Origin of the sequence: Myceligenerans indicum (assembly GCF_016742955.1) — a bacterium.
In the GTDB taxonomy this organism is placed as follows: Bacteria; Actinomycetota; Actinomycetes; order Actinomycetales; family Cellulomonadaceae; genus Myceligenerans; species Myceligenerans indicum.
Window position 1 is genome coordinate 1 of sequence record NZ_JABBYC010000009.1, and the last position, 112,373, is coordinate 112,373.

The 112,373-nt window shown below is 70.3% G+C and carries 104 protein-coding genes, 2 tRNA genes, 1 other RNA gene and 3 pseudogenes (1 of these 110 running past the window's edge); 60 read left to right on the plus strand and 50 right to left on the minus strand.

Going from position 1 to position 112,373, the window contains the following annotated elements; all coding sequences use genetic code 11:
• Positions 1-313: pseudogene (locus HGK34_RS07640) on the plus strand (IS481 family transposase); the annotation flags it as partial.
• 63 nt (positions 314-376) lie between these two features.
• On the opposite strand, the gene HGK34_RS07645 reads toward HGK34_RS07640, so the two are convergent.
• Positions 377-450, minus strand: a tRNA-Ile gene (locus tag HGK34_RS07645).
• A 180-nt stretch (positions 451-630) separates the two neighbouring features.
• Here HGK34_RS07645 and HGK34_RS07650 point away from each other — a divergent pair.
• From HGK34_RS07650 to HGK34_RS07660, 3 genes are all read left to right on the plus strand, one after another.
• Positions 631-1,866 (plus strand): RtcB family protein, encoded by a 1,236-nt coding sequence (locus HGK34_RS07650; protein ID WP_201845992.1) that lies wholly within the window; start codon positions 631-633, stop codon positions 1,864-1,866.
• 82 nt (positions 1,867-1,948) lie between these two features.
• On the plus strand, positions 1,949-2,434 hold the full coding sequence (gene def, locus HGK34_RS07655) for a peptide deformylase (RefSeq protein WP_201845993.1): 486 nt from the start codon (positions 1,949-1,951) through the stop codon (positions 2,432-2,434).
• A 354-nt stretch (positions 2,435-2,788) separates the two neighbouring features.
• A complete protein-coding gene (locus tag HGK34_RS07660) occupies positions 2,789-3,286 on the plus strand; it encodes a DUF3145 domain-containing protein (RefSeq protein ID WP_201845994.1) in 498 nt (165 codons plus the stop codon).
• 206 nt (positions 3,287-3,492) lie between these two features.
• On the opposite strand, the gene HGK34_RS07665 is transcribed toward HGK34_RS07660, so the two are convergent.
• The 5 genes from HGK34_RS07665 to HGK34_RS07685 form a co-directional block, all read right to left on the minus strand.
• On the minus strand, positions 3,493-4,737 hold the full coding sequence (locus HGK34_RS07665) for a beta-ketoacyl-[acyl-carrier-protein] synthase family protein (RefSeq protein ID WP_201845995.1): 1,245 nt from the start codon (positions 4,735-4,737) through the stop codon (positions 3,493-3,495).
• A gap of 270 nt (positions 4,738-5,007) precedes the next feature.
• Positions 5,008-5,256 (minus strand): acyl carrier protein, encoded by a 249-nt coding sequence (locus HGK34_RS07670; protein ID WP_201845996.1) that lies wholly within the window; start codon positions 5,254-5,256, stop codon positions 5,008-5,010.
• Between the two features lie 99 nt (positions 5,257-5,355).
• On the minus strand, positions 5,356-6,357 hold the full coding sequence (locus tag HGK34_RS07675; RefSeq protein ID WP_201845997.1) for a beta-ketoacyl-ACP synthase III: 1,002 nt from the start codon (positions 6,355-6,357) through the stop codon (positions 5,356-5,358).
• Positions 6,354-7,346 carry an ACP S-malonyltransferase gene (locus tag HGK34_RS07680; RefSeq protein ID WP_201845998.1) on the minus strand — a complete coding sequence of 331 codons (993 nt, stop codon included), beginning with the start codon at positions 7,344-7,346 and terminating at the stop codon, positions 6,354-6,356. The genes HGK34_RS07675 and HGK34_RS07680 overlap by 4 nt, the downstream gene beginning before the upstream one ends.
• A gap of 106 nt (positions 7,347-7,452) precedes the next feature.
• A complete protein-coding gene (locus tag HGK34_RS07685; protein ID WP_201845999.1) occupies positions 7,453-8,700 on the minus strand; it encodes a PucR family transcriptional regulator in 1,248 nt (415 codons plus the stop codon).
• A 246-nt stretch (positions 8,701-8,946) separates the two neighbouring features.
• Between HGK34_RS07685 and HGK34_RS07690 the strand changes: the two genes are divergently transcribed.
• Positions 8,947-9,528, plus strand: a complete 582-nt coding sequence (locus tag HGK34_RS07690) for a hypothetical protein (RefSeq protein ID WP_307815850.1) — start codon at positions 8,947-8,949, stop codon at positions 9,526-9,528.
• A gap of 45 nt (positions 9,529-9,573) precedes the next feature.
• On the opposite strand, the gene HGK34_RS23500 is transcribed toward HGK34_RS07690, so the two are convergent.
• Entirely contained in the window at positions 9,574-12,804 is a 3,231-nt protein-coding gene (locus HGK34_RS23500; RefSeq protein WP_201846001.1) for a LamG-like jellyroll fold domain-containing protein, read from the minus strand.
• Positions 12,805-13,065: 261 nt separating this feature from the next.
• Between HGK34_RS23500 and HGK34_RS07700 the strand changes: the two genes are divergently transcribed.
• Positions 13,066-13,608 (plus strand): GNAT family N-acetyltransferase, encoded by a 543-nt coding sequence (locus tag HGK34_RS07700; protein ID WP_201846002.1) that lies wholly within the window; start codon positions 13,066-13,068, stop codon positions 13,606-13,608.
• 75 nt (positions 13,609-13,683) lie between these two features.
• On the opposite strand, the gene HGK34_RS07705 is transcribed toward HGK34_RS07700, so the two are convergent.
• The 3 genes from HGK34_RS07705 to HGK34_RS07715 form a co-directional block, all read right to left on the minus strand.
• Complete coding sequence (locus tag HGK34_RS07705) at positions 13,684-15,315, minus strand: LuxR family transcriptional regulator (protein WP_201846003.1); 1,632 nt, start codon at positions 15,313-15,315, stop codon at positions 13,684-13,686.
• Between the two features lie 184 nt (positions 15,316-15,499).
• A complete protein-coding gene (locus HGK34_RS07710; RefSeq protein WP_201846004.1) occupies positions 15,500-16,600 on the minus strand; it encodes a flavin-containing monooxygenase in 1,101 nt (366 codons plus the stop codon).
• 214 nt (positions 16,601-16,814) lie between these two features.
• Complete coding sequence (locus tag HGK34_RS07715; RefSeq protein WP_201846005.1) at positions 16,815-17,672, minus strand: helix-turn-helix domain-containing protein; 858 nt, start codon at positions 17,670-17,672, stop codon at positions 16,815-16,817.
• A gap of 169 nt (positions 17,673-17,841) precedes the next feature.
• On the opposite strand from HGK34_RS07715, the gene HGK34_RS07720 reads away from it, so the two are divergent.
• From HGK34_RS07720 to HGK34_RS23505, 13 genes and pseudogenes are all read left to right on the plus strand, one after another.
• The gene (locus tag HGK34_RS07720; RefSeq protein ID WP_201846006.1) at positions 17,842-18,780 is read left to right on the plus strand and encodes an SDR family NAD(P)-dependent oxidoreductase; all 939 of its coding nucleotides are present in this window, start codon (positions 17,842-17,844) and stop codon (positions 18,778-18,780) included.
• 126 nt (positions 18,781-18,906) lie between these two features.
• Entirely contained in the window at positions 18,907-19,974 is a 1,068-nt protein-coding gene (locus tag HGK34_RS07725) for an MSMEG_0568 family radical SAM protein (protein WP_201846007.1), read from the plus strand.
• Position 19,975: 1 nt separating this feature from the next.
• Positions 19,976-21,394 carry an MSMEG_0567/sll0787 family protein gene (locus HGK34_RS07730; protein ID WP_201846008.1) on the plus strand — a complete coding sequence of 473 codons (1,419 nt, stop codon included), beginning with the start codon at positions 19,976-19,978 and terminating at the stop codon, positions 21,392-21,394.
• Positions 21,395-21,509: 115 nt separating this feature from the next.
• Positions 21,510-22,031, plus strand: a complete 522-nt coding sequence (locus tag HGK34_RS07735) for an MSMEG_0572/Sll0783 family nitrogen starvation response protein (protein ID WP_201846009.1) — start codon at positions 21,510-21,512, stop codon at positions 22,029-22,031.
• 54 nt (positions 22,032-22,085) lie between these two features.
• A complete protein-coding gene (locus HGK34_RS07740) occupies positions 22,086-22,988 on the plus strand; it encodes a carbon-nitrogen hydrolase family protein (RefSeq protein WP_307815851.1) in 903 nt (300 codons plus the stop codon).
• The gene (locus tag HGK34_RS07745) at positions 22,981-23,310 is read left to right on the plus strand and encodes an MSMEG_0570 family nitrogen starvation response protein (protein WP_201846010.1); all 330 of its coding nucleotides are present in this window, start codon (positions 22,981-22,983) and stop codon (positions 23,308-23,310) included. The genes HGK34_RS07740 and HGK34_RS07745 overlap by 8 nt, the downstream gene beginning before the upstream one ends.
• Positions 23,307-24,614, plus strand: a complete 1,308-nt coding sequence (locus HGK34_RS07750) for an MSMEG_0569 family flavin-dependent oxidoreductase (protein WP_201846011.1) — start codon at positions 23,307-23,309, stop codon at positions 24,612-24,614. Before HGK34_RS07745 ends, HGK34_RS07750 begins: the two co-directional genes overlap by 4 nt.
• Positions 24,615-24,636: 22 nt before the next feature.
• Entirely contained in the window at positions 24,637-25,515 is an 879-nt protein-coding gene (locus HGK34_RS07755; RefSeq protein ID WP_201846012.1) for a carbon-nitrogen hydrolase family protein, read from the plus strand.
• A 33-nt stretch (positions 25,516-25,548) separates the two neighbouring features.
• Positions 25,549-26,697, plus strand: a complete 1,149-nt coding sequence (locus tag HGK34_RS07760; RefSeq protein ID WP_201846013.1) for an MSMEG_0565 family glycosyltransferase — start codon at positions 25,549-25,551, stop codon at positions 26,695-26,697.
• A 112-nt stretch (positions 26,698-26,809) separates the two neighbouring features.
• Positions 26,810-27,121, plus strand: coding sequence for a DUF6112 family protein (locus tag HGK34_RS07765; protein WP_280517875.1), 312 nt, complete (start codon positions 26,810-26,812; stop codon positions 27,119-27,121).
• A gap of 84 nt (positions 27,122-27,205) precedes the next feature.
• Complete coding sequence (locus HGK34_RS07770) at positions 27,206-28,372, plus strand: STM3941 family protein (protein WP_201846014.1); 1,167 nt, start codon at positions 27,206-27,208, stop codon at positions 28,370-28,372.
• A gap of 78 nt (positions 28,373-28,450) precedes the next feature.
• Positions 28,451-28,756: pseudogene (locus tag HGK34_RS07775) on the plus strand (DUF6112 family protein).
• Between the two features lie 493 nt (positions 28,757-29,249).
• A pseudogene (locus HGK34_RS23505) lies at positions 29,250-29,423 on the plus strand (recombinase zinc beta ribbon domain-containing protein); the annotation flags it as partial.
• Between the two features lie 267 nt (positions 29,424-29,690).
• Here the strand turns inward: HGK34_RS23505 and HGK34_RS23510 are convergent.
• The 4 genes from HGK34_RS23510 to HGK34_RS07795 form a co-directional block, all read right to left on the minus strand.
• Entirely contained in the window at positions 29,691-29,885 is a 195-nt protein-coding gene (locus HGK34_RS23510; protein WP_307815852.1) for a hypothetical protein, read from the minus strand.
• Between the two features lie 151 nt (positions 29,886-30,036).
• Positions 30,037-30,109, minus strand: a tRNA-Val gene (locus HGK34_RS07785).
• A gap of 130 nt (positions 30,110-30,239) precedes the next feature.
• On the minus strand, positions 30,240-30,728 hold the full coding sequence (locus HGK34_RS07790) for a peroxiredoxin (RefSeq protein ID WP_201846015.1): 489 nt from the start codon (positions 30,726-30,728) through the stop codon (positions 30,240-30,242).
• Positions 30,728-31,147, minus strand: a complete 420-nt coding sequence (locus HGK34_RS07795; RefSeq protein WP_201846099.1) for a DUF3052 domain-containing protein — start codon at positions 31,145-31,147, stop codon at positions 30,728-30,730. Before HGK34_RS07795 ends, HGK34_RS07790 begins: the two co-directional genes overlap by 1 nt.
• 663 nt (positions 31,148-31,810) lie before the next feature.
• Here HGK34_RS07795 and aceE point away from each other — a divergent pair.
• Both aceE and HGK34_RS07805 read left to right on the plus strand, forming a co-directional pair.
• The gene (gene aceE / locus HGK34_RS07800; protein ID WP_201846016.1) at positions 31,811-34,576 is read left to right on the plus strand and encodes a pyruvate dehydrogenase (acetyl-transferring), homodimeric type; all 2,766 of its coding nucleotides are present in this window, start codon (positions 31,811-31,813) and stop codon (positions 34,574-34,576) included.
• 140 nt (positions 34,577-34,716) lie between these two features.
• Complete coding sequence (locus HGK34_RS07805) at positions 34,717-36,624, plus strand: bifunctional 3'-5' exonuclease/DNA polymerase (protein WP_201846100.1); 1,908 nt, start codon at positions 34,717-34,719, stop codon at positions 36,622-36,624.
• Between the two features lie 20 nt (positions 36,625-36,644).
• Here HGK34_RS07805 and mtnN read toward each other — a convergent pair whose 3' ends face one another.
• The 3 genes from mtnN to HGK34_RS07820 form a co-directional block, all read right to left on the minus strand.
• Positions 36,645-37,478: a 5'-methylthioadenosine/S-adenosylhomocysteine nucleosidase gene (gene mtnN, locus HGK34_RS07810; protein ID WP_307815853.1), complete on the minus strand. Its 834-nt coding sequence runs from the start codon at positions 37,476-37,478 to the stop codon at positions 36,645-36,647.
• On the minus strand, positions 37,475-37,927 hold the full coding sequence (locus HGK34_RS07815; RefSeq protein WP_201846102.1) for an S-ribosylhomocysteine lyase: 453 nt from the start codon (positions 37,925-37,927) through the stop codon (positions 37,475-37,477). Before HGK34_RS07815 ends, mtnN begins: the two co-directional genes overlap by 4 nt.
• A gap of 236 nt (positions 37,928-38,163) precedes the next feature.
• Positions 38,164-39,543, minus strand: coding sequence for a glycoside hydrolase family 10 protein (locus HGK34_RS07820; RefSeq protein WP_201846017.1), 1,380 nt, complete (start codon positions 39,541-39,543; stop codon positions 38,164-38,166).
• Between the two features lie 287 nt (positions 39,544-39,830).
• Here HGK34_RS07820 and HGK34_RS07825 point away from each other — a divergent pair, with 287 nt between their 5' ends.
• From HGK34_RS07825 to HGK34_RS07835, 3 genes are read left to right on the plus strand one after another with little or no spacing between them, the layout of a single operon-like run.
• Positions 39,831-40,364 (plus strand): hypothetical protein, encoded by a 534-nt coding sequence (locus HGK34_RS07825; protein ID WP_201846018.1) that lies wholly within the window; start codon positions 39,831-39,833, stop codon positions 40,362-40,364.
• On the plus strand, positions 40,361-41,437 hold the full coding sequence (locus tag HGK34_RS07830; protein ID WP_201846019.1) for a cytochrome b: 1,077 nt from the start codon (positions 40,361-40,363) through the stop codon (positions 41,435-41,437). The genes HGK34_RS07825 and HGK34_RS07830 overlap by 4 nt, the downstream gene beginning before the upstream one ends.
• The gene (locus tag HGK34_RS07835; protein ID WP_201846020.1) at positions 41,434-41,661 is read left to right on the plus strand and encodes a hypothetical protein; all 228 of its coding nucleotides are present in this window, start codon (positions 41,434-41,436) and stop codon (positions 41,659-41,661) included. Before HGK34_RS07830 ends, HGK34_RS07835 begins: the two co-directional genes overlap by 4 nt.
• 64 nt (positions 41,662-41,725) lie before the next feature.
• On the opposite strand, the gene HGK34_RS07840 is transcribed toward HGK34_RS07835, so the two are convergent.
• The 5 genes from HGK34_RS07840 to HGK34_RS07860 all read right to left on the minus strand — a co-directional run bounded on the left by HGK34_RS07840 (position 41,726) and on the right by HGK34_RS07860 (position 46,146).
• Positions 41,726-42,460 carry a histidine phosphatase family protein gene (locus HGK34_RS07840; RefSeq protein ID WP_201846021.1) on the minus strand — a complete coding sequence of 245 codons (735 nt, stop codon included), beginning with the start codon at positions 42,458-42,460 and terminating at the stop codon, positions 41,726-41,728.
• Positions 42,460-43,191, minus strand: a complete 732-nt coding sequence (locus tag HGK34_RS07845) for a zinc ribbon domain-containing protein (protein ID WP_201846022.1) — start codon at positions 43,189-43,191, stop codon at positions 42,460-42,462. The genes HGK34_RS07840 and HGK34_RS07845 overlap by 1 nt, the downstream gene beginning before the upstream one ends.
• Before the next feature lie 129 nt (positions 43,192-43,320).
• Positions 43,321-44,190 (minus strand): Nif3-like dinuclear metal center hexameric protein, encoded by an 870-nt coding sequence (locus HGK34_RS07850; protein ID WP_201846023.1) that lies wholly within the window; start codon positions 44,188-44,190, stop codon positions 43,321-43,323.
• Between the two features lie 53 nt (positions 44,191-44,243).
• A complete protein-coding gene (locus HGK34_RS07855) occupies positions 44,244-45,074 on the minus strand; it encodes a YaaA family protein (RefSeq protein WP_201846024.1) in 831 nt (276 codons plus the stop codon).
• Between the two features lie 118 nt (positions 45,075-45,192).
• On the minus strand, positions 45,193-46,146 hold the full coding sequence (locus tag HGK34_RS07860) for an SDR family NAD(P)-dependent oxidoreductase (protein WP_201846025.1): 954 nt from the start codon (positions 46,144-46,146) through the stop codon (positions 45,193-45,195).
• An 88-nt stretch (positions 46,147-46,234) separates the two neighbouring features.
• Between HGK34_RS07860 and HGK34_RS07865 the strand changes: the two genes are divergently transcribed.
• Positions 46,235-46,786 carry a TetR/AcrR family transcriptional regulator gene (locus tag HGK34_RS07865; protein WP_201846026.1) on the plus strand — a complete coding sequence of 184 codons (552 nt, stop codon included), beginning with the start codon at positions 46,235-46,237 and terminating at the stop codon, positions 46,784-46,786.
• 78 nt (positions 46,787-46,864) lie between these two features.
• Here HGK34_RS07865 and HGK34_RS07870 read toward each other — a convergent pair whose 3' ends face one another.
• Together HGK34_RS07870 and HGK34_RS07875 are read right to left on the minus strand one after the other, a co-directional pair.
• On the minus strand, positions 46,865-47,698 hold the full coding sequence (locus HGK34_RS07870; protein ID WP_201846027.1) for a hypothetical protein: 834 nt from the start codon (positions 47,696-47,698) through the stop codon (positions 46,865-46,867).
• Between the two features lie 166 nt (positions 47,699-47,864).
• On the minus strand, positions 47,865-49,166 hold the full coding sequence (locus HGK34_RS07875) for an MFS transporter (protein ID WP_201846028.1): 1,302 nt from the start codon (positions 49,164-49,166) through the stop codon (positions 47,865-47,867).
• Between the two features lie 87 nt (positions 49,167-49,253).
• Between HGK34_RS07875 and rnpB the strand changes: the two genes are divergently transcribed.
• Positions 49,254-49,652: RNase P RNA component class A (gene rnpB, locus HGK34_RS07880), an RNA gene on the plus strand.
• Between the two features lie 85 nt (positions 49,653-49,737).
• Here the strand turns inward: rnpB and HGK34_RS07885 are convergent.
• Together HGK34_RS07885 and HGK34_RS07890 are read right to left on the minus strand one after the other, a co-directional pair.
• Positions 49,738-50,937, minus strand: coding sequence for a tyrosine-type recombinase/integrase (locus HGK34_RS07885; protein ID WP_201846029.1), 1,200 nt, complete (start codon positions 50,935-50,937; stop codon positions 49,738-49,740).
• 20 nt (positions 50,938-50,957) lie between these two features.
• On the minus strand, positions 50,958-51,545 hold the full coding sequence (locus HGK34_RS07890; RefSeq protein WP_201846030.1) for a helix-turn-helix transcriptional regulator: 588 nt from the start codon (positions 51,543-51,545) through the stop codon (positions 50,958-50,960).
• A 123-nt stretch (positions 51,546-51,668) separates the two neighbouring features.
• On the opposite strand from HGK34_RS07890, the gene HGK34_RS07895 reads away from it, so the two are divergent.
• Together HGK34_RS07895 and mobF are read left to right on the plus strand one after the other, a co-directional pair.
• Positions 51,669-51,896, plus strand: coding sequence for a helix-turn-helix transcriptional regulator (locus HGK34_RS07895; RefSeq protein ID WP_244666535.1), 228 nt, complete (start codon positions 51,669-51,671; stop codon positions 51,894-51,896).
• Positions 51,897-52,958: 1,062 nt separating this feature from the next.
• Positions 52,959-56,696 carry a MobF family relaxase gene (gene mobF, locus HGK34_RS07900; protein ID WP_307815854.1) on the plus strand — a complete coding sequence of 1,246 codons (3,738 nt, stop codon included), beginning with the start codon at positions 52,959-52,961 and terminating at the stop codon, positions 56,694-56,696.
• Between the two features lie 21 nt (positions 56,697-56,717).
• On the opposite strand, the gene HGK34_RS07905 is transcribed toward mobF, so the two are convergent.
• Positions 56,718-56,975 (minus strand): hypothetical protein, encoded by a 258-nt coding sequence (locus HGK34_RS07905; RefSeq protein ID WP_201846031.1) that lies wholly within the window; start codon positions 56,973-56,975, stop codon positions 56,718-56,720.
• Entirely contained in the window at positions 56,972-57,331 is a 360-nt protein-coding gene (locus HGK34_RS07910) for a hypothetical protein (protein ID WP_201846032.1), read from the minus strand. Before HGK34_RS07910 ends, HGK34_RS07905 begins: the two co-directional genes overlap by 4 nt.
• Positions 57,332-57,425: 94 nt before the next feature.
• Here HGK34_RS07910 and HGK34_RS07915 point away from each other — a divergent pair, with 94 nt between their 5' ends.
• The 3 genes from HGK34_RS07915 to HGK34_RS07925 are packed head-to-tail and all read left to right on the plus strand — an operon-like array spanning position 57,426 to position 58,986.
• Positions 57,426-57,629 carry a hypothetical protein gene (locus HGK34_RS07915; RefSeq protein WP_201846033.1) on the plus strand — a complete coding sequence of 68 codons (204 nt, stop codon included), beginning with the start codon at positions 57,426-57,428 and terminating at the stop codon, positions 57,627-57,629.
• Complete coding sequence (locus HGK34_RS07920) at positions 57,626-58,147, plus strand: DUF6879 family protein (RefSeq protein WP_372433089.1); 522 nt, start codon at positions 57,626-57,628, stop codon at positions 58,145-58,147. The genes HGK34_RS07915 and HGK34_RS07920 overlap by 4 nt, the downstream gene beginning before the upstream one ends.
• A gap of 2 nt (positions 58,148-58,149) precedes the next feature.
• Positions 58,150-58,986: a helix-turn-helix domain-containing protein gene (locus HGK34_RS07925; protein WP_307815860.1), complete on the plus strand. Its 837-nt coding sequence runs from the start codon at positions 58,150-58,152 to the stop codon at positions 58,984-58,986.
• Positions 58,987-59,077: 91 nt separating this feature from the next.
• Here HGK34_RS07925 and HGK34_RS07930 read toward each other — a convergent pair whose 3' ends face one another.
• From HGK34_RS07930 to HGK34_RS07945, 4 genes are read right to left on the minus strand one after another with little or no spacing between them, the layout of a single operon-like run.
• Positions 59,078-59,419 (minus strand): hypothetical protein, encoded by a 342-nt coding sequence (locus HGK34_RS07930; RefSeq protein WP_201846036.1) that lies wholly within the window; start codon positions 59,417-59,419, stop codon positions 59,078-59,080.
• Positions 59,416-60,273: an HAD family hydrolase gene (locus HGK34_RS07935; protein ID WP_201846037.1), complete on the minus strand. Its 858-nt coding sequence runs from the start codon at positions 60,271-60,273 to the stop codon at positions 59,416-59,418. The genes HGK34_RS07930 and HGK34_RS07935 overlap by 4 nt, the downstream gene beginning before the upstream one ends.
• Positions 60,270-60,650: a hypothetical protein gene (locus HGK34_RS07940; protein WP_201846038.1), complete on the minus strand. Its 381-nt coding sequence runs from the start codon at positions 60,648-60,650 to the stop codon at positions 60,270-60,272. Before HGK34_RS07940 ends, HGK34_RS07935 begins: the two co-directional genes overlap by 4 nt.
• A complete protein-coding gene (locus tag HGK34_RS07945; RefSeq protein WP_201846039.1) occupies positions 60,647-60,943 on the minus strand; it encodes a hypothetical protein in 297 nt (98 codons plus the stop codon). The genes HGK34_RS07940 and HGK34_RS07945 overlap by 4 nt, the downstream gene beginning before the upstream one ends.
• A gap of 208 nt (positions 60,944-61,151) precedes the next feature.
• On the opposite strand from HGK34_RS07945, the gene HGK34_RS07950 reads away from it, so the two are divergent.
• From HGK34_RS07950 to HGK34_RS07975, 6 genes are all read left to right on the plus strand, one after another.
• Positions 61,152-62,498 carry a helix-turn-helix domain-containing protein gene (locus HGK34_RS07950; RefSeq protein WP_201846040.1) on the plus strand — a complete coding sequence of 449 codons (1,347 nt, stop codon included), beginning with the start codon at positions 61,152-61,154 and terminating at the stop codon, positions 62,496-62,498.
• A 30-nt stretch (positions 62,499-62,528) separates the two neighbouring features.
• The gene (locus tag HGK34_RS07955; RefSeq protein ID WP_201846041.1) at positions 62,529-63,272 is read left to right on the plus strand and encodes a creatininase family protein; all 744 of its coding nucleotides are present in this window, start codon (positions 62,529-62,531) and stop codon (positions 63,270-63,272) included.
• A gap of 218 nt (positions 63,273-63,490) precedes the next feature.
• Entirely contained in the window at positions 63,491-65,908 is a 2,418-nt protein-coding gene (locus HGK34_RS07960; RefSeq protein ID WP_201846042.1) for a P-loop NTPase family protein, read from the plus strand.
• A gap of 1,131 nt (positions 65,909-67,039) precedes the next feature.
• Positions 67,040-67,348 carry a helix-turn-helix domain-containing protein gene (locus tag HGK34_RS23735; RefSeq protein ID WP_201846043.1) on the plus strand — a complete coding sequence of 103 codons (309 nt, stop codon included), beginning with the start codon at positions 67,040-67,042 and terminating at the stop codon, positions 67,346-67,348.
• Positions 67,345-68,424, plus strand: coding sequence for a protein kinase domain-containing protein (locus HGK34_RS07970; RefSeq protein WP_201846044.1), 1,080 nt, complete (start codon positions 67,345-67,347; stop codon positions 68,422-68,424). The genes HGK34_RS23735 and HGK34_RS07970 overlap by 4 nt, the downstream gene beginning before the upstream one ends.
• Positions 68,425-68,783: 359 nt before the next feature.
• On the plus strand, positions 68,784-70,190 hold the full coding sequence (locus HGK34_RS07975; RefSeq protein ID WP_201846045.1) for a tetratricopeptide repeat protein: 1,407 nt from the start codon (positions 68,784-68,786) through the stop codon (positions 70,188-70,190).
• A 990-nt stretch (positions 70,191-71,180) separates the two neighbouring features.
• On the opposite strand, the gene HGK34_RS07980 is transcribed toward HGK34_RS07975, so the two are convergent.
• The 3 genes from HGK34_RS07980 to HGK34_RS07990 form a co-directional block, all read right to left on the minus strand.
• Positions 71,181-71,669, minus strand: coding sequence for a hypothetical protein (locus HGK34_RS07980; protein WP_201846046.1), 489 nt, complete (start codon positions 71,667-71,669; stop codon positions 71,181-71,183).
• Between the two features lie 554 nt (positions 71,670-72,223).
• Positions 72,224-72,733: a hypothetical protein gene (locus HGK34_RS07985; RefSeq protein WP_201846047.1), complete on the minus strand. Its 510-nt coding sequence runs from the start codon at positions 72,731-72,733 to the stop codon at positions 72,224-72,226.
• Positions 72,734-73,189: 456 nt separating this feature from the next.
• The gene (locus tag HGK34_RS07990; protein WP_201846048.1) at positions 73,190-73,747 is read right to left on the minus strand and encodes a hypothetical protein; all 558 of its coding nucleotides are present in this window, start codon (positions 73,745-73,747) and stop codon (positions 73,190-73,192) included.
• A gap of 82 nt (positions 73,748-73,829) precedes the next feature.
• Here HGK34_RS07990 and HGK34_RS07995 point away from each other — a divergent pair, with 82 nt between their 5' ends.
• Complete coding sequence (locus HGK34_RS07995; protein ID WP_201846049.1) at positions 73,830-74,918, plus strand: MafI2 family immunity protein; 1,089 nt, start codon at positions 73,830-73,832, stop codon at positions 74,916-74,918.
• A 31-nt stretch (positions 74,919-74,949) separates the two neighbouring features.
• Here HGK34_RS07995 and HGK34_RS23515 read toward each other — a convergent pair whose 3' ends face one another.
• Positions 74,950-75,942: a DUF1990 domain-containing protein gene (locus HGK34_RS23515; RefSeq protein ID WP_201846050.1), complete on the minus strand. Its 993-nt coding sequence runs from the start codon at positions 75,940-75,942 to the stop codon at positions 74,950-74,952.
• Positions 75,943-76,282: 340 nt separating this feature from the next.
• Between HGK34_RS23515 and HGK34_RS08005 the strand changes: the two genes are divergently transcribed.
• The 3 genes from HGK34_RS08005 to HGK34_RS08015 all read left to right on the plus strand — a co-directional run bounded on the left by HGK34_RS08005 (position 76,283) and on the right by HGK34_RS08015 (position 78,135).
• Positions 76,283-76,684 (plus strand): hypothetical protein, encoded by a 402-nt coding sequence (locus HGK34_RS08005; RefSeq protein ID WP_201846051.1) that lies wholly within the window; start codon positions 76,283-76,285, stop codon positions 76,682-76,684.
• Entirely contained in the window at positions 76,677-77,033 is a 357-nt protein-coding gene (locus HGK34_RS08010) for a helix-turn-helix domain-containing protein (RefSeq protein ID WP_201846052.1), read from the plus strand. The genes HGK34_RS08005 and HGK34_RS08010 overlap by 8 nt, the downstream gene beginning before the upstream one ends.
• Before the next feature lie 703 nt (positions 77,034-77,736).
• Positions 77,737-78,135, plus strand: coding sequence for a hypothetical protein (locus HGK34_RS08015; RefSeq protein WP_201846053.1), 399 nt, complete (start codon positions 77,737-77,739; stop codon positions 78,133-78,135).
• 616 nt (positions 78,136-78,751) lie between these two features.
• Here HGK34_RS08015 and HGK34_RS08020 read toward each other — a convergent pair.
• Together HGK34_RS08020 and HGK34_RS08025 are read right to left on the minus strand one after the other, a co-directional pair.
• Positions 78,752-80,170 carry an ATP-binding protein gene (locus HGK34_RS08020; RefSeq protein ID WP_201846054.1) on the minus strand — a complete coding sequence of 473 codons (1,419 nt, stop codon included), beginning with the start codon at positions 80,168-80,170 and terminating at the stop codon, positions 78,752-78,754.
• A 556-nt stretch (positions 80,171-80,726) separates the two neighbouring features.
• Positions 80,727-81,614: a LysR family transcriptional regulator gene (locus HGK34_RS08025; RefSeq protein WP_201846055.1), complete on the minus strand. Its 888-nt coding sequence runs from the start codon at positions 81,612-81,614 to the stop codon at positions 80,727-80,729.
• Positions 81,615-81,692: 78 nt separating this feature from the next.
• Between HGK34_RS08025 and HGK34_RS08030 the strand changes: the two genes are divergently transcribed.
• Together HGK34_RS08030 and HGK34_RS08035 are read left to right on the plus strand one after the other, a co-directional pair.
• On the plus strand, positions 81,693-82,667 hold the full coding sequence (locus HGK34_RS08030) for an EamA family transporter (RefSeq protein ID WP_201846056.1): 975 nt from the start codon (positions 81,693-81,695) through the stop codon (positions 82,665-82,667).
• Positions 82,668-82,788: 121 nt separating this feature from the next.
• On the plus strand, positions 82,789-83,598 hold the full coding sequence (locus HGK34_RS08035) for a helix-turn-helix domain-containing protein (protein WP_201846057.1): 810 nt from the start codon (positions 82,789-82,791) through the stop codon (positions 83,596-83,598).
• A 6-nt stretch (positions 83,599-83,604) separates the two neighbouring features.
• Here the strand turns inward: HGK34_RS08035 and HGK34_RS08040 are convergent, their stop codons facing one another.
• The gene (locus HGK34_RS08040; RefSeq protein ID WP_201846058.1) at positions 83,605-84,693 is read right to left on the minus strand and encodes an SDR family oxidoreductase; all 1,089 of its coding nucleotides are present in this window, start codon (positions 84,691-84,693) and stop codon (positions 83,605-83,607) included.
• Between the two features lie 196 nt (positions 84,694-84,889).
• Between HGK34_RS08040 and HGK34_RS08045 the strand changes: the two genes are divergently transcribed.
• The 6 genes from HGK34_RS08045 to HGK34_RS08070 all read left to right on the plus strand — a co-directional run bounded on the left by HGK34_RS08045 (position 84,890) and on the right by HGK34_RS08070 (position 93,114).
• Positions 84,890-86,218: an SWIM zinc finger family protein gene (locus tag HGK34_RS08045; protein ID WP_201846059.1), complete on the plus strand. Its 1,329-nt coding sequence runs from the start codon at positions 84,890-84,892 to the stop codon at positions 86,216-86,218.
• Positions 86,215-87,792: a DUF5691 domain-containing protein gene (locus HGK34_RS08050; RefSeq protein ID WP_201846060.1), complete on the plus strand. Its 1,578-nt coding sequence runs from the start codon at positions 86,215-86,217 to the stop codon at positions 87,790-87,792. The genes HGK34_RS08045 and HGK34_RS08050 overlap by 4 nt, the downstream gene beginning before the upstream one ends.
• 43 nt (positions 87,793-87,835) lie before the next feature.
• Positions 87,836-88,921, plus strand: a complete 1,086-nt coding sequence (locus tag HGK34_RS08055; RefSeq protein WP_307815855.1) for an ATP-binding protein — start codon at positions 87,836-87,838, stop codon at positions 88,919-88,921.
• Positions 88,918-91,296 (plus strand): DUF5682 family protein, encoded by a 2,379-nt coding sequence (locus HGK34_RS08060; protein ID WP_201846061.1) that lies wholly within the window; start codon positions 88,918-88,920, stop codon positions 91,294-91,296. The genes HGK34_RS08055 and HGK34_RS08060 overlap by 4 nt, the downstream gene beginning before the upstream one ends.
• The gene (locus HGK34_RS08065) at positions 91,293-92,513 is read left to right on the plus strand and encodes a VWA domain-containing protein (RefSeq protein ID WP_201846062.1); all 1,221 of its coding nucleotides are present in this window, start codon (positions 91,293-91,295) and stop codon (positions 92,511-92,513) included. Before HGK34_RS08060 ends, HGK34_RS08065 begins: the two co-directional genes overlap by 4 nt.
• Before the next feature lie 220 nt (positions 92,514-92,733).
• Entirely contained in the window at positions 92,734-93,114 is a 381-nt protein-coding gene (locus HGK34_RS08070) for a YciI family protein (RefSeq protein WP_201846063.1), read from the plus strand.
• Between the two features lie 42 nt (positions 93,115-93,156).
• On the opposite strand, the gene HGK34_RS08075 is transcribed toward HGK34_RS08070, so the two are convergent.
• Positions 93,157-93,780, minus strand: coding sequence for a VOC family protein (locus HGK34_RS08075; protein ID WP_201846064.1), 624 nt, complete (start codon positions 93,778-93,780; stop codon positions 93,157-93,159).
• Positions 93,781-94,072: 292 nt separating this feature from the next.
• Here HGK34_RS08075 and HGK34_RS08080 point away from each other — a divergent pair, with 292 nt between their 5' ends.
• Positions 94,073-94,948 (plus strand): alpha/beta fold hydrolase, encoded by an 876-nt coding sequence (locus HGK34_RS08080; RefSeq protein WP_201846065.1) that lies wholly within the window; start codon positions 94,073-94,075, stop codon positions 94,946-94,948.
• Between the two features lie 95 nt (positions 94,949-95,043).
• Here HGK34_RS08080 and HGK34_RS23180 read toward each other — a convergent pair whose 3' ends face one another.
• On the minus strand, positions 95,044-95,820 hold the full coding sequence (locus HGK34_RS23180) for a C40 family peptidase (RefSeq protein ID WP_201846066.1): 777 nt from the start codon (positions 95,818-95,820) through the stop codon (positions 95,044-95,046).
• A gap of 174 nt (positions 95,821-95,994) precedes the next feature.
• Complete coding sequence (locus HGK34_RS08090) at positions 95,995-96,405, minus strand: DUF6153 family protein (protein WP_201846067.1); 411 nt, start codon at positions 96,403-96,405, stop codon at positions 95,995-95,997.
• Positions 96,406-96,637: 232 nt separating this feature from the next.
• Here HGK34_RS08090 and HGK34_RS08095 point away from each other — a divergent pair, with 232 nt between their 5' ends.
• Together HGK34_RS08095 and HGK34_RS08100 are read left to right on the plus strand one after the other, a co-directional pair.
• Positions 96,638-97,528 (plus strand): cupin domain-containing protein, encoded by an 891-nt coding sequence (locus HGK34_RS08095; protein WP_201846068.1) that lies wholly within the window; start codon positions 96,638-96,640, stop codon positions 97,526-97,528.
• Positions 97,529-97,632: 104 nt separating this feature from the next.
• Positions 97,633-98,466 (plus strand): alpha/beta hydrolase, encoded by an 834-nt coding sequence (locus HGK34_RS08100; RefSeq protein WP_201846069.1) that lies wholly within the window; start codon positions 97,633-97,635, stop codon positions 98,464-98,466.
• 39 nt (positions 98,467-98,505) lie between these two features.
• Here the strand turns inward: HGK34_RS08100 and HGK34_RS22595 are convergent, their stop codons facing one another.
• Genes HGK34_RS22595 through HGK34_RS08120 form a run of 5 tightly spaced genes read right to left on the minus strand, consistent with a single transcriptional unit; the run spans position 98,506 to position 102,405 of the window.
• A complete protein-coding gene (locus HGK34_RS22595) occupies positions 98,506-98,706 on the minus strand; it encodes a hypothetical protein (protein ID WP_244666536.1) in 201 nt (66 codons plus the stop codon).
• Positions 98,660-99,952 carry a glycosyltransferase family 2 protein gene (locus tag HGK34_RS08105; protein ID WP_307815856.1) on the minus strand — a complete coding sequence of 431 codons (1,293 nt, stop codon included), beginning with the start codon at positions 99,950-99,952 and terminating at the stop codon, positions 98,660-98,662. Before HGK34_RS08105 ends, HGK34_RS22595 begins: the two co-directional genes overlap by 47 nt.
• Positions 99,949-101,040, minus strand: a complete 1,092-nt coding sequence (locus tag HGK34_RS08110) for a HEAT repeat domain-containing protein (RefSeq protein WP_201846070.1) — start codon at positions 101,038-101,040, stop codon at positions 99,949-99,951. Before HGK34_RS08110 ends, HGK34_RS08105 begins: the two co-directional genes overlap by 4 nt.
• A complete protein-coding gene (locus HGK34_RS08115) occupies positions 101,037-101,420 on the minus strand; it encodes a response regulator transcription factor (RefSeq protein ID WP_201846071.1) in 384 nt (127 codons plus the stop codon). Before HGK34_RS08115 ends, HGK34_RS08110 begins: the two co-directional genes overlap by 4 nt.
• A gap of 22 nt (positions 101,421-101,442) precedes the next feature.
• On the minus strand, positions 101,443-102,405 hold the full coding sequence (locus HGK34_RS08120) for an SHOCT domain-containing protein (RefSeq protein WP_201846072.1): 963 nt from the start codon (positions 102,403-102,405) through the stop codon (positions 101,443-101,445).
• A 252-nt stretch (positions 102,406-102,657) separates the two neighbouring features.
• Between HGK34_RS08120 and HGK34_RS08125 the strand changes: the two genes are divergently transcribed.
• The 4 genes from HGK34_RS08125 (at position 102,658) to HGK34_RS08140 (ending at position 104,596) form a co-directional block, all read left to right on the plus strand.
• Positions 102,658-103,047, plus strand: a complete 390-nt coding sequence (locus HGK34_RS08125; protein ID WP_201846073.1) for a hypothetical protein — start codon at positions 102,658-102,660, stop codon at positions 103,045-103,047.
• Positions 103,048-103,166: 119 nt separating this feature from the next.
• Entirely contained in the window at positions 103,167-103,520 is a 354-nt protein-coding gene (locus HGK34_RS08130) for a TfoX/Sxy family protein (RefSeq protein WP_201846074.1), read from the plus strand.
• A gap of 166 nt (positions 103,521-103,686) precedes the next feature.
• On the plus strand, positions 103,687-104,004 hold the full coding sequence (locus HGK34_RS08135) for a DUF3467 domain-containing protein (RefSeq protein WP_201846075.1): 318 nt from the start codon (positions 103,687-103,689) through the stop codon (positions 104,002-104,004).
• A gap of 196 nt (positions 104,005-104,200) precedes the next feature.
• Positions 104,201-104,596, plus strand: coding sequence for an STAS domain-containing protein (locus HGK34_RS08140; RefSeq protein WP_201846076.1), 396 nt, complete (start codon positions 104,201-104,203; stop codon positions 104,594-104,596).
• Positions 104,597-104,694: 98 nt separating this feature from the next.
• Here the strand turns inward: HGK34_RS08140 and ppgK are convergent, their stop codons facing one another.
• Positions 104,695-105,462, minus strand: a complete 768-nt coding sequence (gene ppgK, locus HGK34_RS08145; protein ID WP_201846077.1) for a polyphosphate--glucose phosphotransferase — start codon at positions 105,460-105,462, stop codon at positions 104,695-104,697.
• Positions 105,463-105,507: 45 nt separating this feature from the next.
• Here ppgK and HGK34_RS08150 point away from each other — a divergent pair, with 45 nt between their 5' ends.
• The gene (locus HGK34_RS08150) at positions 105,508-105,684 is read left to right on the plus strand and encodes an SPOR domain-containing protein (protein ID WP_201846078.1); all 177 of its coding nucleotides are present in this window, start codon (positions 105,508-105,510) and stop codon (positions 105,682-105,684) included.
• Between the two features lie 94 nt (positions 105,685-105,778).
• Here HGK34_RS08150 and panB read toward each other — a convergent pair whose 3' ends face one another.
• The gene (panB, locus tag HGK34_RS08155; protein WP_201846079.1) at positions 105,779-106,612 is read right to left on the minus strand and encodes a 3-methyl-2-oxobutanoate hydroxymethyltransferase; all 834 of its coding nucleotides are present in this window, start codon (positions 106,610-106,612) and stop codon (positions 105,779-105,781) included.
• A 49-nt stretch (positions 106,613-106,661) separates the two neighbouring features.
• Here panB and glnA point away from each other — a divergent pair, with 49 nt between their 5' ends.
• Positions 106,662-107,999 carry a type I glutamate--ammonia ligase gene (glnA, locus tag HGK34_RS08160; RefSeq protein ID WP_201846080.1) on the plus strand — a complete coding sequence of 446 codons (1,338 nt, stop codon included), beginning with the start codon at positions 106,662-106,664 and terminating at the stop codon, positions 107,997-107,999.
• Between the two features lie 55 nt (positions 108,000-108,054).
• A complete protein-coding gene (locus tag HGK34_RS08165; RefSeq protein ID WP_201846081.1) occupies positions 108,055-111,333 on the plus strand; it encodes a bifunctional [glutamine synthetase] adenylyltransferase/[glutamine synthetase]-adenylyl-L-tyrosine phosphorylase in 3,279 nt (1,092 codons plus the stop codon).
• 59 nt (positions 111,334-111,392) lie between these two features.
• Here the strand turns inward: HGK34_RS08165 and HGK34_RS08170 are convergent, their stop codons facing one another.
• Complete coding sequence (locus HGK34_RS08170) at positions 111,393-111,812, minus strand: TIGR03668 family PPOX class F420-dependent oxidoreductase (protein ID WP_201846082.1); 420 nt, start codon at positions 111,810-111,812, stop codon at positions 111,393-111,395.
• Between the two features lie 134 nt (positions 111,813-111,946).
• Between HGK34_RS08170 and HGK34_RS08175 the strand changes: the two genes are divergently transcribed.
• Positions 111,947-112,373, plus strand: the beginning of a protein-coding gene (locus HGK34_RS08175; RefSeq protein ID WP_201846083.1) for an endonuclease. The gene runs 743 nt beyond the window's last position; the window shows 427 of its 1,170 coding nt (coding positions 1-427); it begins with the start codon at positions 111,947-111,949; its stop codon lies off the right edge, out of view.

The following is a 112,373-nucleotide window of genomic DNA, read 5'->3' on the forward strand; positions in this document are numbered from 1 at the left end:
AGATGTGTATAAGAGACAGGCCACCGCCTACACCACCACACCCAAGACCCACCCAGCCACCGGCGCCCGCACCGACCACCACGACCGCCTACGCACCGACAAGATCGACAAGACCGGCTGCGTCACCCTGCGCGTGGCCGGCAAACTCCGCCACATCGGCATCGGACGACCCCACGCCGGAACCCACGTCCTCCTCCTGATCCACGACCTCGACGTCCAGATCATCAACGCCGCCACCGGAGAAATCCTCCGAGAACTCACCATCGACCTCACCCGCGACTACCAGCCACGCGGCAACCCACCCCGCACATGACAAATGGCCTGAACCCACAAACGTGGGTTCAGGCCATTCCGATGTCCTGCGACATCACATCGGTGCCCCGTGTGGGACTTGAACCCACGACCGACGAATTATGAGTTCGCTGCTCTGACCAGCTGAGCTAACGGGGCGTACGACACCACGTCGGCCCGGACGGGCCCGCAGGTGTCGCGAGGAGGAGCCTACCCTGCGGAACCGATAATCCGTGGTGCTCCGGGCTCGTGCTTCCTACTGTGCATCCTGCGGCGTGAGCCGCCCGGGCGGTCTTCCCGTCCCGGTACGTATCCCTGATCCTGAATGCAGGAGGAACCATGTCCACGCCCTTCCCGGTCGCGCTCTCCGGCGCCCGGGCCGAGACCCTCATGTGGGCCCACGAGCACGACGTCGACCACGCCGCCCTCAGCCAGCTCCGCAACATCTCGGCGCTGCCCTGGGTGGAAGGCGTGCGCGTCATGCCGGACGTCCACCTGGGCAAGGGGGCGACCGTCGGCTCGGTGATCGCGATGCGCGACGCCGTCTCGCCGAACGCGGTGGGCGTGGACATCGGCTGCGGCATGATCGGCGTGCGGACGTCGCTCACCGCGAGCGACCTGCCCGACGACCTGGCCCGGCTGCGGTCCCGGATCGAGGCGGCCATCCCGGTGGGGTTCCACGCCCACGACGCACCGGTGGACCTGCGGCGTCTGCGCCCGGTCGCCGGATCCGGCGGACGTGAGCGGCTGCGGGGCGAGCAGAAGTTCTGGGACCGGTTCGATGCGCTGCACCCGAAGGTGCGGCAGCTCGAGACCCGGGCGCGCAAGCAGCTCGGGACCCTGGGCGGCGGGAACCACTTCGTCGAGCTCTGCCTCGACCAGGACGACCGGGTCTGGCTCCAGCTCCACTCCGGCTCGCGGAACATCGGCAAGTCCCTCGCCGAGCAGCACGTCGGCATCGCGAAGCACCTCGACCACAACCGCGGCCTCGTGGACCGGGAGCTCGCCGTGTTCCTGGCCGGCACGCCCGAGATGGACGCATACCTCAACGACCTGTGGTGGGCGCAGGACTACGCGGCCCGGTCGCGGGCCGTGATGATGGCGCTCGCGGTGCAGGCGGTCCGTGAGGAGTTCTCCGACAGGGACGCCGACGACGTCCTGCGGTTCGACGAGGGCGTGAACGTGCACCACAACTACGTGGCGCGTGAGCGGATCGACGGCGCGGAGCTGATCGTGACCCGCAAGGGCGCGATCCGGGCGGGCCGGGGGGACCTGGGCCTGATCCCGGGCTCCATGGGTACGGGCTCCTTCGTGGTGCGCGGCCTCGGCAACCCGCGGTCCTACTGGTCGGCGTCGCACGGTGCGGGCCGGAAGATGTCCCGGAGCAGGGCGAAGCGGGAGTTCACGCTCGACGACCTCGCCGCGCAGACCGCGGGGGTCGAGTGCCGCAAGGACCAGGGCGTGCTGGACGAGATCCCGGGCGCCTACAAGGACCTGGACGCGGTGATCGAGGCGCAGTCCGACCTCGTGGAGGTCGTGGCCCGGCTCCGCACGGTGCTCTGCGTCAAGGGCTGAAGCTCTGCCCGGCGGAGCGTCATCTTTGGGCCATCACCCGGCGTGAACGAGGTGTCGGTGTGGCGTGGAAGAATCTTCCTCCATGGCGATGCGTGAGATCCGGGTGATGCCCGACCCTGTCCTGCGAACCCCCTGCGACCAGATCACCAAGGTTGACGACCGCGTGCGGGGGCTCGTGGCCGACCTCGTGGAGACCGTCGACGCCGAGGGGCGTGCCGGGCTGGCCGCGAACCAGATCGGGGTCGGCCTGCGGGCCTTCTCGTGGAACATCGAGGGTGAGATCGGGTACGTGCTCAACCCCCGCATCGTCGAACTGGGGGAGGAGACGCAGGACGGCGGCGAGGGCTGCCTGTCCGTCCCGAACCTCTGGTACCCGACCGTCCGCGCCAACTATGCGCGGGTGGTGGGCACGGACCTGGACGGCAACGAGGTCGACGTCTCCGGCGAGGGGCTGATGGCGCGCTGCCTCCAGCACGAGTGCGACCACCTCGACGGCAAGCTCTACCTCGACCGGCTCGAACGCGAGGCCCGCAAGGAGGCCATGCGGGCGCTGCGCGCACAGCTCTGAGCCGGCAGGCGGGTCCAACGGCCGAGGGCGAGTGTCCGGCAGGCCGTTCCTGCCTCAGAACGCCTACTCCGACATATCCACCAAGTCGGACTGGTGATGTCGTCGATTCACCCGCTTCCACACTTGGACGAGGGTCCAAAAGGTCCGTTAAAGCGCTAATGTGGAACGGAAAGTTGGTGGAAAGGTGAATTTTCCAGCCATGAACTCGCTACTTCGCGTGCGCATGGCCTCCGAGTCGTGCAGGATGGGCGGCGGACGTAGTAGCGCAGGCGGTCACCACGCATGATGCTCGGCCACAGCGTCACCGCCCGGTGAGGACGTAGGGGAAGACGTGCCTCGACCAGGGAGGAAGACATGGCCGGCGGAATTGTTCGTGGCGTGCTGTTCGTGCATTCTGCGCCCCGTGCCCTCTGTCCGCATATCGAATGGCAGGCGGGGGGTGTTCTGGACCTGAGGGTCACGATGGACTGGACACCTCAGCCGGCGGGGCGCGGACTCTACAGAACTGAATACTCATGGCAGGGGCCGCAGGGGACGGGCGCCACACTGGCGTCCGCCCTGCGCGGCTGGGACCACCTGCGGTACGAGGTGACGGAGGAACCGAGCCAGGGCGCCGACGGCGCTCGCTGGTCGCACACCCCGGACCTCGGCATTTTTCATGCCATGACGGACGTCCACGGGAACATCGTCATCCCCGAGGACCGTGTGCGGGCTGCCCTCGACCAGGGCGACCCTCGTGCGGTGCGCGACGCGCTCGACCTCGCTCTGGGCGCGGCCTGGGACGACGAGCTGGAACCCTTCCGCCAGGCGGGTGCGGGTGCCCCGGTCCGCTGGCTCCACCAGGTCGGCTGACCGAACCGGGCCCCGAAACAGCGCCGAACGGCCGGTCGATGCGCATCCTCCCGGATGAAGCGCATCGACCGACCGTTCGGCGACTCCGGCGGTCATCCGTCCGGCCGACCGACCAACTGCCCGGCCGACCGGCCGACCAACTGCCCGACCGACCGGTCCGCCGGCCGACTACCCGGCCGAACGGTCGCCCGCCCGGCCAGCCGCCATCAGGCGTTCTGGACCAGCAGCGCCACGTTGTGCCCGCCGAACCCGAACGAGTTGTTGATCGCCGCGATGTCGCCGCCGGGCAGCTTGACCGGCTCGTCGCGCACCAGCGGGACCTGGAGCTCGGGGTCGGGGTTGGCCACGTTGATGGTCGGCGGGGCGAGTCGCTCCGACACGGCCTTCACCGTGAACACCGTCTCGATCGCACCGGCGCCGCCGAGCAGGTGGCCCGTCATGGACTTGGTCGCCGACAGCTGCACGTGGTCGGCGTCGGTCCCGAACAGGTGCCGGATGGACGCCGTCTCGGTGAGGTCGCCCACCTTGGTGGAGGTGGCGTGCGCGTTGACGTGCACGACGTCGGCCGTGGTCACGTGCGCGTCCTCCATCGCCGCGCGCATCGCGGTGACCTGCCCCGTGCCCTCCGGGTCCGGAGACGTGATGTGGTAGGCGTCGGAGGACAGCCCGACACCCCCGATCTTCGCGTACACCCGCGCGCCGCGGGCTGCGGCGTGCTCGGCGCTCTCCAGCACCACGATCGCCGATCCCTCGCCGAGGACGAACCCGTCCCGGTCGACGTCGTACGGCCGCGACGCGCCCTCGGGGTCGTCGTTGCGCAGCGACAGGGTGCGGGACGCGGCGAACGCCGCGATCGGCATCGGGTGGATCGTGGCCTCGGTGCCGCCGGCGACGACGACGTCCGCCCGGCCCGAACGGATCATCTCGACGCCGTAGCCGATCGCCTCGGCACCTGACGCGCACGCCGACACGAGCGCGTGGGCGCCGGCCTTGGCGCCCAGGTCGAGCGACACGTACGCGGTGGGGGAGTTCGGCATGAGCATCGGCACGGTCGTGGGCAGCAGCCTGCGGGCCCCGCGCTCACGCAGCGTGTCCCAGCCGTCGAGCAGCGTCCAGATGCCGCCGATCCCGGACGACACGACGGATCCCAGCCGCTCTCCGGGGACCTCGGGCTCTCCGGCGTCCTTCCAGGCCTCGCGCGCGGCGATGACGGCGTACTGTGCGGACGGATCCATGCGCTTGATCTCGGGCCGCTTGAGGACCTCTTCGGGCTTGACCTTGATGGTCGCCGCGAAGTTCACGGGGATCTCGTAGCGCTCGGCCCAATCGTTGTCCATGGTGCGCGCACCGGACTTCCCGGCGAGCGCGGCCTCCCAGGTGGAGGGCGCGTCCCCACCGAGCGGGGTGGTGGCGCCGAGGCCGGTGACGACGACGTCGCGTGCGGAGGTCATGGGTCTGGCTCCTGGCTAGGTGTGGTGCGGTGATGGATGAGCCCGACGGCGGCCCGGCGGGCCTTCCGTTCGGGAAGGCTCACGACGGACCGCCGTGGGACGGTGCGGGTGAGGGCTGGCATCAGGCAAGATGTCCCGCCCGGCCCGCTCGGTGCGAGCCTGCCGGTTCCGGGGAACCTCCGGCTCGGCGTCCGATCGACATATCCTCCGGGTGCCGCGGGGGCACGCGCCGTCCTTCCGGCGCACGCCCCGCGACATCCGTCGTCGAGGTCAGTCCTGGGCGCCCTTGATGTAGCTCACGGCGTCGCCGACCGTCGCCAGGTTCTTGACTTCCTCGTCGGGAATACGAACACCGAACTTGTCCTCGGCGTGCGTGACGATGGTCATCATCGACAGCGAGTCGATGTCGAGGTCGTCGGTGAAGGACTTCTCCAGCGCGACGTCGGCGGCGTCGAGGCCGGTCTCCTCGGCGACGATCTCGGCGAGGCCCGCGAGGACCTCCTGCTCGGTGTTGGCCATGGGGGCTTCCTTTTCTTCTCGGTGGGAGCCGGGGCTCCCGGGGGACTTGCCATGACCGCTCGCGCCCGGGTGTTCCGGGCGGGCGGTACGAAGCGAAGGTTACGGCAGGACGATGACCTGCGCGGCGTACACGAGTCCGGCACCGAACCCGATCTGCAGCGCGATGTCGCCGGACCTGGCCTGTCCCTCCTCGAGCAGGCGCACGGTCGCGAGCGGGATGGAGGCGGCCGACGTGTTGCCGGTGTCGGCGATGTCACGGGCCACGACGACCGACTCGGGCAGCTTGAGCTGCTTGACGAGCTGATCGATGATACGCATGTTCGCCTGGTGGGGCACGAACACCTGGACGTCCTCGGGGGACACGCCGGCGTCGGCCATGGCCTTCGCGGCGATCGGAGCCATCTGGAAGGACGCCCACTTGAACACGGTGGGTCCGTCCTGGCGGAGCGTGGGCCAGCCGAGCGAGGCGTCCTCACGCCACTCCTGCCACGAGTGGGTCTGCCGGATGGCGGTGTGCTTGGAGCCGTCCGAGCCCCAGACCGTCGGGCCGATGCCGGGCGTGTCCGACGGCCCGACGATCGCGGCTCCCGCGCCGTCGCCCAGCAGGAACGAGATGGACCGGTCGGTCGGGTCGATGATCTCCGACAGCTTCTCGGCACCGATCACGAGCACGTTCCGGGCCAGGCCGGAACGCACCAGGCCGTCCGCCTGGCCGATCCCGTACGCGTACCCGGCACAGGCGGCCGAGATGTCGAAGGCGGCCGCCGGCGTGGCGCCCAGGCGGTCGGCCAGGATCGATGCGGCCGACGGCGTCATGTGCATGTGGGTGATCGTCGAGACGATCACGGCGTCGATGTCTGCTCCGCTCAGGCCGGCGGCATCCAGCGCCTTGCGGGCCGCGGCCTCGGACAGGTCCAGCACGTCGCGGTCGGCACCCGCGCGGCGGCGGGTCACGATTCCTGTGCGCTGCCGGATCCACTCGTCGGAGGAGTCGATGGGGCCGGCGATGTCGTCGTTGGTGACAACGCTCTCACCGCGCTCCGCGCCGAAGGCGAGGATCCGGGAGTACCGGGTGGGCTGGGACTGCTGCAGGAGGGTCACTGTGCTGCTCCGGGGGTCGTGACGACAGGCTCGGTGCCGGCGCCGCTGTGGCGGGCGATGAGGCCGCGGGCGGCGTCGACGTCGTCGGGGGACTTCACCGCGAGGGTCTCGACTCCCTTGAGGCCGCGCTTGGCCAGGCCGGTCAGGACACCCCCCGGGGCGAGTTCCAGCAGGCCCGTCACGCCGCGGGCGGCGAGCGTCTCCATGACCAGGTCCCACCGGACCGGGGCGGTGACCTGCCCGGCGAGGTTGGACAGGACGTCGGCGGCCGAGCCGTGTCCGTGCGACCCGCCGGTGTAGGCGGTGCCGTCGAGGTCGGCCAGGAACGGGAGAACAGGGTCTGCCGCGCCCTCGAAGTCGATCGCCGCCGGCTCGAACTCCTTGCGGGCGGAGTCCATGAACGGCGTGTGGAACGCTCCGGCGACCTGCAGCGGGATCACGCGGGTGCGCTCCGGCGGGTTGTCGGACAGCTTCGCCAGGTCCTCCAGCGCGCCGGCCGCGACGACCTGACCCGCACCGTTGACGTTCGCCGGCCAGAGGCCGGCCGCCTCGATGGCGGCGAGCACGTCGTCGGGCCTGCCGCCCACCACCGCGCTCATGCCCGACGGCGTCGCCGCGGCGGCCTGCGCCATCGCGCGGGCACGCACGGAGACCAGCCCGGCCGCTCCGGCGTCGGACACGACCCCGGCCACCGCGGCGGCGGCGAGCTCACCCACGGAATGTCCCGCGGTGACGTCCACGAGGCCGGCCGTCTCCCGGCCGTCCAGGATCACGCGCAGCGACAGGAGCGAGGAGGCGACGATCAGTGGCTGCGCCACCGCGGTGTCACGGATCGTGTCCGCGTCCGACGTCGTCCCGTGGGCGACGAGATCGGTCTGAGCTGCCTGCGAGGCGGCGGCGAGCAGATCGGGGACACCGGGCAGCTCCAGCCAGGGGCTGAGCATCCCGGGGGTCTGAGAGCCCTGTCCAGGGCAGACGACGGCGAGCACTCGTCCACTCTGCCAACGTGAAGTCAACCCCGGACGTCGCGACGCGTACCAAGCTTCTCCGAAGCGGTTGTGGGGAATCTACAAGAAACGCCCTTGTGGAGCGGCTTCAGCGTTCGCCGAGCTGGCCCAGGGCGAGCGCCACCTGCAGAACGAACGACTCGCGTGCGTCGAGCGGGTCCCACCCCGTGATCTCGGAGACCTTGCGCAGCCGGTAGCGCACCGTGTTGGGGTGGACGTACAGCCGCCGGGCCGCGGCCTCCAGGGAACGGCCGGTACCCAGGTAGGCCGAGAGCGTCTCCAGCACGGAGCCGCCCGCTTCGGCCAACGGCGTGTAGGCCTGGGTGACGAGCGTGCGCCGGGCGGACGCGTCCCCGGTCAGGACCCGCTCCGGGAGGAGGTCGTCGGCCATGACCGGGCGGGGCGCCTGCGGCCAGGCCGGAGCGGCCGCCATGCCGGCCAGGGCGGAGCGTGCGGACCGGGCGGCGTCGTCCAGCCCGGACACCGCGGCACCGATCACCACCGGCCCCGGGCCGAACCGTCCCAGCAGGCCGGTCGCGGCCTCGACCAGGTCTCCCTCGCCGCCGAGCACCAGGATGAGGCGGTCGCCGTGGACCCCGACCAGCGCGTCCCCCGCGCTGCGCCGGGCGGCGCGGCGCAGCTCGGCTGCCCGGACCTCGTCCAGGCCGGGGTTCGTGGTTCCCACCACCACGAGCGTGCCGCCCTTCCCGCTCCAGCCGAGCGCGGACATCCGGCTGCGCAGGGCGTCGTTCCCGTCGCCGCGCACCAGCGCGTCCACGACCAGGGCCTCCAGCCGCGCGTCCCAGGCACCGCGTACCTCGGCGGCACGGGCGTAGATCTCGGCGGCCGAGAACGCCACCTCGCGCGAGTACCGCAGCACGGCCTCACGCAGCTCCCGCTCGCCGCCGGGAGCGGCGATCTGGTCCGACATCTCCTCCACCACGTCGACGCCGCAGCGCACGAGCTGCAGCGTCTGCTGCAACGAGATCGTGCGCGTCAGCTCCGGGGGAGCCGCCGAGAACATCTTGTCCACGCCGTGCGGCGGGCGGTGCGGGTCGGCGAACCAGGTGATGAACGCGTTGACCCCGGCCTGCGCGACGAGGCCCACGTAGGAGCGGTCCTCCGCGGGCAGGTTCCGGTACCAGGCCAGATGCTCGTCGAGGCGGCGCAGTGTCGCCGAGGTCAGCTTGCCGCTCGCGTCGCGGACCCGCTGGAGGTTCTTGCCGTTGGCCGTCTCGGGGCCGGTCGCGGAACTCTTCGTGCGACCGGTCGTCGAACTGGCCTTGCGGCCGGGTGCGGAGCCGGTCGAGGGCGCGGTCTTGGGCGAAGCAGGCACGGGGCGAGAATACGGGGCGCGGTTGTACGGAGTCCACAAACGGACTATTCGCTCACCGCCCGAAGGGGCTGGAAGCGCCCGGTCCTTCAGCGGCCGGGCGAAGCCGTCCCCTGTAGGGTCGAGGGTATGGCCCTGATGCAAAGGCTCCGCCGCCTCATCCACCGGCCTACCTCCGCATCCAGTGTCGGCGCACGTCACCCGTCGCCGTCGACCCCACGTCGAGGAGACACCATCCACGAGGACGCGTTGCGAGCTCAGCTCGCCGACGACCCGAACAACATCGAGGCCTTCTGCGCACTCGCGGAGATCGTCCGGCGTCATGCTGCGGAGGGTCACGGCGAGCACGACCCGCTGCGCGACACCGAGGACGAGCCGACCGCGGCCGAACTGCGCAGCCAGGCCGCTGACCTGGCCGTCTGGGCACTGGCCGAGGAGATCGGCGGCAACCCGCGCGGCTGGTACCCGCTCGTGGAGCTGGGGCGGCTGTCGCTGGCGGAGGATCCGGAGGGCGCGGTACGGCGCTTCAAGACGGCGGCCGAGCGGGACCCGGAGGGCCGGGCGCTGGCCGAGGGGCTGGCGATCCTGCGTGGTGCCGGGATGCCGGTGGAGGCGCTGGGGCTCGGCGTCGGGCACTGGCGGGTGCGGGAGCACACGCCCGAGGTGGGGCAGCACCTGGTGCGTGCCGCTCTCGAGGCCGACCGGATCTTCGAGGCGAAGCAGCACCTGCGTGCCCTGGGAATGCACCCGGACCAGGAGGCCGTGGCCGGGATGCGGCGCGAGCTGGAGCAGGAGATCGCGGCGAGCGAGAAGCGCGCGGCCGGTCACTGACCGGCCGCGCGCCGCTTGCCTTCCCTCACCCCTGAGGGTCCCTCACTACTGGGCGTCCGTCACGACCAGGTCGTCGAAGGCCCAGGTCGAGTCCGTCGAACCGCCCGTGTAGAGGGTGATCCCGACCGATCCCGCGGACTGCAGCGCCGCGGTGGAGTCGGTGGAGACCACCTCCCACGTCGTCGGCTCGGTGGTTCCTTCGGCCCACGCCCTCGCCCGGACCGTCGCTGGTGACGTGCCGGTCACCTGGACGCGGATGAGCAGCGGGGCGTCGGTCGTGAAGGTCAGGCCGTCCACGGTGCCGCCGGCCAGGGGCGTGCCGTTGCGCACGGTGTGCAGGTCGACGTGTCCGTCCGGGAAGATCTTGAGGCGGCCGCCCAGATAGTCGCTGCCGACCTTGCGTCCCTGCACCGTCAGGTAGGCGTTGCCCGACGGCGCCTCCTGTGCCCAGGTGCGCACCGTGGTGTCGGTGCCTGTGGCGGACACGTCGTCGAGCCGGGCCGACAGCGTCCATCCGGCGCTCATCGAGAACACGCCGGCGTCACCGTCGACCGAGAAGCGCGAGGAGACTCCGCCGATGGTCCACGCACCGCCGGTCTCGGCGCTTCCCCAGCCGTCCGTGACGGTGCGGGTGAACGTGTCGCGCGCGAGCGCCGGGTCCGGGGGCGGAGGGTCGGACGCGGTGACGGTTTCGGTGTAGACGTCCTCGGCGCCGTCGTCGTCGGTGACGGTGACGGTGACCTCGTACGTCCCGGCCGCGGCGTACGCGTGCTCGACGGTGGCCCCGGCGGCGGTGTTGCCGTCACCGAGATCCCAGGCGTAGGACGCGATCTGGCCGTCCGGGTCGCTGCTCGTGCCGGCGTCGCCGGTGAGGGTGAGGTCCGTCATCGCGAGCGTGGCATCGGCGACCGGCGGCTGGTTCGGGCCCTCGCCCGTCACTCCGGCGGTGTGGTGCCGCGTGATCTCCTCGGGGGTGAGCACGTGGTCGTAGACGGCGATCTCGTCGAGGTCCCCGGTGAAGTCGCGGTCGGGGGACGCGGGTGTCCAGTTGTCGAGGTTGTCCCCGCCCACGCGCCAGTACCCGTCGTAGGCCTGGGCGCTCGTGGTGGCCGGATCGCTGGCGACCGGCTCGCCGTCCAGGTAAAGACGCAGCCCGTCCGTTCCGAGCGTCCCCACGGCGTGGTGCCAGGCGCCGTCGGTCACCGGGGCCGGCGACGTGACGGTGCGCACGGCGCCCGGGTGCACGCCGAGAACGAGCTTCCCGTCGCCGTCGAGGTAGAGGTGCCGGTCGTAGGAGCTCGACGTCCACTGGCTCCCGCGGTCACCGAAGCCGACGAGCTTGCCGCCTGCCGTGGTGGCGCGGAACCACGTCTCGATGCTGAACGACTCCGGTGCGGGCCCGGACGTCTCGGTCCAGGAGCGGGAGGCGATCGTGCCGCCTGTCGTGACGGCCGTGTCGGAACTGCCGGAGAGCGCCCCGGACGTGCCGAAGGTGACGCCGAGACCGGTCGTCAGGTCGTCGCTGCCCGCGATGTCGGTCACCGGGCCGGACGTGCCGCCCATGCGCCAGTAGTGGGTGGCGCCGTCCAGCAGGACGTCCTGCGCGTAGGTGCCGAGGGGCTCGCCGTCGGCCACCGTGACCTCGACCCAGTCGGACCAGGCCGCGTTGCCCCACGGGTCGCGGGCGACCACCGCGTAGCGGTGCGTCGATCCCGGCGCGGCGTCCACGTCGAAGGCGGTCAGAGGCTCGGCCTCCCAGAAGCTCGCGGTGGTCTCCAGCTCTGCTACGGGCGGAGCCGACGAGGTGTCGCGGTACACGGAGTACGTGAGCGTCTTGTCGTCCCTGTCGTAGTTGCCCGGCCAGCTCAGCTTGACGACGCCGCTCGTCGTCGACGAGGCGCTCAGCGTGAACGACGACCCGCCCAGGCGCGGACCGTCGGAGTTGGGTGCCACGTCCCGCACCGCGAACCGCACCAGGCCCTGCTGGGGCTCGTTGTTGACGTCGAGGAACTCTCCGCCGTACAGCACGTAGTCACCGCCGGCGGTCACGTCCCACGGTCCCTGGTTCTGCCCCGTGTACGTGCCGGCCTTGAAGTCCGGGAACCAGTTGAGGATCTCGGGCCGCGGCGTTCCCGGGTGGTCGGGGTAGCCGTAGATGTCCGCGGTGTTCGTGCCCTCGACGGTCAGGGTGACCGCGGTGCCGCGGTGGAAGGAACGGGGGCTCGTCTCCGGGAAGCCGCCGCTGTTGCCGCAGTAGTGCTTGTGACTGGCCTGGTAGGCGACACCCTGGAACGGGGCGATGGAGTACGAGTCGCCGTGGCAGTCCTCGAGCCAGACCAGCTCGCCGGTGTCCCAGGAGGCCGCGAACGCCCCCTCGACGTTGCCCGGCTGTCCGTAGTGGTACCCGGTGCCGTAGAAGTGGTCGGCGTCCCCGGACAGGGAGAGGATCGCGGACTTGTCGCCCCCGTTGCGGACCTCGTCGTTGACCGGTAGGGGGAGCAGGTCACCGGTGACGGCGTCCAGCCGGGCCAGCCCGAAGCCCGGGTCGGAGGATCCGTCCACGGCGGTGAAGTTGCCGCCGAGCACCACGGACCCGCCGTCCGGCGCGGCGACGAGCGCCTGCACCGAGTGGTCGTCCACCGACGCCTCGAAGGGCCGTGTCGTCGCGCCGGTGGCCGCGTCCACCGCGGCGACACGAGGCCGCGTGGCGTTGTTCACGCTGGAGAACGCGCCGCCCAGGAAGACGTCGTCGCCGGAGGTCGCCACGGCGTACACCGGACCGTTGACCGCCGGGCGGAACGAGGTCATCGCGCCGGTGGCCGTGTCGAACGCGGCCGCGCGGTACCGGGTGGTGCCGTCGATCGAGGTGAACTGGCCGACGGCGTACAGCACGCTCCCGTCCGGGGAGGCGGCGAGATCCTGCACCTGGCCGTTCGCGATCGGGGCCCAGTCCGCGTCCAGCTCACCCGTGGTCAGGTCGTAGGCCATGAGGTTGCCGCGCGGCACCTCGTCGGTGCCCGGTGCGGAGCCGGCGGGGCGTGCCGAGCTGAAGCTGCCGCCCACGTACACGGTGTCGCCGACCACCACCTGGGACCACGCGACGCCGTCGATCTGTGCGGTCGGCAGGGGGTCGCTGCTCACGGTCGCGGGCAGCTGAGCCGCCGCCGTCGCGGTCATGGCTCCCGTCGCCGGTACGGCGGCACCGAGCGACGCCGCCACGGCCGGCGCGGCCGACAGACCCAGAGCCAGTGCCGCCGACGCCGCGACGGCGACCACGGGGGTCGCCGTCCGGCGTCTTGACCGAGGATTGTGGGCATCAGTGCCGGGGACACGCATGGATCGACCTCCGCCTAGAAACGCCGTGACCGGGCACCACCGCGCCCGTGGCTGGATGCTCAGAGGCTACGGCCGGGTATGGGCGGACAAAAGTTGGTCGCGGGTGAAGTAGCGGGTGAAGTACGTAGATTTCACCCACTGTGGGACTCCCGGCGCCGCGTGGCCGCAACGAGGCTCGGCCTCTACCCTAGGATTGGGCGCATGCCCTTCGCCACACCCCTGTCCGACGACGTCGTCCTGCGTGACGTGACCATCGACGACGCCGCGGCACTCGCCGAGGCCTACACCCGCAACCGCGCGCACCTGCAGCCGTGGGAACCGGCCCGGCCGGACGACTTCTTCACCGAGGCGGCGCAGAGGCGCACCCTCGACGTGCAGCTGAAGCAGGCGGCCACGGGACACGGCGTCTTCCTCGCGCTGGCATCCGGGGGCGACGTCGTGGGCCGCCTCAACCTCGCGGACATCGTGCGCGGAGTGTTCCAGAACGGAAACATCGGCTACTGGATCGACGCGGGCCTCGCAGGGCGGGGGCTCATGACACGTGCGGTCACGGCGCTCGCGGAGCACGCTCGCGACGACCTGGGCCTGCACCGCCTCCAGGCGGGCACGCTGCCGCACAACACGGCGTCGCAGGCGGTCCTGACGCGGGCGGGGTTCGAACGGTTCGGCCATGCCCCGCGGTACCTGCGCATCTCGGGCGAGTGGCAGGACCACGTCCTGTACCAGCGGATCCTGCACGACTGAGAGCGGGGAGGCCCGCCGCACCCGGCGCGGGCAGGCGGGACGCCGGTGGGCCGGTGGGTCGGCCGGCCTGGCGGGTCAGACCAGGTGGTGCTCGTAGGCGAACGCGGCGGCGGCGGTGCGGGAGCCGACCTCCAGCTTGCCGAAGATGTTCGACAGGTGGCGGGCCACCGTCTTCTCCGACAGCACCAGGTGTGCGGCGATCTCGGGGTTGCTCTTCCCCGACGCCACGAGCCGCAGCACCTCCGTCTCGCGCGGGCTCAGGCCGCCGGGCGTCTCGCCGCCGCCCAGGAGCTCGGTCGCCTCCCGCATCGTGGGCTTCGTCCCCAGGGCCGCGAACGTGTCACGGGCGGCGGTCAGGTCCGCGAGCGCCGACTCCTCGTCGCCCAGCATCCGCAGTGCGCGGGCCACCAGCATGCGGCTCCGTGAGGTCTCGTACGGTGCGTCGAGTCGTGCCCAGCCCTCGGTGGCGCGGCGGCCCTCGGACAGCGCCGACGCCGCGTCCTGGCGTGCGAGCGCGACCTGTGCCAGTGCGAAGGCGGCCGCGGCGTGCAGCCCGACGCAGTCGAAGCTGGTGGCGATCTCCTCCAGTTCCCGTGCCAGCGGTGTGGCGGCATCGGCCTCCCCGGTTCCGACCAGCACCTCGACGGCCGCGGGAAGGAGGTGTGAGCGGTGTACCGGGTCCTGCCACTCGGCCAGGAGCCGGTGAACGGCGGCCACGGCGGTGTCGTGCCGGCCGCACTCGAACCACAGCAGGGCGCGCCCCGGCTGTGCCGGATGCCCATGGGTGGCTGCCTCCCCGTAGGCCTGCCGCGCCTCGTCGTAGGCGCCGAGCAGGCGCAGCGCCTCGGCCCGTTCGTAGGATGCCTGCCCGATGGCCTGGGTGGCTCCCTCGGCGGCATAGCGGTCTGCGGCGTGCTCGAGTTCGGCCACGGCCTCGTGGTAGGCCCCGTGCAGTCGCATCAGCTGGCCCCGGTGCACGGCGCACTGTCCGGTGAACGGCACCAGGCCGGGCTGGCTGTCGCACCACGTGGTCAGGGCATGGGTCCATTCCCGCATCCGGGAGTACTCGGCGATCTGCTGGCATGCCTCGATGGACGAGCAGTAGATGATGCCGGAGTAGACGGGGGAGACCTCCCCGGCCAGCACATAGGTCATCGCTTCGTCGAGCAGCCGCAGCCCGTCGGCCACGTGGCCGGTGAAGATCGTCAGGCGGGCCTCCATGTGCAGCCCGGTCGCCACGAGGTCCGGATCTCCGAACCGGCGACCGTATGCGGTGACTTTCGGCGCCAGGTCGAGTGCCTCGGGGAACTCGCCCTTCATGATGTGGCCGTAGGCGACCTGGTCCAGCACGTACCCGCGTTCGACGACGTCGTCGCCGTCGAGGTCGTCGAGCAGCCGCTGGGCGCGGGAGAGCCACCCGCCGGCGATCGCGGGTTCACTGCCCTGGCGCAGCACGGTCGTGAGCCAGTAGGCCGCCCGGACGGCCGCGAGCTCGTCCTGGTGTTCGAGGGCCTCGTGGTAGGCGCGCTGCAGCGCCAGCACGCAGTCGTTGTAGTGGCCCAGGAGGAATGCGGAGGTGGCGAGTGCCACGAAGTCCTCGGCGGTCAGGTCGGTCTCGTCCAGGCCCGAGAGCTCACGGTAGGCGGAGATCCATTCGCGCCGCCGGTATTCCTCGCGTGCGCGGTGCAGGTCGTCGAGCACGCCCATCGCACCTCACCTCGTTCAGAGGTTCCGCCGACGGATGGCGTCGTCGCAGTGCCTGTCGGCGGGATCTCCTCCGACGATAGCGCGCCCGGGCGCAGCATGGGCCGGAGCGCCGGCGCCGGCCGACGCCGGGCTGCTCAGGCGGGCGAGCGGCTCGGCGGCGGCCGCGGGCGACCGGTCCGGCGCGTCATGCGGGCGACAGGGCTCCCGTGCGGGACCGCTCCGCGATCTCGTGCGCGACGAATGCCGCGTCGCGGCCGACGCCGTTCACCTGGCCGGAGGCGTAGCAGTACTGGAACGCCAGGCCGCAGAAGTACAGCCCGGGCACGGACTCGACCACGCCGCGGTACTCCACCGGCCAGCCGTCCTCGAACGGCACGGGGACCTGCAGCCAGTCGTAGTCCTGCGCGAACCCGGTGGCCCAGACGATGCTCGCGACGCCGAACGTGCGGCCGTTCTCCAGCCGTGGCAGGCCGTCCGCCACCCCGGTGACGTGCTCGGTGATCCACTCCACGCCGCGTTCGGCCAGGTGGTGACGTTTGACCCGGAGCTGCGAGGCCCCGTGGTGGCGCATTTCCTCCATCGTCCTACGGCCCATCGGCGTACGGCGGGTGAGCACGTGGTTGAACGCGAACGTGATGACCGGGATCGCGAGCTGGAGTCGGCGCGTGCCCCACTCGAGGGGGACGTTCCCGCGATCCGGCCCGACCAGTGTGGTGGGCCGGGTCCGGCCCAGTTCGTAGGCGACGTCCAGGCCGCTGTGCGACGCGCCCACCACGAGCGTGGGCCCGTCGGCCAGCTGGGAGGGCCGCCGGTACTGGCTGGAGTGCAGCTGCTGGATCGTCGGGTCGATCTCTCGGGCGAGGCCCGGGACGTGCGGGGTCCGGCCGAAGGGGCCGGTGGCCAGTACGACGTTGTCGCACCGCACCTCCGCGTCCCCGAGCGTGGCACGGAACCCGCCGTCCCCGGTCGTGGTCAGCGCGTCGACCCGTGTGCGCATGCGCACGGGCAGATCGTTGGCGACGGCATACAGCTCCAGGTACTCGGCGAACTCGTCCTTGGACGGGAAGTGCCGCGGATCGCCGGGGAACGGCAGGCCGTCGAGCCCGTCTGCCCTGCCCGGCGTGAACAGGGCGAGACTGTCGTAGTGGCAGCGCCAGTTGTCCCCGATCCGGTCGTTGCCGTCGACGATCAGGCAGTCGCGGCCGAGCCGCTTCAGGTGGTAGCCGGTGCTCAGTCCGGCCTGACCGGCGCCGATGATCAGGGTCTCGATGTGCTGGGTGTTCATGACGTCCTCCTTCGTCCGTCCCTGAGACGAACGTAGGAGTCCTGCGGCCGCGGGCGCATCGAGAGCGATACCCAACCGGTCGGCAGGGCCGATGGGTCACTTCGTGTACGACGGGTCACTTCGTGTACGACGACGGCCGGCCACCCGGTTCGGACAGGCGTGCGGCCGGCGGGGCGGCGTGCGGCCGGCGGGGCGGCGTGCGGCCGCCCGGCCCTCAGGAACCGAGGACGGCGTCTCCGAGCCCCGCCGTCGGAGAGGCGGCCGAGGCCCGCGCGAGCTGCTCGAGGGCGGCATGGGAGGAAGATCCGGGGTCGGCGTGGTAGATGACGAGCATCTGGCCGGGCGCCCCGTTCACCGTGAGTTTCTCGTGCCGGAGCACGAGCTCTCCTACCGTCGGGTGGCGCATCCGGCTGATGCCACCCACCTTGTGGTGCACGTCCTGGCGTGCCCAGAGCGCCCTGAACTCGGCGCTCGCTGCCGAGAGCTCGTCGACCAGCTCGGTCAGGCGCGGGTCCTCCAGGTCTGCCCCGGCAACGGCGCGGAGGCCGGCCACGGCTTCCGCGGTAGCCCGGTCCCAGTCCTGGTGCAGGTCACGATCGCGGGGGTCCAGGAAGACCGCCCGCAGGAGGTTGACGCCGGGCCGATACTGCGGGGACAGCGCCCGGGCGAGCGCGTTGGCGGCCAGTACGTCCATGTGGCGTCCCTGCACGAAGGCGGGGAAGGGCATCTCGTCGAGGAGCTGCGCGAGTCCCGGCGGAACCTGCTCGGCCGGTCCCGGCCGGTGGGCCGGTGCAGCGGGCGCGGTGGCGAGCTCGTACAGGTAGGCCGTCGCCTCGGTGTCCAGGGCCAGTACCGACGCCAGGGCGTCGAGGACCTGGCGGGAGGGGTTCGTGTCGCGCCCCTGTTCGAGGCGCAGGTAGTAGTCCTGGCTGATCCCCGCGAGGAGGGCGAGCTCCTCGCGCCGCAGGCCCGGGACGCGTCGTCGTGTGCCGCGTGGAAGGCCCACGTCCTCCGGGGTGACGAGCCGGCGCCGCGCCTTCAGGTAGTCGCCGAGCGGCGTGCTGCTGCTCACGCCTCGACTCTAGCCCGTGCCGCTCGGGTCACGCCGTCGTGCGGCCGCATCCTGGTCCTGCCGGTCCGTCCCCTCACGGGGGCCTCTCGTCGGGCTCGCCGGCCGTCCGATAGTGGTGCGGAAGGCGCGGGGCCACCGAATGCCCCGGGCCACCGGAAGGAGTCGGAACATGAGCGAGATCATCGGCCCGTTCAACCGGGACCACACCGCCGACGAGGTCAGCGAGGGCGTCGATCTCACCGGCAGGCGTGCGGTCGTCACCGGTGCCGGATCGGGAATCGGTGCCGAGACGGCTCGGACGCTGGCCCGGCGTGGTGCGGAGGTGACGATCGCCGCGCGCCGGCCGGACGTCGCCGCCCGGGTCGCCGAGGACATCACCTCGGACACGGGCAACGCGAGCGTCCACGTCGCCGAGCTGGAGCTGACCGACCGTGCGTCCGTCGCGCGGTTCGCCGAGGCGTGGCAGGGCCCGCTGGACCTCCTGGTCAACAATGCCGGGGTCATGCGGATCCCGGAGCTGACCAGGAACGCGGACGGCCGGGAGATGCAGTTCGCCACCAACTACCTCGGACACTTCGATCTCACGACCCGGCTGCGCCCCGCGCTCGCCTTGGCCTCGGACGGTGCCCGGGTGGTCACGGTGAGCTCGTCCGGCCACCTGTTCAGCCCCGTCGTGTTCGACGACGTCGACTACCGCTTCCGTCCCTACGACCCCGTCGGGGCCTACGGGCAGTCCAAGACCGCCGAGATTCTCCTCGCGGTCGGCATCACCGAGCGGTGGGCGGACGACGGCATCTACGCCAACGCCCTCAACCCGGGTGCGATCGCGACCGAGCTCCAGCGGCACGTCGGCGGGAAGCTCGCCACGCCGCTCGACCAGCAGAAGACGGTGCAGCAGGGGGCGTCGACGAGCGTCTTCGTCGCGGTCTCCCCGCTCCTCGACGGCGTCGGCGGGCGCTACTTCAACGACAACGCGGAGGCGTCCACGGTGAGCGAGCGTCCCGAGGACCTCACCGCTCTGGCAGACAGCGTCGCCGCGTACGCGCTCGATCCGGAGGGAGCGGATCGGCTGTGGGCGCTCTCGGAGAGGCTTCTCGGCCGGAACTGACCCCGCCTGTTCCGATCGCCCGTTGACCGATGTCCAGCGGAACCGTTCGACAACTTGTAACAGCAAGTCACACGTTCGTATTCCGAATGAAACCAAACGGTAAAAACCGGGCTCTTCACTGGGGTCATGACGCCGACCGACCAGCTCTCCACCCGAGTGAGCATCGCGCTCCTCGGAGTGCGCAGCGACGCTCCGGTCCGCCGTACCGGCGGTGCGGGGCCGAGTGACGACGGACATTTCGTCATCGGCGGTGCGGGTGCCGCCATCCCGATCGATCCCGACAGCCCGTACGTCATCTCCCAAGGTCGCCTGACCCTGGACGGTGCGGATCTCGGGATGGACGTGGAACCTGTCACCCGACCGCGATTCTACGACCTGACCACCGCCGACGGGACCCCCTACGACAAGATCGCCAAGCTCCACGGCAAGGACGTGCTGGCCACCACCGTGGTCCAGACGTGCGTCCGTTACGACGAGAGCGAGCGCTGCCGGTTCTGCGCCATCGAGTCGTCGCTGCGCTCGGGAACGACGATCGCCGTCAAGACTCCGGCGATGCTCGCCGAGGTCGCGGAGGCCGCCCACGAGCTGGACGGGGTCTCGCAGATGGTCATGACCACCGGCACCTCCAACGGCTGGGACCGCGGTGCCAAGCACCTGGCGCGCTGCGTCCGCGCCGTCAAGGAGGCCGTCCCGGAGCTGCAGGTCCAGGTGCAGTGCGAACCACCGGCGGACCTGCGGGCCATCACCGACCTGTACGAGGCGGGCGCCCGCTCCATCGGCATCCACGTCGAGTCGATGGACGACGGCGTGCGGCGTCGCTGGATGCCGGGCAAGGCGACCGTGTCGCTGGACGAGTACCGCGCGGCCTGGCGCGAGGCGGTGCGCGTGTTCGGCCGCAACCAGGTCTCCACCTACCTGCTGGTCGGCATGGGCGAGGATCCGGACGAGATGGTCGAGGCCGCGGGCGAGCTCATCGAGATGGGCGTCTACCCGTTCGTGGTCCCGTTCCGGCCGCTGGCCGGCACGCTCGCGACCGACGTGGACCACGTCCCGGCACCGCACCGCGCGGTGGTCGCCGACGTCACCCGGCGGGTCGGTGCGCTCCTGGCGGCCGCGGGGATGCGCGGGTCGGACCAGGCCGCGGGGTGTGCGGCATGCGGTGCCTGCAGCGCACTCGCGGCGGTGGGGGGCTGACATGCTGGACGTCCCCACGCTGACCGGCCGGCAGCTCGTGCCCGCCGCGCCCTGGGCGGTCCGGTCGGCCGAACCCCGGCACGTGGCCGCCTACCGGGCGCTGCGCCGCGAGGTGTTCGTCGCCGAGCAGGGCCTGTTCTCCGGGCACGATCTGGACCGGACCGACGAAGACGAGCGCACGCAGGTGCTGGTCGCCGTCGACGCCGAGGACCGGGTGCTGGGCGGCGTGCGCATCGCCCCGGATCCCGGCGCGCTCGATGCTGCGGGCCGGGACATCGGATGGTGGGCCGGCAGCCGGCTCGTCGTGGCGCGCGGGGCACGCGGGGCCGCGGGGATCGGGACGGCACTCGTCCGGTCCGCCTGCGCTCGCGTGACGGAACTCGGCGTGCTGCGCTTCGAGGCCACCGTCCAGGTCCGCAACCGGCCGCTGTTCGAGCGCCTCGGCTGGCAGGCATGGGGCGCCCGGGACGTCCAGGGCCGGCCGCACGACCTGATGCGCTGGCCGGTGACCCGGGTCGCGGACCTGGTGGGCTCCACCAAGTCCGTCCTCGCCGACCTGATCGGCCCGTTGCGCGAGCACACCGGCCCCGCCACGCTGGGCGGCGCGGGGTTCGTGGGCGACGACGGGGCACCGGTGCCGGGCAGTGACGTCGTCGCCGCGTGCGACGCGATCCTGCCCGCGATGCTCGAGCGCGACCCCGAGTGGGCCGGCTGGTGCGCGGTGCTGGTCAACGTCAACGACCTCACGGCGATGGGCGTCGGCCCCACCGGGCTGATGGACGCGCTCGGTGCGCCCACGGCGTCGTTCGCGCGCCGTGTGCTGGCCGGCCTGCACAGCGCGTCCCAGGCGTGGGGCGTGCCCGTGCTCGGCGGGCACACCCAGCTCGGCGTGCCCGCGTCCCTGGCGGTCACCGCGCTCGGCCGGACGGATCATCCCGTCCCGGGTGGCGGTGGCCGGCCGGGGCACGCCCTGTCCCTGACCGCGGACCTCTCCGGCCGCTGGCGGCGCGGGTTCGAGGGCCGGCAGTGGGACTCCACCTCCTCGCGCTCGGCGGCCGAGCTGCGGCACCTGGCCGGCACCGTCGGCGCGGCCCGCCCGCACGCCGCCAAGGACGTGAGCATGGCCGGCGTCCTCGGCACGACGGCGATGCTCGCCGAGGCCTCGGGCACGGGCGCCACGATCGACGTCGCCGCCGTGCCGATGCCCGACGGCGCCGCTCCGGGCGAGTGGCTCACCTGCTTTCCCGGCTTCGCGATGCTCACCACCGACCCACCGGGCGGCGGGCGCATGTCCTCGCCGCTGGCGAACACCGCCGAGTGCGGGGAGCTGACCGGAGAACCTGGCGTCCGCCTGCGCTGGCCCGACGGGGAGACCACCGTGGCCGTCCCCGGCGCCGCGACAGGCCTCGGCCGCGCCTGACAGGGCCCCGGCCCGCACACCGGTGCGGACGGCGCGCCCGTCCCGCACCCCACGAGTTGCACCACTCGCACGACCCAGCACGACCACACCACCCATCACCGAAGGAGCATCGACCATGGCGTTCGACGAACAGATCCAGGCCAACATCGACGTGTCGCTCGCGGAGATCCCGCACCCGTCGCTGCCGAAGGGCAGCAACCTGTACGGCTCGACCAAGATCTTCCCCGACTACCAGGCGGAGCCGGGCCAGGCGTACTTCACGCTGGTACACGGCATCGCGCACGAGTCATCGGTGAGCTTCGTCGCGATCCTGCAGGCCACCCGTGCGCTGCGGAAGGGCTTCGAGTCGGCCGTCTACTTCTACGGCCCCGGCGCGATCAACGCCCTGGACACTCGCGGGTTCCCGACCACGGGTGACAGCGCGTTCCCGGGCGAGCAGAACATCAACGACGCCCTCAAGACCTTCATCGCCGAGGGCGGCACGGTGTTCTGCTGCCGGTTCGGCCTGTCGCTGCACGGCGCGCGCGAGGAGGACCTCATCGCCGGTGTCATCCCGGCCCACCCGCTGGACGTGCAGGACGCGGTGATCCACTACGCGCGCAAGGGCGCCATCATCAACTCCACCTACAACCTCTGACCCGCACCGCAGCCTGATGGATCCCCGTCGAACGACCCCGGAGGAGCAACTTCCGTGAGCCTCACCGTCGCCGCCGTGTCGGCGAACTTCACCCGCGACCTCGAGCAGAACTACGCGCTCATCGAGCAGCTCCTGGACGAGGCACGCGCCCAGGGCGCACGGCTCGTCGTCTTCCCCGAGGCGTCGATCGGGGGCTACCTGTCCTCACTCGGCAACCACGGGGACACCGTGCGAACCACCAAGCGGTCCTTGCCGCCCGCGATCCGCCTGGACGGGCCGGAGATCCGGCGCGTCCAGGCGCTCGCGGGGGAGACCGTCGTCTGCATCGGATTCTGCGAGCTCGACGACGACGGCGAGACGCGGTACAACGCGGCCGTCTGCCTCGACGGAAGCCACGTGTACGGCTCCTACCGCAAGGTGCACCAGCCCCTGGGCGAGGCCATGTCGTACGCTGCGGGCGCCTCCTACCAGGCGTTCGACACACCCGTCGGCCGGGTCGGCCTGCAGATCTGCTACGACAAGGCCTTCCCGGAGGCGGCCCGGGCGCTGGCCCTGGACGGCGCGGAGATCGTCGTGAGCATGTCGGCGTGGCCGGCAGCCCGCACGGCGACCGCCGAAGACCTGCAGCAGGACCGGTGGACCTACCGGTTCAACCTGTTCGACGCCGCCCGCGCGCTGGACAACCAGGTGTTCTGGATCGCCTCCAACCAGTCCGGCACCTTCGGGTCGCTGCGCTACGTCGGAAACGCGAAGGTGGTCGACCCCGGCGGGAACGTGCTGGCCACCACCCTGCTGGACGCCGGCCTCGCCGTCGCCGAGATCGACGTCGAAAGCACCTTCCGCACCATGCGCGGCGGCATGTTCCACCTGCGCGACCGCCGCCCCGACGTCTACGCGGCGCTCACCGCACCGGACGCCCCCGAGTCCACCGGATGGAAGGACCTGGCCCATGCCTGAGATGACGTTCGACGTGCGCTGGCCCGACGGATCCACGGCGAGCTGCTACTCGCCCAGCCTCGTGATGCACGACCACCTCGAGGTCGGGGCCAGGTATTCCCTGGCCGAGTTCGTCGACCGCACGTCCCGCGCGCTGCGGGAGGCAAGCGAACGGGTGCGGGCCCGCTACGGCATGACCTGCACGTCGGCCATGCACCAGGAGGCGGAGATCCGGCAGACCGCCACGTCGTTCCGCACAGGCGAGGTCGAGGTCCTGCGCATGGAGCCGCCTCTGCCCGGGACGGACCTGCGGGGGACCGCCGGGCCGGGAGGCGGCGCATGAGGGCGGCGCGCATCACCGACGGCGCCCACCACGAGGTGGTGGTCGTGGGTGGCGGGCAGGCCGGCCTGTCGCTGAGCCACCATCTGGTCGGCTCCGGCGTCGACCACCTCGTGCTCGAGCGGGAGACCGTGGCGCACGAATGGCGCGACGGGCGCTGGGACGCGTTCACCCTGGTCACGCCCAACTGGCACTGCCGGCTGCCCGGCTACCCCTATGACGGTCCGGACCCGGACGGCTTCATGCGCCGCGACGACGTCCACGCCTGGGTGCGCCGGTACGCGGACACGTTCGACGCGCCGGTCGCCGAGGGCGTCGCCGCCACGCGGCTCGCATCACGGCCGGGCGGCGGATTCGTGGTCTCGACCACGCACGGCACGATCACGGCCACAGCGGTGACGGCGGCCGTGGGCGGCTACCACCGGCCGGTCGTACCACCCTGGGCCAGAGACCTGCCCGAGCGGGTGGCACAGGTGCACTCCCACGAGTACCGCAACGCCGGTCTGCTTCCCGAGGGCCCGGTGCTCGTGGTCGGCACCGGCCAGTCCGGTACCCAGATCGCCGAGGACCTGCTTCTCGCCGGGCGCGAGGTACACCTGGCCGCCGGGCGCGCGCCACGCGTGGCCCGCCGCTACCGGGGCAAGGACTGCATGACGTGGCTGGCGGAGATGGGCGTGTACGACGTGCCCGTGGCCGCGCACGGCCTGGCCAAGCGGGAATCCACCAACCACTACGTGACCGGGCGGGACGGCGGCCGCGACATCGACCTCCGTGACTTCGCACGCCGGGGCATGCACCTGTACGGCCGGGCCACCGGAGTGAGCGACGGGGCGCTCACCTTCGCCCCCACGCTGGAGAACGACCTCGACCACGCCGACTCGGTGGCGGAGTCCATCAAGGACGACATCGACCGTTGGATCGAGACCAAGGGCATCGACGCACCCACCGAGGACCGGTACATACCGGTCTGGCGGCCCGAGGCCGAGCCGCAACCGCTCGACCTCGACCGGATCGCCGCAGTGGTCTGGTCGGTCGGCTTCCGAGCCGACTGGTCCTGGCTCGACTCCCTGGGGCCCGCAGTGCTCGACGACGAGGGGCACCCGCGGCACCTGCGCGGTCTCAGCCCGGTGCCCGGGCTGTCGTTCGTCGGCCTGCCCTGGCTCCACACCTGGGGGTCGGGCCGGTTCCTCGGCATCGCCCAGGATGCCGAGCACGTCGCCCGGGCAGTAGGCGACTGGCGCGCCGGCGGCGCGTGGGACGGGCCCGCGCCACACGCGCTCGCGGCGCAGCCGGCCAAGGCCGGATGACGGACGACCTACGCTCTAGGACATGTCCACGACGACCATGGGTGCGGTCGCAGCGCACTTCGGACGCGATATCGACCGCACCCTCGCCAAGCTTCCCGGCATCATCGACCAGGCCCGCGAGCGCGGCGTCGACCTCCTGGTGCTGCCCGACGCCACCATCGGCGGCTACCTGCACGACATGTACCACCCGGCGGGCGAGACCCTGCCGCCGGCCGTGGACCTCGACGGGCCCGAGGTCGCGGCCGTGCGGCAGATGGCCGGGGACATGGTGGTGTGCTTCGGCATCGCGGAGCGAGCCCAGGAAGGCGGAGCCGAGGTGCGGTACAACACCGCCGTCTGCGTGCACGGGGACGGACTCCTGGGCGTGCACCGCAAGGTGCACCTGCCGCTCGGCGAGTCCGAGGCATACCGGCATGGCACCGGATTCGACGCCTTCGACACCCCCGTGGGCCGGCTCGGCATGCTCATCGACTTCGACAAGACGTTTCCCGAGTCGGCCCGCTCGATCGCGCTCGACGGCGCGCAGATCATCGCGTGCCTCAGCGCCTGGCCCGCGAGCGTCACCGACCGCTCCGACCGGCTGCGCAACGACCGCCAGGCCCACCTGTTCGACCTGTACGACTGTGCGCGCGCGGCCGAGAACCAGCTCTACGTGGTCTCCTCCAACCAGACGGGAGTCCTCGGCGGGCTGCGCTTCCTCGGGCAGGCCAAGGTCGTCGACCCGGCCGGCGAGATCGTCGCCAAGACCTGGGCCAAGGGCGGGCTCGCCGTCGCCACCGCCGACGTGACGGCCGACGTCGCCCGAGCCCGCCGCACCATGAACCACCTGCGCGACCGCGTCGAGAACGCCTACACCCTCACCACCCGGCCGGCGTCGGCCACCACCTCCAGCCCGACGTGAGGTCGGGCCGTACCTCTACCAGGACGGAACAGCGTGCGCATCGCCCAGATCACCTACTCGACCAGACCCCGTGGCGGGGTGGTGCACACCATCGCACTCGCCGAGGCGCTCGCGGCCCGCGGGCACGAGGTGACCGTATGGACGCTGGGCCGCGGCGGGGACGACGCGTTCTTCCGGCCGGTGGACCCGGCCGTCCGCGTCAGGGTGGTTCCGTTCGCGCCGCGTGACGAGGAGAGCGTGGGTGACCGCATCGAGCGGTCCATCCGTGCCATGGCGGAAGCCTTCGAGCCGGCCGGCTACGACGTCGTGCACGCCCAGGACTGCATCTCGGCCAACGCCGTGGGGCCCTGCATCCGCACGATCCACCACCTGGACGAGTTCACCACGCCCCGCCTGATCGAGTGCCACAGCTCGGCGATCACCGAGCCGGTGGCACGGCTGTGTGTCTCACGCGCGGTCGCGGCCGAGGTGAGCCAGGGCTTCGGCCTGGCTCCCACCGTGATCCCCAACGGCGTCGACGCCGGCCGGTTCGCCCGCGCGGCCGGACCCGACGGAGCCGGTGCACGCGCCCGGTGGAAGGCGGAGCTGGGGCGATACGTCCTCGCGCTCGGCGGCATCGAGCCACGCAAGGGCAGCATCGACCTGCTGGAGGCGTTCGCGCTGCTGCGCGCCGACCACCCGGACCTGAGCCTCGTGATCGGCGGGGGAGAGACGCTCTTCGACTACCGCCCCTACCGCGACCGGTTCGACCGGCGCTGCACCGAGCTCGGCGTCGAGCCCATGGTTCTCGGCACCCTGGCCGACGACGACGTACCACCGCTCGTGGCGGCCGCCACGGCGCTGGGCTTCGTCTCCACCAAGGAGGGATTCGGCCTGGCGGCCATGGAAGCGCTGGCCGCCGGCGTGCCCGTGGTGGCCCGCGACCTCCCGGTCACCCGCGAGGTCTTCGGCGACACCGTCACCTACGCCGCCGACGTGCCACAGATCGCCGCGGCGCTGGCCGCCGTCCTCGACGACCCGACCCCGGCCGACGCCGGTCCCGGACGAGAGCTGGCCGCACGCCACACCTGGGCGGCAGCGGCGGCGGCGCACGAACGCTTCTACGCGCACGTCGCACGAGACGGAGGCGACGCCGGCCGGGAGATCGACCTCACGGCCGGTCAGTGGGCTCGCCACGGCTGACCCGGAGAGCAGGCGTGCGGAGACGCCGTCGGACGCGCAGGAGCCGCTGCGCTGAACTCGAACGCGCAGCGCCGCCGGCCTGTGTCGCCGACTTGGCCGAGGTGAGCGGATCATGGCGCTCCGATCCCTTGCGGCCGCCATCGCGCACGGGACCGACGTCCGCCCCGATCTCGCGGCGGTGACCGGCACACCCATGCCCGACGTCGTCGGCGCGCTCCTTACGCTCGTACTCGTCACGGCGGTCGCGATGCTCATCGTCAGCGCCGCCGCCTGGGCGCTCGCGGCATCGGCCGGAAGTTTCCAGGGCGTCGCCAAGGCGCGCGCCGGCGTGCTCATCGCTCTGGGCTGCGCTGCCATGAGCGGCGGTGCGCTTGCCTGGACGAACTGGCTCTTGGAGACCGGCGCGCCCCTGAATCAGGGGTGAAGTTGCACGTCGGTTCGATAACAAGGGGCGGGCGGTCGAGTGATGTCTCCTACGCTCAGGGGCGTTCCAGAGGAAGGTCCATGCGTGAACAGTTCGCTATCGCCGGAGGAACGGCACACGGATGCCGATGAGGATCCGGTCGTCTTCCCGACCAACCGGAGCTACTTGAAGAAGGTCGCCTTGCTGGGCGGGCCCGCGATGACGCTCGCCAGCGGCGCGATCGGGTGGTTCGGCGTCGCCGACCTGCTCGGTGCCGAGACATTCGTGCCGTTCTGGTTCGCCCCGATCGGCATCTTCGCGTTCCTCTTCTTCGCCTACGGGTGGTGGTTTGCGATCCGCCGGCTCACGGTCGGCGGGGGTGGTCTGCGGATCGGGCCCGCGGGCATCGAGTCGTTCGGCGTCGGCGCAGTGCGTTGGTCGGTGCCGTGGTCCGACGTCGAGTGGTGGTACATCGGGTACGTGTCCTCGCAGGAATACCTTCACGTGGTGGTGCGGGACCCCGACGAGTACATCGCTCGGGAGGCCAACCCGCTCAAGCGGCTTGCCGGGCGGATGAACGTTCGGCTCGTGGGGACACCAGTGTCGGTTGCGCTGAGTACTGTCGATGCCCCGCCGGGGGCGATTGCCGAGGCGATGGTCCGGTACAGCGGGATCGATCCTGCCGATGACGACGAACCCGAGGCCCTCGACAACGATGCCGCGCATCAGGTCGTGAGTGTTCCTGGTCGCAAGCCACTGGGCCGTCGGCATCAATGGCTGTGGGCGGGGTTCCTCCTCACCGTCGTGGGAAGCTCGTTCGCGCTGCACTTCGGAAGCGCGGGACGGGGCATCGAGCTCGGATACGCCCTCTTGGCACAGGGGATCGCGGCCGCTCTTCTCCTGATCATGGTGGTGCGGGACATGCTCCACGACGAGGCCGACGAATTGGTTGCCTGCGTGCGCACCTACGGTGGGGGTGCGCCGGTGGTCGGCTGGATTCCGACGAGCCAGGCCAATGAGGTTGCGGCCGAGGTACGTCGCGGCGGCGTTGAGGCCTGGGCCGCCTATCACCCCATCGCCGTTGGTTACTGGGCGGTTGTCAACTTCGTCGGGGCGACACTCGGAATCTATGGAGTCGTATCTCTTGGGGAGCGCGCGGTCGAGCCCATCACGTCATGGGCGTTGATCATCGGCGGCGCGATTATGTTCCTCGGTATCGCAGAAGCACCGCGGACAGGTTGGTTCCGCCGGAGGGTTCTGCGCATGTACTGAAGCGCAAGCACCTCAGTCGCGCCCGAGGCATCCTCGCCCTGCGATAGCCACGCGGCGCGCGATGCGCACCTGCCGACCATGGACACCATCAGATCCCGCTCCCTGACGGGAGTGATCGACATCGGTCCGAACGACTCGGGCCTACCAGGGATCAGCTAGTTCCAGGACATCGTCGGCGCGATGATGACCGTCTGCCTGATCTGCGCGGTCCTCGGCGTCATCATCTCCGCGATCGTGTGGGCGCTCGGCTCGAACTCCTCCAACCCCCGCATGGCCGGACGCGGCAAGACCGGCGTGCTGTTCCCCCTGGCCGCCGCGGTCATCTGCGGCGCGAGCGTGGCCGCGGTGAACTTCTTCTGGGACGTCGGCCAGACGGTCGGGTGAGCCGCGATGAGCGTATGCGACGCCCCGCTGGTGGACGAGCTGTGCTCCGATCTGGGCGACGCCGCTGGGTCGGTGTGGACCGCGCCGCTGGAAGCGCTGGCGACCGCGACCGGGGGAGTGGCCGAGTTCCTCATCCGCACCATGTGGGAGGCGTTCGACTCCACCACCATGGTCGACGTCACCACCGGTGAGTTCGTGGGCGTCTACAACCTCGTGTTCGGTGTGGCGCTCTTCTGGATGGTCGCGTTCTTCCTGCTCCAGCTCATCACGGCCATGCTGCGCCGCGAACCCGGCGCGCTGGCACGAGCCGCGCTCGGACTCGGCAAGTCCGTACTCGGCTCCTTCCTCGTCGTGACCCACACGGCACCAATGCTGGAGATCACAGATCAGGTCTGCCGCGGCATCGTCGCGACGTCGGGCATCACGATGGAGGAGATCGGCCTCGAACTCGCCGGCCTGGCCGTCATCACCGTCACGGCGGGTCCAGAACGTCTTGACCGCGCACCAGGTCTCCGGGGAGAGGACCCAGAAGCACGAGCACTACCTGAAGGGCTCGATCTACTGCGGCGACTGCGGCTCCCGGCTCCTGGTCACGCACGCGAAGAACGGCAAGGGCGTCGTCTACCCGTACTTCATGTGCGCCGGCCGACACGCCAAGCGCACGAACTGTCTGCGGCAGGCGATGCCCGTCGCCGACATCGAGCAGAAGGTCGAGGACTACTACCGGCAGGTGCAGATCCCGGAGCACATCGTCACGGCCCTGCGGCACATGCTCACCCGCCAGTTCGACGACCTCCACGCCGCGAGCAAGACCGAGCGCCGCACACTCGTCGCCGAACGTGACAAGCTCCGCGACGAGCGGCGCAGCCTCCTGCGCGCCCACCACTCGGGAGCCGTGCCGCTCGACCTCCTCAAGGAGGAACAGGACCGCATCTCACGCCGACTCGCGTTCCTCGACTCCCGGATTGAGGCAGGGCAGGTCGAGTACGACCAGGCCAAGGCCCACCTGGAGGACTGCCTGGAGCTGGCCGGCAACGCCCACGCGATCTACATGAGCCTGAACGACTCCCTGCGCCGCGTCGCCAACCAGGCGTTCTTCGAGCGCATCAACGTCTACGAGATCGAGCACATTGACGCCGTGACGGCCGACCACGGCGAGCCGTTCGACGTCCTGTTCGACCCGGCGGTCCAGGGCGACGCGCTCGCCAGCGACGCGGAACTACAGCAGGGGACAGGTGCCAAACCCGCTGACGTCGCGGGTTTGAACATCCAACCTCAGGTGGGCCCGGAGGGACTCGAACCCCCGACCATTACGGTGTAAACGTAGTGCTCTACCAGCTGAGCTACAGGCCCCGGAACAGCGCAGCCCAGGATACCCGTCCTGGTGTCCGCGCCGTGCCATGCGGTGACACCGGAAGTTCCTGGTCCGGTGTCACCGCCGCGGGCGCGTGGCTCGTTGCCGGCCGCGCGCCCGCAGCTTCCATCAGATCTCTGCCAACGCCTGGCGATAGCCCTCCAGATCGCGGCTCTGCCCGCGAGGGCTGAGCACCCTCCAGCGCACGATCCCGTCCGCGTCGATGAGGAAGGAGCCGCGCAGCGCGTGCCCGGACTCGTCGTCGAACACTCCGAACGACCGGGCGACGGCGCCGTGCGGCCAGAAGTCGCTCAGCAGGTCGAAGCCGAAGCCCTCTGCCTGCTGCCACGCCTTGAGCGTGAACACGGGGTCCGTGGACACGGCGAGCAGGCGCACGCCGACCGTCTCGAAGTCCTCGATGTTGTCCCGCAGCTCGCACAGCTCGCTGGTGCAGATCCCGGAGAAGGCGAACGGGTAGAAGACCACCAGCGTGGTCTGGCCGCGCAGGTCCGCCAGGTGCACCGGTGTGCCGTGCGTGTCGGGGAGGGTGAAATCGGGTGCCGGCCGGCCCGGACCGATGGCCGGTGCGGCGTCGGCGGCAGGCGCGAGGGAGGTCATCAGTGTCCGCGGCCCCGGAAGGCCAGTCTCGTGGCGGACCACTCCTCCGCGACGGCGAGCGTGTTCGTCGTCTGCAGGCCCGCGGTGTTCGCGGCCTCCTGGATCTCGCCGGGCGTGGTGTGCCCCTCACGCCCGGCCTTCGGCGTGAAGATCCAGATGAGTCCGCCGTCGTCGAGCAGCGTGGTGACGTCGACCATGGCATCGGTCAGGTCTCCGTCGTCGTCCCGCCACCAGAGGATCACGGCGTCGGTGACATCGCCGTAGTCCTCGTCCTCGAGTTCGTTGCCGGTGATCTTCTCGATCTCGGTGCGCACGTCGTCGTCGACGTCGTCGCCCCAGCCGAACTCCTGAACCACTTGGTCGGCCTTGAATCCGAGTCGGTCCGCACCCTGGGTGTCCGCGCTCACTTGGTTCTGCATTCCTTTCATCTCACGATCCTGGGCCGCGTGGTGACCAGGCGTCCTTCGTGGCAAAGGTAGTGCACTCGGACGTGCCGCGCCGCATGGGGCGCGCCAGTGATGCCGGACCGTTGTGTCCCGGCTACGTGGTGACGGGACCGTGTTCCCCGGGTGGCACCGGCCGCCGGATACCGCGTGTGGCCTGCGGCACCAGGGACGGCGTCGTCCGAGGATCACCAAGACCGTACCCGGTATCAGTAAAGCGATACTCGGTCTCACCTTCGGGTCTCATCCGCGAGAAGTCGACGCGAAGTAACGCAGATCACGCATCCGGTCGGGCTTCTTGACCCTTCTATGGTGTGAGCGCGCGCCGAAAGGAGTCAGAATGGCTGTGACCACCTGTGCGGGGCGGGCGCCGCGGACCGCGACGCCGGCCGCCCCCGAGTGGCGCAGGACGAGACACGCACGGCCGACCAGCCGTGCTGACGACTCTGGCGCGACGAAGGACGTCGTGGAGGGTGAGGGCCGAGGTACGAGGTGCTCGCCTGAAACGGAGCCCGAGGAGCGTCAGCGAGAAGAGATCTGACGTGACGAAGGGCGCAGTGGAGGGTGAGGGCCGCGTAACGAGGCGCTCGCACGACGCGGAGAGCCCGAGGAGCGTCAGCGACAAGGGAGAGGTTGCTCGTGGCTTCGTTTGACGAGACCGGACCGCTGATCAACGGTCTGCTCAGCGCTGTGCCGGACATCGACCCGGAGGAAACCTCCGAATGGGTCGAGTCGTTCGACGGACTGCTCGACGACAAGGGCGGTCCGCGTGCCCGGTACGTCATGCTCAACCTGCTGCGGCGGGCCCGCGAACGCAATGTGCACATCCCGGCGACGACGGCCACGCCGTACGTCAACACGATCGGGATCCACGAGGAACCCTACTTCCCGGGCGACGAGGCGATGGAGCGGCGCTACCGCTCCTTCATCCGCTGGAACGCAGCGGTCATGGTGACCCGCGCGCAGCGTGAAGGCCTCGGGGTGGGCGGCCACATCTCCTCCTACGCGTCCGTCGCGACCTTGTACGAGGTCGGCCTGAACCACTTCTTCCGCGGCAAGGACCACCCGGGCGGCGGTGACCAGGTCTACTTCCAGGGGCACGCCTCGCCGGGTGTGTACGCCCGCGGCTTCCTCGAGGGGCGCCTCAGCGCGGACCAGCTGGACGGGTTCCGTCAGGAGAAGTCGCACGAGGGCGGCGGTCTGCCGTCCTACCCGCACCCGCGGCTCATGCCGGACTTCTGGGAGTACCCCACCGTGTCGATGGGCCTGGGCCCGGCGTCGGCGGTCTATCAGGCGTGGACCAACAGGTACCTGCACAACCGCGGGATCAAGGACACCAGCCAGCAGGACGTGTGGGCCTTCCTCGGCGACGGCGAGATGGACGAGCCGGAGAGCCGCGGCATGATCCAGCTCGCGGCCCAGCAGCAGCTCGACAACCTCACGTTCGTGGTGAACTGCAACCTGCAGCGTCTTGACGGGCCCGTGCGCGGCAACGGCAAGATCATCCAGGAGCTGGAGGCCCAGTTCCGGGGCGCCGGCTGGAACGTCATCAAGGTCGTGTGGGGCCGCGAGTGGGACGCCCTGCTCGAGGCCGACAAGGACCGCGCGCTGATCAACCTCATGAACGCCACGCCGGACGGCGACTACCAGACGTACCGCGCCGAGTCGGGCGCGTTCATCCGTGAGCACTTCTTCGGGCGCGACCCGCGGACGAAGGCGCTCGTGGAGAACATGACCGACGACGACATCTGGAACCTCAAGCGCGGCGGCCACGACTACCGCAAGATCTACGCGGCCTACTCCGCGGCGCGCGCACACACCGGCCAGCCGACGATCATCCTGGCGCACACCGTCAAGGGCTACGGTCTGGGCTCCGGCTTCGCCGGGCGCAACGCGACGCACCAGATGAAGAAGCTCAAGAGCGACGAGCTCAAGACGCTGCGCGACTCGCTGAACATCCCGATCACGGACGACGAGCTCGCGGACCCGTACGCCGCGCCGTACTACCACCCGGGCATGGACTCGCCCGAGATCGAGTACATGCTGGACCGCCGGCGGCAGCTCGGCGGGTTCGTGCCGGAACGCCGGTCGACGCCGAAGACGCAGCTGACGCTCCCGCAGGCCAAGTCCTACGAGCTGCTGGCCAAGGGCTCGGGCACCCAGCAGGTCGCGTCCACGATGGCGTTCGTGCGGATGCTGAAGGACCTGTTCAAGGTCAAGGGCTTCGGCGAGCGGATCGTGCCGATCATTCCTGACGAGGCGCGCACGTTCGGTCTCGACTCGATCTTCCCCAGCGCGAAGATCTTCAACACCCTGGGCCAGAACTACCTCGCCGTGGACCGCGAGCTCATGCTGAGCTACAAGGAGTCCGAGGCCGGGCAGATCATGCACACCGGCATCAACGAGGCGGGTTCGGCCGCCGCGTTCCAGGCGGCGGGCACCTCCTACGCGACGCACGGCGAGCCGCTGATCCCGATCTACATCTTCTACTCGATGTTCGGCTTCCAGCGCACCGGCGACCAGTTCTGGGCGGCGGGCGACCAGCTGACGCGCGGCTTCATCGTCGGGGCCACCGCCGGCCGCACCACCCTGACCGGTGAGGGCCTGCAGCACGCCGACGGCCACAGCCCGATCATCGCGGCGACCAACCGCGCGATCGTGCAGTACGACCCGGCTTTCGGTTACGAGATCCGGCACATCGTGCGCGACGGCATCGAGCGGATGTACGGCCCGGGCGAGAACGGTGTCGGCGCGGACGGACGCGACCAGAACGTCATGTACTACCTGACGGTGTACAACGAGCCGATGGTCCAGCCCGCCGAGCCGGAGGACGTCGACGTCGAGGGCATCCGGCGTGGTATCCACCGCATCCACGCGGCCGGTGACGGGGACGGCCCGCGGGCCCAGCTCCTCGCCTCCGGTGTGGGTGTGCCGTGGGCCCTGGAGGCGGCGGAGCTGCTCCGCGAGGACTGGGGCGTGCACGCCGACGTCTGGTCGGTGACGAGCTGGACGGAGCTGCGGCGCGACGCGCTGGACGCGGAGCAGGCGGCGTTCGTCGACCCGGCCGCGGAGCCGCGCGTGCCGTACGTGACGCAGAAGCTGCAGGACGCCTCGGGGCCGTTCGTCGCGACGAGCGACTACGACCACATGGTGCCGGACCAGATCCGTGCCTGGGTGCCCGGCGACTACGCCGTGCTCGGTGCGGACGGCTTCGGCTTCTCCGACACCCGGGCGGCCGCCCGCCGCTTCTTCCTCATCGACGGGCCGTCGATGGTGGTCAAGACGCTGCAGGTGCTGGCGCGCCGCGGCGAGGTCCCGGCCGACGTCGTCGCCAAGGCGGTCGAGAAGTACCGCCTGCTCGACGTGAACGCGGGTACGTCGGGCAGCTCCGGCGGCGAGAGCTGAGCCCGAGGCGGGGCTGAGTCCGAGCTGACGGGCGGGGGTGGCACTCGGTGCCGCCCCCGCCTTCTGCGTGTCCGCCCGGCCGGACGGTACCCCCCGCCTCGGGGATGTCAGTGTGTCCGGGCAGAATCGGGTTCGTGCGAATGATTCTGTCCGGTGCGGGCGGCCCGCGGGCGGCCGTCGCTCGGCTGCCCGAGCCGGGCGAGGCCGTGGCCGACGACGGCGCCCCTGCCGCGCCACCGCGCTGGACCTGGGACGACACCAACCGCTGGTACCCGAGGCTGCTGTCCGACGGCGTGCGGGTCGAGCGTGCCCACGACCTGCGGCTCGCACACACGATCCTGCGGTCCTCCGCGCTGACGGCGGACACGGCGCTGGCCGGTGCTCCCCGCGGTCCGTGGGACGACCTTCCTCCGACGTCGCCGCCACAGGCCGGCGGTGCGGCCGCCGCGGCTGAGCCGGCCGCCCTCTTCGACCTGGACACCCTGGCACAGGGCACGCCAGGGGGGAGCGCGTCGGGTGATGCCGCGCGCGGGCACGGTGAGTCCCGCGGGAGGGCAGGTGCGCTGGGGGACCCGGGGCAGGTGCCGGACGTCGCGGGCGGCCTCGACCCGGTGGCCGAGCTCGCGGCACAGCTCGACGCCATCGCGTCGAGCGGCGATCCTGGCCGCCTGCGCCTGCTGGTCGCAGCCGAGTCCGCTGGTGCGCTGGCCGCCGCCGAGATGCACCATGCGGGCCTGCCGTGGCGGGGAGACGTGCACGACGCGATCCTCACCGAGGTGCTCGGCCCGCGCCCCCGTCCGGGTGCCCGGCCGGAGAAGCTCGAGGCGCTGGCCGAACGCGTCCGTGAGGCGCTGGACGCACCGCCCACCCTCAACCCCGACTCGCACCCCGACCTGCTGCGGGCCATGGAGTACGCGGGGGTGGGCGCCCGTAGCCTGCGCAAGTGGGAGCTGGAGAAGCTCGACCACCCGGTGATCGCCCCGCTCCTGGAGTACAAGTCGCTCTACCGGCTGTTCACGGCGAACGGCTGGACCTGGCTCGACACCTGGGCGCCGAACGGCAGGTTCCGGATGGAGTACGTGGTGGGCGGCGTCGTGACCGGTCGCTGGGCGAGCACGGGCGGCGGCGCGCTCCAGCTGCCGCACAGCGTGCGCCGGGCGGTCGTGGCGGACCCGGGATGGACGTTCGTCGTCGCCGATGCCGCCCAGCTCGAGCCGCGGGTGCTGGCCGGACTGGCCGGGGACGAGCAGATGGCGGCCGCCGGTCAGGGCGCGGCCGGTGACGAGACCACCGGCGTGGACATGTACGCGGGCATGGTGGCGGCCGGGGTCGTCGGCACGCGCCAGGAGGCCAAGATCGGGATGCTCGGGGCGATGTACGGCGGCACGACGGGGGCGTCGGCCCAGGTGATGCCCCGCCTGGCCAAGGCGTTCCCGCGGGCGATCGACCTGGTGGAACGTGCCGCGCGGGCGGGGGAGCGAGGCGAGGTCGTGACCACCTGGCTCGGCCGGAGCTCACCGCCGCCCGGAAGCGCCTGGGCCGATGCCCAGGCCCGCGCGTTCGCCGCCGGTCCGGGCGACGACGCCGAGGCCGGGCGTCGCGCACGCTCCCAGACCCGTGCGTGGGGGCGGTTCACGCGGAACTTCGTGGTGCAGGGCACCGCCGCGGAGTGGGCGCTGTGCTGGATCGCCTCGCTCCGCCGCCGCCTGTGGGCGCTGGGCGAGGCACCGGATGCGCCGGTCCTCGGCACCGGTCTCGGGCCCCGCGACGTGGCCGGCGGTGAGGTTCACGGCGCCGCGAGCGGTGCAGGGTCCGCCGTCGCCGCCGGCGGGGCGGGTACCCCCGAGCCGTTCGCCCGGCGTCCGCACCTCGTCTACTTCCTGCACGACGAGGTGGTGGTGCACACTCCGGCCGGCCTCGCCGAGGTCGTCGCGCACGAGGTCCGGGCCGCGGCGGACGAGGCGGGAAGGCTCCTGTTCGGGGGCTTCCCGGTCACGTTTCCCCTCAGCGTCGCCGTCGTGGACAGCTACGCCGACGCCAAGGACTGAAGCGGCCCGGGCCGCCTTCCTCAGAGGTGCGCGACCATGGCTTCGACCACCCGGGCCGAACGCAGCGCCGCGTCGTCGACATGGGTGAGGAACTCCGAGCCGTCCGGGGCGCACAGGTCGGAGATCGCTCGCACCGCGACGAACGGTGCGCCGTGGTTGTGGCAGGCCTGCGCGATCGCGGCGGACTCCATGTCCACTGCCAGGATCTGGTCGAACGCCTCCCGCAGCGCCCGTGCGGGCTCGGCGGTGACGAACTTCTCGGACGAGCCGATGGTGCCCGCGACCACGTTCTGCCCGTGCCCGACGGCGGCCTCGGTGGCTTCGAGCAGTCCGGGGTCCGCCGCGTAGACGGCCGGCATCCCGGGAAGCTGCCCGAGCCGGTACCCGAACGCCGTGGCGTCCGCACCGGTGTTCACGTACGTCCGCCCGGCGATCACGTCACCGACCACAGTGGACGTCGCGAGGCCTCCGGCGCTCCCGGCACTGATCACCGGGACGATGCCGTAGGTCAGGAGCGCTCCGACGACGGCACCGGAGGCGTTCACGAACCCGATGCCGCTGCGCACCAGCGCGATACGGCGCCCGCCCAGGGTGAGCACCATGTGCTCGGCGCCACCGACGATCCGCGTCCCGGGGACGGACCCGGTGCCGGACGTGTCCGGCTCTGCCTCGGCGTCGGACATGGCGGCGTCGGGCCTTGCGGCGTCGGACATGGCGGCGGCGCTGGACCGGCTGCCGGCGTCCGACGCGGCGACAGGCGCGGCACCGGCGAGGTCGAGGAAGGGCGCGGCCTCGTCGGGCATGGCGACGATGACGACGGCGTCGACCACGACGCCGCCGGTGCCTGCGGTCACGCGAAGACCTGCGTCCACTGCGGACGCTCCGCGAGGAACGCGCGGGCGGCGTCCTGCGCGCCGCTCAGCGTGTGGTTCGCGCCCCAGCCGCACTGCACCTCGTTGGCGGCGGGCACCTCGGTGGCGGTCGCGACGTCGGCGAGTGTGGCCTCGACCAGGTCGAGGACCTCTTCCTCGGCGGGGTCCCCGGCGAGCATCAGGTAGAAGCCGGTCTGGCAGCCCATGGGGGAGAAGTCCAGGACCCGGTCCGAGTGGTTGCGCGACTTCTCCGCGAACAGGTGCTCCAGCGAGTGCACCACCGGCATGTCGAGGTGGGCGACGTTGGGCTGCGCGAAGCGGACGTCGTACTTGACGATGACGTCTCCGGCGGGAAGCTCCTTGCGGTCGGCCAGGCGTACGTACGGCGCGGCGACGGCACGGTGGTCCAGGTTGAACGACTCGACGTTCATGCGGGGCTGCTCGGTCACGACACCAGCCTACGTGCCGGAGCCTGCTGGACGTTCCCGCCGAGAGCGCCCGCCGTGTCGACAGCGCGGCCGAGAGCGCCGGCCGTGCGGACCGTGCCGCCGAGAGCGCCGGTTGCGTCGGGTGAAGGGGGCGACCTCACCTCGGTCGGCGTTCTCGGCGGCGGCCCGTCCGGCGCGGGAGTGTCCCGTGCCGGTGTCCGCAGCGGCCTGTGAAGGGGTTAGGCGCAGGTGACCGTCGTCGAACCCGGGGCAGTGCCGTTCGCCACGAAGCCGTACGTCGTGGACTGGCCCGATCCCAGGTTCCCGTTCCACGACAGGTTCGACACCGTCTCGGTCCCGCCGGACGACGTGTACGAGCCGTTCCAGAGCTGGGAGATCGTCGCGCCGGGCAGCGTGAACGACGTCGTCCAGCCGCTGAGCGGGTCACCGGCCGTGACGGTCACCTCACCCTGGAAGCCGCCGTTCCAGGAGTTGACCACGGTCAGTTCGGCGGTGCAGTCGCCCGACGCGGGAGGCGTCGTGGGGTCGCCGGTCGGGTCACCCGTGGGCTCGTCGGTGGGATCGGGCGTGCTGCCGCCGTTGAGGGCGTCGAGGGTGGCGTAGTACGCCTCCTTCTTGTTGCCGTTCCCGTCGAAGAGCAGCGGTGTGCCCGACGAGCGCCAGGAGTCGGAGTCGCGCACGCCCCACACCGTGATGCCGTTGCAGCGCGAGACGGCAAGGCAGTCCTCGACCACCTGCCGGTAGGTGTCGGCCTGCTGCTGGCCGGAGCCCTCGATGTCGAGCTCGGTGATCTGGACGTCCACGCCGAGCGCCGCGAAGCTCTCCAGCGTCGTGCGGTAGTTGGCGGGGTAGGGGCTGCCGGAGTTGAAGTGGGACTGCAGGCCGACGCAGTCGATCGGCACGCCGCGCGCCTTGAAGTCCGCGACCATGTCGTAGGCCGCCTGGGTCTTGGCCCAGCTCCAGTTGTCGATGTTGTAGTCGTTGTAGCAGAGCTTCGCACCCGGGTCGGCGGCGCGGGCGGCGCGGAACGCCGCCTCGATCCAGTCGTCACCGGTGCGCTGCAGGTTCGAGTCGCGGCGGGCGCCCGTGCCGCCGTCGGCGAACGCCTCGTTCACCACGTCCCAGGCGTAGATCTGGCCGCGGTAGTGCGTCGCGACCTGGGTGACGTGGTCGAGCATCGCCTGCCGCAGTGCCGAGCCCTCCATGTTCTGCATCCAGCTCGGCTGCTGGGAGTGCCAGGCGAGCGTGTGGCCACGCACCTGCTTGCCGTTCTGGGCCGCCCAGTCCGCGATCTGGTCACCGGCCGAGAAGCTGAACTGACCTTGCTGCGGCTCGGTCGCGTCGATCTTCATCTCGTTCTCGGCCGTGATCATGCTGAACTCACGGTTCGCGATCGTCTCGTAGACCGAGTCCGAGAGCTTGTACCCGGCGATCGCGGTCCCGAAATACCGGCCGGATTCCGCCGCTGCGTCTCCCAGCGTGCTTCCGGCCGCGCTCGCTGTCGTGGACATCGCCACTCCGCCGAGTGCCGCCGCCAGGGCGACGACCCCCGCTGTCAGTGCTGCCCGACGCCGTCGTGGCGTGGTGCGGTTGCTCATCCCGTCCTCCTCGTCGAGGTTTCTCTTCTGGGGCGGCCGGGTGCCTGGGCCCGGCCGCACAGAGCGAGGATGGGTTGAAAACGTTATCGAAGCAAGGGCCTAATCGATTAGACCAGGTCAGAGGGTTCCGGCCGCCTCGGAGCGCTGCCGTTCCGCAGGGCGCGCGGGCGGCCGGGAGGGACGTAGGTCCCTCCAGGCCACGGACTCATGGCACTGCCGATGCCTCGCCCGTCATGCCAGCGTCAGGACTGGAAAGCCAGATCGCGACGGGGCGGGGTGACTGATCCATGACCAGGTCCGTTGGGGCGCTCGTCGCGGCGGCGGTGCTCGCGTTGCTCACGGCGGCCCCGGCGGCCGCGCATGGATCCGACGAGGAAACCGAGGCGCGTGTGGAAGTCCTGCAGGCGATCGCGCTGATCGTCAACACCCCGGACGACTCGCACGAGATCATGGAACACATCGAGCAGGTCGTCGACGCACCGGATCACGAGGGCGTCGACCTGGCGCTGGTGCAGGAGGCCGAGGCCGCGTTCGAGGACGGTGACCTGACACAGGCCCGCGAACTGCTGCAGTCCTCGATCGCCGTCTCCGAGGACGCCGCCGGCGGCACCGCGCTCGCCGCCGCAGGCGAGACCGGCACCACGATGGTGCTCGACGTCGACCGGCCGGGTGCCGGGATCGACGGCGGCGACATCGTCCTGCTGGTGCTGTCGGCCGGCGCGATCGTTCTCGGCGTGCTGCTGGGCTGGCGGTTCCGTCCGGCGGACAGCGTGCGCCGGCTCCGGCACCGAGCAGGAACGGCGGAGGGGGAGTCGTCATGACCGCGAATCTTGACCGCGATGCGACGCAGCCGTCGGAGACGCCGGACAGAAGCCGGCCACGCCGTGTGCTGGACGCCGTCGACGAGCGGCTCGGCATCGACGCGCTGCGCTACCCCGTGCCGGAGCACGCCAACAACCTCGCCTGGAGCCTGGGCGGGCTCACCCTCGTGAGCTTCCTGGTGCTGCTGGTGACGGGCATCTACCTCGCGCAGTTCTACGACCCGCTGCCCGAATCGGCCAACCAGTCGATCCGCGACCTGTCCGACGTCTGGCTCGGCACCTTCGCGCGCGGTCTGCACTACTGGGCCGCGCAGGCGATGTACGTCCTGGTCGCGCTGCACCTGCTGCGGGTGATCTTCCACGGCTCGTACAAGCGCCCCCGCGAGGCCAACTACCTGGTCGGCGTGTCGATGTTCGCGCTCGTGATCGCGGCGCTGTTCACCGGGACGGTGCTGAAGTGGGACCAGGAAGGCTTCGAGGCGCTGGCGCACAACATCGAGATCGGGGAGCTGCTGGGCGGTCTGGGGTTCTGGTTCACCCCGGACCTCGCGGGCAACATCCCGATCCTGGTCCGGCTGTACAGCGCGCACGTGGTGCTCGTCCCCGGCCTGATCGTCGTGCTGTTCCTCCTGCACGCACTGCTGGTCAAGCGACACGGCATCTCGCCGCACCCGGACATCCCGGCCGCCGCCCACGAGCATCCGGAGCCGTTCACCAGCCACCTGCGCAGGATCGGGGCGTTCGGGCTGGTGGTGATCGGTGTGCTGGGAATCCTGGCGGTGCTGGTCCCGCCGGTGATCGGGTCCACCCCGGTGGAGGGCATCGAGGTCACCAAGCCCGCGTGGCCGTTCCTGTGGATGTATGCGCTGGAGAACTGGTTCGGGCTGTCCGCGATCCTGTGGGGGAGCGGGGCGCTGTTCGCGCTTCTGGTGCTCCTGCCCTTCGTCGACCGCAACCCGCGCCGCTCGTGGCGCGACCGTCCCGTGGTGATGAGTGTCGCCGCCCTGGTTCTCGTCGCGATCGTGACGCTCTCGATCATCGCGATCTTCTCGGCCGCGGAGACGCACATATGAGCCCCGACCGTGCGACCGCCGCCGACCCGGTTGCCGCCCGCCGCAGGGCACGGCGAGCCTTCTGGCTCCTGCTCGTGCTCGCCGTGCTGCTGGTGGGCGCCCTGGACGCCATGCTCCGAGCGGACGCGGGCCCGCTCACCGGAACTGCCGTCGCCGTCCTCGGCGTGCTGACGGCCGTCACGATCGCCCTCGCCGCACGCGTCCTGCTCGCCCTGTCCCGGTAGCCGGGCGCCCTGTCCCGGTGGTCGGCCGTCCTGTCCAGGTTCCGTCCGGGTCCTGTCCGGGTGGTCAGTCGGTCGGGAACCCGACCGTGGTGATCTCGCCGGCGCCGTCGGCCCACAGCCGCAGCACCGACAGCGATGCCGGAGGAACGCGGATGCGCGACCAGTGCGACGCCGGCGCCCCCATCGCCTGACCCACGGCCGTACGGATCTGGGCGGCGTGCCCCACCACGACCACCGTGCGCCCCACACCGCCGTCGACGAGCGCCTGCATCCCGTCCCACACCCGCGAGCCCACCTGCGCGTACGACTCCCCACGTGGCGGCACGAACGTGCCGGTGCTGTGCCACAGGTCCAGCTCACCGGGCCAGGCTGCCTCGATCTGCGCGGCCGTGAGGCCCTCCCAGTCACCGAACCGGCACTCGGCGAACTGGTCCTCCACGGTGACGGGCAGCCCGAGCCGGCGTCCCACGGCACTCGCCGTTTCCTGGGTGCGCACCATCGGGGAGGCGATGACCGCCGTGGGCCGTGGTACGTCGGGCCAGAGACCCCGCTTGTCGCGTCCGATCCGGAACACGGCGTCGGCCGCCTGCGCCGCCTGGGCCCGCCCGCGTGTGGAGAGCGCCGGGCCGGGTACGTCCGAGCCGGAGTAGGCGCCGGTCTCGGTCATCGGCGTCACCCCGTGCCGCACGAGCACGGCGGTGAGCGGCAGCGCGCCGTCGAACCTGCTCACGGAGCCGGGTGGGCGGCGCACGTGGGTGTCGTAGCCGGGTGCGCGTTCCGTCGGGTCCGCCCCCGCCATCATGCGCCCCGCACGAGGATCCGGCCGCACTCCTCGCAGGTCACGACTTGCTCGGGGGCGGCGGCCCGCGCGGCTGCGAGGTCTCCCGGGGGGAGTTCGAGGCGGCAGCCCTCGCACCGGCCCTCGCGGAGCGCGGCTGCTCCGAGCCCGCCCTGGTGGGCGCGGATGCGCTCGTACATCGTGACCAGCGGGGCGTCGAGCTTCTCCGCCAGTCCGTTCCGCTCGGTGGTGACCGCCGCCGCCTCCGCGTCGATCTCGGCCCAGCCGGCGTCGCGGTCGGCTCCGGCGGCGTCGCGGTCCGCCGCGAGGGCGTCATAGGCCGCGGTGACCTTGGTCAGCGCTTCCTCGTGCGCCTCCAGGCGCTCCATGACGTCGAGCTCGATCTCTTCGAGGACACCCTGGCGCTTGGAGAGCGACGCGATCTCGTCGGTGAGCGCGACGGCGTCCTTGGCGCCGACGGAGCCGGAGTCGAGGCGCTGCCGGTCCCGCGCGGCACGGGAGCGCACCTGCTCGACGTCGGCCTCGGCCTTCGTCAGCTCCCGCTTCAGGTCGGCGACCGCGGTGCGGGACTCGACGAGCGAGCCGTTCAGGTCCTTGAGCTGCCCCTCCAGCTCGGTGATCCGGGCGAGCGTGGGATGGTTGCGCCGGGAGTGCGCGAGTTGCTGGAGGCGGGTGTCCAGAGCCTGGACCTCCAGGAGTTTGCGCTGGTCGTCTGGGGGAGCAGTGGTCACCGCTGGGGTCCTCTCGCAGGGCGGAGCTGGGCAGGAGATCGCGGATGCGGCGTCGCGGCGGCACCGTCCGGCGGCATGGCCCCGAGAGGCTCGCCCGGCGGCACCAGAAGGCGCGACCTCGGGGCAACGCTACCGCGCGACGCCGGACCACGGGTCGGTCACGATGTCGCTCACCCGGGTTTCCACGGCGGGCAGTCCGCGCGTGGCGAGTCCGGCGGCCAGGTCCTCGGCCGCGTAGGTCAGCCAGGGCCACTCGCTGGCGAAGTGCGCGGTGTCGACGAGGAACGGGGTGCCGCCCGCGTCGGGGAGACCGGCCGCGGCCGCCTCGAACCGCGCGCGCTCGCGTAGTTCGGAGGCAGGGTGGTGGCGCAGGTCGGAGGTGACGTAGACGTCGGCCTCGGCGGCGCGGACGTCGTCGAACAGGGAGTCCCCGGACCCGCCGACGACGGCGGCCGTGCGCAGCGTCGCCGTGGGGTCCCCGGCGAACCGGACGCCCTGGGCCGTCGCGGGCAGGACGCCGGCCACGCGCCGGGCGAAGTCCCCCAGCGTGACGGGTTCGGTGAGGGTGCCGACGCGGCCGATCCCGATCTCGGCGTCCTCCGCCTTCGCGACGAGCGGGCGCCGGTCGGTGATCCCGACCAGGTCGGCCAGCGCGTCGGCGACGCCCCGTGGCGCGGAGTCGGCGTTGGTGTGGGCGACGTGCAGGGCGCACCCGGAGGTGACCAGCCGGTGCACGACCGAGCCCTTGAAGGTGGTGGCGGCCACCGAGTGGGTGCCGCGCAGGAACAGCGGGTGGTGCGTGATCAGGAGGTCGGCGCCCCATTCGAGCACCTCGTCGACGACGTCGGCCACGGGGTCCACGGCCAGCAGCACGCGCCGGACCTCGGCCGTGGGATCCCCGGCGACCAGCCCGACGGCGTCCCACCCCTCGGCCGTCGCGGGCGGGTACAGCGCGTCGAGCACGCGGACGACGTCGGACAGGCTGGGTGCGGAACTCACGACGGCGAGCCTACTTCGCGCTGCGCGGTCCAGGCGGCCGGGACGAAGCCGGATCAGCGCAGGACGAGCTCCAGGGTCCGCGGGGAGGCGGGCCGCGACAGTGCGGTGAGGGTCGACTCGACGAGGGTCTGGGTGTTTCCGGTGGTCACCTCCGTGAGAATCACCCGGCCCTCCAGTTCACGGGCCGCCGCCAGGACGTCGGCGGCCGATGTCGGCTCGCCCGCCCGGCGCAGCAGGTGCCCGGCCAGCACGCCCCGGGTGTGCTTCGCGTTGTGAGAGACGACCGACCGCTTGCCGTCGACCTCCCGCACCACGCGGACCGTCACCCACTCCGCGGCGTCGGGCCCGGTCGTGGAGGGTTTCCAGGCGGCGACGTAGGTGGCGGACCGGCAGTCGACGACGACGTCGCCCGCGGCGCGCGGTCCCAGCTCCGCGGCCAGGGCCGGCTTCCAGGCCCGGGCCAGCGGGCCGACGTCGGGCAGGGAGACCCCCATGGAGAGGCGGTAGGCGGGGATGTGGTCGCCGGGGGCGACGGCGCCCCAGAGACCGGAGAAGATGCGGACCGTGCGGGCGGCGCGCTCGGCGGCGTCACCGGTCAGGTCGGCGATCCCGGCGGCGCCGTACAGGACGCCGGTGTACACGCCGGCGGCGGGACCGGCAGGCGCGGCCTTGAGCTGCGTGTTGCGGGCGACCTCGTCGGCCAGGTTCGTGCTGACGCCCAGGAGCTCCGTGGCGTCGTCGCGCGCCGAGACGGCCGCGAGCGCGTCGAGCACGGTGCGGCGCTGCGCGGTCAGCCCGGGGTGGGCGAGAGCGGCGAGGTCGACGGGGCCGGTGTCTTCCGGCGCGGGCGTCTTGCCCTCGGACGGGGGGAGGAGCAGAAGCACCGCACGAGTTTACGAGCACTCGCGCCGCGGCGCCGCCGAGACCTCCGCCACGGTGACCGGGGACGGCGCCGGTCACCCGTGACGGGGCGTGGTCAGGCCGATCGTGGGGGGACGGCCCTCATCGACCGCTGGACTCGGCGACCGGCACGGTCAGCGGCGTGCCCGCGAGTTCCTCGACCTGGGTCCAGACGCGCTGCGCCAGGTCGCCGTCGGGCGTCGCGGTCCGGGCGGTCGGCTCCACCAGGACCGGCGCGCCGCGCAGAGCCCCGGCCGGCGCGTAGTACTGGCCGTTGCGCGCCTCGGGGTCGGTCAGGGCGCGCACCGCCGACCAGGCGGCGGTGTCCTTGCCCTGGGCCCAGGGCGTGTAGGGGTTGCGCTGGTACGGGGTGGTCGCGTCCCGGATCCCGGCGCGGTGCGGCGTCCTGGCGTCCACACCGACCCCGGGTCGGGTGACCAGCGAGGCAACCGGCGCACCAGCCGCGTCGAGCCTGCGGGCCAGCTCGAACGCGAGTACCTCGGTGACGGTCTTGGCCTTCGTGTAGGCGGTGATCGGCGACCGGGGCGTCCGGCGGACGTCGTCGACGGCGACGCGGAACTGCCGGACGAACCCTGTGGAGGTGTGCACCACCTGGGACGTCGCCCCGTGCCGGTCGCCCGTGGCCGCGAGCGCCGGGAGCACGCCTGCCAGAAGCGCGGCGTTGGCCACCACGTGGGTGCCGAGCAGCTGCGGCAGGCCGTCGGCGGTGGTGTCCCCGCGGCGCATGGCCATCGATCCGCCGTTGAGCAGCAGCCCGTCGAGGCGGGGCAGCGCGGCGATCTCCTGGGCGGCGCGCCTGACGGAGGTGAGCGAGGCCAGGTCGACGACGACGGTGCCGAGCCGGGCGCCAGGCACCTGGTGCTCGATCGACGCGACGGCGGTCGCGAGTTTCCCGGGGGAGCGGGAGGCGAGCACGACGTGCGCGCCGGCGCCGGCGAGCTGCTCGGCGGCGAAGTAGCCGATGCCGGCGGTGGCTCCGGTGACGACGAGCGTGCGTCCGGTCTGGTCGGGCAGCCGGGTGGGGTCCCAGGTCATGATTCTCCTCGAGCGAGTCGGATAACCTATCCGTTTGAGCGTAGCACGGAAGTGGATCATCCATCCGCTTCTGCTGTATGCTCGCGGTATGCCCGCTCTTCGGTCCGACGCGGCGCGCAGCCGCGCCCGCATCCTCGACGTGGCACGCCGTCGCGACCTCGCCGACCTCCGGTTCAACGATCTGGCGCGTGAGGCGGGGGTGGGGGTCGGCACCGTCTACCGGCACTTCCCCACCACGCACGCCCTCGTCGAGGCACTCGTGTTCGACACCCTGGACCGGCTGCGTGGCCTGGTCGGCCAGGCCGTCGCCGAGCGTGACCCGCAAGCTGCCCTGGCAGACCTCCTGGCCGCCGCGCTCGACCTCCAGCTCGAGGAGGGCGGCCTGCAGCAGGTGCTGCTCGCCGGCGACGCCGAGGACGACGACGTGCGCGCGGCCACGCGCGAGATCCGTGACGGCTTCGAGCAGATCCTGGCCCGCGCGCGCGACGCCGGTGTCGTGCGCCCCGACCTCACCGCCGGCCAGATCGAGCACCTGGTCTGCGGGGTCGAGCACGCGGTGCGGCTCGGCTCGGCGGCCGACCGCGGCACGTTCCTCCAGATCCTGCTGGACGGCTTGCGTCCCGTGCACGCTGGCGGATGATCCGGGGCGGGGCGCCCGGCGGGGCGCACGTACCGCGCGCCGGGTCGCCGGTCGTGCCCCCAGGTGCTGGGAAGCGGGTCAGCCCTGGAGGTCGGCGGGGCTGATGGTCTGGTCCTCCGGCGGGGCGGCGATCTCGGCCGGCGGCGTGTTGTAGGCGATGTCCATCGTGTTGACGAGCGTCTGCCCGGGTACGGGTGACGGAATGACGGTGCGCAGGGGCAGGTCGTTCGCGTCGAGGAAGTACTCGACGTCGATCGATCCCGTCTGGGCCGCCGCCGAGGCGTCGAACCCGAGCGCTTCGAGGTCCGCGGCCGTCAGGTCCACCGTGACCACGTAGTGGTGCGTCTCGGTGCCGGCGACGGTCTCCGTGCCCCGGTCCTCGACGGCCGTGACCGCACCGTCGAGGGCGACCGTCCGCGCGTACACGTTCATGGCGCTGAACTGCTCGTTCCGGAACTGGTACCCCGGGTCCTGCGCGGTGAGGTGAAGGTACTTGCCGTCCGTCTCCTCGTCCTGCGCCCAGATGTCGTCGAGCCTGATCAGGTCCTCGTCGAGGTTGGTGGTCATCCGGATCGCGACGGAGTCCGGCACCTCGCCGTACACCTCGGTGCCCTCGAACCTCGTCGCGACCCCGGCGCCCTCTCCGGCGAGCGAACCCGAGTACTCGGCCACGAACGTCGTCGTCGAGATCATCGAGAGCGCCGTCGAGGTGCGCTCCACGAAGTTGTCGGCCGTCACCGTGCCGGAGCCCTCAGCGGAGCCGGCGGCCTCCTCGGCCTGGGCGGGCGCCGTGCTCCCTGCCGCGGGGCCCGCGGCGTCGGACGAACCGGCCATGCCGTCCTGGCAGGCGGTCAGGGCGGCGGTGGTCGCCCCCGCGATCATCAGGGCGGCGAACTTGTGGGTGATGCGCATCGAGTCTCCTTGGTCTGCCAGACTCCGCACCGGTCCGGTGCTCTTGGCGAACGTCTGACCGGGTGGTTCTCTCACGCTTGTGGCGAGATGTGCAAGGAAAGTCGTCGCCGGTCCCGGGCGCGGCGGTGCGGGCCGAGTCTTGCTCGGTGGTGCGCGGCGGGACGGTTCAGCGGTTCGGGCCGCCTCGTCGAGATCCCGTATCGCCGGCGTTCGGGTGCCCGGTGCCGAATCCGCGAGCGAGCGGGACCAGGACGAGCACCAGGACCAGGGGGAGCGCAAAGCCGATGCGCAGGGACGAACCGGTGCTGACCAGGCCGGTGACCACGGCTCCGAGGAGCGCACCCACATAGTTGAGCTGGTTGAAGCGGGCGACGACGACGTCGGCCCGGGCGCGGTTTCCGCCCGCGATCCGTGCGGCGGCGGAGAAGCTCAACGGCGCGACCGTACCCAGCCCCAGCCCCGTGGCGAAGAAACCCGCGGCGGCGACCGGCCAGGACGGGGCCAGGACGACCGCGGCCAGCCCGGCGAACGCGATCATCGCCCCGACCCGGACCAGCGCGGGCGCGCCGAAGCGTGCGGTCAGACGGTCGCCGGCGAGGCGGACCAGCCAGGTGGCGGCAAGGTAGGGGAGCGTCGCGAGAGCGAGCAACTGCTCGGGGGTGGCCAGGACGAGATTCAGGTAGAGCGGGCCCCACGCCTGGGTCGCCGAGTCGACCAGGTAGTAGATGAGGAACGCGATTCCCGCCGGAGCGATCGCGGCCCAGGGGACGGGGACGGGCCAGGCGGCCGGTGCCGGGGAGGGCTCGCCACGCGACGGCGCCGTGACCGGCGCGGACGGTGAAGCGGGAAGGGCGGACCCAGGTCCGGCGTCGGACACGGCGACCGCCGGACCGGCGTCGGGCACGAGGACCGACCGGCCCTGCAACGGCGCGAGCGCAGCCACCAGGGGGACGACGGCGAACGCGGCACCCGTCGCCAGCGGCAGGGTGGACACCCCGGCGAGGGACACCCCGGTCGCGAGGAGCCCCCCGAGCGTCCAGGCACCCTGCGACGACGGAAGGACGGGCCGGCCGTAGCGGCGTTCCAGGGTGACGGCCTGCATGTTGGAGCCGGCGTCGACCATGCCGAGCGTGATCCCGTACAGGACCATCCCGGCCGCCAGGCCCACCAGGTGGCCGGTGGCGAACATGAGCGCCAGGGCGGGAACCATGGCCCCGAGCCCCGCACGCAGGGCCGCGGCGCTCCCCGCTCGGCGGGCCACGGCCTCGGCGATCGCGGAACCGACGGCCGCGGCCAGCACCATGCCGAGCAGGAACAGGGAGAACGTGCCGGGATCGAGCCCGAACTCGCGGGTGATCTTCGGGATGAACAGAGTGGCGCTGACGAACACGAACCCCTGGGCGAAGAAAGCCATGAGCACGGCCGCCCGGTTCTGGCGCAGGCTCGTGGAGCTCGTCGGAAGCGTCATGCGGGGCATCCAACCACTCCTGGCATCGGCTGGATAGGGGGCGGCGACCCGCGGTCGCTTCTGCTCGGGTAGGCTGGCCTGCGCGGACGAGCCGGTCGGACGGCCGCGTCGCGAGTGGTTCCGGGAAACCGGGATCCTCGTGCCGAGGAACGTCCGGGCTCCACAGGGCAGGGTGGTGGCTAACAGCCACCCGGGGTGACCCGCGGGACAGTGCCACAGAAAACAGACCGCCGTCGCCGGGCGACCGGAGGCGGTAAGGGTGAAACGGCGGTGTAAGAGACCACCAGCGCCCCTGGTGACAGGGACGGCTCGGTAAACCCCACCCGGAGCAAGGTCAGACAGGGAGTGTTCGAGGGCTGCTCGCCCGAGCTCCCGGGTAGACCGCTCGAGCCCAGCGGCAACGCTGGGCCTAGATGGATGGCCGTCGCCCGCACGAGGGTGACCTTGTGCGGGAAACAGAACCCGGCGTATGGGCCGGCTCGTCCGCTTTTATTACTCTGACCTGCGGCGGAGGTTCTGCGCGGGGATCTCGGTACACATTGGGTACACATGACTGTGTACCGGGGGAGAGTCAGGCTGCTTGCGGCGTCTCGTCCGCGGGGGCCTCTTCCGGCTGTGGCTGCTTGGCCGGGCGGGCGCTCAGGACGAGGTCGATGGCAGCCCTGGTCTGGTCGTCCTCGTCGGGCCACAGGTGCGAGTAGGTGTCCAGGGTCTCGCTGGCGTTCTTGTGGCCGAGCCTCGCCTGCACGGCCTTGACCGACGCGCCGTGGCGGATGAGCAGGCTCGCGTAGTAGTGGCGCAGGTCGTGGAACGTGAGGCCGGACATCCTCGCATCCTTCATCGCGGCGTGCCACCGTTCCCAGAACGCCGAGCGGCGGAGGGCGCCGCCCTCGCTGTTGGTGAAGACGAGACCGTCGGGCCCGAGCGGGAACTCCTTCAGGTGCTCCTTCAGGGCGTCGATCGCGACCTTCGACAGCGGGACGTCGCGGTAGCTGGCCTCGGTCTTGAGGGGGCCGAACGTCGGCTCTTGCCCCGCCGTGTAGAGCTGCTGGTCGACGTGCAAGATCCGCTCGGTGAGATCGATCCTGTCGCGGGTCAGCCCGAAGACCTCACCCTGCCGGAGCCCCGTGCAGGCGGTGAAGAGGATGAGCCCGCGATACCGCTCAGGGAAGGCATCGACGAGCGCCCACAGAGCTTCGGTCGGCATCGGCTTGACGCGCTTGGGCGTCTTCCGAGGCAGGCGAGTGCGCGCGCACGGGTTCGAGGTGATGCGGTTGGTCGCGACGGCAGACTTGAAGATGCCAGACACGATGCGGTGCGTCACCCCGACCGTGGCCGGGGCGTACCCCTTTGTGCTCCCGTCCTTGAGCGTGATCGCCTTCGTCGACAGCCACTTGACCCAGGACTGGATGTCCTCCGGTCCGATCGCGGAGAGCGCCCGATCCCCGAGCTGCGGGTAGGTGCGGACGTCGAGGACGACGCCGACCTGGCTCTCCGTGCCGGTGCGGTGCACCTGGAGCGACCGCCAGTGCTCGGCGTACTCCTTGAAGGTGATCTTGCCGGCCTGCGGGTCGACGAACTTGCCCGTCAGGATCTCTGCGGACAGTTCGTCGGCGCGGCGCTCGGCGTTGGTCTTGCGCTTGTAGGACTCCGAACGCAGCTTCTTCGCGGGGTCGCGGTAGCGGACGCGCCACCGCTTGCCGCGCCCGTAGTCCTTGGTCCTCTCGCCGTCGCCGTCGAGCCAGCGGTCTTCTACCCAGGCTGTGGCCATGTCATGCCTCCACTTCCATGTCAGGGCGTCTTCTGATCGGTGCCATCGGGGTTCTCCTGTTCTTGTTCATCTGTTTCCTCGGGGTCGGGGTCGTTGGCCCAGCCCGGGAGAGGGGCCTGGGCGGCTGTACGGGCTTCCTCGCGCTTGCGGTCGTGGTGCTCGATGTGGCTGGCGACGATCTCGGTGATGTCGCTCTGTTCGAGCGCCTTGCGGATGCCGTGGGCGACCACGGCCTTGGAGCGGGGGTGGGCGTCGAGCCAGTCCTGGCCGTCGTCCTGGGCGGTCAGGAGGGCGTCAACGGCTTGACGCAGGGCGTGCGTGCGTTCGCGGATGAGGCGTTCGCGGCGCAGCCCGTCGAGCTCGTCTTCGGCTTCCTTGCTGGTCTCGTACAGGTAGTTGAGGGGGATGTCGAAGACGTCGGCGACGATGCGTGCCTCGGTCAGCCGCAGGGGGCGTTGGCCGCGTTCGATCTTCAGGATGGTCTGGGGGTGGACGCCTTCGAAGCCGGCCGTCAGGAGTTGCATGGCGAGCTGGACCTGGGAGAGGCCGGCGGAGGTGCGGTACTTCTTCAGGTTGCGGCCGATGTTCTTGTCGTCTTCTGTGCTCATGGCCCTCACGGTAACGAAGCATTGGGTGCCACACGGTGGTGTCGAAATGGTGCGTGATATCTTGGCACCGATGGTAACAAGATGAGCGGTGCCGTGCTGGCACTACCGGAAGGATGGGTCACGATGGCGACGAACCAGGAGTCCGGAGTCCCGGACCAGCAGGACCCGATGCTCTCGACGCGCGAGACGTCGAGGCTGATCGGGGTTCCGGAGAACACGTTGCGCTGGTGGCGGTACAGCGGCACGGGCCCGCGCTCGTTCCGTCGTGGCCCGCGCCGGGTGGTCTACCGGCGCTCGGTGGTGCTGGCGTGGCTGGCGCAGCAGGAGGCGGCAGGGGTCACGGATGGCTGACTCGCCAGGGGCGCACCCGCACAACGGGGCTCGGACACTTCGGTGTCCGGGCCCCGTTGCTGTTCCCGCCAACGACGCCGCGCCTGACCGTGCCGCGCCATCGGCGTCAGCGGTGGAGTCATCTGCGCCTCCGTGTGACGCGAAGGAGTGGATCGCTGGCTACCTGTCCGCACGCAGCGGGGAGGCCGTCGCGGCCGTGGTGATTGAGGCCGGGCGTGTGTTGGGGTTCCCGGCCTCGACGCTGAAGAACGCCCGCCCGAAGGTCGCCGACACCGTCAGGGTCGGCTTCGGCCCTGCGCAGAAGACCTACTGGCGCCTACGGACCGATCCCACCGGCGCAGGGAGCGCTTCCTCGGTAGCACCTGTAGATCCCACGGGTACCGCAGGTCCCACACCGCCCGCAGGTCCTACAGAGCCCACCGAGCCCATGGAGCCCACAGGGCTCACGGAGGCCGCCGAACCGGCGAAATCCGTAGAGACCCCAGGCCCGCAGGTGCCATTCAGCCGCGGGGCACTGCTTCGCCGCGACCGGCGCCCCATGCGCGAAGGGCGCGACGCCGAGGGGATCGCGTCCCGGCTCCGGGGGCGGAGCAGCCGACGTTGTTCGCCGCGATGGGCGTGAGTGAGCCATGAGCCCCGACCGCCCTGGAGGGATCGATGCGTCATGGGGCCGCCCCACCGGCCGGAGCGCTCGGGCCCCATCCACCCGGCCAGGCCGACCGACCCGGCCCCCGGCCTCTACCGGCCCGCACTGCCGACACGCTCCCGCACCACCACATCGCGCCCACTCCGTCCCGCCTCCACGGCCCCACACGCCGCCTCTCGCCTTTCATCCGCCCCGGCCACCCCGCCGCCGGCCCCGTACCTCAACTCCGTCCCTCCCTCATCGACCTCTTCACCGGACACACGTCTGGCAGTAGTGGATGCGCATCGTTGGAGAACGCTGATGCCATTTGAAGCAGGAGCCTGTCGGGGAATCGCGGTGGGCGTCCCCCGCGATGTCCCCCGTTGCGTGCGGGCCGCGCTGGCGCGGTTTCGGGCCGGTCTCCGCGGGGTTGGTCGGTGGCCAGGATCGCCGCGCTGGATCGGTGGTGCACTGTGACGGTCTCGATCCGGGTGATGAGTGCGGGGGACGGGTACGAGTACCTGTTGCGGTCGGTCGCTCACGGCGACGCCGAACAGCCCGACCTGCCCGGCGCCGAAATCTCTGGGCCCGGGAAGGGTATCGGCGGCGGCCGGGACGGCGGGGTCGGGGCTGGTGGCGGTTCGGCGGCGCGCTACTACACGCGGCCGGGCACTCCGCCGGGCGTGTGGCTCGGTTCCGGGGTGCGGGAGTTCGGGGCTGGGCGCCTCGCGCCGGGGGATCCGGTTTCGCGGGAGCAGATGGAGTTGTTGTTCGGGCAGGGTCGGGACCCGGTCACCGGAAGGTTGCTCGGGCGCCGCTATCCGTCCTACCGCACGGTCGGGGAGCGGATCGCCGACCGGGTCGATGCCCTGGACTCCAGGTTGCCGGAGGGGGAGCGGGAGGTGGCGGTCGCTGCGATCGTGGAGAAGGAGAGTGCCGCTGGGCCGCGTACGGCGGTGGCGGGGTTCGATCTGACGTTCTCGGTGCCCAAGTCCGTGTCGCTGCTGTGGGGCCTGGGTGATGCCGAGATCCGGGAGGCGGTCGAGGCGGCGCACCACCAGGCGATGGCTGAGACGGTCGGGTTCTTGGAACGTGAGGTCGCCGTGACCCGCATGGGTACCGATGCCGGGGATGGTGCGCTGCTGTTCGCGGACGTGCAGGGCGTGGCGGCAACCGCGTTCGATCACTGGGACTCCCGGTCGAGCGACCCGCAACTGCACACGCATGTCGTGATCGCGAACCGCGCCAGGACTAGCAGTGACGGGAAGTGGCGCACGCTGGACTCGCGCGGCCTGCACCACTCGATCGTGGCGGCCTCGGAGCACTACAACGCCGTCCTGGCCGACCGGCTCACCGCCGCGCTGGGGGTGTCATGGTCGAAGCGGAACCGGGGTCCGGACCGCACCGCCGGGTTCGAGATCGAGGGCGTTCCGGAGGAACTGATCCGCGCGTTCTCCGGCCGTTCCCGGGACATCGACGTGGCCAAGGACGAGCTGCGGGACTACTACATCGCCAAGCACGGCCGCGAACCCTCCCGCACGGCGATGTTGAAGCTGCGCGGGCAGGCGGCGCTGGCGACCCGTCCACCCAAACGGCTGCGATCGTTGGAGGACCTGACCGGCGAATGGCATGAGCGCGCCGCCCGCATCCTGGGCCGGGACGCCACGGTCTGGACCCGTAGTCTCCTGAACGGCCCGGCCTCTGCCAGCAACAGCACGTCGACTCGCACGAGTGGCGTGGCGAAGACGTACGACGCGGCGCAGGTGCCGGATGTTGTGCTCGCTGAGGTTGCTCGCCGGGTCGTGGACGTTGTCTCGGACAAGCGGGCCACGTGGCGGCGGTGGAATCTGTGGGCCGAGGCCGAGCGCCAGACCTTGCCCTGGCGCATCACTCCGGGCCAGCGGGAACGGGTCGTCGATGCCGTCGTGCGGGAGGCCGAGCGGCGGTCCATCGCGCTCACGCCGCCCGAACTCGCCTCCACCCCCGCCGTCCTGCATCGCCGCGACGGCACCAGCGGCCTGCGCCCCAAACACGCCACCCTCTACACCTCCCAAGACCTCCTGGACGCCGAAGCCCGACTCCTGAAAGCAGCCGTCACACGCGGCGCACCCACGATCGACCTCGACGCCCTCCGCGCGGCAGCCACCGCCGCGACGACGACCGGCAGGGAGCCCGCGCAAGGCGGGTCAGTAAGACTGGATGCGGGACAAGCGACCGCACTCGCTCAGGTAGCGGCCTCCGGCCGCCGCCTGGACCTGCTCGTCGGCCCGGCCGGCGCGGGCAAGACGACCGCGATGCGCGTGCTCAAGGACGCCTGGACACTCGCCCACGGGGCCGGGTCGGTGATCGGGCTGGCGCCGTCGGCCGCCGCCGCGGAGAACCTGGCCGGCGACCTGGGGATCGGGTGTGAGAACACCACCAAGTGGCTCTACGAACACGCCCACGGCCGCGCCGCCTTCACGGCGGGCGACCTGGTCATCGTTGACGAAGCCACCCTGGCCGGGACCCGCACCCTGGACCGCATCGTCGCCCACGCCGCCGAGACCGGGGCGAAGGTGCTGCTGGTCGGGGACTGGGCACAACTCCAAGCAGTCAACGCAGGTGGCGCCTTCAACCTGCTCGTCCAGCGCCGCGACGACCTCACCAGCGACGTGCCCGAGCTGGTCGACATCCACCGCTTCCGCAACGAGTGGGAGAAGACCGCGTCCCTGCGCCTGCGCAAGGGCGACACCGACGTGGTCAGCCTCTACGAACGGCACGGGCGACTGCACGGCGGGGAAACCGACGCGATGCTGGAGGCCGCCTACACGGCCTGGAAGCAGGACCTTGCCGCAGGGCGGTCCAGCATCCTGATCGCCGACACCACCGAGCAAGTCCGAACGCTCAACGAACGCGCCCAAGCCGAACACCTCCTCACCGCCACCGGCAGACTCGGCCGGGAGAGCGTCCTGCACGACGGCACCCACGCCGTGCGGGGCGAGACCGTCATCACCCGCCGCAACCGAAGAGACCTACGCGACTCCACCGGCCGGTACGTGCGCAACGGCGACCGCTGGACCCTCACCGCCGTCCACCGTGACGGGTCGGTGAAGGTCCGCCGCCACGGCTACCGCCACGCGCCTTCGGTCACGCTCCCGGCCGAGTACGTGGCCGAGCATCTGGAACTCGGGTACGCCGTTACGACCCACCGCGCCCAGGGCATCACCGTCGATGCCGCACGAGTCCTGCTCGCCCCGACCACCACCCGCGAGAACGCCTACGTGGCCCTGACCCGAGGCCGGACCGCGAACCACGCCTACATCCCCACCGACCAGCCCGACCCGAACCACACCCACCCACCCGGCGACCCGCAGAACGCCGAGGAGCCCACGCCTGCCAGCATCCTGGCCCGCGTCCTGCGCCGCCCCGGCGCGGAACCCGCCGCGCATCAGGCCATGCGCGACGAGCAGGAACAGTGGACCAGCATCCGGCAGCTCGCTGCCGAGTACGACACCATCGCCACCCACGCGCAACGCCCCCGCTGGCAACACCTCGTCGGCCACGCCCTGGTCGCCCACGGCGACCTCACGCCTGCCCAGGCACGTGCCGTCGTCGACTCCGACGCCTTCGGAGTCCTCGCCGCCGAACTGCGCCGCGCCGAGGCAGCCGGGCATGACGTCGATGACCTCATGCCCTTCCTGATCGCCACTCGCAGCCTGCAGGACGCCGACGACGTCGCCGCCGTCCTGCACCACCGGCTCCGACCCTTTGCCCAACGGCCCAGCGCGATCCGCCCGACCGCCTACATCGCAGGACTCATCCCCGCCGCACGCGGACCCATGCCCGACGACGCCCGCAGCGCCCTCGGGGAACGTGCCGCGCTGATCGAGCAGCGCGCCCGCGCCCTGGCCGAACACGCCATCCAGGCCGGCGAGCCCTGGACCCGCCACCTCCCACCACGCCCCACCGGACACGACGACGGGACCTGGCTCCGTGCGGCCACCACCATCGCCGCCTACCGCGACAAGCACGCCATCACCAGCGATCGACCCCTCGGCGAGGAGCCCACCACCCTTGTGCAACGCCGCGACGCCGAACACGCCATGAGCGCGCTCCGACGCGCCCAGCCAGCACCCCCGGCCCAGTACGAGCCACCCTCGCACTCGTCGAGCAGAAGTCACGGCCTCGAACTCTGACAGGCGGGCATCACCGGCGGGTCATTCCGGTTCGAGTTCGTCCGCGGAGCAGAGGACCTTGCCGAACCCGATCCTGTTGTCGACGTGTACGCGGATCGGCCACATCCCGGGGATGTCTACCTCGATGACGGTCCCGACCGAGCCGAGCAGGATTTCTGGCCCGGCCACCCGTCGCACCCGGTCGCCCTGGTGCCACCGGCGCGGTGGCCGGTCGGCCGGATCGACGCTGTAGAACGCGCCGTCGTCCCAGTCATCGGTGACGTCGCACCCGGTCGTCACTGCTCGAACACCCGGACCGCCGAGACGGGCACGGTGACGACACCATTGCCGCCGTCGATCGCCACTCCTAGATCCACCGTCACCCACTGCGAGCCCGCAGCGATCAGACGGCCCGGCTCGCCCGCGAACCGGCCTGCCGTGATCTGCGCGCGCATACCGGGCGTGAGCTTGACCTGCTCGACCTCTGCCGTCGCCCGTTCGCCCCGTCGTAGCCGTTCGACCCAGTCGTCCGCGCCGACGTGCTGCCAGCAGTACGCCTCGCCGATCTCGGCGAGCTGATCGCAGTCGCGCGCGTAGCAGCGGGTTTCGCTCAGGTGGCGGATCGGGGGCGGGGCGCCGGGCGGTGTGGTGGTCATGTTCGTGAGCGTTCCATCGTGCGGCGTTCTGTGACATGATTTTGCGCGCACGGACGCAAAACCAGTGATCACGTCGCAACCCATGGAGGAACCGATGGATATCGAGTTCATGTGGAAGGACGAGAACAGCACGGGCGGTAACTGCCCTGCCCTGTACCGGACGGCGGGTGGTGACTATGTCGTGCAGGGCGCCCGCCTTGATGCGGACACCCGAGCGCGACTGCGGGACTTGGCCGAGAGTGAGGACGCCGTGGTGGTTCCGGCGAACGTGCTCGACCGGCTGCGAGGTGCGCTCTGACCCCGCAGGCCGAGACGCTCACCCCGGCGCAGTTTGCCCACCGCCTCAAGTCTGTCGAGGCGACCGCGTTCCGGCTGGAGCAGCAGCCCACCTATGCGGTCGGGTACGAGGACGAAGCCTTCGCGTCCTTCCTGCGGGGCCAGCCGCAGTCACCGACCGAGGTGGCGGACTTCGTGGCTTGGTGCGACCAGATCCGTGACCAGACCGCCCGTGGTGTGCGGGTCGAGCGGGTGCGCGTGCACCAGGATCCGCCCACCGACTACCAGCGGTGGGTGCGGTGGGTTGGCCGGTGGAACGAGGAAGCCGGGGAGGTCATGTACTACACGACACCCGAACGGGTAGCCGCCGTAGGGCTGCAGGTCGCCGGGGCGGACGACTGGTGGCTCCTGGACGACACCGCACTGATCCGCATGACCTACCAGCAGCCGGGCATCGCCACCAGCTACCTCGTGACCGACCCGGCCGAGGTCGGCAAGGCCCGCGAGTGGTGGCAGCTCGCGCTACAGGCTGCTGCTTGACCGTGGAGGCACAGCAAGGACCCGATCACCTGCTCACGCTGGGCCGCCGACTGCGTGCCCTGCGTGAGCAGGCGGGCATGAACGGCGGAGACCTCGCCAGAACGCTCGGCTGGGCGCAGTCCAAGGTCTCCCGCATCGAACTTGCCCGGCAGAACGCCTCACCCGCCGACGTGAGCGCGTGGGTCGAGGCGACCGGCGGCCCGGACCATGAACGTGTCTTCCTGCTCGGGCTGCTCGACCAGGCCCGCGAGGACCAGCACGCCTGGCGCCAGCGCATGCGCGGCGGGCAGGCACCCGTGCAGGCCGGCTACTTCGCCCTCGTCCAACGCGCCACACTCCTGCGCGGCTTCCACACCGCCGTCGTCCCCGGCCTCCTGCAGACCCCTGACTACGCCCGGCACATCCTCACGATTGCCGCCCGCCAGGCAGGCGCCCCGACCGACGACGTCGACGCCGCCGTCGCCAACCGCATGAAGCGCCAAGCGTTCCTCGACACTCCACGCCGGTTCGAGTACCTGCTCAGCGAGACCGTGCTGCGCCTGGGCCTGGCCCCGGCCGACGTGATGCGCGCCCAGTTCGAACGCCTGCTCGCCGCCAGCCAGCAGCCCAACATCCGTATCGGTGTGCTACCGCTCGGTGTCCCGCTCACCGTGACACCGCTGCACGAGTTCGAGATCTTCGACGACCTGGTCATCATCGAAACCATCAGCCGCGAACACCGACACACAGGCCCCGAGGCCGACACCTACAAGCGTGCCTTCGCCGACCTGTGGGCCGCAGCCGTCACGGGCGACGACGCCCGGGGGATGATTCGGCAGGTCGCAGGCGACCTGGAGTGATACGTACAGACAATCAGGACCAGTTCCGGTGGCGGGGCAGCGTCAGTCTCGCCGGGCCAGTCACGACTCCGCGTTAACAGGCTCTTCCCTCTCACAGGGGGATGGGTCGGGTGATGTCGAGGGTGTAGGTGCCGTACCCGTTGGCGTCGTACCGCCATTTCGGGCGGCGCTGGTCGGTGAGACTGAAGACGTAGCCAGCCTCGATCAGGGCGCTCTCCAGGTCGAGCATGGTGCGCCCGACGGCGGCGGGTAGGTCGCAGCGGTGGACCCACATCGCATCGCCGTCCCCGGTCCACACCTCGCACAACGCCAGCGCCGGACCCGTTCCCGCCAGGCGCACTCGGACCGAGACCGGGTACAGGCGCGGGTGCAGTTCTCCGGCCAGTCCGCGCACCTGCCGCACGAGATTGGCGGTCGCAGCCGTGAGTGTCATGACACTGCTCCTGTCACTGTCTGCGCGACCTCGGATGAAACGCCGTCGGCGAGGAGGGCGCGCAGCACGGTCGCGGCGCCGTGTTCGGCGAGCGTGCCGGTCACGTCCTCAGCGATGTCGCGTACGAGGGCGGGCGCGTGGCCCATCGCCCAGGAGCGGGTCGCCCAGGTCATTGCCTCGGCGTCGTTCGCGCCGTCACCCACGAACACGGTGCTCTCCGGGGCGACGTCGAGGTGTCGGCGGACCTCGTCCAAAGCGGTTGCCTTGGACAGGCCGTGGGGCGTGATGTCCAACCAGGACGGGGACGCCTGGTTGACGGTCACACCCAACGCCCGCAGCGGACTGGCCAGCAAGGTGGCGGCGTTCGGCGCGGACAGAACTACTCGCGGTGCGGGTTCCAGGATGAGTTCTTCATCGGAGACGACCATCTGCCGCCCGTTCACCTCGCCGGGTTCGAAGGGGGCGGAGGTCTGGTAGCCCCACCCGATCTCCTCCACCGCGACCCGTGCGCCCGGGCACAGGCGACGGGCGAGGCTCAGGACGGGTTCGACGTCCAGGGTGCGGGCCGACTCGATGCGGTAGCCGCCCGGCCACCTCGCGTCTACCTGGGCGGTGACTGCGCCGTTGGATGCCACGATCCAGGTGCCGTCCAGCCCGAGCACGGCGGCCACGAGCAGGGCGCCGGACAGGGATCGGCCGGTCGCCAGGACCACGTGGTGCCCGGCCGCGCGGACATCGGCGATCGCGTCGTTGGTGATGTCCGGGATATCGGTGGTGCCGGAGGGGCAGAGCGTTCCGTCGATGTCCATCGCGATCAACAAGCGCTCGGTGGTGGCTCGGGTGCGGGTGTTCATGGGGCGGTCTCCGTCGTGGTGGTTCGTGGGGTGCGGTGCGGTAGCGCGTCGGTCAGCCGTGCTCGGCCTGCCGTCTGGTCGGGTGTGTCGCCCAGGACGGTGCACGCGGCGCCGTCCGGCTCCAGCTCCTGGACCAGGCGAGTGCGAGCGCTGGCAAGTCGGGCATCGGTCGGCAGCACCAGGAGAGAGGCGTCATGGAAGCGCACGGCCTGGACGACCTGGCTGATCGTGAACGTGTCGAACCGGTCGGTGACCACTTGCGCCAGAGCGAGGCCCTCCGCCCGCGCGTACTGGGTGACCGCGTTGCGCTGGGCATCCAGCTCGTCGTCTTCGCGGGCGCACACATACGCCACCACGACCGGGCTCGGTGCGTTCATCGGGCCCCTCCCAGCGGTCGGCGCAGGACGGACCGGACGTGGACCTCCAGACCGGCGACCTGGCCGGACCAGTCGGTGAACCCCGGGGTGAGCATTCGATGATCCATCGGGAGGGTGCAGCCGAGCGTCCGGGCGATCTGCTCACCCTCGGCCAGGTCCCGCGGCTCCAGGCTGATCCGGTGTGGGGTCAGCGTGACCGACCCGATCCGCTCCAGACCGACCGCCGCCAGCGTCTCCATGACGACACCAAGCGTGCGGGCCAGCGACTCGGGGTTCTGCTTCCTGATCCTCATCGGTCCTCCTCACACGACGGCTTGCGCGGGTTCGGCAGGCTGTCGGGTCGGGCGGGCTGTGTGAACGCCTCCGACGCTAGGGACGGCCAGGTGCCGGCTGTACGGCGAGGGACGCATAGGTTCTATGCGCGCCGCTCATGTTCCAGCGCGGGGACGCTACGGTGGACATGTCTTGTATGACGGGCGTCACACGAGAGGAGGCCGGGCGGTGACGACTTCGCGATACTGCACCGGCTGCGCGACACGACTCGCCACCGACAACACCTCGCCGACCTGCGCAGGCTGCTCTCGCCGTGGCGGTGGTGAGGGAGCGCCCGAACAGAGCAGGGCCTTCTGGGAAACCGACCTGATGCGCGACGCACTGTCGACCCAGAACATGGGCGTGGTCGTCGCCGCATACCGCCGACACCCGCAGCACGGGCACCGCGCCTTGGCTCAGACGCGAGTGGCCCGGTGGCTGGGGATCACGCAGGGCCAGCTCAGCCGGATCGAGTCTGGCGTCAACAAGGTCACCGACCTGGACCGCCTGCGCACCTACGCGCAGGCGCTCAAGATCCCGGCTGGGCTGCTCTGGTTCGCGCCTGCCGACCCCGCACCGCCGGGCCGCGCGAGACGGCCGATCTCGCTGCCCGGCGGAGTCCGCAGACCCAGCACCGCCGGACAGGCCGATGTCGCGCTAGCCGAATCACTGCTGGCGACGCTGCGCCAGTTCTCCACGACCGACAACATGACCGGCCCGCGACCGATGCTCCCGCTCGCCGAGAACCAGGCCGCCTTCATCGACTCTCTGCTGGAGACCGCGTCCAAGCCCGCACGCGGCCGGCTGCTGTACGTCGGGGCACGGTTCTCGGAGTTCCTGGGCTGGCTCCACCAGGACGACGGCAACCTACGCGCGGCGATGCGATGGTCCAACCGAGCCCTAGACCTGGCGACCGAGATCCGCCGGCCCGACCTGATCTCCTACATCCAGATGCGCAAGAGCAACATCGCCCAGGACGCCGGCCGCCCCGACATGGTCCTGGACCTCGCCCGGGCCGCCGTCCAGAACACCGCACACATCTCCCCCCGGATGCACGCCCTGGCCGCACGGCAAGAAGCCCACGCGCATGCCGCGCTCGGAGACTGGGCCGCATGCGCCGCAGCCTTGGATGTCGCACGGGAACTTGCCGCCGATCCGACGGGCGACCGGGACATTGCGCAGTACTGCACGAGCGAGTACATCGAGATGGAAGCCGCGCACTGCTGGGTCGAACTCGGCAAGCCCGACCGCGCCCTGGGGGTCCTGCAACAGGGCCTCGTGCAGTGGCGCCCGGAGTACCGGCGCGACCTCGGCCTCGGCCTGGCACGGTTCGCCGTCGCCCACGCCCGGACCGGCGCCGTGGACGACGCGCTGGACATCGCACACGAGTCACTCCAGATCGCAGCCGGTACCCGCTCAGCACGTACGGTTCGCCAGTTGTACCGGACCTCGGAGACCCTACAGGCATCCGGCGCCCGCGCCGCGGGGACGGATCTGCGGCACGTGCTGAACACCACGCTGAACCTGCGAAGATGAAAGACCGGACCCACGAGAGGAACCACCAACGTGAACGTCCTGCCCCAGGCCACCGCCGCCGACGTCGCGCACTCCAGCCCGCGCGTCGCGGTACTGCCTGTCGGGAGCTTTGAGCAGCACGGCGACCACCTGCCCCTGTCGACCGACACCCTGATCGCGACCACCATTACCGAACAGATCTGCGACCGACACGGACTGCTACGCCTGCCCCCGGTAACGATCTCCTGCTCCCATGAGCACGAAGACATGCCCGGACTACCGGGAACAGTGAGTATCAGTGCGACGACGCTGACGGCAGTGATCGACGATGTGCGCCGCTCGCTGGCCCGGGCCGGGATCGACCGCTTGGTCCTGGTCAACGCGCACGGTGGCAACTACGCCCTGGCGAACCTCGCCCAGGAGGCGAACGTCGCCGGACCCGCCGTGGCGCTGTTCCCCGGAGCCGACGACTGGAGGGCCGCCCGTGCCGAGGCAGGGCTGGCATCGAGCCACAGCGCCGACATGCACGGCGGCGAGTTGGAGACCTCGATCCTGCTGCATGTCGCGCCTGACGCCGTGCGCGAGACCTACGCCCGCAACGACCACGACGCCCCCGACCGGGGACACCTCACCCTCCTGGGCATGAAGGCGTTTACACCCAACGGGATCATCGGCTTCCCGTCCGAGGCCACCGCCGCCAAGGGTGCCACCGCCCTCGACACGCTCGTCGACAGGTTTGCCCACTATCTCAACGCTCTCCTGGCTGGAACCGCATCAGCTCCGGCCCATGCCTGACCCCCGCCTCGCCTGACCCCCGCCTCGCCTGGGTTTCCCAACCGCTCGACCGTGCCCAAACTTGAGGCAGCCGAGCTGACTCCGCGGCCATCCAGGCCCCCCAATTGCTGTCTCATCAGATGACTCGTGAGTCGACAGACTTCACCCCGTTCGCCCGCGCAGGCGCGGTACTACCCGGCTACGATCAGAGTCTGACATAGCGGACAGGGCGGTGCGTGATGGAGTCCACAGACGGGTTCGCTTCTCTTGAAGCGATCGTCGCGAGTTTCGAGAACCGGGATCGTAACGAGGCCAAGACTCGATTCGATCTCATCGACAGACTCCTGACGGAAGTACTCGGCTGGGAGCGACCATGGATCGACGTCGAAGAGCGCATCGTTGGGTCCAATGGCTACATGGACTACAAGCTCGGGTCAAAGGGTGCACTGCTCGTAATTGAGGCCAAGCGTGAAGGTATCTCATTCGAACTGCCGGTCGGACTAACCTCAGGCGTCCACGCCCTCAAACCACTTATCACTGGCACCTTGAACAAGCCGCTCCGGAAGGCTCTGGAACAGGTTAGGGACTATTGCGCGCAGATCGGAGTTGCCCCAGCAGTTGTCACTAACGGGCATCAGTGGGTGGCATTCCTTGCGAGTCGAACCGACGGAACGGCTCCACTCGACGGCCGTGCGTACATATTCAACGGCTTGAAGTCGATTGAAGAGGAGTACGTTCGATTCTGGAATCTCCTAGGTCCGGTCGGTGTCAGTGCCCATCAGCTGGCCGCAATTCTATCTGCAGAGGAATCGCCTCGACCTCGCCCCCTATCGTCCTCTATCCGGGAATATCCTGGAACGAAGAGCCGGAATACGATGCAGTCAAATCTCCAAATTCTTGGACAAATCATGTTGGAGGATGTTCCATCCAATCCAACATATCGCGACGCCTTTCTGCAAGAATGCTATGCGAATAGTGGCGCACTCTCGCAGTATGCGGAACTTAGTCGAGAGTTACTTCAGAAGCGCGGCGAACTGCTTGTAAACTCATCGGGTGTCGGGGCGCTGCCCATTGAGGGGAAGGCGGGGCTGAATTCGAATCTTGCCGCCGACATCACGGCTGCCTCTTTCTCACGTCGTCCAATAATCCTTCTAGGACCCGTAGGCGTTGGAAAGTCAACCTTTATCCAACACTTGATACGAATCGATGCGCGCCAGGTTTTCGAGAAGGCGCTAACGTTTACAGTAGATTTCGGTCGAGAAGGAATCTTAGACGATCTGGGAGATCATTCGGTCGAGCAAGTTGAGCGGCAGCTCAATGACAAATACGGCATCGATATTGATTCTCAGAAATTTGTCGAGGACGTCTATCGGGCCGAGATGAAGCGATTCGATGGTGGAATATACGGTCGCTTGAAGGAGATCGATCAGACTCAGTACGCTGTCAAGCGAATTGAGCGCCTCGAGGACCTCAGCGGTTCCCGGTCTGCCCATTTGAAGCGGTCACTGGAGCGCATCAGTAAAAGCCATAACAAACAGATCGTCATATTCCTGGACAACGTCGATCAGAGATCGCGTGAAGATCAGAATAGAATCTTCCTTGTCTCCAATGAGATGGCGGCCCAGTGGCCGGCAACCGTGTTCGTATCGCTACGGCCAGAGACATTCTACGAGTCGGAGCGATACGGTGCTGTTTCTGGATACCACCCTCGCGTATTTACCCTGGCACCCCCTCGTACCGACACGATGCTCAAGAAGCGCGTCGACTTTGCCATTCGCGTCCTGGAGACTGGTGGTAACGTCGGAGGCATTGGTGAAGGGTCGAGTTTCGGACTTTCGAGCGACGAGCTCGTCCTGTTCCTAACGGTTCTTAGCGAGAACTTCCGGAAGAACAAGCAGTTGATGAGCCTGATCGACAACATGGCGGGCGGGAATATGCGACGCGCCATGGATTTTGTCACCGAATTTATCGGTTCCGGCCATGTTGACACGGCAAAGATTATCGAGTATGCACGTCACAATCGAGAATATACGATTCCTCAGCACGAATTCTTGCGGTCACTCATCCATGGTGATGGCGTTCATTACGACCCGCGCAATTCTCCCGTTCCAAACCTATTCCAGCTTGACCGACCAGAGTCTCGCGGGCACTTTCTTATGATGGTAGCGCTCGACTTCCTGGCCGATAAGGGCAGCGTGGGCCAGAACGCCGGGTATGTTGATCTCAAGGACGCGGTATCGTATCTGCAAGGGATCGGCTTTCCCGTGTCTTCAATTCGATATTCCCTAAACTACTGTTCGCGCTTCAGGCTATTGGAATCGCCTACATCAGATGTAGATGTATTCGAGGGGGATAAGTGTCGCGTGACAAGTGTCGGCGCATACTCCGCTAGGCGCTTGCCTGAGTTGTTTACATACGTTGATGCAATGGTGGTTGATACACCGATACTCGATTCAGCGGTTCGAAGGGAGCTGAAGGACGAGTACGGTCTTTTGGGTCGCCTCGATCGAGCTGAAATTTTCAAGAAGTATCTCGATGATTCGTGGGATGTCGCAGGTATCCCCAGCAGCGTTTGGGACTGGAGGCGTATTTCTGCTCGGTTGGCCGATGATATCGATACCGTGCGCCTGCGCAGCAGGTTGTCCAATAGGGGCTAGCTCCGGCGGGTTGCCGTCGAGCCGGTGCAGGCGACACCCGGTGCACCTGGGCAGCACACGCAGATCCGGCCCGATGGGGTCGCCAGCAGCAGGTCCATGGGGATCTCCGGTGAACTGGTAGCGGGGGACCACCGCACCCTGTCGTGGCGCGGGCAGGAGGCCCCGGACCATGGCGGGTTTGCAGCTAGGACCTGACTCGGGTGGAATGGCTTGGTGCGACGCCAGTCAGATTTCACACAGGCGGACGATCGCGTTTCATGCTGGATTGAGGAATCTTCGGGCAGTGGCCCCGCCAGAGCGGCCGCGGGTGAGCATGGGACAGCGCCGCGATATCCCGCCTCGACCTCCACGGAGGAGGTGCAGCGGACTCATCGCACACCATTCGCTCCCAAAGTAGGCCACGTCTGCGGCGGCTGTCCTGCCGGCGAAGAAGCCATCTAGTGCCTCACCCAGGCACAAGTTCCACAGAACCCGGAGCGTCAGCTCAGGTCACCGCCGTGGACATCGCCGCTGTGGGCGGAGGTGACCCGAGTCAGGACAGAGGTCGACGGGCGCGACGTGAGCGGGCGACTACCGCGGCTCGCAGCCGTCCGGAGCATGCGCGGCGTCGACGACATCGCCACTGTCCTCCACCATCGGGTGGAGCAAGCCGCCGCATGCCCGGGGCGCCACCATTGACCACGGTTCGTCGCAGGACTGTGCCACGCGCGGGCTGGACCGATGTCGAACGCCGTGCGCCGTGCTCTGGAAGCGCGCCCTTCTGATCGAACGGCGCGCCAATGCCCTGGCCGAACAACCCGTTACATGCCTGACGGGCTCCAGACAGTCGGACTCGCGCCCCGGTCCCGGCGCCGACTGCCTGAGGTGCTCGTAGCCGAGAGCCCGCGAGGGAGGTTCTGGGAACAGGGCCGGGCCTGCTGAGGTGCAAGCGTCGAACGGTGCGGCCTCCGGGGCAGATCGTCCAGGCGGTGCCTGAACTCGCCAGACACGCGGAGACCGCACACTGGCAGCGAGATCGGCGCAGCGAGTCCCCGGGACACGGCAGTGCGGCCCCGGGGCTGTTCCCTGGCAAACCGAGCGATGCTCGTCGGAGTGTTGCCAGATGTGGCAAACGGCAGCTATGCTGGGTAGATGACCGGGACCGAGAGTGCGGCGAGTCTCCTGAGGAGACTGCGACGGGAGCAGGGGCGCTCTCTTCGTACTGCAGCTGCCGATATCGGCATCGCGCCATCTCAACTTTCTAGGTTGGAGCGTGGTGAGCGTGGGTTGGCAGTGGAAATTTCTGAGCGACTAGCGACGTACTACGGTGTCCCCTCCGAAGTTATTTCCCTATCGCGGGGAGAACTTCCCGAAGATATCGTCCGGATACTCCAAGATAACCCCGAATTGATTTCTCGAATTCGCGAGGAGTTTCGCGATGCTTCTAGGTCTGCCCTATGACAGACGCATGGGCGGAGTCGCTGATCAAAATGACGCTCGGAGGGTACCGGCTGGAGCGTTGCATCGGAAAGGGCGGATTCGGGTATGTATTCGAAGTGGTTGCGGTGGATACGGGCACATCGTTCGCCATGAAGGTCCTCTCTCCGTCAAAAGCGTTTGATGCGGAAGCTCTTCTCGACTTCGACAATGAGGGAGCTCTCCTTGCGAAACTAAACCGCTGTTCGTCCGTAATCAACTTCGTCGATTCTGGCTCCGAAACGATCCCCGTGATGCTGGCGGAAAGTGCCGCTCCTGTACCTCTCCCGCTTAAGTTTCATGTCCTTGCCTTGGCATCAGGATCGCTCGACGAGTTGCTCGCGTCTCCTGAAACAAGAGACGAGCTGGCGTGGCCGGCCCGGATCGGCCTATGGCGCGGTGCAATCAAAGGGGTGCATCAGATGCACCTAAAATCGGTGGCGCATCGCGATCTGAAAAGCAGCAATTGCCTACTCATTGTCGCGGGCGGTCGCAGCGAAGTAAGACTGGCAGATCTTGGCAGGTCGAAAGACTACGCGCGAGCGCCGCGTCATCCGGCAGATGTCTATCTGAGCGGGCGCGGTGACCTGCGTCATGCGCCCCCTGAATTCTTGTTGCTCCAAGGCGGATCTGCTAGAGAAGATTTCAGAAATGCCGATATCTACGGCCTCGGATCTTTGCTCGCCGAACTGGCGACCGGGCAGCCGATGACTGCATTGGCGATGGCGTCGTGGAGCGACGTCCAGAAACTTGGTGTAGAAGACTATCGGGCGGGGCGAATTAGAGATCTCGCCACTCTGCGTCCGCAATTTCAGTCGGCTATCGATCTCATTTCAGAAACGTTCCCACAGCCCATACGTCGGCCGGCTGCCGATCTGCTATCACAACTCTGTGATCCGGTCCCAAGCGATCGAAGGCCGCAGCGCTCCCTTGGCAAACGCTATCACCCGGACGACGGTCTTCTCTGGCTATTGCGGCGGGCTGACATTCTAAGCCGTCAACTCGCTGTCGCCCCACGGAGACGCAGAATGATGTCCCGATCTGACGAGAGGAGTGCGTGATGCTAGGGATCCTTAATGTTCCTGCTTCTTCGGACCCGTTTCTGTCGGACGTCCGTGGACCGGTCCTGCCAGGAAAAGACTCCCCCATCCTAAGCGCTGTAAGCCAGCGGCGTGCTACATCAGAAGATGAAGTCCGCAGCGCACTTATTGCGAGAGCGAGGAGGGAGCGGGAACGCGCGAAGTGCGCTGCAGCCGAAGAGCCCTCATCTACGACGCTTGTCGCTCTCGCACAGACGCATGCAGTGCTTGGTGAGCGTGATGACGCTCTCGCTGCGGCACGGCGCGGGCTTTCGCTTAGTCTTGAGTTGGTATCGGCTGCAACTGGAGTCTCACGACTCGCTGATCCGGCGGCGGCCCGGGTGGCTTCGGAAGTGATGCTTCGATTCGGTGCAGCGGAGGACGCCTTTGCATGGCTCAGTGGTGCTCCGCTGCCGCGATCACTTCGACTCACGCTTGCGACGCTAGCTGTCGAACTCAATCGCCTCGATGTCGCGATGGAAGCGCTCGCGGATCAGGATGGCGCTATGATCGAGTCCTTCCGTGGATTCCTTCTCGTTGCTGAGGGTAGGTATCAGAAGGCGATTCCGCATCTCCGAGCCGCTCTCCGCGATTCGCCTGAGGATGTTGCGGCGGCGATGAATCTCTCTGCAGCCCTGTGGGCTATCGGTTCGCGCCGCAAAGCGGTCTCCGCGGCGCTACGGGCTTCCAGGGCCGCTCCGGGGCGGAAAGATGCGTCCCTGCACTATCTCGATCTCCTGCTGGAAGTTGGTGACGTGCGTCGACTTACCGAAGAGATCTCGATGCTAAACGCACGAGGTATTATTCCGGACGCGCACTTTCTCGTAGTTCAAGCGCGCGCGCAGATTGCGAAGGACGAGGTTGTGCGAGCGCTCCCATTGCTGGACAGCGCGATCGCAGCGGCTATCTCGGAAGGCAACGACCCACTGCGAGTGGAGATCCAAGCAAACCTTGCTGTGTTGAAGTATCGGCTCGGGCGTTGGAGCTATACGAGAGCGATCGACGCGCTTTCTGCCCTGCTTCGTGATTATCCAGAAAATGATGCAGTTGTTGTGAGTTTCGCCAGAATCGCCGACCGGACTACGGAGGCATCGGCATTGCGTGCGGCGATCGACAATATGAACCCCCGCATGGATCCCGCTCGCGTGGCATTTGTCCGCCATCAATTGGCGTGGTTGGAGGGCGACAACAAAGCGGCTGCGTCTGCTGCGACCGAGTGGTTCGAACTTGATGCGAAAGATCCGCTTGCTGCTACATCTGCGCTGATTTCACTAGGTATTGGCATGGAGCGTTGGCAAGAAGCAGAGAAGATCGCCGAGTACGCGCTAGAAGAGTTTCCCAATGATAGCAGTGTGGTTAATAACGCATCATACATTCTAGCCATGGCTGGTAAACCCCGGCGGGCTATTCAGGCGTTGGAGCCATGGGCTGCCGATGACTACGTACTAGAGGCAACACTTGGTCTCGCGCACCTGGCAAATGGTGACACGGATGGCGGAATGCGGCTCTACCGTCAAGCCGCGGGCGAGGCTGAGAGGGTTAGTTCTGAACGATTGAGCCTGATGGTTGCCTATCAAGCGCTTGTAGTTCGCCAACTTGGGATTGACAAGCAGGAGCCTCCAGGGAAGCTTGCTGCCCTGGCTCTTGCTTTTGTTCCGCTGCCTACTGATTGGGAGCGGCGCCCTGAGTTTGTCAGGCTTCGGAACCTGGCGCGGAAGCACGGCTATGAGTGGCCGCTTGCACTCTAGAGTTCCCGTGTGCGCAGATGAGTATGAAGGCGTCTGCGCTTTGCGGACGTGACGCAGCGGCCGGATTTTTGGAATTCCAAGGTTCCTGGCAGATCTCGTATTCAGTCATGCCACCGCGTTTCCCAGCACAGCCTTACCCGACGCGTCGAGGCCGCCGGTCAGGTCGGATGGCGTGTCGATCTGTCTCGCCCCGGGTTTGATGGAGACATCGAAGACCCGGAGGATGCGGAGTCATGGTAGTGCTGAAGAAGTACCCGGACGAGTTGCGTGAGTTTGGGGTGCGCGGAAGACCCAGAGGACCTGTGTTGGCTCAATCGGTTAGTGCGTGACTCTTGCGGTTCGTGATCGCGTCCAGGAGGGCCTGCTGGTCGTGATTGATCTCGGGTGGGTCCGAAAGTCCATGGGATGACGAGGCTGAAGGCCGCCTGGCTGACTTCGCGCGCCGAGTGCGCCAAAGTGCCGAGAAGTCGACGGCAGATGTAGCCGCCATGCGCGGGAGAGACGTTCGTTCGACTGCCAGCATCGACGGGCTCACCGTGAAGGACCTGATGGGCTCGATCACGGTGAAGCAGGCATGGGCAACGGGAGGCGCTTTGGTCGCTCTGGCGGCGGGTCTAGCCGTCTTGGCCTACAAGCTGGGCGCCGCAGGGGCGCTCGGGTAAGGCGTGCGACCCATCAGGATCGGCGTCGAACAGGGCATTGGTGTCGACAGCGGTTGAAAACTGAGCGGTAGTCGTTGGGCGAATGCCGCGTGCTTTGTCGGCGCATCCTACGAGAACCGGCGTACCGGCTGGCTCTCTGCGCTCTCCTGCTGACTGCTCGAAGCGGCGGGAGCACGGAGCGATGCAGTCCGCGCCCAGTCCGCAAGAAGTCCGCACCCCGCCGTCGTACCCGCAACACGCCAACGGCCGGGATCGCTGCAATTCCAACGATCCCAGCCGTTCCCGCGTCCAACCCGCACTCACCGTTCCCCCTGGCCAACGTTCCCCTTCAACGTATGAACAGTTCGGGCCGGACGATCGCCGCGACGATGACGAGGCATGAGATCAGGCCGAAGATGCCCAGGCCGACAACCCATGTCCGGAATGCAGGCCAGGGGAGGACAAGGAGTCTGAAGACACCCCGGTCCGGCTGTTCTTGGTCGCGACGTTCTTGCCAAGGACGACCGTGCTGACGGTAGACCTTGGGTAGGGACGTCTCGTACTCCGCGAGCCATTGGGCATCCGTGATCTCCCCCTGGCGGTGTCTTGCCATGAGAGTCACTGATAGCGCGGTGATCACAATGGAGATCACGGCGCTCGTGATCCGTGCGGCGCTGGATGACTCGGGGCCGAGGGCGATCGTGTAGAGAAACGCTTGCGCCGTCAGGCTGAGGACCGGGACCTGCCATACGAGGCTGTCCCACTGGAGGCGTCGAGCGGCGACCGTCGCGTAGATGAGGCGCCGCTCTTCGGGGTCGATTGCCGGCTGGTCGGGCACCCGAGCGAACCTAGCAGCCGCACGGTCGCGACCGATCGGATCGAGCGGGTGAACCTTCAACCGCTCGCCAGACCATCGGTTGGCGGCATCGGCGTTCGAGCTCGACGCCGGGTTCGTTGTGCGGCGGCCAAGACCGGCCGGGCAGTACACATTGGGTACACATGAGCGCTGTCCCAGACCATCCGGCGTCAGCCTCACCAACGCACCCAGGTCACAGAGGAACCGCAGAATACCAACGTTCTCGCGGTGCCCAACGAACCCGTCGGGCACCGCGAGACATACCACCCCGCCCTCCAGGAGAACCCGGCGTATGGGCCGGCTCGTCCGCTCGTTGGTGCCGTTGGGCTGCGATGGAGCTTGTTGTGCGAGGCCGCGACTGTGCAGCGTCGACCGCTGCTGTTCCTGCGCGGACGTAGCGCCGACGCAAGTCCCCTGTGGTCGGCCATGCGGATCCGCGACCCGGCCGTATGCCCGGCAAGCGTCAGCGTTCCTCGCACCTCCAGATCCAATAGGCGGTCGCCCGAGGTGTCAGAACGAAGCGGTCGGCACCCAAGTCAGGAGTGGGGACTCTTCCAGTTCGCAGCGTCCCGTGCCCTACCGGCGGACCAGATGGAACCCGGGGCGTCAAGGCTTGGCCCCTGAACGGACACGATGACCCCTGATCTCGGGAACCAGTATCGAGAATGCAGTTCCGTGTCGCGATCGGCGATCAACTCGACCACAGCGCCCTTGGCCAGCGCCTCCTCCTGGACCTCGGCAAAGGTCACGACCGGTTCGATGGGCCCGTACGTCGCGTCGATCTCTGGGGGCACCAGCAGGTCCCGTTCGCCGCGTAGGCGATGCACGTGGACACTCGTGTTGACACAGCTCCAGTTCGTGTCCCACTTCTCGAACGAGACTTCGACCAGCCCGTAGTCGCGCCGCATCCGACGCCGTCGCACGTCGATGAGCGGCCAGTCGGCGCCACCCAACGCTTGGTCCCACGTCTCAGGACTCGAGTCCAGACCAGCGCCGAGCAGCTGGCCAGAGGTGATGAAGTCGATGCACAGCGTGGTTGCATTCACTCAGCGTCTCCATTCCCAGCCAGTTCGCCAGACAACAGATCGTACGACGGCTCGGACCAGGCGAGTCAGGTTCCGGGTGGCTGCCCGGGCGCTCCGCGAGCGGCGCGTTGACCTGGCAGAGGTCGAAACGGCAGCGATCCTCTGTGGCGCTGCGTGAAGGACCCGCCAGTCTCTCCGTCCTTCGCAGTCCGCAGCCAGTCCGCAAGAAGTCCGCGCCTCGCCGTCAGACACCACACGCACCAACGGCTGAGATCGTTGGAATTCCAACGATCCCAGCCGTCGCCATCCTTCACCACGCCGCACCAAATGTCCGACCTGCGATTCACCAACTACTGGTGGTTCACGACGGCCCAGGCCACATCGCCGTCGCTGCCGATGTCGTCCTCACCGGCAGCCGGAGGCGCGAGCGCGTCCATGAGCCAGCTGCGAGACCGCTGCTTGGGGAGTTGTCCCGTGTCATCGCGGTCCGTTCCCAGACCGGTGGTCGAGGAGCTTCAGCGCCTCGTCTCGAACCTCGACATCCAGGCGTGCGATATCCAGATCGATGTGTGCTCGATCGACTTTTGCCTCGTCGGCGTAGCCTCGCAGGTCTTCGAGGTAGTCGTATGTGTGCTCGATCTTGATGAACGGGTCGAGCAAGGGGAACCGCCGCGGACCAGGCGTCCTCGGGACGTCGAGGTCGTACGCCCATGCTGTCACGGTCCTCGGCGAGGCCGTCCCGTCGAGGACCGTTTGGCACCTGTTCTTCAGGTCGATCCGGACCGCGTCTTCGGCCGTGGGCTCCGGCAGGCCCAGTTCCTGAGCCGTCTGACGGGCGAGGCCGTCGAGCGTGTCCGACGGTTCGTCCCCGTAGAGCCCGGCGAGCTCGCGCAGCGCCGGGCTGTCGAGGTCGGCAACCAGCGCGCCGACCGCCGCGTCGACGACCCGCTGCCGGTCCGGGTCGACCTTGTCGAGCCAGAACCCCGCCGCGGCGAGGAGTTCCTCGGTGGCTGCTCGGGCGAGGTCGGGTGACACGTCGGCAAATTTAGCGGTGGTGGGGCCATCGTCGAATCGCTTTTCCGTGTGAACCGCCCGCTGGCCCCGCTACGGTTCAGCCGTGGAGATCCTCAGCCCGTTGCCGTTTCGCGTCTCTGCGCTGTTGTCCCTCCAGCGGGCGCTGTGGGACGGGGTATCGCCGAGCCTGCGTGGTGTGGCGGTCGCTGTCACAGCGGCGGCGATCCGCGGCCGGATGATCTACGACCACGTGCCCACCGAGGACGAGGTCGAGTCGTGCTCACTCGTGGAGACCTACGTCGTGGCCGACATGGCACCTGAGGTGGTCGTCGACCTCACCGCGGTCACTGTCACGCCTCCGGAGCCCCGCAACCTGCTGCCCGGCGAGGAATGGGTCTACCTCCGCAAGGAGGAACCTCCCGTCGCCGGCAAGGTGCGTGAGCCCTTAATCCTCATCGGGTATTGGCGCGGCCCCGGCGCCCCGAACTTTCCCGACCCGCGTGACTTCGTCGATCCCGCGTGGGGCTCGCACGAACGTCGGCACGTGCAGCGGTACCTGGAAGGTGGGATGGTCGCCCGCGTGTACCGTGGCCAGTCGTCCTGCCGGTTTTGCGGGGAACACGTGGGACATCGCGAACAGACCGACGGCACCTACCTGTGGCCCGAGGGCCTGGCCCACTACGTTGCCGAGCACGACGTCCGCCTCCCCGCCGAGTTCGTCCACCATGCACTCGGCACCGCGCACGACATGGAGCACCGAGACGTGGACAGCACCTGGTGGACAGCCCTGGTCGGTCCCGGCCCCGTCAAGTACCCGGTCACAGTCAGGGCCGTCGGCGGCGGACGCCCCGTGCCAGTCGTCGTCGAGACCCCCGCAGGGCTGCTGCGAGGGGTCTTCATGGCGACCGTTCCCGCCGTGGAGGACGTGGTGAACGTGGAGCTTGAGGTCCCCGGAGAAATCTCCTGGGACGAGGTCACGATCGGGGACAGAGCCACCGCCCACCCTGCTGGAACCGGCCGCCAATGGCTGCGAGGTGTCGTCGAGGCCGTTGAGCCCGACGGTGTCATGGTCCTGCGCTCAGGCGTCGGCCTGACCATGCTTGAGATGACGGGCGACGCGCCGGACGGCGTCGTCGGAACCAAGATCGCAGTCCCTGTACATGAGCTCCGGTTCCACCCGACCGGCGTGTGAGCAGCGTTCACGCTTGGATCGGGTCGAGTGATCATCGGCCGCTGCGCCGGAGTGCTCTGAGGTAGCGGCGGCGATAGACGCGCTGGGCGATCAGGATCACGGGAAAGAGTCCACGCCACAAGCCCCGACCGGCACGCGTGAGGGAGCGCCGTGTCAGGCTCACGTTCCCGTCGTCGTCCCGGCTGACGATGAACGCCTCCTCCCCGGAGACCGGGTGGCCCTCCAGCGTGCCGTAGGCAAGGGCGGCCTGGTGGTGGGTGGCGACCGTCGCGACGACCTCGACGGGCTCTCGTGCACGGAAGGGGCCGACTCGTGCGACGAGCCAGTACCGCTCTCCTTGACGCGCGCTACGTCCCGTCTCCAGTGGCGGATCGACGGCGAACCCGCTGCGGGTCTTGGCGCCCCACGACAGGGCCGCCGCCGACGCCTCGTCCCAGAGATCCGTCCCCGAGCCGAGCGGGACGGTGCGTTCGTAGGCGCGCCATCGGTTGGGCGGTTGCCACGGCTCGGCATCGGGTGCCGTCGCCCCGACGACGCCGTAGCTGAGGGCCCGTCTGCTGAGGTGGTACTCGGTGAGCAGCATCAGGCCGTCCGTATCGCCACCGGCCTCGACGATGGCAGCCCTCACGGTGCGTTCTTCGGCAGGGGTGAGTGCGAAGGCCGCGCTCGTGCCGGTGTCGTTCGCGTCCCAGATGAGTTTGCCGTCGCTGCTGAATCCGTCACAGCCGATGCTGAACGGTGCCAGCGTGAGCGCGATGTCGAAGTCCTCGTCGATGCGTGGATCGAGGGTGAGGGAGGTGCTGGATCGGCGGTTCGCCGCCAGGCGACGTTCGGCCTGTTGGACGGTCCCGCGAACGTCCGCCAGCCAGTCAAGGTCGGAGATGATGTCGACGTGGACCTCAGCCAACCGGTCGCGCTGGGCAACTATTGCGCCCCTGATCGCCGCCTCGGCGGTCGCGCGGGTCACGTGGCCGCCCACGCAAAGCCAGCGCGCGCCGTGGTCGTCCTTCACCGCTCCGCTCACGCCGCACATCCTGCCGCACCGCGAGTCTCGCGGTGGCGCCGGGGCCTGGGAGAGACGTCGAGCACGCCTTCCGCAGTCCCCCCAGTCCGCACACAGTCCGCAAGAGGTCCACGAATCGCCGTCGGCCGCCAACGACACCATCGGCCGGGAACGTTGGAATTCCAACGTTCCCGGCCGATGCCGTGTCCAGCCGTGCCCACGCGTTGTCCCAGCAGCACTTACCCGGCGTATGGGCCGGCTCGTCCGCTTTCGACGGCGATGGCGCCGTTGTCGCGCCGGCCGTCGCCGGCGGAAGGCTATGCAGTTGAAGGCGTACGCCCTTGGGTGCATACTGAGCTCCATGGAGATTCACCGGTCGCGGCAGTTCAAGGCCTGGGTCGATGACCTGGTTGCGAAGGCTAAGTCCGGCGATCAGCGTGCCGTGCGGATGGCTAAGCATGTGTACGACGAACTCAGCTACCTCAAGACCCTCGATGAGGAACCTGAGGACGACACCGCCACGCTCAAGCGTGTCCGGCAGAGTCGGCAGCATCCGGTGTGGAGACTGTCGCACCCGTTCGATCCGCAGATGGCAGTCCGCATCATCTGTTGGTTCGACGAGCAGTCCAGGTCCGTGGTCGTCGCCCTCTTCGCCGCTGACAAGGCTGCGATGGGGGACGTGTTCTACGACAGCGTCGGCCCGCGTGCCGACCAGGCGATCGACCAGTGGAAGCGCGAGAACGAGGGGACAGACCATGACTGAGAAGCACGACCAGTTCGCTCCCGCCGACGACGTGTTCGAGGCACTGGAGTCGATCCCGGGCCTGAACGACGACCGCGACGAGCGAGACGCAGCCCGCGAGCAGATGGAACGCGAGCACGCCATAGGGCTTGCCACCATCCGTCAGGTCGCCGCCCTGACCCAGGCAGAGGTGGCCCGCAAGATGGGCGTGCGCCAGACAAGCATCTCCCGGCTGGAGGCCCGCCCGGACATGCTCCTGTCAACGCTCAAGGCCTACTTCGACGCCGTCGGCGCCGAGGCGACCGTCACGATCCGCATTGGAAACGTCGAGCACAAGGTCGCCCTGGACGAGATCGTCGGCCGGGCCTGACCGCCACCTCGGCGCGAGTGTGCGGGAGCGGTTCGGGATCGAGAACCGCCACGACGCGTTCGATCTGGTCGTCGAGCAACCGCACGGCGATGTCCTGAAGTCCTTCCTTGCGACGCCAAGCCGCCTACTTCCCTTGGTCGATATCCCCGTAGCCGGCCATGAGCTCGCTGATCGGAGCGTGGTTTGCGGTAGCCGGCTACCGATTCGGCAGTCTGGCACGGATCGTGTACAGATAATTCGAGCTGCTGACGCTTCGTCCCGCCCGGCACGCGGCGGCCTCGACCGTGTCGGCGAGTCGTGCCGTCCATCCGAGCGAGGACCGCGTTCACCGGGATGTGGGCCCGGTTGTTGCCAGGCCAGAGGCGTGGGTAAGCGTTCCGCGTCTCCCCCGCGAGTCCGCACACAGTCCGCAAGAAACCACGAACGGCCGTCGGGCCCCAACCATGCCATCGGCCGGCACCGTTGGAATTCCAACGGTCCCGGCCGATGCCGTGTTCAGCCGTGCCGCCACGTTGTCCCAGCAACACTTACCCGGCGTATGGGCTGGCTCGTCCGCTTCGCGGGGCCCGACTTGCTGTTGGCGAGGAGGGCGCCGGGTCCGCAAGATTGACGCCGAGGACTACGACGACGCCGCCCTCTACTGCCACAGCTTCCTACAACCACAGGAGGTATCGCCGTCGGCGCTGCGCTCTACGATGCCAACGTGTCCGACGACGAGACCGGGCGCCTTGATGCCCGCGTGATTCCACCGCGCCGGTCGCCTACGGCTAGCATCTCGGGCGTGACACAGCGTCTTCGTGCCTTCGATCCAGAGTCGGACGAGTGGCACTGGCTGGAGTTCGAAGACGACGGCGAGCCGCTGCGACACATCGTGTTCTCCGGCGACGAGCCGACCGTCGCGGGCCGGACCGCTGACCGGCTGGCGCTCAGGGACCAGTTCGGGATTCCGGGGGATGAGTTGTACGAGGCGGTGTACGGAGCGATGACGTACACCAACCTTCTGGACGCGGAGTTCCCGCCCGATCCGCGGCTGCCGTCACCGCCGAGGAGTTCGACCGGGTCTTCGGTGGCGCCCATGATCGCCTCCGGCGCAGAAGGCTGACGACGGGACGTTTCGCCGAGGGCGCCCGCGTTCGGGGGACCTTTGAAGAGCTGCCCTGGCCCCGCGGTCGCACCGGTGTTCCGGTCACGCTGGACGACGGGCTGCCAGGTTTCGTCGATGCCCTCTGGTTCTTCCGAACTGGAGCGTCCTGGCCCGAGCCGGGGACGAGAACTGAATTCGAGATCGAACAGGTACGGCAGTGGCAGATCCGGCTACGGCCGACAGCTACGCCAACTTCCGGGCCCGACTGGCCGCAGCCGTACACATGGTGATGCCCCGACCAGCCGTGGCTGACGAGCCACTGGTGGCATCGTGATCGTCGGCGGCTGGCCCGCCGGTGGCGGGGTCAACCGGCGGGCGGTCAGTCCGCGTCGGTACACATTGGGTACACATGAGCGCCGTCTCGGCCCATCCGATGCCGGCCTCTCCAACGCGCCGTAACCGCCGGAGAACCGCAGAACCCCAACGTTCTCGCGGTGCCCAACCAATCCGCCGGACACCGCGAGCCATACCACCCCACTCTCCAGGAGAACCCGGCGTGGGCCGGCTCGTCCGCTCTCGACGGCCTGACCGCAGCAGGCGCCGTGCCGACCAGCTCTCTCGAGCATTCAGGTCCCTACTCGTCCCAGGCGGTGAGCAGACGGTCAGGCCCGATGATCGTCATCCCGCCGAGCGACGCCTCGCTGCGGGACACTGCCACGAGGGGGGTCTCGTCCGTGGCTCCCGGCAACTGCGAGCGATGAACGACGAGTCGCGTGGCGTCACGGTGATCGAACGGCCGGTTCTCCAGCCACTTGATCGAGCCTACGAACGTCAGAGTCTTGGCGATCGGCTCGCGGTCGGCTCCGACCAGGTCGATCTCGGGGTCGTTGGTCCGCGTCCAGTAGCCCCCCACGACGTTGGTTCCGGGTGCGATCTCGTCATCCGCGAATCGCCAGAGTGCATCGCGGATCACGGGCTCGATCGCCCTTCCGCGCCAGGTCGTCCACTGCTTTCGCACGGTTTCGAACACTCGGTCACCGCGTCCGCGTTCGATCTGAGCGATCCCAGGCTGGACGAAGGACAGCCAGAACCGGAGGTACGGGTCGTCGATCCAGTAGCGGGTCTCCTTGCTAGGCCTGGTAGACAGCGGCGTTCGAGCCACGACGGCGCGACGTTCGATGAGAAGCTGCAGTGATCTGTTCAAGACGTTCGGTCCGATGCCGGACGCTCGCGCGATCAGCGAGTACGTGCGCTCGCCATGCCCGATGGCCGAGAGGACCGATCTGGCCTGGGCTTCGGTGGGAAACTCGGCGGCCAGCGTGCGCTCACCGCTCACGAGGAGTGCCGACGTGGGGTCATGCAGCCCACGTTCCAGGTAGTTCCACAGCCCTTCTCCCGTGTCCCACTCGGTCAGGAGGAGAGGCAGCCCACCCGTCACAAGGTGCGCATCGAACGCGTCTGCGGCCTGGAGGTCAAGCATCGACGCGACGTCGGAGGGCGTCAAAGGTGGAACGATCAGTTCCGTGCCGCGCTGGTAGAAGGGGCGTCCATGGGTATTGAGGCGTTCCATCATGGCGATGTCGGACCCGATCAGCAGTAGCAGGACCGGCAGCTTCGACAGGGTTCTGTCGAATGCCTTCTGGAGTGCCCCCTCGAACGCTGGGTCGTCGCGGACGAGATAGGGCAGCTCATCGATCACGACAATGCTCGGCGAGTCCTGTGGCAAAACCGACGCCAGGACACGGAACGCTGCGTCCCAGGTGGTGGGATCGGCGAAGTCTGCCGCGGACGGGCCCTCCGGGAGGTCTGAGACGGTGATTTCTTGGACGAAGCCCACCAGGTCCTCGTCTCGATTGCCGCCGACCGCGGTGAAGAAGAGGTGAGGCACGTCGGCCCGCTCGACGAACTGCTCCACGAGGCGTGACTTGCCGACACGCCGTCGTCCACGGATCAGTACTGCTTGGCCGGCGGGCCCTCGCCCGCTGGCACGCACCTTGTTGAGCTTGCCAGCAAGGATGGCGAGCTCCCGTTCGCGACCGATGAACCCGTCCATGATGCTCCAGATACTCTCGTTGGTGAGAGTCTCATCAGAGAGACTCTCACCAACGAGGGTATCCCTCCGATCGCTTTGCGCAACCAGGCCCGAGCCGAGCGACGCCACGAGACGGAACGCAGCCGTGCGCATCCGAGGTAGGTGCCCAGATCGGATGAGCCACAACGATGGCCACTGGGCGGGTCCAGCGGAGAGTGCCTGCGTGAGTGGGGCTGGGCACGTATGCGCCCGAGCGGACAGCGTCGAGCATCGCCGTGGGCGCCCCGCCCACCGTTCCGGAGGGCGCATCGGGGGAAGCCCCCAGCCTTCCGGGAGTCCGCACACCGTTCGCAAGAGGTCCACGAACCGCCGTCGGACCCCCGTGTCTGCCCGGCAGCACTTACCCGGCGTATGGGCCGGCTCGTCCGACGGGCAGGGCGTGCACGCCCGGTACCACGCCGTCTGTCCGGCGTCGGATGCCGGTACCTGTCGGACCGCCGCCTGGATGTCCCCGGCGACAACCGCGTCATGGTCCACCACTGCGACGTCCATGCCCGCCTGCCGTGCGGCGACGGCCTCACGCGCGAAGCGGGCGCCCGGCGGACTCCAGGATCTGCAGGAACGCCGTCGTCGCAGGTGTCGGGTTGAACTCGCTCCACGCCAGGTACTCCACGCGACGCGGGCCGTCGGTGATCGGCACGGTGACGATCCCGGCCGTGCCGGCGGCCACCGCGGACGGCAACAGCGCGATGGCCAGGCCCTGGCGGACGATCCGCACCATCAGGTCGAGCTCGGAAGCTTCGAACGCGACATCCCGTGCGAGGCGCGCGGCCGCGAACGCCCGGTCGCTCTGTATGCGCCCCGGCGAGTCGACGGGGAAGTCGACGTACACCTCCTCGGCGAGCCGGCGCATGCTCACCCGTGCCTTCCCGGCCAGCGGGTGGCTCTCAGGTACGACGGCGACGTGCCGGTCCCGGGCCAGGATCCGGGATCGCACACCTCGCGGCTCGTCGTCCTCCGGCAACCCGAGGACGGCGATGTCGAGATCACCCGCGGCCACCCGAACCGTCATCTCGTTGCTGGCCCCCGCGCGGAGGGCGACTCTCACCTCGGGGTGACGTTCGCGAAACGACTCCAGCGCGGCCGGGATGTCGAGCGCGGCGACGGTCGGGATCATCCCCACCGCGAGCCGCCCGCGCACCACGCCCACAGCCGCTGCCGCCTCGGCCGCGGCCCGCTCCGCGGCCTCGAGCGACTGACGTGCGGCCGGGAGGAACGCCTCGCCCGCAGGCGTCAGCTCCACCCGCCGGCTGGTGCGAGCGAACAGCTTCACCCCGAGCTCGCGCTCCAGCCCGGCGATGCGATGGCTCAGGGCGGACTGCACGACGAAGCACCGTTCGGCGGCCCGAGTGAAGTTTCGGGTCTCGGCCACGGCGATCACGTAGCGCATCTGCTGCAGATCCATTCATCAATCGTGCATCACGATGGAAACCATGAAAACCATGTGTTGGACTCATAGCTGCTGAAGCACGAGGCTCAAGACATGCCCACGAACGCGACGCTCCAGCGCACACCTGTCGTCCGGCCGCCGGCAGCGCCCCGCGCCGGCCACCTGAGTACCGTCCTCCTCGTCGTTCTGACCGCGCTCGCACCGATGGCTTGGGGTACGACGTACGCCGTCACCACGGAACTGCTGCCTCCGGACCACCCGCTGTTCGCGTCCCTGATGCGCTCGCTGCCGCTGGGTCTGCTGGCCGTCGTCATCACCCGTACCCTGCCGCGTGGCGACTGGTGGTGGAAGGTCCCGGTGCTCGGTGTGCTCAACATCGGCGCCTTCTTCCCTCTGCTGTTCATCACGGCGGAACGCCTCCCTGGCGGCGTCGCCGCGACGCTCGGCGCGGCCCAGCCGCTCGTCGTCGCCGGCCTCGCGGTGGTGGTGGTCGGTGAGAAGGCCTCGGCATGGCGGCTGGCATGGGGTGTCGCCGGGGTTGTCGGCGTCGCGCTCGTCGTGCTGGGGCCGGGCGCCGGTCTCGACGTGCTCGGCATCGTCACGGGCCTGGGAGGCGCCGTCACCATGGGGGTCGGCGTCACCCTCACGAAGCGCTGGGGCCGGCCGGCGGGCGTGGGCCCGTTCACGTACGCGGGATGGTTGCTTGCCGGTGGGGGACTGTTCCTGCTTCCGCTGGTCGCCCTGATCGAGGGTGCGCCGCCGCACATCGACGGGCAGGGACTGGCGGGATACCTGTGGCTCGGAACCGTCGGCGGCCTGATCGCCTACGTCCTGTGGTTCCGCGGCATCGGCCGGCTACCGGTCACGGCCGCCGCACTGCTCGCGTTGCTCTCCCCGCTCGTCGCGGCCCTGCTCGGTGTGGTGCTGCTCGGTGAGACATTCACGCCGATCCAGCTCACCGGGTTCGCCCTCGCGCTCACCGCGCTGGTCGCCGGACAGTTCAACCGTTCGTTCCCGACACTTCGCCGCCTTCGGTCGGGGCCGCACCGCTCCCGCCCGGGACGCTGACGCCAGGTGCTCCGCGAGGCGTGACCGGCCGACGCGCCGTCGTTCACGGATCAGTACTGCCTGGCCGGCAGGCCCGGTGCGACGGCCGTGTGGTTGCGTAGGCTTACGGACCGTGGTCGGTATGGAAACACTGGGAGAGTTCCTGCGGAGCCGCCGCGCCTCGCTGGAGCCGTCCGGCGTCGGCCTGCCGGCTGGGCAGCGCCGGCGCGTACCGGGCTTGCGGCGCGAGGAGGTTGCACTTCTGGCCAACATCAGCCCTGAGTACTACGTGCGCCTGGAGCAGGGGCGTGATGTGAAGCCGTCGATCGAGGTGCTCGAGGGGATAGCTTCGGCGTTCCGGTTGACCGAGGATGAGACGCGATACCTGATCGGGCTCACCTACCCGGAACGAGATCGGCGAGATTCCGGCCGGATCGAGACGGTGGCGCCTGAGACGATCGATCTGATGGAGGCCTGGCCGATGACACCGGCCTACATCACCGGCCCGGAGGCGACGGTCATGGCTTCGAACGCGGCGGCACGGATGCTGTCTCCCTCGTTCGCACCCGGCGTGAACACCTACGTCGCGCTCTTCTGCGATCCCGCTGTGCGCGAGCTCTATGCCGACTGGGATCAGGCGACTGCCAAGGCGGTCGAGCAATTGCGGGCAGCGGCCACCGGAACTGCCGCCACCCCGCGTCTCAGGGAACTGATCGACCGCCTTCGCGCGCACAGCGACCGCTTCCGCATGCTGTGGGAGCAGCGTGCGGTTCGGAACACCTCGACCGGGATCACTCGGTTCCGTCATCCACGGGTCGGTGCCATCGAGCTGCGCTACGAGAAGCTGACCCTGGGAGCCTCACATCAGCTGATGGTCGTCTACCATGCCCGACCGGGGAGCGCGGACGAGTCAGCGCTCCGGACGCTTCTCACGTCGGGCACTGTGGAGTAGGTCGGTTCAGGTTGGCGCGTCGGTCGGAAGGACACCGGTTCGGAGGAGGCCGAGGCCTCTCAGTGCGGAGGCGGTGGCGGACAAGGCTTCCACGTTGCTGCGCGGTTCCCAGCCCAGAACGTCTCGCGCCTTCGCGCTGCTGACCCGCCGTACCTTGCCGAGTTCGGTGACCATCCCCTGGAGTCCGGCGTTGCGTCTGGCTGCGAACCGGATCATTCCATCAGGAAGGACGAAGGACCGTGCACCCGGTCCCTTGCGTCCTACTGCATGGCGGAGGGTCTCGGCCACACGCCGGAACGGAAGCGGTTCGCCGACCGAGGCCAAGAACCGTTCTCCGGCGGCTTCTGGGGCAGTCATTGCGCGGAGGTGCAGGTCGGCAACGTCGCGCACGTCCACCACGGTGGTCGCCAGCCGCGGCACGCCCCGCATTCCCGTGAGCATCTGGGCTGCCAGCCGCGTCGAGGCAGACAGGTCGGGAGTCACCGGTGGCCCGAAGATCCCGACCGGGTTGACCACCGACAACTCCATCGACCCGCCCCCGCGCTCCATGAAGTCCCACGCCGCACGCTCCGCCAGAGCCTTGGACTTGATGTAGGGCGCGATCGGGCCGTCGATGTCGGTCCAGTCCGATTCGGTGAACTCACGGTCGGTCGGCGGGTGGCCATAGCCCACCGCCGCGAACGACGAGGTCAGCACCACCCGCTCGACACCGGCCGTGCGGGCCGCGCGGATGACGCGCAGGGCTCCATCGCGTGCGGGGCGGATGATCTCGTTCTCGTCGGTGGGAACGGCGACAGGGAAGGGGGAGGCCACGTGAAGGACGTACCGCACGCCGTCGGCGGCGTCGGCCCATCCCTCGTCCGAGGAGAGGTCGGCGCTCACGAATCCGATCTCCGGCGGCACCTCGAAGCCGCTGGCGCGCTGTACGGCAGTGCGCACTTCCTCGGCGCGTTCCGGATTCCGCAACGTCGTCCGCACCCCGTGGCCGCGAGCAAGTAGCTGAGCGAGCAGATGAACCGCGAGGAACCCGCTCCCTCCGGTCACCAGAACCGGAGCTGTTCCCGAGAGGCTCGTAGGCGAGGGGTCGATGTCCATGGTCCCCACCGTTGCTCCCCCTGAAGAACTCATCCAGGCCGGGCAATTCCTGGTACCGGCGGGGACAGGCTGAGTGACGCTCAGGTCCGATCGCTCCACGCAGGTGCTCCGATGTGGCGTCCGCCAGGCCCGTCCTCAAGCACGTCCCTGCCCCCTCCGGAGGGAGTGTCGGTCACCCTCGCTACTGTGCGGAGCCATGGACGGAACATGGACGTCTGCGCAGGTCGAGGCGGTTGCACCAGATGCAAAGTCCCTCGCGGCGGCGCGGAAACAGGTGGCGGGGACGAAGTGGTCGAACGATGGCTTCGGCGGCGGGTCGGCCCTGCTGTGGGGGGAGTGCGCCGGGTCGGGCAAGAAGCCGTACCAGGTCTGCATCGACCTGGACGAGCCCGCGTACAAGTGCTCGTGCCCGAGCCGCAAGTTCCCGTGCAAGCACGCGCTGGCGCTGCTGCTGCGCTGGAGCGAGGGCTCCGTCGCCGAGCAGGCCGAGGCTGCGCAGTTCGCCGACGAGTGGCGCACGGCGCGCGCTGGGCGCGTCGCGAAGAAGGAGGCGCGCGAGAACGCGCCGCAGACGGAAGCGCAGAAGGCGGCCGCCCGGCGCCGGGCGGACGAGCGCGCCGAGCGTGTCGCACAGGGCGTGGCAGACCTGACCCGCTGGCTGGATGATCAGGCCGCGGGCGGCATCGCGGCCCTCGGCCGGTCCGGTTACCGCGCCTTCGACGACGTCGCGGCCCGTCTCGTGGACGCGCAGGCTCCGGGGCTGGCAGCCGCGGTCCGGCGGTGCGGCTCGGTCGCGGCATCGGGCAGCGGCTGGGAGGAGCGGCTGCTCGCCGAGCTCGGGCTGCTGCGCCTGCTCGTCTCCGCGGCCGGCAAGCTCGACGAGCTCCCCGGCCCGCTCGCGGACACCGTTCGCTCCCGGCTCGGCCTGGCGCCGTCGTCCGACGACGTGCTCGCGGGCACGCCCGTCCGTGACACGTGGGAGGTGGTCGGCCTGCGTGACACGGCCGAGGACAGGCTCACCGCACGCGCCGTGTGGCTGCGCGGCCGGGACACCGGCCGCCCGGCGCTCGTGCTCTCGTTCGCGGCAGCCGGCGCCGCGCTCCCGGTGGATCTGGTGCCCGGCACGGCCGTCGACGCCGACCTGTGCTTCTATCCGGGTGCGTTGCCCCTGCGGGCACTGGCGCGCGAGCGGCACTCCCCGGTGATGCCGCTGGCCGGGGCGCCGTCGTCGGTGATGTCGCTCCCGGACGCGTTCGACGAGCTGGCGGGCGCGCTGGGCTCCGACCCGTGGCTGGACCGCTACCCGCTGGTGGTGCACGGCACGTTGCGCGCCGGGTCTCCGTGGCGGCTGGAGGGCGCGGGCGTCAGCGTGCCGTTCGTGCGGGACGTCCGGCCGTGGGAACTGCTGGCGGCGGGCGGCGGCGCGGAATGTCCCGTCGTGGTGGAGTGGACGCCGCAGGGCCTGATCCCGCTCGCGGTCCACACGGCCGACGGCATGGTCACCGGGGCGGAGGCGCGGGCATGAGCACCTGGAACCAGATTCTTTCCGCCGCCCTCGTGGGGACGGACCGGCGCCCCTGCGTCCTGCCCGGTGAGGACCCCGTGCTCGGCGGCGTGCTGCCGCCCGGTCCGACCGATGCGGCGGGTCTGCTGCACGCGGCCGGTTCGCTCACGCTCGCGGGGCGGGCATCGGCAGGGGCTTCCGGCACGACGCACCAGGAGGGAACCGAGGTCGTCATGGCGGTGTCCGGCGACGCACCGCCTCCCGAGCGGGACGATCGTGCGGCGGTGCCCCGTCCTGCGTCGCGGCGCCTGGCCGGGCTGCTGTCCGGCTCGCAGTCCGAGGAGAACCAGCGCCTGGTCGTGGCCTGGCTGCGCCTGGCCGAGGAGACGGATCGGCGGGTGCCGTACGACCAGCTGCCCGCATTGCTCGATCTCGGGACCCGGCGGCGCGACGCCCGCGGTCCGGTACTCGCTCTCGGCGGCCCGCGGGCCCGCTGGCTGGCAGCACACGACCTTCAGCGGTGGTCGTGGGTCGTGCGCGCCTCCGGTGACCGGCCAGGAACGCCGTCGTCGGACCTCATCGACGTGTCCGACAGGTCGGTGTGGGACGACGGCGACGTGCACGCCAAGGTCGCCTGTCTCGCCGCGCTGCGGGCACAGGACCCGGCTGCGGGCCGTGCCCTGCTGCTGGAGTCGTGGGGCGAACTGCGTGCCACGGACCTCGCGATGCTCGTCCCCGTGGTTCGGGACACGCTGGAGCCTGCGGACGAGGAATGGCTGGAGCGCGCGCTCGACGCCGGTGTCCGGGCCCGCGAGGCGGCGGCTTCACTGCTGCTGAGGCTTCCCGGCAGTGGGCTCGTGGGCCGGATGGGCGACCGGGTCCGCTCGTGGGTGTCGGACGCCGACGGCGTCCTGCAGGTCGCGCTGCCACATGACCTGGACGCGGACCTGCGGCGTGACGGGATCGTGCTCAAGCCGCCCGCCTCGACCCGGCAGGGACAACGGGCCTGGTGGTTCGAGCAGGTGGTGGCGGCCGCCCCGCTCGACGCCTGGACCGGTCTCGCCCACGACCCCGCGGAGCTCCCGGATCGAAAGATCGTCCCGGACCTCGGTGCGGAACTGTGCCGGGGCCTGGCCCGCGCGGCCGCCCGCGAGGAGGACTTCGTGACGGCCGTGCGGCTGGGAACCGACCCGCGCGCCGGCCACGACTTCCTGCGGGAGATCGCCGGGACGCTCGACGCGGAGGCCGCCGCGGTCGTCGCCGTCGCGCTGCTGCGATCCGGTGGCGCTCGCGTGGCCCGCATCGATCTCGTCCTCGACGCGGTAGCCGCACCTTGGCCGGACGACGTGTCGGACGCCGTCCTCGACTACCTGACGCCGTCGAAGGGCAGGCGCAGGCGCTGGGTGGACGACGTCGCCGTCGCAGCTCGCACGGGCCTGCCCCTGTCCCGGCTGGACCGGGTCCGGGAGATCGCGGATGCCGGCACGTCGCACCCCTACCTCGACGAACTCGCCGAACACCTGGAGACCATCACGGCGATGCGCGCCGAGCTGCACGCCGAACCGCACGCCACGACGGCGACATCAACGCCTTGACCTCACTCGCAAGACCGACGAACACCACCCCGAAGGAGCACCAGTGACCCTGACCGACACCGCACCCGCCGTGATGCGGCCGCACGCCGAGGACGTCTACGCCGAGGAGCTGGCGCTCCTCGCGGAACAGGACGACAGGCAGCGCCCGCCCGGCTGGCGCCTGTCCCCACAGGCGGTGGTGACCTACCTGCTGGGCGACGGCGACAGGATCACGCCGAAGTACATCGGCGACCGGCGGCTCATGGAGGTCGCGGTCGCAACCCTGGCGACCGACCGCTCCCTGCTCCTGATCGGTGTCCCCGGCACGGCCAAGACGTGGGTGTCGGAGCACCTCTCCGCGGCGGTCAGCGGCGACTCGACCCTCCTGGTGCAGGGCACCGCCGGCACGCCCGAGGAGGCGATCCGGTACGGCTGGAACTACGCGAAGCTGCTGGCCGAGGGGCCGTCACCGGCCGCCGTCGTCCCGAGCCCGATGATGCGAGCGATGGAGACCGGCGCCGTCGCCCGTGTCGAGGAGCTGACCCGCATCCCGTCGGACGTGCAGGACACGCTCATCACCATCCTGTCCGAGAAGAGCCTGCCGATCCCCGAACTCGGCACCGAGGTGCAGGCGGCCAAGGGCTTCACCGTCATCGCGACGGCGAACGACCGCGACCGCGGCGTCAACGAGCTGTCCAGCGCCCTGCGCCGTCGCTTCAACACCGTGGTGCTGCCCGTCCCGGGCAGCGTGGACGAGGAGGTCGAGATCGTCTCGCGTCGCGTCGCGTCGCTCGGCCGCGCGCTGGAGATCCCCGCCGTCGAGGACACCGCGACCGAGATCCGCCGTGTGGTCACCGTGTTCCGCGAGCTGCGCGACGGCGTGACGTCGGACGGCCGGACAAAGGTGAAGAGCCCGTCGGGCACGATGTCGGTCGCGGAGGCGATCTCCGTGGTCACAGCCGGTATGACGCTCGCGGCGCACTTCGGCGACGGCGTGCTGCGCCCGGCCGACGTCGCGTCCGGCATCCGTGGCGCCGTCGTCCGTGACCCGGCCGCGGACGGCCCGGTCTGGCGGGAGTACCTGGAGACGGTCGCGCGGGAGCGCGACGGCTGGCACTCCTTCTACACCGCCGCTCGGGAGCAGGGATGACCTCCACGGCGACGACATCACCGGCGGCCGGGTCCTCGGCCGCCGGCAGCAGCCGGGTCGAGGTGCTCGGCATCCGCCACCACGGGCCGGGTTCGGCCCGGTCCGTGGTGCGGGCGCTGGAGGCGCTGCGGCCCGACGTCGTCCTCATCGAGGGACCGCCCGAGGCGGACGACGTCGCGGGGCTCGCGGGTGACCCCGGCCTCGTACCGCCCGTCGCGCTGCTCGCCCACGCCCCGACACCGAAGCGCGGCAGGGCGGCGTCCGGTGACGCGGCCGACGGTTCCGGCGCGACACCGGAACCGCAGCGCCCGCGCGCGGCGTTCTGGCCGTTCGCCGTCTTCTCCCCGGAGTGGCAGGCCCTGCGGTGGGCCGCCGGGAACGACGTCCCCGTGCGGTTCATCGACCTGCCCGCCGCGGCACACCTCACCCTGGACATCACGGACGACACCTCGTCGGACGACCATCCGGTACCACTGCACGAGGACCCGCTCGCCCGTCTGGCGGCCGCGGCCGGCTACGGCGACGCGGAGCGCTGGTGGGAGGACCTGGTCGAGCACCGCACGGGCGACCTCGCGGTGTTCGAGGCCGTCGCCGAGGCCATGGCCGCGCTCCGCGAGGACGAGACGATCCGCCACCGCGACGCTCTGCGCGAGGCGCACATGCGCCTGCGCCTGCGCGCCGCGATCAAGGACGGCGCCGAGCGCATCGTCGTCGTGTGCGGCGCCTGGCATGTGCCTGCCCTGACCGGCAAGCTCCCGCCCGCCGCGAAGGACACCGCGCTGCTGCGCCCGTTCCTCAAGGAACTCAAGGACACGGGCCACGCGAAGGCGACCGTCACCTGGGTGCCGTGGTCCCACGGCAGGCTCGCCACCCGTACGGGGTACGGCGCGGGCGTCACCTCGCCGGGCTGGTACCACCACATGTTCACGGCGGCGGACCGTCCCGTGGAACGCTGGCTCGCCCATGCGGGCGAGCTCCTGCGGGGCGAGGGCCTCCCGGTCTCCTCCGCACACCTCATCGAGGGTGTCCGCCTCGCGGACACGCTCGCCGCGTTGCGTGGCCGGCCCGCGACGGGCCTCGACGAGGCCACCGACGCGATCCGTTCGGTCCTGGTCGACGGCGACGACGTGCGCCTCGCGCTGGTCCGTGACCAGCTGGAGGTCGGCGAGCGGCTCGGTGAGGTCCCGCCGGAGGCCCCCGCCGGCCCGCTCGAACGCGATCTCGCCGCCCGCACCAAGACGCTTCGCCTGCCACGCCAGGCCCTCGCGAAGCAGGTGGACCTCGACCTGCGCAAGCCCACCGACCTGGAGCGCAGCCGCCTGCTGCACCAGCTCACGCTGCTCGGGGTCGCGTGGGGGCGGCAGGTCGGCACGTCCGGCAAGGGCACCTTCAAGGAAGGATGGGAGGTGGAATGGGACCCGGGGCTCGCGGTCGACCTCGTGGCGGCCGGGGTGCACGGCACCACGGTCGCGGACGCGGCGTCGGGCAAGGTCCTGCACGACGCCGCCCGCACCGGCCTGGCGGGCATCGCGCGCCTGGTGGAGGGCGCCCTGCTGGCGGACCTGTCCGCCGCCCTGCCACCCCTGCTGGACACGCTGCGCGACCAGGCCGCGCTCGGGCATGACTCCGACGCCCTGCTCGACGCGATCCCGGCCCTGGCCCGCACCTTGCGGTACGGCGACGTGCGCGGGACGTCCCCCGGCTCGCTTCGTATCGTGCTGACCAGCCTGTTCACCCGGGCCCGTACCGCGCTGCCCGCCGCCGTCGTCGCCCTCGACGACGATGCCGCGGCGGCGCTGGTCCCGCGGCTGCGCGAGGTCTCCGCGGCGGTGTCGCTGCTCGGACGGAACGAGCGCGCGCACTCCGAGCCCGACGGGTCGGCGTCGCCGGGCGACGACACGGCCGGCGGCCTGCGTGGCGAGTGGCTTGACGGGCTCGCCCGGATCGCGGACCGTGACGACCTGCACGGCCTCGTCGCGGGCTGGATCGCCCGCACGCTGCGCGACGAGCAGGCGGCGACCTCCGAGCAGACGCAGGCCCGCCTGTCGCGGTTTCTCAGCCCGGGCACGCCCGCACGCACGGCGGCCGCCTTCATCGAGGGGTTCGTCGGATCGTCCGGCCTGATCCTCGTGCACGACGCCGCGCTGCTCGCGCTCGTCGACCGTTGGCTCTCAAGCCTGTCCGACGACGCGTTCGTGCAGGTGCTGCCCCTGTTGCGCCGCTCCTTCGCGCGGTTCGACGCGCCCGAGCGGCGCGCCGTCGGAGAGCGGGTCGCCGGCCGTGGCGGCTCGGGCGAGCGCTCCGCCGTTCCCCTGCACCCCGAGCGGGTCGCCCGGGTGCTGCCCGTCCTCGCCACCATCCTGGAGAAGAAATGACGAACGAACCGGACGCACGCGGCGGCAACGACGGTGCGGGAACCGAGCGGCTGCGCCGCTGGCGTCTCGTGCTCGGCGGCGGGCAGGGGGACGGCACGGGCTGCCGGCTGTCGGGCCGGGACGCCGCGATGGACGGCGTGCTCGCCGCCCTCTACCAGGCAGGCGACGACGGCGCGCAGGGTGCGGGCGGCGAGGCGGGGCAGCGCGCCGGCGGCCTGGGCTCCTCGGCCCCGCACGTCGCCCGCTGGCTGGACGACGTGCGGGAGTACTTCCCGTCGACGGTCGTCCAGGTCATGCAGGCCGACGCGATCGAGCGTCTCGACCTGCACCGGCTCCTGCTCGAACCCGAGATGCTGGAGGCGGTCCAGCCGGACGTGCACCTCGTGGGCACCTTGCTGTCCCTGAAGAACGCGCTGCCCCAGAAGGCGCGCGCCACCGCCCGCGCCGTCGTCGCGAAGGTCGTCGCGGAACTCGAGGCGAAGCTCGCGCAACGCACCAGGTCCGCGGTGAAGGGTGCGATCGACCGGTCGGCGCGGATCTCCCGCCCGCGGCACCACGAGATCGACTGGAACCGCACCATTCGCGCCAACCTCAAGCACTACCAGGAGGACTACCGCACTGTCATCCCCGAGCGGCTCATCGGCTACGGCCGCTCCCAGCGCGGGATGCAGCGGGACGTGGTGCTGTGCATCGACCAGTCGGGCTCGATGGCCGCGTCGGTCGTGTACGCGGGGGTGTTCGGCGCGGTGCTCGCCTCGATGCGCGCGCTGCGGACCTCGCTCGTCGTGTTCGACACCAGCGTCGTCGACCTCACCGACCAGCTCGACGACCCCGTCGAGGTCCTGTTCGGTACGCAGCTCGGCGGCGGCACCGACATCAACCGGGCCCTGGCCTACTGCGAGGGCTTGGTCACCCGTCCGGCGGACTCGATCGTCGTGCTCATCAGCGACCTGTACGAGGGCGGCGTCCGCGAGGAGATGCTGCGGCGGGTGGCACGCATGACCGCTGCCGGCGTGCAGGTCGTCGTGCTGCTCGCGCTGAGCGACGAGGGAGCGCCGTCGTACGACCGGACGAACGCGGCCGCGCTCGCCGAACTCGGCGTCCCCGCGTTCGCCTGCACCCCGGACCTCTTCCCGGACGTGATGGCGGCGGCGATCGAACGTCGCAGCCTGGCGCCCTTCGTCCCGGACCCGGACGGCGGGCCCGCGCGGCGCTGAGGGCTCGTGGCTGTGCCCGTCACCTGCTCCGGAGGCTCGGCCGCCTCTGGATGATCCGCGGCAGTGAATTGCGCCGGTTCGTGCCGCTCGTGCCGCGTGAAGAGGACGTGACGTCGCGGCTCCACGCGAGCGTGAGCGCACTACGCACCGATCTCCGGCGCGGGTGGCGCGGCACGGTCGTGCCGCGCCATCAGAGGGGGATACCTGAGACGCTGGAGGCATGTCCCGTGACCCGAACATCCCCGACGCGTTCGACGTCTACACCGTCGTCGTCCTGCGGCGCCCGCCGGACGCCCCGGAGATCTCGGACGAGGAACTCGCGCTCCTGCAGGCGCGCCACCTCGCCTACCGTGCGGAACTGGCACGGCAAGGGCTGGTCGTCGCGAACGGGCCGTTCGACGAGCGGAGCGACCCGTCCTTTCGCGGCATGTCGATCTTCGCCTGCGACCTGGCCGAGGCCGCTCGCCTGTCGGACGGTGACCCGTCCGTCGTCGCGGGAAGGCTCACCTACGACGTGCTGGAGTGGTGGGTCGGTGCCGGGTCGCTGGCGTTTCCGCTCAGTGACCGGCCGGTCGGTCGTCGCCGCGCGATGCCCGACTGATCCCCGCCGCGCTCACCCCCGCCGCGCTCACCCCTGGCGCGCTCACCCCCGCCGCGCGACCCGGACCGGTTCCCAGGCGAACCCGTCCGGGTCGGTGAACTCCCCGAGGTCGCTGTTCACGGCGAGGCGGTGGGACCCGGAACTCTCCGGCGGCACACCGGCGTCCTTGGCCAGCGCACGGTACTTGTACAGGCCGAGCCCGATCGGGCTGGAACCCAGGTCGAAGTCGACGTACGAGCCGAAGCTCCTGCCCACGGTCAGGCCGCGGTCGGCATAGAACTTCTTGCTCGCCGGCACGTTCGCGACCCCGATCAGGAGCACGATCTGGTCGACCTGGCGGGATGCCGGGCCGGAGTCCTTCTTGGCGGAGGTCGCGAGCTTCCAGATGGCGCCGTCGGGCGCCTGGACCACGCCGCCGTGGCCCCACAGCGACTTGGTGACGGGCTTGAGGACGGTGGCTCCCGCGCCGACCGCGGACTCGAACAGGGCGTTGACGTTCGCGGGCTGGGAGGAGATGAGCGACAGGTGGTACCCGCGGAACCCGCTCGTGGGGGCGTCGGTCTCGCGGAGGTGGAGCCTGTCGCCGAGTCCGAAGGCGGTGTCGTAGAAGGTGTGTGCGGTGCTGAGGTCGGTCACCCCGAGGGTGACGGAGTCGATGTTCGTCATGGCCATCACGCTAGGTCCGGGCCGACGGCGAGCGCTTCTCGATTCCTGACCGACCGGTCGATCGTGGCCGGCCGTCGTCTCGTTCGGCACCCGACCGATGATTCTGCGCGGCAGGTGGGGTCAGCCGTGGCATGATTCCAACGATCACGAAAATCCTGGTTCCCGACGGCGCCGGGGCCTCTCTCGCCGTCCGCGCCGTGGCTGGCCGGGGAGCTGGTGGCGAGGGCCAGAACGCCCGGGTGCTCCGTGTCGCGCACGGGCTGGCGGGCCGGTGTGGCGGGCCGGTGCCCCGATGACCACGGTTGCCGTCAACGGTGTCGACCTGGGCATCGAGTCGTTCGGCGAGGACGACGCGCCACTCGTGCTGCTCGTGGGCGGTACGACGATGCTTTCCTGGCCCGATGCGCTGTGCGAGCGGCTCGCGGACGGCGGGCGCCGGGTGGTCCGTTACGACCTGCGTGACAGCGGGGAGTCGACGACGGCTGACCCGGAGGAACCTGCCTACACCCTGCGCGACCTCGCCGCCGATGCGGCCGCTCTCGTCGAGGAGCTCGGGGGCGGGCCCGCCCTGCTGGCCGGGGTCGGCGTCGGGGGGATGGTCGCCCAGGTGGCCGTGCTGGACCATCCCCACGCGTTCTCGGCGCTGACGCTCGTAGGCACCCGCGCGGTCGCACCGGGACCGCCGGACGACGACCTCCCCGACCACGACCAGACGGCCATAGGCCGCTTGTTCGCGCGTTCGATGCCCCGGTGGGACGATCGCGAGGCGGTCGCGGAGTTCGTCGCGGACGGTGCCGCGATTCTGGGCGACGACCCTGTTGCGGCCCGCGCGACCGCGGCACGCGTCTGGGATCGCGCACCGGGGACGACGCCCTCGGTCCAGATGGCAAACCAGATGGGTCTGGTCTTCTCCCGGCTCGACTGCACGCCTCGCTGGCGCGAGCGCCTGCCGGAGATCGCCGTCCCCGCGCTCGTCGTCCACGGACGTCGCAACCGGTTCTTCGCATTCGGCAACGGTGAGGCGATCGCACGCGAGATTCCCGGGGCGCGGTTGCTCGTTCTGGAGGAGGTCGCCACCGCGATCCCGGATGCGGCAACGCGGGAGGTCGCCGAGGCGATGCTGGCCCTCGGGCAGGGGGTGGCCGTCCGGGACCGGTCGCCACGCTAGGTCCCGGCGCCGGCGTCCCCACAGCTGGCTCAGGCGTTGCTGAGCAGGTCCGGGTCGTGGAGCGTATGTGCTCCACGACCCGGACCCGGGCGTCGTCAGCCGATGCGGATGTAGGTCGGGCTGCTCTGCCAGATCGCCGTGTAGCGGACCGACTTGCCGGGGCTCGGAGCCTCGATCTGCATTCCGTCGCCCGCGTAGATCCCGATGTGACCGGGAGACCAGATCAGGTCTCCTGGCTGTGCGGCGGAGGCGGGCACCGGCGTGCCGGCGTACTGCTGCTCGGACGAGGTCCGCGGCAGGTCGATGCCGATCTGCTGGAACACGTACCAGGTGAATCCGGAGCAGTCGAAGCCGCTGGGCGTGGTCCCTCCCCAGAGGTAGGGAACTCCCAGGTAGCGCATGGCGACCTCGACGACCGCCGATCCTGCGGCGGATGGCGGCAGGTCAGCGGCCGTCGGTGTCGGTGCGGCAGGGGATGCCGTCGGAACGGCAGCCGGTTCCGGCTCCGGTTCCGGTTCCGGTTCCGGCGCCGGGGTGACGGCGACCGTGATCGACGCCGCCTCGACATCCAGCTTCGCGCCGGAGGGAACGGCGACCGCGGGACCGCTGCGCAATGCCTCGGCCGCCTGTGCCGACAGGGCGTCCAGGTCGAGTGCCATCGCCGGACTCTCGGTGTTGCCCGTGTCGGCGCCGGCGGGTGACGCCAGCGTCGACAGGAACGCCCCCGAGGCGGCGAGCGCGAGGACTCCCCTGCGTACCGGGGAGCTGAGTGTCGTGGTCAGGGCCTGCGCGGTGGCGGCAGCGCGGTCGGCCGGGCGGTGCGCCGCCCGGTGCCGCCCGGTCACGGGCCGGTGGCGCTGGAGGTCGCTCATCGCGCCTCCCTCGTCAGGCGGCGCGCCGTGGTCGGCACGGCTGCGTGGGCAGCACTGAAGGACTGTGCGTTCACTGGGAAACCTTCCGGTTGACGGATGCATCTCGGGGCAACCCCGCATCCGACGACGGATGCGGGTGGTGGCGGTGCCACGGGCACGCCACCCGAGAGGCATCTACGTCCGGCTGATCCCCAGGGCCACGAGTGAGGGCCTACGGGCCTGGCCGTTCGGGTCGCCCGCCGGCGCGGCCGGGTCGAGGGCCGTGCGAAGAGGCGGCAGGATCCACTGGAGAGCACGCGAAGGTGCCGCCACCGTCAGGAGCACCACGAGCGCGACGGCGCACGTCATCGCCACGGCGTCGTGCTCGTGGAGGCCGCACTCCTGACACGAGCCTCCGTCAGCGGCGCCACCCGCTGCGTTGTTCTCGGCGAGTGAGTGCACGACGGCCGCAGGCCCGACATGGGAGGTGGCGGATCCGCTCGTCGTGTGCATGACCAGCACTCCGAGCGCGACCGTGAACGAGGCCAGCATCGCCACGACGGCCCAGCGCCGCGCGGCGAGGGCGTTGCGGAGGAGGCTGGTCACGCCGTGCACCCTACCGACCAAGCGATGCCGCCGTCGATCCCAGGCTGTCGTCGATCCCAGACCGGCCGCGAGCAGGCCGGCCGGGCCTGCTCACGCCCCGGCGACAGCCTCCCGACCCGCCCGCGCTACCTGCCCCGCCCGGTGCATGGCGCGGGACCACCCCGCCGATGTGCTACCAGTAGGTGGGCGGTGCCGGTCGTGGCCCGCCGGCATCGACGTGAGGGCCAGGACCATGACGGATCAGCGGGCGGACCGCAGCACGCCCTTCGACGCCTCCGGCGACGCTCTCTCCGACGTGCTGGAGCTGATCCGCCTGCGTGGCGACGACCTGGCGGTGGTGCGTTCCGGCGACAGGTTCGAGGCCCGGCACCACACCGGCGAGCGGATGCTGCACATCGTCGAGCAGGGCCCCGTCCAGCTGGACGTCGAGGGCGAGGGGGAACTGCCCCGGCTCGAACGGGGGGACCTGGTGCTGCTCGCGACAGGCGCCACCCACCGGATGCGGGTGCCCGACGGCGGAGCGTGGATGAGCGGTCGGTTCCTGGTCGAGGAGAATACGGCAGCTCCACTGCTGGCAGTGCTGCCCCCGGCCGTCGTGATCCGCGGCTCGGACGAAGGGCTCGAATGGCTGCCCCTCACCGCGGGCGTACTCGCGGCCGAGAGCGCCGAGCCGACGGCCGGATCACGGGCCATGGTGTCGCGGCTCCTGGACCTGCTGTTCATCCTCGCCCTGCGCACCTGGGCGGAGCTCGACGACGCACCCCACCCCGGGTGGCTGACGGCAGCGCTCGACCGTCAGCTCGGGCCCGCGCTGACGGCCATGCACCGGCACCCCGAGCGGCCGTGGACCGTGGAGGCGCTCGCGGCACGCGCGTCCCTGTCGAGGGCGGCCTTCGCGGCGCGGTTCGTCCGGCTGGTGGGTGAACCGCCGGCCCGCCACCTCGCGCGGTTGCGTCTGGCGCGTGCGGCAGACCTGCTGGCCACCACCTCGGATCCGGTCGGAGCCGTCGGCAGGACGGTGGGATTCACCTCGGAGGCGGCGTTCTCCCGCGCGTTCGCTCGCGAGCACGGCACGCCGCCGAGGGAGTGGCGGGCGGCCGGCACACCCTTCCCGAGCGTTTGAGCAAAGAAGAGCAGCGTTCTCGTCATTCTTCCTTTCCCGTCGTCCAGATAGCGTGCTTGGCGTGCCGGCAAACGGCAGCAGCGTCGACGAGATCGGACGATCAGATGGAAAAGGCAGCGGCGGACACGGTCGTACTGATCCACGGGCTCTTCATGACACCACTGTCGTGGGAGCACTGGGTCACCCACTACGAGCGCAGGGGCCTGAGGGTCCTCACCCCTGGATACCCGGGCATCGAACCGGGAGAGGCCGGTGTGGCGGCGCTGCGGCGCGACGGGTCGCCGCTGGCGGGCCTGGGTGTGCGGGAGGTCTTCGACCACCTCGCCTCCGTGATCGGCACGCTCGACGCGCGGCCGATCATCATGGGCCACTCGTTCGGTGGGCTGTTCGCGCAACTGCTTCTCGACGCCGGCTACGGCAGCGCCGGGGTGTCGATCAACGGAGCGGCGGTGAAAGGGGTCAAGGCGCTGCCGCTCAGCGAGATCAGGGCGACCTTCCCCGTGCTGAGGAATCCCGCGAACAGGAGCCGGGCCGTACCGATGACGGAGAAGGAGTTCCGCTACGCCTTCACCAACAACCTGACGGTCGCGGAGTCGAAGGCGGTCTACGACCGCTACCACGTTCCCGCGCCCGGACGCTTCATGTTCCAGGGCGGCCTCGCCAACCTCACCCCGAACGCGCCGACCACGTACGACTTCGCCAACGGCGACCGCGCACCGCTGCTGTTCGTCGCGGGCGGCAACGACCACATCCTTCCGCCCGTCGTGCAACGGGAGAACTACGGCAGGAACGCCAGGCAGTCATCGGCGATCACCGCCTACACGCTGTTCGACGGCCGCAGCCACTACACCTGCGGCGAACCCGGATGGGAAGAGGTGGCCGACGCCGCCCTGGACTGGGCACTCGCGCCGACACCCGGAGAACTCGGCCGGGGGTGACTCCGGCGCGGCGGGGCATCGGACCGCGCACGCCGGCGGTCAGGAGCCCTGACCGAATCCGGTCCGGTGCATCACGCCCCACACCTGGCGCTCGCCGCGCAGGCTGGACCACCAGCCCTGCAGGCGCCACCAGACCGTGAGCTGCCGGTATCCCAGGTTCTCCAGCACGGCGGCCGCCATCATGACGGCCAGGTCACGCCAGCGCTCGTACCGGTGGAAGGCCCACTCGTCCACTGCCATGGCACACAGTGCGACGAAGATCGCATAGCCGTAGGCGACGATCAGGAACATCAGGAAGAACGGGACGTCGACCGTGCCGACGGCGAGGCCTGCCGCGACCACCACCAGGCCCAGTGCTTCGAGGAAGGGGGCGAAGAGCTCGAAGGCCCAGGCATAGGGCAGGGCGAGGAGCCCGATCCGTCCGTAGCGCGGGCGCAGGAGCATGCCCCGGTACGCCCCACAACGTCTCCCACAGGCCGCGGTGCCATCGGCGGCGCTGCCGTCCCAGGACCGCCGGGGACTCGGGAACCTCGGTCCAGGCCACGGGCTCGGCGATGAAGGCGAGCCGGTAGTCCCGGCCCTGATCTCGCAGGTGGCGGTGCAGCCGGACGATGAGCTCGAAGTCCTCCCCGATGCTGTGCCGGTCCAGCCCGCCGACCTCGACGACCAGATCGCGGCGGAACAGCCCGAACGCGCCGCTGATCAGAACCAGACAGCCCAGGCGCGACCAGCCCGCGCGCCCGAGCAGGAACGCGCGCAGGTACTCGACCAGCTGAAAGCGTGACAGCCATGGGCGCGGTGCCCGGACCTGGGTCACGCGACCTGCTTGGATGCGGCTGCCGTTGACCGGGCGGATGGAGCCGCCGGTGGCGACGGTCCGGGTCGGGTCGTCGGAGAAGGGGCGAGCGACCCGGAGCAGGGCGTCGGGCTCCAGCACCGAGTCGGCGTCGATGATGGCGACCAGGGGTTCGGTCGCGGCGTTGACGCCGGTGTTGACGGCCTCGGTCTTGCCCGAGTTGTCCTTGCTGACCACCACGAGCCGGGTGTGCCCGTCCCGCGGGACCAGGACCTGGTGCACCGTGGCGTGGACCGGGACGTCCTGCGGCACGGCGCGCGGGATCGGGACGAGGTCGAAGGCCTCGGTGAGCCGGGACAGCGTCGCGTCGGTGCTGCCGTCGTCGACCACGACGACCTCATGACGGGGATAGCGCAGCGTCAGCAGCGCCTTGACCGCCGTGACGACCCCTTCCTGCTCGTTGTGCGCGGGCACGATCACCGACACCCCCGGCACGGGCGCGCCACCGACGCCGGCGAGGCCGGCCGACCCCCGGTTCTTCTGGCTGTGGACCTCGACGGCGGCGAGGACCACGGTCAGCAGGTACGACGTGTTGATCACGGCGAAGTAGAGCAGAACGGGCACGGCTGCGGCATCCAGCAGTCCCACCGCGAGCTCCCGGACCGTGTCCAGGAGACCGGTGGTGCTCACCCGATCGCTCCGTGCAGCCGCGCCATGACGATGGCCGCCTCCAGGGGGTGTCCCCGTCGCGGGTCCTGATCCCGGACGCCGCGCGCGGCGGCGAGGTCATGGACGGTTTGCGGGCTGAGCCGGAGCATCGCGGCGGCCGCCAGTTCGGCGAGCCGGGGGTCCGGATCGTCGAGCAGGGTCGTCAGGGCCGGCAGGCCGGCCGGCTCACCGAGCTCGCCCAGCGCGGTGGCGCACGTCCGGCGCAGCGGCAGGGGCGCGTCGGCCTGGGTGTGCCGGCCCAGGGCGGCGACGTCGTCGCGGCCGCCGATCATGCCGAGCGCCTCGGCGCATGCCGTGCGGGTGGTCAGGTCGTGGTCATCCGCGAGCAGCGCGCGCAGCCGAGGGCGTGAGCGGACGAAGGACCCGGCACCGCTGACCCGTGCGGCGACGGTCCTGCTCCGGGGATCCGGGTCGGCCAGTCCGGCCCTGAGCGCGTCGGCGATCTCCACACCCATGCTCAGGAGTGCCGCGGCGGCGATGCCGGCGGGGACCCCCGGGTCCGTGGCGCCCACGGCGCGCAGAACGGGCCTCGCCCCGGCCGCGTCGCCGATCATGCCGAGCGCGTGGGCCGCGTGCGCGCGCACCTCGCCGGCCTTGTCCCCGAGCGCTGCGACGAGGTGTGGCACGGCACGTGACTGCCGGCACATGCCGAGCAGGTGCGCGGCGCGAGCCCGTCTGCCACGTGCGGGGCGCGACAGGTCGGACAGGGCCTCGGCGACCTTCCCACGGTCCACGAGCAGCCGGACGAGCGCCTCGGCCGGCGCGCCGCGGATCTTCCCGAGCAGTCCCACTATCGCGTCGTCGACCACCGCGGCGGCGATGCCGGTGGCACCGGCGAGACGGCGCATGCTCGCGTCGTCGTGATCCTCTCCCGCGCTCACGACGATCAGGTCCTGCCGGTAGGGCGCCAGCAGGTTCGCCCGGCGCCGTGCCTGCACCTCCCGACCGGTCTTGACGGCCACGACGAGCAGGACCATCGTGGCGCAGAGCACCCCGGTGACGGCGAGAGCGGTGATCAGCACCGGTAGGGGGATGGCCGGCGTGGTCATGGAGTGCGAGCCAGGATCCCGGTGACCCGGTGCAGCAGCTCGCGAGGGCTGAAGGGTTTGATCACGTAGTCGGTGGCGCCGATGGCGAAGCCGAGGTCGACGTCGGCGTCCCGCGACCGGGCGCTCAGCAGCAGCACGGGCACCGTGGAGCGGGCGCTCTCACGGATCTTGCGCAGCACGTCGATCCCCGACAGCCCGGGCATCATGACATCGAGTACCGCCAGGTGCGGGGGAGCGGCCTGGAAGGCCTCCCATGCGGCCGACCCGGTGTCCACGGTCCTGACCTCGTAGCCTGCCTGGCCCAGCTTGAAGGCGACGAGGTCGCTGATGTCGTGGTCGTCCTCGGCGACGAGGATCCGCGCACCGGGGCGTCCGTTCATGTACCTCTGCGTATCATCAACGTCAGTCCGCCGCGACCTCACTCATGCCCACGAACTCGCCGTGCCAGGAGTGGTACCACACCGCGCCCGTGTAGGCGTTCACCGAGAGCATCCCGGTGATCCGGCCCGCCTCCTCGGTGTGCAGCGTGTAGTAGCCGGGGAACGTCTCGGGGTCGCCGGCGGACAGGGCGCCGTCCCGCGCGGCCAGCCAGTCGTCCGCCAGTTGGCGTGCCTGCTCGGGTGAGATCTCGGTGGGACGGGCGGACGCCACGGCATGCGGCCCGTATCCGGTGTTCCACATCATCGCGGGCCCGTACTCGATGCGGACGTCGCCCTCGCCGGGGTCGATCAGGACCTCGGTCGCCCCGTCGCCGTCGGGGGTGCGCAGCTCGGCGTAGAAGCCGTTGTCGAACTGCATCACCTCGGCCACCTCCAGGTCGAGCCGGTCGGCGTAGCGCTGCGCCGCGGTACCGGCCTCGTCGAGGGTCGTGACCGGGCCTGTCCCGGACAGCTCGTAGGCTCCGCCCATGGAGCCGAAGCCGCCCATCATCGGGCCGCCGTCCATCATGTCGTAGTCGTCCTCGATCCGGCTGCCGTTGACCGACCAGGAGCGGTCCATCATGCCGCCGGATCCCCAGGACGCGAACGCCGACCACGCGGCGGTGCCGAGCAGCGCGAGCAGTGCCACCACGATCACCACGACGAGCCCGGTACGGCGCCCGGCCGTCGGTGCGTGGCCCGACCCCGCGCGGGACGTGGCCAGCTGGTCACGAAGCCTCCGGTACTCCTCGGTGTCGATCTCCCCGGCGGCGAGCCTCCGGTCCAGGATCTCCTGTGGTGCCTCGGCGGAGCCGGGCTGCCCGCTCCCGTCGCCCGAGGACTGCACCAGCCGGGTCACCGCCCACGCGATCAGGGCGATCAGGGCGATCCACCACACCCCGACGAAGATCCAGCCGGCCCCCATACCTGCCCCGAAACCCATCATGCCCGTGCCTCCCTCGGCCGGCGCCTCGTTGGCCGGCCATGACGTCGGTGCCAGGCTCTCGTCATATACGCCCTGGGGGTAGGGGCCTTCGTCCCGGTTCCCCGGGCCACAGGTCGCCGCCGGCCCGAGAGGGCGACTGCGTGGTTCCGGCAAGAGGCCTGGCAGGGGGTTGGAACTCACGGGAGTCGCGTCGCGGGGACGTGCCGTGCCCGGTGTCGGGCACAATACCGCCAGGGGGTATGATCTCCACCCGTGTCCGGCTCTCAGACAGACAAGTCCACCGCCAGTGTTCCAGGGCTGACGGCGTGCAGCCTCTGTGCCGGCGAGACCCTCGGCGGGCACGATCCCGCGCCAGGAGGGCAGCGCGGCCGGCTGGAGCGGCTGGATGTCGAAGGGGTTGCCCGGCTGACCCTGTCGGAATGCCTGGACGAGTGCGAGCGTGGCGACGTGGTCGTGGCGCGCCCGAGCGCGGCCGGCCGTGCGGTGCGGGGCCGGCCGGTGTGGTTCGAGCGGCTCGCGGGGGACGAGCAGACCGGTGTCCTGCGTACCTGGCTCGTGGAGGGCGGGCCGGGTGTCGCCGCGGTGCCTCGGCCGCTGATGCCCCTGGTCATCGAGCGCCGGGTCACCGACGCGGCCGAGTAGGCCGGGAGTTTCGCGGGCGCGTCCGCGGGCTGCCGGCCGATCCCGCCAGGACTCCGGCGGACGCGGCGCGCTCGTCCGTCGCGGGTGCCCGCCGCCGCGCGGTGGTGCACGATGCGCCTATGGCGTACGACGACGAACTTGCCGCGCGGATCCGGGACGTGGTGGCCGAGCATGCCGACTCCCGGGAGATCCGGATGTTCGGCGGCGTCTGCTGGACCGTCGCGGGTCACATGGCTGTGGGGGTCGTCGACGACGATCTGATGGTGCACGTGGGAACGGACGGAGTCGGCTCTGCGCTCGACCGGGGCGCGCGCCGCGCCACGATGGGGGAGCGGACCATGGGCGGCGTCGTCCTCGTGGGGAGTTCGGAGCTTCCCGACAGGGCCTCGCTGGACTCCTGGATCGGCCCGGCCGTGGAGCGAGCCCGTGCGAAGCCCCCGAAGCCTCCGAAGCCCCCGAGGGCGGCGAGGTAGCGGCGTCGCGCCAGGCCGCGCCGGGGAGGGATCCGCAGCTCTGATCCCGGGGCGCCGGGAGCGACGGTGTTCCTCAATCCTCGAACACGCTGTAGCGTCTGGAGCCCGGACCTGCGCGGTCACGCGTCGCCGGGCTGCCACCCAGCCGCCTTCCCGAGGAGTTGACGTGTCGTCCGACGAGTTGCCGCAGGAGTTCCAGATCGACGTGCCGGACGAGATGGAGACGGGTGTCCCGGCCGACTTCGCGTCGGTGTGGCACACGCCGACGTCGTTCGTGCTGGATTTCATCGCGGTGAAGCAGCCGCCGACCCCGCAGAACGACCCCGAGACGGGCGAGGTGCGCAACGTCGTCGTCCCCGGGAAGGTCGCCTCGCGGGTGCGGATCCCGCCGCAGCAGGTGTTCGAACTGGCGAAGGCTCTGACCATGCAGCTCGACGCGTGGGAGAAGGAGACATCTGGAGCGAAGCGGCCGAGGGATGAATAGTTCGTTCGGAGTCCGTCGAGATCCTATTGGATGCCGACTCAGGTAAAGCGCAGTAATTCAGCCGAAGAAAATTGTCTTCACCTGTTCCGTTCGCAAAGAGCGCAGCGTAGGATGCCGGATATCGCCACGCTGGTGTGGCGGTATCCAGGGTCGATCGGGGGGTCGATCGGCCACGGAAAGCCGGTGAGACTCCGGCATGCGCGTGAACAGGGGCGATGAGCAAGTGAAAGATCTGAACCAACTATCGGGAGCCGGGTCGATCCTTGTCGAGGAAAAGGCTGAGGCGACCGTCGTGAAGATGTCCGGCGAGATCGATATCTCGCTGCGGAGCCAGACCGGGGCGGCACTACGGCAAGTACTGGATCGGTGCCGTCCCGTCGTCGTCGACACGTCCGGCGTGACGTTCATGGACTCGACGGGTGCCGCCTTCCTGGCGCAGCTGCGCATGTTCGGGTCCGAGGACGGGATCTGCGTCAGCCTCGCCGAACAGTCGATGGTGGTGCGCAACCTGCTCGAGATGCTCGGGGTGGACGCGATGTTCCGCGACACCGCGATGCGGTCGGCCGCGGCCGGGGTCGCACCCCGGGTCTGAGCTTCCGGGGTCCGGCCCGCCGTGGCGCCGGGCCGGCCCGCCCTGTCCGGCGGCCTGTGCCCGCGGACCACGAGGGCCCGCGGGCCGGTGACTCGTGGTCAGACGCCCGCGGCGGCGGAACCCTCCGCCGCGAGGGCCGCTGCGCCGACGATCCCCGCGGCGTTCCGCAGCTGTGCGGCGACGACCGGCGCGCGCAGGTGCAGCTTCGGCAGGAACTTCTCGTGCTTCTTGCTGACGCCTCCACCGATGACGATCAGGTCGGGGGAGAGCAGGTCCTCGACCGCGCCGAAGTAGCGCTGGAGCCGTTCCGCCCACTCGTCCCAGGACAGGTCCTCACGGTCACGTGCGGACTCGGCGGCGCGCTTCTCCGCGTCGTGCCCGTCGATCTCGAGGTGGCCGAGCTCGGTGTTGGGCAGCAGCACGCCGTCCACGAACAGCGCGGAGCCGATGCCGGTGCCCAGGGTGCTGACCAGGACCACTCCCTCGGCCTCGCGGGCCGCACCGAACCGCAGCTCGGCCACACCGGCGGCATCGGCGTCGTTCACGGCGACGGTGTGCCGTCCGGTGACGCGGTGCACCAGTGCGGGCAGGTCCACGCCGGTCCAGGACTCGTCGAGGTTCGCGATCGAGCGCACCACGCCGTGATGGATCGGCGCGGGGAAGGCGACTCCGACGGGCGCGTCGTGGGGCAGGTCGTAGGACTCGACGAGTTCGCGGAGCACCTCGGCCACCGCGTCCGGGGTGGACGGTTCGGGCGTCGGGATCCGGGTGCGCTCCTCGGCGAACTCGCCGATCTTCAGGTCGACGGGGGCACCCTTGATACCCGAACCGCCGACGTCGATGCCGAACGCGATCTTCTTGCTCATGCTCCTGGTGCTTCCTCGGTGGCGTCGTTGTGTCAGGATCGTCTCATGAGCGGTGGGGAGAAGTACTGGTACAACACGAAGACGGGCGAGGTCGAGAAGGGGCACCGCTCGTCCTGGACGCACCTGCTGGGCCCCTATACGACCCGTGAGGAAGCGGAGCAGGCGCTCGCGCGCGCCCGGTCCCGCAACGAGGAGTGGAACGCTCAGGACGACGCCGACTGATGGCGTTGTCCCGCCCGCCGGGAACGGCACGAGTGGGAGCGGGAACGCACCCGATCAATGCGCGTGCCGCTCCCGGCGGACGTGGAAAAGGACACTATTCAAGGAATGAGTGTGCCTCGTCAGGGAATGTTCCCTTCTTCACATCTGTGATGTATTCCTCCGCGGCCCCCTGGAGTGCCTGGCCCAGTTCCGCATAGCGCTTCGCGAACCGCGGCGTCCAGTCCGTCATCCCCGCCATGTCGGTCCAGACCAGCACCTGCCCGTCGCACTGCGCCCCCGCGCCGATCCCGATCGTGGGAATGCGCAGGACCTCCGTGATCCGCGCGGCCACGTCCACGGGCACCATCTCCAGGACGACGGCGACGGCGCCGGCCTCCTGCACGGCCAGGGCGTCGTCGGCGAGCACCTCGGCGGCTTCGTCCCCACGCCCCTGCACACGATGTCCCCCGAGCGCGTGCTCCGACTGCGGGGTGAACCCGAGGTGCGCCACCACCGGGATGCCGGCGTCGGTCAGTGCGCGGATCTGTGCCGCCACCCGGGTGCCGCCCTCCAGCTTCACCGCGGCGACGCCGGTCTCCTTCATCATCCGCACCCCGGTCGCGAGCGCCTGGACGGGCCCGGCCTCGTAGGACCCGAACGGCAGGTCCACCACCACCAGCGCGCGCTTCGCGGCGGCCGCCACGGCGCGGGCCGGCGGGATCAGATCGTCCACCGTGACCGGGAGCGTGGTGGTGTGCCCGTGCATGACGTTGCCGATGGAATCACCGACGAGGAGCATGTCGACTCCTGCCGCGTCCAGCAGCGTGCCGGTGACGGCGTCGTACGCCGTGAGCATGGTGATCTTCTCGCCGCGCTCCTTTGCGGCGGCGAGGTGGTGCACGCGCACCTGCTTGGCCGACGCAGGCGTCGGCTTGGTGTGGGCTGACATGCCTTGACCGTACACGCACCAGTAACACGGATGGGGCAAGATGGGGCCCATGGACAGGCAGCAAGAGTTCGTGCTCCGCACGGTCGAGGAGCGTGACATCCGGTTCATCCGGCTCTGGTTCACGGACGTGCTCGGCGTGCTCAAGTCGGTCGCGGTGGCCCCGGCCGAACTGGAGTCGGCATTCAGCGAGGGCATCGGGTTCGACGGTTCGGCCATCGAAGGCCTCACACGGGTCTACGAGGCCGACATGGTCGCGCGCCCCGACCCCACCACCTTCCAGGTGCTGCCGTGGCGAGGTGAGCGGCACGGCACGGGCAGGATGTTCTGCGACATCCTGACGCCGGACGGTGAACCCTCGCTGGCCGACTCCCGCAACGTGCTCAAGCGCCAGCTCGCTCGGTCGGCCGAGGAGGGCTTCACCTTCTACACCCATCCGGAGGTGGAGTTCTACCTGTTCAACCAGCCCAAGGCGGCCGGTGAACCGCTCGTCCCCGTCGACGACGGCGGCTACTTCGACCACCTCGCCCGCGGCTCCACGCACGACTTCCGCCGTGCCGCGATCACCATGCTGGAGTCGATGGGCATCTCGGTGGAGTTCTCCCACCACGAGACCGGCCCCGGGCAGAACGAGATCGACCTGCGCTACGCCGACGCCCTGACCACTGCGGACAACCTCATGACCTTCCGCACCGTGGTCAAGGAGGTCGCCCTCGAGCAGGGCGTGTACGCCTCCTTCATGCCCAAGCCCCTGGCGCAGCACCCCGGCAGCGGCATGCACACGCACATGTCGCTCTTCGAGGACGACCGCAACGCCTTCCACGAGCCCGGCGCCCAGTTCGAGCTGTCCAAGACCGCCCGCCAGTTCATCTCCGGACTGATGGTGCACGCCGGCGAGATCACGGCCATCACCAACCAGCACGTGAACTCCTACAAGCGGCTGTGGGGCGGCCAGGAGGCGCCGTCGTACATCTCCTGGGGCCACAACAACCGGTCCGCGCTCGTGCGCGTGCCGATGTACAAGCCGGGCAAGGGCAACTCCTCCCGCGTGGAGTACCGCGCCCTGGACTCGGCGGCGAACCCGTACCTTGCCTTCGCCGTGCTGCTCGCGGCCGGCATGAAGGGCATCGAGGAGGGCTACGACCTCATCGAGCACACCGAGGACGCCGTCTGGGACCTCACCTCCGCCGAGCGCCGCTCCCTCGGGATCAAGCCGCTCCCGCGCAACCTGTCCGAGGCGATCGAGGCGATGGAGCAGTCCGAGCTCGTGGCCGAGACCCTCGGCGAGCACGTCTTCCAGTACGTGCTGAGCAACAAGCGCCAGGAGTGGGACGCCTACAGCGCGCAGGTGACACCGTTCGAGCTCGAGCGGTTCCTGCAGGTTCTGTGACCTCCTGCCGGGTCGCGTGGGTGACACCCATCCACGCGACCCCTAACCTCGGACTGTGACCAGCCGCCGTCCCCAGACGCTGACCACCCACCTCATCCGGGCGGGCTTCGCCGACCTCACCAGGTCCGCGACGCTCTGGAACGACCCCGATCTCGTCGCCGTGCGTGACGGGCAGCCCGACGAGTCCCGCGCCGGCGGGCCGGACGGCAACGGCGTCGTCCTCGGCGACCGCGCCGGCGCGCTCCTCGCCCGGATCGGCGACACCGCCGACCCCGACCTCGCGCTCCTGCAGCTCACCCGCCTCGCCGGCGCGTCACCCGACGCCCTGCGCAAGGTCCTGTCCGACGACGGCGGCCCGGGCGCCCCGGTGGAGCCCGGCATCCCACCGGTGCCCACCCCTGCCCGCCGGCTGCTGCGGGTGCTCGGCGCCTCGTCGGCACTCGGCGACGAGCTCGTGCGACGACCGGACCTGCTGGACGTGGTCACCGACCTGGCTCCGGGCACCCAGGTACCCACGGAGGCCGTCCGCGCCGAACTGCTGCGCGCCGTGGACGCCGACCCCGAGGCCGACGTACCGGTCGCAGGTCAGACGGCCACCGGCCTCCCCGGAGCGGGCACGGCGGAACCTGCCCCGCACCCCGACGGCCCCGGGACCCCCGCCGCGGGCGGCCCTCTCGCCTCCCGGCACGCACCCGCAGCCCGACCCGCGTCGCCGTCGTACACCGACCTGCTGCGGCGCGCCTACCGGGCGAGGCTGCTGCGGATCGTCGCGACCGACGTCACCGCACCCGTCGCCACGGCCGTGATGCCCGCGGTCGGGGCGGCGCTCGCGGACCTGGCAGGGGCGGCGCTCGAGGCGGCGCTTGCCGTGGCGCGGTCGCAGACCCCGGGGCACGAGGTGGTGCGGCTGACCGTCGTCGGGATGGGCAAGACGGGCGGGCGGGAGCTGAACTACGTCTCGGACGTCGACGTCATCTACGTGGCCGAGCCCGCGGCGGGGCCGGGCGGCGCACCGGCGAGCGAGGAGGACGCGCTGCGGATCGGCACGCGACTGGCGACGGCGCTGGCGCGGGCGTGCTCGGGCACGTCGGACGAGCCGCGTCTGTGGGAGGTGGATGCGGCGCTGCGGCCCGAGGGCAAGCAGGGGCCGCTGGTGCGCACCCTGGCCAGCCATGTCGCCTACTACGAGCGCTGGGCGTCCACCTGGGAGTTCCAGGCGCTGCTCAAGGCGCGCCCGGTGGCGGGGGACCAGGCTCTCGGCGAGGCGTACGTCGCGGCGCTGTCGCCGATGGTATGGCAGGCGGCCTCGCGGGAGAACTTCGTCGAGGACGCCCGCGCCATGCGCAAGCGGGTCGAAGGACATGTACCGGCCACCGAGGCGCCGCGGCAGATCAAGCTGGGGCGCGGCGGGCTGCGCGACGTCGAGTTCACCGTGCAGCTCCTGCAGCTCGTGCACGGGCGGACCGACGAGTCGATCCGCTCGGCCACGACGCTGGACGCGCTCGCGGCGCTGGCGGCCGGTGGCTACGTCGGCCGGGCGGAGAGCGGGCAGATGGCCGAGTGCTATGCGTTCCTCCGGTCGCTGGAGCACCGCATCCAGATGTTCCGGCTGCGACGCACGCACCTGCTTCCGGAGGAGGACGCCGACCTGCGGCGTCTCGCCCGCGGGCTCGGCATCCCCGGCGCGGAGGAGCTGACCCGGCGCTGGAAGGCGGTCCGCCGCGAGGTGCGGGACCTGCACGAGGCCGTGTTCTACCGGCCGCTGCTTCCGGCCACGGCAGGGCTGAGCGAGGACGAGATCTCCCTGGCGCCCGAGGCGGCCATGGCGCGGTTCGCGGCGATCGGCTACCGGAACCCGGCCGGTGCGATGCGGCACGTGGAGGCGCTGACGGAGGGGGTGTCACGGCGGGCGGCGATCCAACGGCAGCTCCTGCCGGTGCTGCTCGGCTGGTTCGCCGACGGGGCCGACCCCGACGCGGGCCTGCTGGCCTTCCGGACGGTCTCCGACGTGCTCGGGTCGACGCACTGGTACCTGCGGCTGCTGCGGGACTCGGAGGTGGCGGCCGAGCGGCTGGCGCAGGTGCTGTCCAGCTCCTCCTACCTGGCGGACGCGCTGGCGCGGTCGCCCGAGTCCGTGAAGTGGCTCGGCAAGCCCGAGGCGCTGGTACCGCTCGGGGCCGAGCGGCTGGCGGCCGAGATGGACGCGGTGCTGGGGCGGGCGGAGGATCCCGGACCCGCGGCACAGGCCCTGCGGGCGCTGCGGCGCCGGGAACTGGCACGAACCGGCGTGGCGGAGGTGCTCGGCGAGCTGGGGCCGGTCAGCGCGGCACGGGCGATCTCCGACGCGGCCGACGTCGTGCTCGGGGGTGCGCTGCGCGTCGCGCGGGCCGCGGCGCGCGAGGCGGAAGGGATCTCCGCCGACGCCGAGCCCGCGATCCTCGTGGTGGTCGCGATGGGGCGGCTCGGAGGGCAGGAGATGGGCTACGGGTCCGATGCCGACGTGATGTTCGTGCACTCCCCGGCCTCCGGTGCGGGGGAACGCGAGGCGGGCGAGTTCGCGCTCGCGGTGGCTCGGGAACTGCGGCGGCTGCTGAGCGCCGTGGGGCCGGAGCCGTCGCTGCCGGTCGATGCCGACCTGCGGCCGGAGGGGCGCAGCGGGCCTCTGGTGCGCTCGTTCGCGTCGTACCAGGAGTACTACGAGCGGTGGTCCTCGCCGTGGGAGGCGCAGGCGCTGCTGCGGGCACGACCCCTGGGGAAGTGGGCGCCGGCCGGAGGCGCGAGCGGGCCGGAGGCCTGGCTGGCCGACCGGTTCACCGCGCTGATCGACCCGCTGCGCTACCCGGACGGAGGGCTGGGGGACGACGTCGTGCGCGAGGTGCGGCGCATCAAGGCCCGCGTGGAGGCCGAGCGGCTGCCGCGCGGCGCCGATCCCGCCCGGCACCTGAAGCTGGGGCGCGGGGGAGTGTCCGACGTCGAGTGGACGGTGCAGCTCCTGCAGCTGCAGCATGCCCACGAGGTGCCCGGCCTGCGGACCACCGGGACGATCCCCGCGCTGTACGCGGCGCGGGACGCGGGGCTGATGTCCGACCAGGACGCGGCGGAGCTGCGGGAGGCGTGGTTCCTCGCCTCGCGGCTGCGGTCCGCGATCGTGCTGTGGTCGGGGAAGACGACCGGGGCGCAGGTGGACAGGCTGCCGTACGCGACGCAGGACCTGGCCGGCGTGGCACGCCTGCTGGGTGACGTGGGCACGGGCCCGGAGCTGGAGGAGCTGTACCTGCGCACTGCCCGCCATGCCCGGGCGGTGATGGAACGCCTCTTCTACGGCGAGGAATAGGGCAGACCTGGCCGCGCCCGGTGAACCGCAGCCCCCGGGCGAGTGGCCCGGCCGGTGGGTCAGCCGCTGTGGGCCCAGCCGGTCCAGCCGGTGACACGGATCCGGATGAGGGGGCCGAGCGGCGGGTCCGCGGCATAGTGCGGGTAGCGGTCGGCCAGCGCCGCGACGGCCGTCCGGCGCGTCGGTTCGTCGTCGACGACGTCGGCCGTTCCGTCGGCCCGTACCCACCACAGGCGGTCCCAGTCGTCCGAGTAGTGGTCGCAGAGGACGGCGACTCGCGGGTTCTGAGCGATGTTCCGCAGGCGCCGCAGCGCGGTCGTGGTCTTCGGCTTCTGGTCGACGCCGGTCACGATGTGGTCGCCGAGAAGGGCGAACGTGACCGGGACGATGTGCGGTGCCAGGTCGCTGCCGGTGGTGGCGAGGTAGGCGGACCTCGCCGCGCGCAGCCGTTCCCGGCAGGTCGTGCTGTCGAGCCTCATGCCGCCACTGTAGGGAGGCGGTCCAGCGGCCGTGCGGGATCGGTCACGCTGTTCTCCGGGGTGCGGCCCGACTACCAAGAAGAGTTAACGAGAACGTCATCTCTATTCTGCTGAGTCTCACTAAAGTAGGAGATATGCGGCAGACGAGAGGGCGCTCAGCCCTGTCCACGGTCCTGGCACTCTCCTTCTCCCTGGCGCTCGCCGGGTTCGTGCCCGTCGGCGTCGCGCCGCCGAGCAGCGCGGCCACGCCGATCGGCGTCGCCCAGGCGCGGGCCACCCAGGACGGCTCGACCGCGACGGTGCGGGGGTACGTCGTCGGGCAGCCCGTCTCGTCCGACACCGTGGTCACGAGCGGCTTCCCCACGGACTATGCGCTGGCCCTGGCGGACGCCGCGGGCGAGACCGACACCGGGAAGATGCTCTACGTCCAGATTCCCAGCAGCTTCCGTGCCGACTTCGGCCTGGCCTCCAACCCCGGCAGGATGGGCCAGCTCCTGGACGTGACCGGGACGCTGACGGCCTACTTCGCGCGCCCGGGACTGAAGAGCGGCACGGCGTTCA

Excerpts from the sequence above, each read along its gene's own strand:
- HGK34_RS07650 (WP_201845992.1), top strand. The coding sequence starts at position 631 with ATGTCCACGCCCTTCCCGGTCGCGCTCTCCGGCGCCCGGGCCGAGACC.
- def (WP_201845993.1), top strand. The coding sequence starts at position 1,949 with ATGGCGATGCGTGAGATCCGGGTGATGCCCGACCCTGTCCTGCGAACC.
- HGK34_RS07660 (WP_201845994.1), top strand. The coding sequence starts at position 2,789 with ATGGCCGGCGGAATTGTTCGTGGCGTGCTGTTCGTGCATTCTGCGCCC.
- HGK34_RS07665 (WP_201845995.1), bottom strand. The coding sequence starts at position 4,737 with ATGACCTCCGCACGCGACGTCGTCGTCACCGGCCTCGGCGCCACCACC.
- HGK34_RS07670 (WP_201845996.1), bottom strand. The coding sequence starts at position 5,256 with ATGGCCAACACCGAGCAGGAGGTCCTCGCGGGCCTCGCCGAGATCGTC.
- HGK34_RS07700 (WP_201846002.1), top strand. The coding sequence starts at position 13,066 with ATGCCCTTCGCCACACCCCTGTCCGACGACGTCGTCCTGCGTGACGTG.
- HGK34_RS07705 (WP_201846003.1), bottom strand. The coding sequence starts at position 15,315 with ATGGGCGTGCTCGACGACCTGCACCGCGCACGCGAGGAATACCGGCGG.
- HGK34_RS07710 (WP_201846004.1), bottom strand. The coding sequence starts at position 16,600 with ATGAACACCCAGCACATCGAGACCCTGATCATCGGCGCCGGTCAGGCC.
- HGK34_RS07720 (WP_201846006.1), top strand. The coding sequence starts at position 17,842 with ATGAGCGAGATCATCGGCCCGTTCAACCGGGACCACACCGCCGACGAG.
- HGK34_RS07725 (WP_201846007.1), top strand. The coding sequence starts at position 18,907 with ATGACGCCGACCGACCAGCTCTCCACCCGAGTGAGCATCGCGCTCCTC.
- HGK34_RS07730 (WP_201846008.1), top strand. The coding sequence starts at position 19,976 with ATGCTGGACGTCCCCACGCTGACCGGCCGGCAGCTCGTGCCCGCCGCG.
- HGK34_RS07735 (WP_201846009.1), top strand. The coding sequence starts at position 21,510 with ATGGCGTTCGACGAACAGATCCAGGCCAACATCGACGTGTCGCTCGCG.
- HGK34_RS07745 (WP_201846010.1), top strand. The coding sequence starts at position 22,981 with ATGCCTGAGATGACGTTCGACGTGCGCTGGCCCGACGGATCCACGGCG.
- HGK34_RS07750 (WP_201846011.1), top strand. The coding sequence starts at position 23,307 with ATGAGGGCGGCGCGCATCACCGACGGCGCCCACCACGAGGTGGTGGTC.
- HGK34_RS07755 (WP_201846012.1), top strand. The coding sequence starts at position 24,637 with ATGTCCACGACGACCATGGGTGCGGTCGCAGCGCACTTCGGACGCGAT.
- HGK34_RS07765 (WP_280517875.1), top strand. The coding sequence starts at position 26,810 with ATGGCGCTCCGATCCCTTGCGGCCGCCATCGCGCACGGGACCGACGTC.
- HGK34_RS07790 (WP_201846015.1), bottom strand. The coding sequence starts at position 30,728 with ATGACCTCCCTCGCGCCTGCCGCCGACGCCGCACCGGCCATCGGTCCG.
- HGK34_RS07795 (WP_201846099.1), bottom strand. The coding sequence starts at position 31,147 with ATGCAGAACCAAGTGAGCGCGGACACCCAGGGTGCGGACCGACTCGGA.
- HGK34_RS07805 (WP_201846100.1), top strand. The coding sequence starts at position 34,717 with ATGATTCTGTCCGGTGCGGGCGGCCCGCGGGCGGCCGTCGCTCGGCTG.
- HGK34_RS07815 (WP_201846102.1), bottom strand. The coding sequence starts at position 37,927 with ATGAACGTCGAGTCGTTCAACCTGGACCACCGTGCCGTCGCCGCGCCG.
- HGK34_RS07820 (WP_201846017.1), bottom strand. The coding sequence starts at position 39,543 with ATGAGCAACCGCACCACGCCACGACGGCGTCGGGCAGCACTGACAGCG.
- HGK34_RS07825 (WP_201846018.1), top strand. The coding sequence starts at position 39,831 with ATGACCAGGTCCGTTGGGGCGCTCGTCGCGGCGGCGGTGCTCGCGTTG.
- HGK34_RS07830 (WP_201846019.1), top strand. The coding sequence starts at position 40,361 with ATGACCGCGAATCTTGACCGCGATGCGACGCAGCCGTCGGAGACGCCG.
- HGK34_RS07835 (WP_201846020.1), top strand. The coding sequence starts at position 41,434 with ATGAGCCCCGACCGTGCGACCGCCGCCGACCCGGTTGCCGCCCGCCGC.
- HGK34_RS07840 (WP_201846021.1), bottom strand. The coding sequence starts at position 42,460 with ATGGCGGGGGCGGACCCGACGGAACGCGCACCCGGCTACGACACCCAC.
- HGK34_RS07860 (WP_201846025.1), bottom strand. The coding sequence starts at position 46,146 with ATGACCTGGGACCCCACCCGGCTGCCCGACCAGACCGGACGCACGCTC.
- HGK34_RS07865 (WP_201846026.1), top strand. The coding sequence starts at position 46,235 with ATGCCCGCTCTTCGGTCCGACGCGGCGCGCAGCCGCGCCCGCATCCTC.
- HGK34_RS07870 (WP_201846027.1), bottom strand. The coding sequence starts at position 47,698 with ATGCGCATCACCCACAAGTTCGCCGCCCTGATGATCGCGGGGGCGACC.
- HGK34_RS07875 (WP_201846028.1), bottom strand. The coding sequence starts at position 49,166 with ATGACGCTTCCGACGAGCTCCACGAGCCTGCGCCAGAACCGGGCGGCC.
- HGK34_RS07885 (WP_201846029.1), bottom strand. The coding sequence starts at position 50,937 with ATGGCCACAGCCTGGGTAGAAGACCGCTGGCTCGACGGCGACGGCGAG.
- HGK34_RS07890 (WP_201846030.1), bottom strand. The coding sequence starts at position 51,545 with ATGAGCACAGAAGACGACAAGAACATCGGCCGCAACCTGAAGAAGTAC.
- HGK34_RS07895 (WP_244666535.1), top strand. The coding sequence starts at position 51,669 with ATGGCGACGAACCAGGAGTCCGGAGTCCCGGACCAGCAGGACCCGATG.
- HGK34_RS07910 (WP_201846032.1), bottom strand. The coding sequence starts at position 57,331 with ATGACCACCACACCGCCCGGCGCCCCGCCCCCGATCCGCCACCTGAGC.
- HGK34_RS07915 (WP_201846033.1), top strand. The coding sequence starts at position 57,426 with ATGGATATCGAGTTCATGTGGAAGGACGAGAACAGCACGGGCGGTAAC.
- HGK34_RS07930 (WP_201846036.1), bottom strand. The coding sequence starts at position 59,419 with ATGACACTCACGGCTGCGACCGCCAATCTCGTGCGGCAGGTGCGCGGA.
- HGK34_RS07935 (WP_201846037.1), bottom strand. The coding sequence starts at position 60,273 with ATGAACACCCGCACCCGAGCCACCACCGAGCGCTTGTTGATCGCGATG.
- HGK34_RS07940 (WP_201846038.1), bottom strand. The coding sequence starts at position 60,650 with ATGAACGCACCGAGCCCGGTCGTGGTGGCGTATGTGTGCGCCCGCGAA.
- HGK34_RS07945 (WP_201846039.1), bottom strand. The coding sequence starts at position 60,943 with ATGAGGATCAGGAAGCAGAACCCCGAGTCGCTGGCCCGCACGCTTGGT.
- HGK34_RS07960 (WP_201846042.1), top strand. The coding sequence starts at position 63,491 with ATGGAGTCCACAGACGGGTTCGCTTCTCTTGAAGCGATCGTCGCGAGT.
- HGK34_RS23735 (WP_201846043.1), top strand. The coding sequence starts at position 67,040 with ATGACCGGGACCGAGAGTGCGGCGAGTCTCCTGAGGAGACTGCGACGG.
- HGK34_RS07970 (WP_201846044.1), top strand. The coding sequence starts at position 67,345 with ATGACAGACGCATGGGCGGAGTCGCTGATCAAAATGACGCTCGGAGGG.
- HGK34_RS08005 (WP_201846051.1), top strand. The coding sequence starts at position 76,283 with ATGGAGATTCACCGGTCGCGGCAGTTCAAGGCCTGGGTCGATGACCTG.
- HGK34_RS08010 (WP_201846052.1), top strand. The coding sequence starts at position 76,677 with ATGACTGAGAAGCACGACCAGTTCGCTCCCGCCGACGACGTGTTCGAG.
- HGK34_RS08020 (WP_201846054.1), bottom strand. The coding sequence starts at position 80,170 with ATGGACGGGTTCATCGGTCGCGAACGGGAGCTCGCCATCCTTGCTGGC.
- HGK34_RS08025 (WP_201846055.1), bottom strand. The coding sequence starts at position 81,614 with ATGGATCTGCAGCAGATGCGCTACGTGATCGCCGTGGCCGAGACCCGA.
- HGK34_RS08030 (WP_201846056.1), top strand. The coding sequence starts at position 81,693 with ATGCCCACGAACGCGACGCTCCAGCGCACACCTGTCGTCCGGCCGCCG.
- HGK34_RS08035 (WP_201846057.1), top strand. The coding sequence starts at position 82,789 with ATGGAAACACTGGGAGAGTTCCTGCGGAGCCGCCGCGCCTCGCTGGAG.
- HGK34_RS08040 (WP_201846058.1), bottom strand. The coding sequence starts at position 84,693 with ATGGACATCGACCCCTCGCCTACGAGCCTCTCGGGAACAGCTCCGGTT.
- HGK34_RS08045 (WP_201846059.1), top strand. The coding sequence starts at position 84,890 with ATGGACGGAACATGGACGTCTGCGCAGGTCGAGGCGGTTGCACCAGAT.
- HGK34_RS08050 (WP_201846060.1), top strand. The coding sequence starts at position 86,215 with ATGAGCACCTGGAACCAGATTCTTTCCGCCGCCCTCGTGGGGACGGAC.
- HGK34_RS08060 (WP_201846061.1), top strand. The coding sequence starts at position 88,918 with ATGACCTCCACGGCGACGACATCACCGGCGGCCGGGTCCTCGGCCGCC.
- HGK34_RS08065 (WP_201846062.1), top strand. The coding sequence starts at position 91,293 with ATGACGAACGAACCGGACGCACGCGGCGGCAACGACGGTGCGGGAACC.
- HGK34_RS08070 (WP_201846063.1), top strand. The coding sequence starts at position 92,734 with ATGTCCCGTGACCCGAACATCCCCGACGCGTTCGACGTCTACACCGTC.
- HGK34_RS08075 (WP_201846064.1), bottom strand. The coding sequence starts at position 93,780 with ATGACGAACATCGACTCCGTCACCCTCGGGGTGACCGACCTCAGCACC.
- HGK34_RS08080 (WP_201846065.1), top strand. The coding sequence starts at position 94,073 with ATGACCACGGTTGCCGTCAACGGTGTCGACCTGGGCATCGAGTCGTTC.
- HGK34_RS23180 (WP_201846066.1), bottom strand. The coding sequence starts at position 95,820 with ATGAGCGACCTCCAGCGCCACCGGCCCGTGACCGGGCGGCACCGGGCG.
- HGK34_RS08095 (WP_201846068.1), top strand. The coding sequence starts at position 96,638 with ATGACGGATCAGCGGGCGGACCGCAGCACGCCCTTCGACGCCTCCGGC.
- HGK34_RS08100 (WP_201846069.1), top strand. The coding sequence starts at position 97,633 with ATGGAAAAGGCAGCGGCGGACACGGTCGTACTGATCCACGGGCTCTTC.
- HGK34_RS22595 (WP_244666536.1), bottom strand. The coding sequence starts at position 98,706 with ATGGCAGTGGACGAGTGGGCCTTCCACCGGTACGAGCGCTGGCGTGAC.
- HGK34_RS08110 (WP_201846070.1), bottom strand. The coding sequence starts at position 101,040 with ATGACCACGCCGGCCATCCCCCTACCGGTGCTGATCACCGCTCTCGCC.
- HGK34_RS08115 (WP_201846071.1), bottom strand. The coding sequence starts at position 101,420 with ATGAACGGACGCCCCGGTGCGCGGATCCTCGTCGCCGAGGACGACCAC.
- HGK34_RS08120 (WP_201846072.1), bottom strand. The coding sequence starts at position 102,405 with ATGATGGGTTTCGGGGCAGGTATGGGGGCCGGCTGGATCTTCGTCGGG.
- HGK34_RS08130 (WP_201846074.1), top strand. The coding sequence starts at position 103,167 with ATGGCGTACGACGACGAACTTGCCGCGCGGATCCGGGACGTGGTGGCC.
- HGK34_RS08140 (WP_201846076.1), top strand. The coding sequence starts at position 104,201 with ATGCGCGTGAACAGGGGCGATGAGCAAGTGAAAGATCTGAACCAACTA.
- ppgK (WP_201846077.1), bottom strand. The coding sequence starts at position 105,462 with ATGAGCAAGAAGATCGCGTTCGGCATCGACGTCGGCGGTTCGGGTATC.
- HGK34_RS08150 (WP_201846078.1), top strand. The coding sequence starts at position 105,508 with ATGAGCGGTGGGGAGAAGTACTGGTACAACACGAAGACGGGCGAGGTC.
- panB (WP_201846079.1), bottom strand. The coding sequence starts at position 106,612 with ATGTCAGCCCACACCAAGCCGACGCCTGCGTCGGCCAAGCAGGTGCGC.
- glnA (WP_201846080.1), top strand. The coding sequence starts at position 106,662 with ATGGACAGGCAGCAAGAGTTCGTGCTCCGCACGGTCGAGGAGCGTGAC.
- HGK34_RS08170 (WP_201846082.1), bottom strand. The coding sequence starts at position 111,812 with ATGAGGCTCGACAGCACGACCTGCCGGGAACGGCTGCGCGCGGCGAGG.